This window comes from Holdemania massiliensis AP2, assembly GCF_000327285.1.
In the GTDB taxonomy this organism is placed as follows: domain Bacteria; phylum Bacillota_I; class Bacilli_A; order Erysipelotrichales; family Erysipelotrichaceae; genus Holdemania; species Holdemania massiliensis.
In genome coordinates, this window is the sequence record NZ_HE998567.1 from 1077210 (window position 1) to 1192552 (window position 115343).

The 115343-nt window shown below is 47.6% G+C and carries 113 protein-coding genes, 2 tRNA genes, 1 pseudogene and 1 CRISPR repeat array (1 of these 117 only partly in view); of the genes and pseudogenes, 38 read left to right on the forward strand and 78 right to left on the reverse strand.

The features are described 5' to 3' along the window. Positions 1–1008, forward strand: a 1008-nt coding sequence (locus BN162_RS05050; RefSeq protein WP_020223999.1) for an NAD(P)H-hydrate dehydratase, incomplete at its 5' end; no start/stop codon positions are given. Continuing rightward, complete coding sequence (locus BN162_RS05055; protein WP_020224000.1) at positions 1008–1493, forward strand: GNAT family N-acetyltransferase; 486 nt, start codon at positions 1008–1010, stop codon at positions 1491–1493. The genes BN162_RS05050 and BN162_RS05055, both read left to right, overlap by 1 nt. Positions 1494–1989: 496 nt before the next feature. Here the strand turns inward: BN162_RS05055 and BN162_RS05060 are convergent, their stop codons facing one another. Continuing rightward, complete coding sequence (locus BN162_RS05060; protein WP_020224001.1) at positions 1990–4035, reverse strand: alpha/beta hydrolase family protein; 2046 nt, start codon at positions 4033–4035, stop codon at positions 1990–1992. A gap of 67 nt (positions 4036–4102) precedes the next feature. Beyond that, positions 4103–5002, reverse strand: a complete 900-nt coding sequence (locus BN162_RS05065; protein ID WP_020224002.1) for a mechanosensitive ion channel family protein — start codon at positions 5000–5002, stop codon at positions 4103–4105. A 163-nt stretch (positions 5003–5165) separates the two neighbouring features. On the opposite strand from BN162_RS05065, the gene BN162_RS05070 reads away from it, so the two are divergent. From BN162_RS05070 to BN162_RS05080, 3 genes are all read left to right on the forward strand, one after another. Then, positions 5166–5486, forward strand: coding sequence for a thioredoxin family protein (locus BN162_RS05070; RefSeq protein ID WP_020224003.1), 321 nt, complete (start codon positions 5166–5168; stop codon positions 5484–5486). A gap of 1 nt (position 5487) precedes the next feature. Then, on the forward strand, positions 5488–6402 hold the full coding sequence (gene trxB / locus BN162_RS05075) for a thioredoxin-disulfide reductase (protein WP_020224004.1): 915 nt from the start codon (positions 5488–5490) through the stop codon (positions 6400–6402). Positions 6403–6598: 196 nt separating this feature from the next. After that, entirely contained in the window at positions 6599–6832 is a 234-nt protein-coding gene (locus BN162_RS05080; protein WP_020224005.1) for a hypothetical protein, read from the forward strand. A 13-nt stretch (positions 6833–6845) separates the two neighbouring features. On the opposite strand, the gene dhaS is transcribed toward BN162_RS05080, so the two are convergent. The 12 genes from dhaS to BN162_RS05140 all read right to left on the reverse strand — a co-directional run bounded on the left by dhaS (position 6846) and on the right by BN162_RS05140 (position 17936). Next, on the reverse strand, positions 6846–7403 hold the full coding sequence (gene dhaS, locus BN162_RS05085; protein ID WP_020224006.1) for a dihydroxyacetone kinase transcriptional activator DhaS: 558 nt from the start codon (positions 7401–7403) through the stop codon (positions 6846–6848). A gap of 274 nt (positions 7404–7677) precedes the next feature. Next, on the reverse strand, positions 7678–8133 hold the full coding sequence (locus BN162_RS05090; protein WP_020224007.1) for a hypothetical protein: 456 nt from the start codon (positions 8131–8133) through the stop codon (positions 7678–7680). Positions 8134–8263: 130 nt separating this feature from the next. Beyond that, a complete protein-coding gene (gene kduD, locus BN162_RS05095) occupies positions 8264–9031 on the reverse strand; it encodes a 2-dehydro-3-deoxy-D-gluconate 5-dehydrogenase KduD (protein ID WP_020224008.1) in 768 nt (255 codons plus the stop codon). Between the two features lie 79 nt (positions 9032–9110). Then, positions 9111–10718, reverse strand: coding sequence for a mannitol dehydrogenase family protein (locus tag BN162_RS05100; protein WP_020224009.1), 1608 nt, complete (start codon positions 10716–10718; stop codon positions 9111–9113). After that, a complete protein-coding gene (gene uxuA, locus BN162_RS05105) occupies positions 10709–11791 on the reverse strand; it encodes a mannonate dehydratase (protein WP_020224010.1) in 1083 nt (360 codons plus the stop codon). The genes BN162_RS05100 and uxuA overlap by 10 nt, the downstream gene beginning before the upstream one ends. Before the next feature lie 63 nt (positions 11792–11854). Beyond that, positions 11855–12919, reverse strand: a complete 1065-nt coding sequence (locus tag BN162_RS05110) for an iron-containing alcohol dehydrogenase family protein (protein ID WP_020224011.1) — start codon at positions 12917–12919, stop codon at positions 11855–11857. A gap of 1 nt (position 12920) precedes the next feature. Further along, a complete protein-coding gene (locus BN162_RS05115; RefSeq protein WP_020224012.1) occupies positions 12921–13598 on the reverse strand; it encodes an RpiB/LacA/LacB family sugar-phosphate isomerase in 678 nt (225 codons plus the stop codon). A gap of 412 nt (positions 13599–14010) precedes the next feature. Further along, the gene (locus BN162_RS18285) at positions 14011–14277 is read right to left on the reverse strand and encodes a DUF4143 domain-containing protein (protein WP_081587823.1); all 267 of its coding nucleotides are present in this window, start codon (positions 14275–14277) and stop codon (positions 14011–14013) included. 268 nt (positions 14278–14545) lie between these two features. After that, positions 14546–16015, reverse strand: coding sequence for a glycoside hydrolase family 1 protein (locus tag BN162_RS05125; protein ID WP_020224014.1), 1470 nt, complete (start codon positions 16013–16015; stop codon positions 14546–14548). Further along, complete coding sequence (locus tag BN162_RS05130; protein WP_040451152.1) at positions 16008–17255, reverse strand: PTS transporter subunit EIIC; 1248 nt, start codon at positions 17253–17255, stop codon at positions 16008–16010. The genes BN162_RS05125 and BN162_RS05130 overlap by 8 nt, the downstream gene beginning before the upstream one ends. Continuing rightward, positions 17252–17581: a PTS sugar transporter subunit IIB gene (locus tag BN162_RS05135; RefSeq protein WP_020224016.1), complete on the reverse strand. Its 330-nt coding sequence runs from the start codon at positions 17579–17581 to the stop codon at positions 17252–17254. The genes BN162_RS05130 and BN162_RS05135 overlap by 4 nt, the downstream gene beginning before the upstream one ends. Before the next feature lies 1 nt (position 17582). Next, positions 17583–17936, reverse strand: coding sequence for a PTS sugar transporter subunit IIA (locus BN162_RS05140; RefSeq protein WP_020224017.1), 354 nt, complete (start codon positions 17934–17936; stop codon positions 17583–17585). A 226-nt stretch (positions 17937–18162) separates the two neighbouring features. Here BN162_RS05140 and BN162_RS05145 point away from each other — a divergent pair, with 226 nt between their 5' ends. Continuing rightward, positions 18163–20067, forward strand: a complete 1905-nt coding sequence (locus tag BN162_RS05145; protein WP_020224018.1) for a BglG family transcription antiterminator — start codon at positions 18163–18165, stop codon at positions 20065–20067. Between the two features lie 639 nt (positions 20068–20706). Here the strand turns inward: BN162_RS05145 and BN162_RS05155 are convergent. The 6 genes from BN162_RS05155 to BN162_RS05180 form a co-directional block, all read right to left on the reverse strand. Next, positions 20707–21591: a class II fructose-bisphosphate aldolase gene (locus tag BN162_RS05155; protein ID WP_020224020.1), complete on the reverse strand. Its 885-nt coding sequence runs from the start codon at positions 21589–21591 to the stop codon at positions 20707–20709. A gap of 62 nt (positions 21592–21653) precedes the next feature. Beyond that, a complete protein-coding gene (locus BN162_RS05160) occupies positions 21654–22748 on the reverse strand; it encodes a PTS fructose transporter subunit IIC (protein ID WP_020224021.1) in 1095 nt (364 codons plus the stop codon). Between the two features lie 18 nt (positions 22749–22766). Beyond that, the gene (locus tag BN162_RS05165; RefSeq protein ID WP_020224022.1) at positions 22767–23078 is read right to left on the reverse strand and encodes a PTS fructose transporter subunit IIB; all 312 of its coding nucleotides are present in this window, start codon (positions 23076–23078) and stop codon (positions 22767–22769) included. Between the two features lie 143 nt (positions 23079–23221). After that, positions 23222–23674 (reverse strand): PTS sugar transporter subunit IIA, encoded by a 453-nt coding sequence (locus tag BN162_RS05170; RefSeq protein WP_020224023.1) that lies wholly within the window; start codon positions 23672–23674, stop codon positions 23222–23224. 36 nt (positions 23675–23710) lie between these two features. Next, positions 23711–25678, reverse strand: a complete 1968-nt coding sequence (locus tag BN162_RS05175; protein WP_020224024.1) for a BglG family transcription antiterminator — start codon at positions 25676–25678, stop codon at positions 23711–23713. A 276-nt stretch (positions 25679–25954) separates the two neighbouring features. Beyond that, positions 25955–26707 (reverse strand): DeoR/GlpR family DNA-binding transcription regulator, encoded by a 753-nt coding sequence (locus tag BN162_RS05180; protein ID WP_020224025.1) that lies wholly within the window; start codon positions 26705–26707, stop codon positions 25955–25957. 75 nt (positions 26708–26782) lie between these two features. Between BN162_RS05180 and BN162_RS05185 the strand changes: the two genes are divergently transcribed. The 4 genes from BN162_RS05185 to BN162_RS05200 all read left to right on the forward strand — a co-directional run bounded on the left by BN162_RS05185 (position 26783) and on the right by BN162_RS05200 (position 30867). After that, on the forward strand, positions 26783–27571 hold the full coding sequence (locus tag BN162_RS05185; RefSeq protein ID WP_020224026.1) for a 5-deoxy-glucuronate isomerase: 789 nt from the start codon (positions 26783–26785) through the stop codon (positions 27569–27571). 23 nt (positions 27572–27594) lie between these two features. Further along, complete coding sequence (locus BN162_RS05190; protein WP_020224027.1) at positions 27595–28650, forward strand: transaldolase family protein; 1056 nt, start codon at positions 27595–27597, stop codon at positions 28648–28650. A gap of 11 nt (positions 28651–28661) precedes the next feature. After that, entirely contained in the window at positions 28662–29813 is a 1152-nt protein-coding gene (locus BN162_RS05195) for an iron-containing alcohol dehydrogenase (RefSeq protein ID WP_020224028.1), read from the forward strand. Positions 29814–29907: 94 nt separating this feature from the next. Then, complete coding sequence (locus tag BN162_RS05200; RefSeq protein WP_020224029.1) at positions 29908–30867, forward strand: aldo/keto reductase; 960 nt, start codon at positions 29908–29910, stop codon at positions 30865–30867. A 348-nt stretch (positions 30868–31215) separates the two neighbouring features. Here the strand turns inward: BN162_RS05200 and BN162_RS05205 are convergent, their stop codons facing one another. Further along, a complete protein-coding gene (locus tag BN162_RS05205; RefSeq protein WP_020224030.1) occupies positions 31216–33762 on the reverse strand; it encodes an FAD-dependent oxidoreductase in 2547 nt (848 codons plus the stop codon). Positions 33763–34025: 263 nt separating this feature from the next. Between BN162_RS05205 and BN162_RS05210 the strand changes: the two genes are divergently transcribed. The 14 genes and pseudogenes from BN162_RS05210 to BN162_RS05270 all read left to right on the forward strand — a co-directional run bounded on the left by BN162_RS05210 (position 34026) and on the right by BN162_RS05270 (position 46476). After that, a complete protein-coding gene (locus tag BN162_RS05210) occupies positions 34026–35816 on the forward strand; it encodes a flavocytochrome c (RefSeq protein WP_020224031.1) in 1791 nt (596 codons plus the stop codon). A gap of 108 nt (positions 35817–35924) precedes the next feature. Next, positions 35925–37364 (forward strand): hypothetical protein, encoded by a 1440-nt coding sequence (locus BN162_RS05215; protein WP_020224032.1) that lies wholly within the window; start codon positions 35925–35927, stop codon positions 37362–37364. Positions 37365–37446: 82 nt separating this feature from the next. Further along, complete coding sequence (locus BN162_RS05220) at positions 37447–37815, forward strand: VOC family protein (RefSeq protein WP_020224033.1); 369 nt, start codon at positions 37447–37449, stop codon at positions 37813–37815. A gap of 241 nt (positions 37816–38056) precedes the next feature. Beyond that, positions 38057–39490 (forward strand): tagaturonate reductase, encoded by a 1434-nt coding sequence (locus tag BN162_RS05225; RefSeq protein ID WP_020224034.1) that lies wholly within the window; start codon positions 38057–38059, stop codon positions 39488–39490. Further along, positions 39487–40962: a UxaA family hydrolase gene (locus BN162_RS05230; protein WP_020224035.1), complete on the forward strand. Its 1476-nt coding sequence runs from the start codon at positions 39487–39489 to the stop codon at positions 40960–40962. Before BN162_RS05225 ends, BN162_RS05230 begins: the two co-directional genes overlap by 4 nt. Continuing rightward, entirely contained in the window at positions 40963–41577 is a 615-nt protein-coding gene (locus tag BN162_RS05235) for a hypothetical protein (protein WP_020224036.1), read from the forward strand. Between the two features lie 121 nt (positions 41578–41698). Next, positions 41699–41878: a hypothetical protein gene (locus tag BN162_RS05240; protein ID WP_020224037.1), complete on the forward strand. Its 180-nt coding sequence runs from the start codon at positions 41699–41701 to the stop codon at positions 41876–41878. Positions 41879–42016: 138 nt separating this feature from the next. Then, positions 42017–43360 carry a hemolysin family protein gene (locus tag BN162_RS05245; RefSeq protein ID WP_020224038.1) on the forward strand — a complete coding sequence of 448 codons (1344 nt, stop codon included), beginning with the start codon at positions 42017–42019 and terminating at the stop codon, positions 43358–43360. A gap of 388 nt (positions 43361–43748) precedes the next feature. Beyond that, positions 43749–44024: pseudogene (locus BN162_RS19220) on the forward strand (helix-turn-helix transcriptional regulator); the annotation flags it as partial. After that, the gene (locus tag BN162_RS18295) at positions 43987–44430 is read left to right on the forward strand and encodes a hypothetical protein (RefSeq protein ID WP_020224039.1); all 444 of its coding nucleotides are present in this window, start codon (positions 43987–43989) and stop codon (positions 44428–44430) included. The pseudogene BN162_RS19220 and the gene BN162_RS18295, both read left to right, overlap by 38 nt. 288 nt (positions 44431–44718) lie before the next feature. After that, positions 44719–45405, forward strand: a complete 687-nt coding sequence (locus tag BN162_RS05255) for a TM2 domain-containing protein (RefSeq protein WP_020224040.1) — start codon at positions 44719–44721, stop codon at positions 45403–45405. Between the two features lie 177 nt (positions 45406–45582). Continuing rightward, positions 45583–45672 (forward strand) — tRNA-Ser (locus tag BN162_RS05260). 124 nt (positions 45673–45796) lie between these two features. Beyond that, complete coding sequence (locus BN162_RS05265) at positions 45797–46333, forward strand: phosphatase PAP2 family protein (protein WP_020224042.1); 537 nt, start codon at positions 45797–45799, stop codon at positions 46331–46333. A 56-nt stretch (positions 46334–46389) separates the two neighbouring features. Beyond that, positions 46390–46476 (forward strand) — tRNA-Leu (locus BN162_RS05270). A gap of 162 nt (positions 46477–46638) precedes the next feature. On the opposite strand, the gene BN162_RS05275 is transcribed toward BN162_RS05270, so the two are convergent. The 13 genes from BN162_RS05275 to phnG form a co-directional block, all read right to left on the reverse strand. Continuing rightward, positions 46639–47493 (reverse strand): PhnE/PtxC family ABC transporter permease, encoded by an 855-nt coding sequence (locus BN162_RS05275; protein ID WP_020224043.1) that lies wholly within the window; start codon positions 47491–47493, stop codon positions 46639–46641. After that, positions 47490–48266: a PhnE/PtxC family ABC transporter permease gene (locus BN162_RS05280; RefSeq protein ID WP_020224044.1), complete on the reverse strand. Its 777-nt coding sequence runs from the start codon at positions 48264–48266 to the stop codon at positions 47490–47492. Before BN162_RS05280 ends, BN162_RS05275 begins: the two co-directional genes overlap by 4 nt. Then, a complete protein-coding gene (gene phnC, locus BN162_RS05285) occupies positions 48263–49042 on the reverse strand; it encodes a phosphonate ABC transporter ATP-binding protein (protein ID WP_020224045.1) in 780 nt (259 codons plus the stop codon). The genes BN162_RS05280 and phnC overlap by 4 nt, the downstream gene beginning before the upstream one ends. A 20-nt stretch (positions 49043–49062) precedes the next feature. Continuing rightward, positions 49063–50055 (reverse strand): PhnD/SsuA/transferrin family substrate-binding protein, encoded by a 993-nt coding sequence (locus BN162_RS05290; RefSeq protein ID WP_020224046.1) that lies wholly within the window; start codon positions 50053–50055, stop codon positions 49063–49065. Positions 50056–50551: 496 nt separating this feature from the next. Continuing rightward, the gene (locus tag BN162_RS05295; RefSeq protein ID WP_020224047.1) at positions 50552–51355 is read right to left on the reverse strand and encodes an inositol monophosphatase family protein; all 804 of its coding nucleotides are present in this window, start codon (positions 51353–51355) and stop codon (positions 50552–50554) included. Continuing rightward, positions 51334–52143, reverse strand: a complete 810-nt coding sequence (locus tag BN162_RS05300) for a PHP domain-containing protein (RefSeq protein WP_020224048.1) — start codon at positions 52141–52143, stop codon at positions 51334–51336. The genes BN162_RS05295 and BN162_RS05300 overlap by 22 nt, the downstream gene beginning before the upstream one ends. After that, positions 52140–52850 (reverse strand): phosphonate C-P lyase system protein PhnL, encoded by a 711-nt coding sequence (gene phnL, locus BN162_RS05305; protein WP_020224049.1) that lies wholly within the window; start codon positions 52848–52850, stop codon positions 52140–52142. Before phnL ends, BN162_RS05300 begins: the two co-directional genes overlap by 4 nt. 57 nt (positions 52851–52907) lie before the next feature. Then, on the reverse strand, positions 52908–54077 hold the full coding sequence (gene phnM / locus BN162_RS05310) for a phosphonate metabolism protein PhnM (RefSeq protein WP_020224050.1): 1170 nt from the start codon (positions 54075–54077) through the stop codon (positions 52908–52910). Positions 54078–54089: 12 nt separating this feature from the next. After that, positions 54090–54935 carry an ATP-binding cassette domain-containing protein gene (locus BN162_RS05315; RefSeq protein WP_020224051.1) on the reverse strand — a complete coding sequence of 282 codons (846 nt, stop codon included), beginning with the start codon at positions 54933–54935 and terminating at the stop codon, positions 54090–54092. Further along, positions 54935–55777 carry an alpha-D-ribose 1-methylphosphonate 5-phosphate C-P-lyase PhnJ gene (locus BN162_RS05320; protein ID WP_020224052.1) on the reverse strand — a complete coding sequence of 281 codons (843 nt, stop codon included), beginning with the start codon at positions 55775–55777 and terminating at the stop codon, positions 54935–54937. The genes BN162_RS05315 and BN162_RS05320 overlap by 1 nt, the downstream gene beginning before the upstream one ends. Then, positions 55774–56874 (reverse strand): carbon-phosphorus lyase complex subunit PhnI, encoded by a 1101-nt coding sequence (locus BN162_RS05325; protein ID WP_020224053.1) that lies wholly within the window; start codon positions 56872–56874, stop codon positions 55774–55776. The genes BN162_RS05320 and BN162_RS05325 overlap by 4 nt, the downstream gene beginning before the upstream one ends. Further along, a complete protein-coding gene (phnH, locus tag BN162_RS05330; protein ID WP_020224054.1) occupies positions 56862–57461 on the reverse strand; it encodes a phosphonate C-P lyase system protein PhnH in 600 nt (199 codons plus the stop codon). Before phnH ends, BN162_RS05325 begins: the two co-directional genes overlap by 13 nt. 10 nt (positions 57462–57471) lie before the next feature. Next, on the reverse strand, positions 57472–57897 hold the full coding sequence (gene phnG, locus BN162_RS05335; protein WP_020224055.1) for a phosphonate C-P lyase system protein PhnG: 426 nt from the start codon (positions 57895–57897) through the stop codon (positions 57472–57474). A gap of 289 nt (positions 57898–58186) precedes the next feature. On the opposite strand from phnG, the gene BN162_RS05340 reads away from it, so the two are divergent. Together BN162_RS05340 and BN162_RS05345 are read left to right on the forward strand one after the other, a co-directional pair. Continuing rightward, positions 58187–58912 carry a hypothetical protein gene (locus BN162_RS05340; protein WP_147612147.1) on the forward strand — a complete coding sequence of 242 codons (726 nt, stop codon included), beginning with the start codon at positions 58187–58189 and terminating at the stop codon, positions 58910–58912. 177 nt (positions 58913–59089) lie between these two features. Next, a complete protein-coding gene (locus BN162_RS05345; protein ID WP_020224057.1) occupies positions 59090–59584 on the forward strand; it encodes a CarD family transcriptional regulator in 495 nt (164 codons plus the stop codon). A gap of 46 nt (positions 59585–59630) precedes the next feature. Here BN162_RS05345 and BN162_RS05350 read toward each other — a convergent pair whose 3' ends face one another. The 13 genes from BN162_RS05350 to BN162_RS05410 form a co-directional block, all read right to left on the reverse strand. Continuing rightward, complete coding sequence (locus tag BN162_RS05350; RefSeq protein WP_020224058.1) at positions 59631–59909, reverse strand: helix-turn-helix domain-containing protein; 279 nt, start codon at positions 59907–59909, stop codon at positions 59631–59633. A gap of 493 nt (positions 59910–60402) precedes the next feature. Further along, positions 60403–61446: a helix-turn-helix transcriptional regulator gene (locus tag BN162_RS17745; RefSeq protein ID WP_020224060.1), complete on the reverse strand. Its 1044-nt coding sequence runs from the start codon at positions 61444–61446 to the stop codon at positions 60403–60405. A 210-nt stretch (positions 61447–61656) separates the two neighbouring features. Beyond that, positions 61657–62868, reverse strand: a complete 1212-nt coding sequence (locus BN162_RS05360; protein ID WP_020224061.1) for a phosphopentomutase — start codon at positions 62866–62868, stop codon at positions 61657–61659. Positions 62869–62886: 18 nt separating this feature from the next. Then, positions 62887–63987: an aminotransferase class V-fold PLP-dependent enzyme gene (locus BN162_RS05365; protein WP_020224062.1), complete on the reverse strand. Its 1101-nt coding sequence runs from the start codon at positions 63985–63987 to the stop codon at positions 62887–62889. A gap of 10 nt (positions 63988–63997) precedes the next feature. Further along, positions 63998–64966 carry an amidase family protein gene (locus BN162_RS17750; RefSeq protein WP_020224063.1) on the reverse strand — a complete coding sequence of 323 codons (969 nt, stop codon included), beginning with the start codon at positions 64964–64966 and terminating at the stop codon, positions 63998–64000. A gap of 2 nt (positions 64967–64968) precedes the next feature. After that, positions 64969–66138, reverse strand: a complete 1170-nt coding sequence (locus tag BN162_RS05375) for an alanine racemase (RefSeq protein ID WP_020224064.1) — start codon at positions 66136–66138, stop codon at positions 64969–64971. 3 nt (positions 66139–66141) lie between these two features. Next, a complete protein-coding gene (locus tag BN162_RS05380; protein WP_020224065.1) occupies positions 66142–67053 on the reverse strand; it encodes a phosphotriesterase family protein in 912 nt (303 codons plus the stop codon). A gap of 56 nt (positions 67054–67109) precedes the next feature. Next, entirely contained in the window at positions 67110–67490 is a 381-nt protein-coding gene (locus BN162_RS05385; protein ID WP_020224066.1) for a DUF2620 family protein, read from the reverse strand. A 24-nt stretch (positions 67491–67514) separates the two neighbouring features. Beyond that, positions 67515–68828 carry a YhfT family protein gene (locus BN162_RS05390; protein WP_020224067.1) on the reverse strand — a complete coding sequence of 438 codons (1314 nt, stop codon included), beginning with the start codon at positions 68826–68828 and terminating at the stop codon, positions 67515–67517. Between the two features lie 30 nt (positions 68829–68858). Continuing rightward, a complete protein-coding gene (locus BN162_RS05395; RefSeq protein ID WP_020224068.1) occupies positions 68859–69239 on the reverse strand; it encodes a PRD domain-containing protein in 381 nt (126 codons plus the stop codon). 5 nt (positions 69240–69244) lie between these two features. Then, a complete protein-coding gene (locus BN162_RS05400) occupies positions 69245–69613 on the reverse strand; it encodes a hypothetical protein (RefSeq protein WP_020224069.1) in 369 nt (122 codons plus the stop codon). Between the two features lie 256 nt (positions 69614–69869). Continuing rightward, positions 69870–70793, reverse strand: a complete 924-nt coding sequence (gene yhfZ, locus BN162_RS05405) for a GntR family transcriptional regulator YhfZ (RefSeq protein WP_020224070.1) — start codon at positions 70791–70793, stop codon at positions 69870–69872. Between the two features lie 169 nt (positions 70794–70962). Then, entirely contained in the window at positions 70963–72456 is a 1494-nt protein-coding gene (locus tag BN162_RS05410) for a PucR family transcriptional regulator (RefSeq protein ID WP_020224071.1), read from the reverse strand. A gap of 159 nt (positions 72457–72615) precedes the next feature. Here BN162_RS05410 and BN162_RS05415 point away from each other — a divergent pair, with 159 nt between their 5' ends. Then, positions 72616–74832, forward strand: coding sequence for an oxidoreductase (locus tag BN162_RS05415; protein ID WP_020224072.1), 2217 nt, complete (start codon positions 72616–72618; stop codon positions 74830–74832). A gap of 212 nt (positions 74833–75044) precedes the next feature. Here BN162_RS05415 and BN162_RS05420 read toward each other — a convergent pair whose 3' ends face one another. From BN162_RS05420 to BN162_RS05435, 4 genes are all read right to left on the reverse strand, one after another. Beyond that, the gene (locus BN162_RS05420) at positions 75045–76151 is read right to left on the reverse strand and encodes a DNA alkylation repair protein (RefSeq protein WP_020224074.1); all 1107 of its coding nucleotides are present in this window, start codon (positions 76149–76151) and stop codon (positions 75045–75047) included. 100 nt (positions 76152–76251) lie between these two features. Continuing rightward, positions 76252–77919: a M14 family metallopeptidase gene (locus tag BN162_RS05425; protein ID WP_020224075.1), complete on the reverse strand. Its 1668-nt coding sequence runs from the start codon at positions 77917–77919 to the stop codon at positions 76252–76254. A gap of 110 nt (positions 77920–78029) precedes the next feature. Then, entirely contained in the window at positions 78030–78956 is a 927-nt protein-coding gene (locus tag BN162_RS05430) for a CPBP family intramembrane glutamic endopeptidase (RefSeq protein ID WP_020224076.1), read from the reverse strand. Then, positions 78953–79312 carry a VOC family protein gene (locus BN162_RS05435; RefSeq protein ID WP_020224077.1) on the reverse strand — a complete coding sequence of 120 codons (360 nt, stop codon included), beginning with the start codon at positions 79310–79312 and terminating at the stop codon, positions 78953–78955. The genes BN162_RS05430 and BN162_RS05435 overlap by 4 nt, the downstream gene beginning before the upstream one ends. A 239-nt stretch (positions 79313–79551) precedes the next feature. On the opposite strand from BN162_RS05435, the gene BN162_RS05440 reads away from it, so the two are divergent. From BN162_RS05440 to BN162_RS05450, 3 genes are read left to right on the forward strand one after another with little or no spacing between them, the layout of a single operon-like run. After that, entirely contained in the window at positions 79552–81330 is a 1779-nt protein-coding gene (locus BN162_RS05440) for a MutS family DNA mismatch repair protein (protein ID WP_020224078.1), read from the forward strand. Between the two features lie 51 nt (positions 81331–81381). Continuing rightward, the gene (locus BN162_RS05445) at positions 81382–82545 is read left to right on the forward strand and encodes an amidohydrolase (protein WP_020224079.1); all 1164 of its coding nucleotides are present in this window, start codon (positions 81382–81384) and stop codon (positions 82543–82545) included. Continuing rightward, complete coding sequence (locus BN162_RS05450; RefSeq protein ID WP_020224080.1) at positions 82542–83705, forward strand: amidohydrolase; 1164 nt, start codon at positions 82542–82544, stop codon at positions 83703–83705. The genes BN162_RS05445 and BN162_RS05450 overlap by 4 nt, the downstream gene beginning before the upstream one ends. A gap of 95 nt (positions 83706–83800) precedes the next feature. Here BN162_RS05450 and BN162_RS05455 read toward each other — a convergent pair whose 3' ends face one another. The 5 genes from BN162_RS05455 to BN162_RS05475 form a co-directional block, all read right to left on the reverse strand. Next, positions 83801–84625: a DUF3298 and DUF4163 domain-containing protein gene (locus BN162_RS05455; protein WP_020224081.1), complete on the reverse strand. Its 825-nt coding sequence runs from the start codon at positions 84623–84625 to the stop codon at positions 83801–83803. Next, the gene (locus BN162_RS05460) at positions 84618–85127 is read right to left on the reverse strand and encodes an RNA polymerase sigma factor (protein ID WP_020224082.1); all 510 of its coding nucleotides are present in this window, start codon (positions 85125–85127) and stop codon (positions 84618–84620) included. Before BN162_RS05460 ends, BN162_RS05455 begins: the two co-directional genes overlap by 8 nt. 395 nt (positions 85128–85522) lie before the next feature. Next, positions 85523–86434 (reverse strand): CPBP family intramembrane glutamic endopeptidase, encoded by a 912-nt coding sequence (locus BN162_RS05465; RefSeq protein WP_020224083.1) that lies wholly within the window; start codon positions 86432–86434, stop codon positions 85523–85525. Further along, positions 86431–86874, reverse strand: coding sequence for a hypothetical protein (locus BN162_RS05470; protein ID WP_020224084.1), 444 nt, complete (start codon positions 86872–86874; stop codon positions 86431–86433). Before BN162_RS05470 ends, BN162_RS05465 begins: the two co-directional genes overlap by 4 nt. Next, positions 86853–87317, reverse strand: a complete 465-nt coding sequence (locus BN162_RS05475; RefSeq protein ID WP_020224085.1) for a LytTR family DNA-binding domain-containing protein — start codon at positions 87315–87317, stop codon at positions 86853–86855. The genes BN162_RS05470 and BN162_RS05475 overlap by 22 nt, the downstream gene beginning before the upstream one ends. Before the next feature lie 259 nt (positions 87318–87576). Here BN162_RS05475 and BN162_RS05480 point away from each other — a divergent pair, with 259 nt between their 5' ends. The 4 genes from BN162_RS05480 to BN162_RS05495 are packed head-to-tail and all read left to right on the forward strand — an operon-like array spanning position 87577 to position 89600. Then, entirely contained in the window at positions 87577–87894 is a 318-nt protein-coding gene (locus BN162_RS05480) for a PadR family transcriptional regulator (protein ID WP_020224086.1), read from the forward strand. Continuing rightward, positions 87887–88477: an HAAS signaling domain-containing protein gene (locus tag BN162_RS05485; RefSeq protein ID WP_020224087.1), complete on the forward strand. Its 591-nt coding sequence runs from the start codon at positions 87887–87889 to the stop codon at positions 88475–88477. Before BN162_RS05480 ends, BN162_RS05485 begins: the two co-directional genes overlap by 8 nt. Further along, the gene (locus tag BN162_RS05490; protein ID WP_020224088.1) at positions 88471–88689 is read left to right on the forward strand and encodes a hypothetical protein; all 219 of its coding nucleotides are present in this window, start codon (positions 88471–88473) and stop codon (positions 88687–88689) included. Before BN162_RS05485 ends, BN162_RS05490 begins: the two co-directional genes overlap by 7 nt. Positions 88690–88709: 20 nt before the next feature. Further along, positions 88710–89600, forward strand: coding sequence for a CPBP family intramembrane glutamic endopeptidase (locus BN162_RS05495; RefSeq protein WP_020224089.1), 891 nt, complete (start codon positions 88710–88712; stop codon positions 89598–89600). Between the two features lie 137 nt (positions 89601–89737). Here BN162_RS05495 and BN162_RS05500 read toward each other — a convergent pair whose 3' ends face one another. Both BN162_RS05500 and BN162_RS05505 read right to left on the reverse strand, forming a co-directional pair. Then, complete coding sequence (locus BN162_RS05500; RefSeq protein WP_020224090.1) at positions 89738–89995, reverse strand: DUF3795 domain-containing protein; 258 nt, start codon at positions 89993–89995, stop codon at positions 89738–89740. A gap of 58 nt (positions 89996–90053) precedes the next feature. Next, on the reverse strand, positions 90054–91286 hold the full coding sequence (locus BN162_RS05505) for a helix-turn-helix transcriptional regulator (protein ID WP_040451157.1): 1233 nt from the start codon (positions 91284–91286) through the stop codon (positions 90054–90056). 129 nt (positions 91287–91415) lie between these two features. On the opposite strand from BN162_RS05505, the gene BN162_RS19030 reads away from it, so the two are divergent. Continuing rightward, entirely contained in the window at positions 91416–93332 is a 1917-nt protein-coding gene (locus tag BN162_RS19030; RefSeq protein WP_167539993.1) for an FAD-dependent oxidoreductase, read from the forward strand. A 197-nt stretch (positions 93333–93529) separates the two neighbouring features. On the opposite strand, the gene BN162_RS05515 is transcribed toward BN162_RS19030, so the two are convergent. The 6 genes from BN162_RS05515 to BN162_RS05540 all read right to left on the reverse strand — a co-directional run bounded on the left by BN162_RS05515 (position 93530) and on the right by BN162_RS05540 (position 97703). Further along, the gene (locus tag BN162_RS05515; protein WP_020224093.1) at positions 93530–94312 is read right to left on the reverse strand and encodes an HAD-IIB family hydrolase; all 783 of its coding nucleotides are present in this window, start codon (positions 94310–94312) and stop codon (positions 93530–93532) included. 74 nt (positions 94313–94386) lie between these two features. Further along, positions 94387–94869 carry a PssE/Cps14G family polysaccharide biosynthesis glycosyltransferase gene (pssE, locus tag BN162_RS05520; protein ID WP_020224094.1) on the reverse strand — a complete coding sequence of 161 codons (483 nt, stop codon included), beginning with the start codon at positions 94867–94869 and terminating at the stop codon, positions 94387–94389. Beyond that, the gene (gene pssD / locus BN162_RS05525; protein WP_020224095.1) at positions 94869–95339 is read right to left on the reverse strand and encodes a PssD/Cps14F family polysaccharide biosynthesis glycosyltransferase; all 471 of its coding nucleotides are present in this window, start codon (positions 95337–95339) and stop codon (positions 94869–94871) included. Before pssD ends, pssE begins: the two co-directional genes overlap by 1 nt. 53 nt (positions 95340–95392) lie before the next feature. After that, positions 95393–97099, reverse strand: coding sequence for a phosphoenolpyruvate--protein phosphotransferase (gene ptsP, locus BN162_RS05530; RefSeq protein ID WP_020224096.1), 1707 nt, complete (start codon positions 97097–97099; stop codon positions 95393–95395). An 11-nt stretch (positions 97100–97110) separates the two neighbouring features. Continuing rightward, positions 97111–97338, reverse strand: coding sequence for a phosphopantetheine-binding protein (locus BN162_RS05535; protein WP_020224097.1), 228 nt, complete (start codon positions 97336–97338; stop codon positions 97111–97113). A gap of 32 nt (positions 97339–97370) precedes the next feature. Next, positions 97371–97703: an MG284/MPN403 family protein gene (locus tag BN162_RS05540; protein WP_020224098.1), complete on the reverse strand. Its 333-nt coding sequence runs from the start codon at positions 97701–97703 to the stop codon at positions 97371–97373. 232 nt (positions 97704–97935) lie between these two features. Here BN162_RS05540 and BN162_RS05545 point away from each other — a divergent pair, with 232 nt between their 5' ends. Together BN162_RS05545 and BN162_RS05550 are read left to right on the forward strand one after the other, a co-directional pair. After that, positions 97936–98586, forward strand: coding sequence for a hypothetical protein (locus BN162_RS05545; RefSeq protein WP_020224099.1), 651 nt, complete (start codon positions 97936–97938; stop codon positions 98584–98586). Positions 98587–98760: 174 nt separating this feature from the next. Continuing rightward, positions 98761–101796 carry a bifunctional diguanylate cyclase/phosphodiesterase gene (locus BN162_RS05550; protein WP_020224100.1) on the forward strand — a complete coding sequence of 1012 codons (3036 nt, stop codon included), beginning with the start codon at positions 98761–98763 and terminating at the stop codon, positions 101794–101796. 129 nt (positions 101797–101925) lie between these two features. Here the strand turns inward: BN162_RS05550 and nudC are convergent, their stop codons facing one another. From nudC to BN162_RS05590, 8 genes are all read right to left on the reverse strand, one after another. Continuing rightward, positions 101926–102756 carry an NAD(+) diphosphatase gene (gene nudC, locus BN162_RS05555; RefSeq protein ID WP_020224101.1) on the reverse strand — a complete coding sequence of 277 codons (831 nt, stop codon included), beginning with the start codon at positions 102754–102756 and terminating at the stop codon, positions 101926–101928. 53 nt (positions 102757–102809) lie between these two features. Then, complete coding sequence (locus BN162_RS05560; RefSeq protein WP_020224102.1) at positions 102810–103250, reverse strand: hypothetical protein; 441 nt, start codon at positions 103248–103250, stop codon at positions 102810–102812. 148 nt (positions 103251–103398) lie between these two features. Continuing rightward, the gene (locus BN162_RS05565) at positions 103399–103746 is read right to left on the reverse strand and encodes a DsrE family protein (RefSeq protein WP_020224103.1); all 348 of its coding nucleotides are present in this window, start codon (positions 103744–103746) and stop codon (positions 103399–103401) included. A gap of 76 nt (positions 103747–103822) precedes the next feature. Beyond that, on the reverse strand, positions 103823–104362 hold the full coding sequence (locus BN162_RS05570) for a ClbS/DfsB family four-helix bundle protein (protein WP_020224104.1): 540 nt from the start codon (positions 104360–104362) through the stop codon (positions 103823–103825). A 188-nt stretch (positions 104363–104550) separates the two neighbouring features. Continuing rightward, positions 104551–106002: a glycoside hydrolase family 1 protein gene (locus BN162_RS05575; protein ID WP_020224105.1), complete on the reverse strand. Its 1452-nt coding sequence runs from the start codon at positions 106000–106002 to the stop codon at positions 104551–104553. Positions 106003–106005: 3 nt separating this feature from the next. Next, entirely contained in the window at positions 106006–106380 is a 375-nt protein-coding gene (locus tag BN162_RS05580; RefSeq protein WP_020224106.1) for a PTS sugar transporter subunit IIA, read from the reverse strand. A gap of 32 nt (positions 106381–106412) precedes the next feature. Continuing rightward, positions 106413–107666 (reverse strand): PTS transporter subunit EIIC, encoded by a 1254-nt coding sequence (locus tag BN162_RS05585; RefSeq protein WP_020224107.1) that lies wholly within the window; start codon positions 107664–107666, stop codon positions 106413–106415. Between the two features lie 18 nt (positions 107667–107684). After that, positions 107685–108029 carry a PTS sugar transporter subunit IIB gene (locus BN162_RS05590; RefSeq protein ID WP_020224108.1) on the reverse strand — a complete coding sequence of 115 codons (345 nt, stop codon included), beginning with the start codon at positions 108027–108029 and terminating at the stop codon, positions 107685–107687. A gap of 195 nt (positions 108030–108224) precedes the next feature. On the opposite strand from BN162_RS05590, the gene BN162_RS05595 reads away from it, so the two are divergent. Further along, positions 108225–110114 carry a BglG family transcription antiterminator gene (locus tag BN162_RS05595; protein WP_040451526.1) on the forward strand — a complete coding sequence of 630 codons (1890 nt, stop codon included), beginning with the start codon at positions 108225–108227 and terminating at the stop codon, positions 110112–110114. A gap of 150 nt (positions 110115–110264) precedes the next feature. Here BN162_RS05595 and BN162_RS05600 read toward each other — a convergent pair whose 3' ends face one another. The 6 genes from BN162_RS05600 to hpf all read right to left on the reverse strand — a co-directional run. Further along, positions 110265–110837 (reverse strand): cytidylate kinase-like family protein, encoded by a 573-nt coding sequence (locus tag BN162_RS05600; RefSeq protein ID WP_020224110.1) that lies wholly within the window; start codon positions 110835–110837, stop codon positions 110265–110267. Positions 110838–110967: 130 nt separating this feature from the next. Next, entirely contained in the window at positions 110968–111471 is a 504-nt protein-coding gene (locus tag BN162_RS05605; protein WP_020224111.1) for a MarR family winged helix-turn-helix transcriptional regulator, read from the reverse strand. Positions 111472–111536: 65 nt separating this feature from the next. Beyond that, on the reverse strand, positions 111537–112235 hold the full coding sequence (gene sigK / locus BN162_RS05610) for an RNA polymerase sporulation sigma factor SigK (RefSeq protein WP_020224112.1): 699 nt from the start codon (positions 112233–112235) through the stop codon (positions 111537–111539). 2 nt (positions 112236–112237) lie between these two features. Beyond that, positions 112238–112978 (reverse strand): sigma-E processing peptidase SpoIIGA, encoded by a 741-nt coding sequence (locus BN162_RS05615; RefSeq protein ID WP_020224113.1) that lies wholly within the window; start codon positions 112976–112978, stop codon positions 112238–112240. A 269-nt stretch (positions 112979–113247) separates the two neighbouring features. Next, a CRISPR array of direct repeats spans positions 113248–113906; the repeat unit is 35 nt; unit sequence GTCGCATCGCTCACAGGCGGTGCGTGGATTGAAAT. Positions 113907–114116: 210 nt separating this feature from the next. Then, positions 114117–114677 (reverse strand): VanZ family protein, encoded by a 561-nt coding sequence (locus tag BN162_RS17755; RefSeq protein ID WP_020224114.1) that lies wholly within the window; start codon positions 114675–114677, stop codon positions 114117–114119. Positions 114678–114813: 136 nt separating this feature from the next. Continuing rightward, positions 114814–115343 carry the 3' portion of a ribosome hibernation-promoting factor, HPF/YfiA family gene (hpf, locus tag BN162_RS05625; RefSeq protein ID WP_020224115.1) on the reverse strand. The gene runs 4 nt beyond the window's last position, so 530 of the gene's 534 nt are visible here — the last part of the coding sequence; its start codon lies off the right edge, out of view; the stop codon is at positions 114814–114816.

Here is a 115343-nt window from a genome sequence, read left to right on the forward strand (position 1 = left end):
CACAGCTTGGGGGATCCGGATGCTTTGCACAGCGAGCTGACTTTGGCGCTGGGGGCGTTAAAACCGGTGCATTTGTTCAGCCGGGAACATCAGAAGCTGGATCGTTTGATCCCGATCAGCCTCGGTTTTCCTGAACCGGAAACCTCACGCTGGATTCAGATGGACGCGCTGCAGGTGACGCGGCTGCTTCCGCGTTTATTTGACAATGATTATAAAAACAGCACAGGCCGGCTGACCGTCATCGCCGGCAGCGCGTGGATGGCGGGAGCGGCCCAATTTAATCTGGAAGCGGCCCAGGCGATGGGCTGCGGAATGATCCGCGCGGTTGTGGATCCGCAGATTTATCCCATTCTGCAAGCGGCCTGTCCGCATGTGGTCTTCCATTCGGCAACTCAGTCCGAAGCCGACTTTCTGGCTCTATTAAGACAATCCGAAGCCGTCGCTTTGGGCAGCGGCTGCGATCATCTTGAAAAGCTTGACGCCTTATTGGAAATCGTGCTGAAAAACAGCTCAGTTCCCGTCATTCTGGATGCCGCGGCGCTGCGCAGTCTGGCTCAACACCCGCAATGGCTGAGTCAGCCGCATAGTGAGATCATTTTAACGCCGCATGTCGGAGAATTCAGCGCGCTGTGCGGCCGCAGCATCGAAGAAATTCAGGCGGACCGGATTCGCTGTGCTGAGGAATACGCGGTTTCGCATTCCGTAACCTTGGTCTTAAAAGGCGCGGACACGCTGATCGTTTCCCCGCAGGGTCTGCGCTGCGTCAATAAAACCGGCAATCCCAGCTTGGCCAAAGCGGGATCCGGGGATTTGTTGACCGGCATGATCGCAGCGCTGGCAGCCCGCGGATTAACCCCGATGGATGCCGCCTGCTGTGGGGTCTGGCTGCATGGCAAGGCCGCGGACAAAGCGATTGAAAAAAACGCCCTGTACACCATCCATCACAGGGAAATTCTGGCAGGGCTGGACGCGTTTTTGATGGATCATCAAAAGGAGCTGTGGCGTTAATGGAAATCCGCCGGATTACCCGTCAGGATCTGCCGGCCCTGACCGAACTGTTCAAACGCAGCGTTTTTGAAATTGCCGGCCGTGATTATACGCCGGCGCAATGTGCCGCTTGGACTCTAAACGCAGAGAATCCGCAATGGGCCGAGCGTTTTCTGTCCACCTGGACCATCGGGGCTTTTATTGCCGATCAGCTGGCCGGCTTTGCCAATCTTAAAAGTCCGACCCAGCTGGATTGTTTCTATGTCCATCCCGATTTTCAGCGGCAGGGCGTCGGTTCCGCCCTGTTCAAGGCTGTGAGCGAGCAGGCGCAAAAGGCGAAAGCCGCTTTTTTGGAAAGTGATATTTCATTAACTGCCGAACCCTTTTTCCGCGCTCAGGGCTGGATGGCTCTGCATCGCAACAAGATCCAGCGTGAGGATCAGATTCTGATCAATACAACGATGCGCTTCACTTTTCCCAGGATGGAAAATACCGCTGTCTTTTAATAAGCCTGCGGAATATGCTTTATTTCATTCTACCCGTTTCAGGGATCGTGCGCTGTCCGGGTATTGTGATTAGCGAATCATTTCCCTGATCGAACCGGATTTACAGCGGGGACAGAACATTTTTTATCTTGCCAACAAGGTCGTCATACAGTGGCAATCCCGCAGAAGCAACCGAAACTCTGCGCATTCGCAAAGACACGGTTCTGCATCGAATGGCTTTAGCACTTTCGAATACCGACAGTTTCAGATCAAGCTGATTCTTAAAATCATAGGATAGGGTTGAGCCAAATTAATTTATAATTTTCTTCATTCTTTATCAAAGCTTTCTATCCGAGCAACTTCAATTAGAAGCTCAAACCGCAAAAAACAAAGAGGAATGTCCTGGCCAAGCACCATGTTGTCAGCCGGATTATTCCTCTTTTTCTGTTTATCTCGATTTTTTGGTTATGAAATAAGTCGCGGATGATTTTTCTGACAAATCAGAAATGATCGTTGTTTATTCCGCTTCGCTTTCCCTTTCCTCTTCCGGATCCAGGACGCTGAGATGATCGGTGTACTGATCAAACCACTGCGTCATTTCTTTCAGTCGGCGAATGCGGTGGATCGGCTTGCCGGAACGGCTCAGTTCATGATTTTCCCCATGGAACAAACAGATCCGGGAATCCACGTTATGCAGCTTGAGGGCCTGGAACATCTGTAAGCCTTCCGCCATCCAGCAGCGGTAATCCTGGTCGGAATGAATGAACAACGTCGGCGTTTTCGCCTGATCCGCATATTTTAACGGAGAGAAGCTCCACATCTTTTCCGGATTATCCCATGGGGTGGAATCCATTTGACTCATATTGTGATAGTAGCCGATATCCGTTGTCAGGGACTTGGAAAACCAGTTGGAAATCGAACGCTGACTGGCCGCGCAGGCAAAGCGGTCGGTATGTCCGATGATCCAGTTTGTCATAAATCCGCCGTAGCTGCCACCGGTAACCGCTACCCGCTTGGCATCGATCATCGGATAGGCTGCAAGCACCCGATCCGTAAAGGTCATAATATCGGAATAATCAATGGTTCCATATTTTCCCCGCAGATCCATGAAAGCATTGCCCCGGCCGTCTGAACCGCGCGGATTGCAGAAGAAGACAAAATATCCCTGCGAAGCCCAATACTGCATCTCATGCATAAAGATTTCACCATAAGCCGCCTTCGGTCCGCCATGGATATCTAATACCGCCGGATAGGTCTTTGTTTCATCAAAATCAATCGGCTTCAATACCCAGCCGTCAATCCGCACGCCGTCATTAATAAAGCTTAGCTTTTCCGGCTTCGCCACATACTTTCCCGCCAAAGCCGCGTCATTGCTATGTGTCAGCTGAATCTCAGCGCCGGCCTTCAGCTCATACAGCTCCTGCAGCCGCATATCGCGCATCGCACCGATGACAACCCGGCCAGCCTGCACGTCAAAGAAATCAACTGAACCTTCTGCCGTGGTTAATGCCCGGCGCTGTCCCTGAGCGTCAAATACGGTCAGTTCAGAATGATTATCCCAAGTTAAAAGCGTCCAGATCTCACCATTGACAATTTTCCAGCTGCGGCCGCCGTACAGTTTAGCATCGCTTCCGACGGAACTGCCCCAGGACAGATCCTCACCGTTGAGCAGCTTCATTTCGCCGCTATTGCAGTCGAGGGTATACAGCTTCGCATTTTCGCTGGAACCCCAGGTCTGATAGTCGGTAGCGGTCAGGGCTAACAGATGATCGTTCAGCCAACCAAGATGGCCGAAGTTCCACTTTCCAGACGGCACCAACGTCGTCCGCTGACCGCTGTTTCGATCCACAATATACAAAACCGAAGTCTGGCTGTTGACGCTGTCGAATTCCGGACCGGCAATCGCAATCTTGGTTTGATCCGGGCTGATCTCCAGATGTCTTACATCCATGAATTTGGGTGACAAAATCTGGACTGACTCCGTTTGCGGCTTGACCAGAACTGCCCAAGTCCGTTTTTTATTAATAAAACCGCGGCCGTTAAACCAATACGGCAGCTCGTCTAAAACCTCATAATCTTTTTCTTCTTCCCGCTGAGCCAGAGCCTTATCCAACGCCTTGCCTTCCAGTCCCTCGAGGGGAAGCTCATTGAGATCCTTGGATACCAGCGCTGCCAGCGTTTCCCCATCAACCTTTTTCAGCGCCGACACTTTCCAGGGCAGGGTGAAGGCTTTCTGAGCTTCCCCACCGTTCAGACTCAGGCGGTAAAACGTCGTCTGCGCTTTTCCCTTTTTCGCCGCTTCGGCATCCTCGCCGGACCGGTCGGCGGGAAATAGGATATGATTCTGATCCTCAAACAGGAAGTTGCGCTCAGAATGACTGGATGTCAGAAAATAACTGCGTCCGCTGTCAAAGCTGTAGCAGGCCAGATCATGCTCATAGCCAGTACCTTCCGGATTGCTTCGGCTCTGCACGTAAACACAGGACTTTCCATCGTCGGACAACGCCGCTTCCGACAGATACTGATACGTTTTAAACGTATCGATTTGAATAGGTTTTGCCATATTTACTCTCCCCCTTGACTTCAATAAGAGTCCCTTGCTTTTATTTTACCGCCGCATTGGCGCAGCGTCAATTTGGTTGTGATCCTTCTTTCTTTTCCATTTTCAAATGAATGTCCTGCTGCGGATACGGAATCCCGATACCCGCTTCATCCAGCGCTTCCTTCACCGCCAGCCGCAGGCCTCGTTCTACTTCCCAATGACGGCACGGCAAGGTACGGCAGACTACCGTAATATTGACAGAAGAATCAGCCAGATCGGTAATCCCTTGAATTTTCGGCTGTTCAACCAGAATATCCTTCACTTCTTCGGCATAGGCCTTGACGGCCTGATCCAGAACTTCCATAACCTGCCGCGTATCCGCTTCATACGGCGTGCCGACTGTGATTTTTGCCAGCGAATCCGTTCGCGAATAATTGATCACCCGGCCGATCGATCCATTGGGAATGATGATCTGCTGACCGGCAAAGTTTTTCAGATAGGTCACACGCATGGCGGTTGCCGTCACCGTCCCTTCAACATCATCCAGCTTAACATAATCGCCAACGGAAAACTGTTTTTCAAACATCATGAAAAAACCGGTGACCACATCTTTAATCAGACTCTGCGCCCCGATGCCTAAAGCCAGCGAGCCGATCCCAGCCGATAACAACAGATTGTTGATCGCGTTGCCAAAGCCCAGCTGCGCCAGAATCATCAGCGCGCAGATGCCGTAAACGATATAGCGGAATGTGCTGCGGGTCATCGTCATCATCGTCTGTACGCGGCGGGCCTGCATTTCCGGCATATCCTCGGATTTTTTGATCTGTCTGGCCGTCATTCTTGAAATCAGATCCAGCACCAGCTTGCCGCCTAAAATGACAAGCAAAATCCCAACGCCTTTCCAAAACAAAAGGCCGCTGTTCTCTGCGAGCGTGCTTAGAAAACCATTGAAATACTCAGTGATCGTTTTACCTAGAATACCAGTCATGAATATCCCCCTATCATGTGGATAAGTTTAACGAAATTCGCCGGCTTATTCAATCCTTCTTCATTGAATTGAAAGATTTCTGATCCTTCTCAGGCAAAATCCTTGTTTTCTTTTGTTTTTTGCGCCTATAATGAAACCAGAATCAAGGTAAGGAGGATTCGTTATGGCAACAGTGATTACAAAGGATAATTTCGATCAGGAGGTCATGGGCTCTCAGCTGCCCGTCATCCTGGATTTTCAGGCACCTTGGTGCATGTACTGCCGGCGCTTAGCCCCGGTCATCGCCAAGCTGGAAAAAGAGCTGGAAGGAAAGGTGCGGATTGGAACGGTCGACATTGATGAACAGCCGGAGCTGGAGGAACGCTTCGATATCAGCACCATTCCATCCCTGATCTTGTTTCAGGCAGGAAAAAACGGTTCAACCTTAGTCAATCCGCCTTCCCGCGGTGCGATTATGAATTGGTTGAAAGAGCAGGGAATTTAATATGGAACATGTTCAAGTCGCTGTTTTAGGCGGAGGTCCGGCCGGTTATACCGCGGCCTTGTACTGCGCGCGGGCCGGTTTCCGCACAGTTATTTTAGAAAAGCTGTCGGCGGGTGGACAGATGGCCACAACTTCTCAGATCGACAATTATCCAGGGTTTGACGAAGGCGTCGACGGCTTCGAGCTGGGGATGAAAATGCAGGCTCAGGCAGAACGATTCGGGGCTGAATCGTTTCTGGAAGAAGTGATTTCCGTCGATTTGAATGCCGTTCCGAAAAAAATCGTAACTGACAGCCGAGAATTAACAGCGGACGCGGTCATTCTGGCTACCGGAGCTTCTGCACGGAAGTTGGGTGTGGCGGAAGAAGATTCGCTTGTCGGACGGGGTGTGGCTTATTGCGCAACCTGTGACGGAATGTTTTACAAAGGCAAAACCGTGGCGGTCATCGGCGGAGGCAACACCGCGGCGGCGGACGCGCTGTTTCTATCAAGAATTTGTGAAAAGGTGATTTTGATCCACCGCCGCGATACGCTGCGGGCCGATCGGGTTTATCTCAATCCGCTGCAGAGCTGCGATAACCTGGAATTCATTTGGAACAGTACGGTGGATGCGATTCTGCATGAGCAGAAGGTCACCGGTCTGCGGCTGCGTGACCAATTCAGCGGCGAACTGCAGGAAATTGCCTGCGACGGCGTCTTTGTCGCAGTCGGCCAGCTGCCCAACACAGCCTTATTTGAAGGTCAGCTGACATTAGAACATGGATACATTGCGGCGGATGAAACGACACGAACTTCGGTGCCGGGGGTTTTCGCAGTGGGCGATGTGCGGACCAAAGCGCTGCGGCAGGTCATTACGGCGGCCAGCGACGGCGCCGTTGCCAGTCACTACGTTGAAGAATACCTCGCTTCCTTGTAAGCTTCTGGATTGCATTAACTCAATCAAAAGGCTGCGGTTTCCCGCGGCCTTTTTTATGAAAGATCAAAACTGATTCACCTCCGGTGAAGGCAAGCTGCCTCAAAATCTGTCTAAAATTACGACACAAAGCGCAAACTGCTCATAGGCAAAAATCCTTTCTTCGGTTATTCTAAGATCAGAAAGCAAGGGATAGGAAATGTCACTAGACGCTAAGCTGAAACAATCCTTGTTGGAAACCGCCGCCCGTCATCGGCTGCGCCGCGGCAAATCCGGCCGGCAGACAGCCCGTAATCTTGTCGATTTAGCCTGCACGCTGAAAAAAAAGGATCTGCCTGAATATGACCGATCCCAAATCAGTGAAGAATGTTTTAGCCTCTTGAAAAAAACCAGCATTGAAGACACGACAAACTGGCTGATCCAACGGATTTAGCCTTTTTCTTAGCTTAAAACTGCCCCTGCAAGCGCAGGCTTGCCATCTTCTCACTGTCGTTGGCTAATTTACGGATGCGCAGGGATAAGGACTTCGGGCTTTCCTTCATTCCACAGCGAACCCAGTCGCGGATAATGCCGCACATGCCGTAGCTGTAAAAACGGGAATACAGCTTGACATCGTCTTCCTTCAGCCGCAGACTGCCGTCCAGACGCCGAATCGCTTCTTCAAAAAGCGTGCAGGTTATTTGAAACAGATAGTCCTCAAAACACTGCGGGGAAGCGCTGATCGTATTTTCATAGAAGATCTGATTCTCCCGCATCATTTCAAGCAGCTTTTCCATATGTTCGTGCCAGTTGTCAAACGTGACGTCGCTGGCTAAGTAAACAAAACCTTCCTGATAATAAATCCAGTCCAGCAATTCATATTTATCCTGAAAATGATAATAAAATGTCTGACGATTCAGTCCGCATTGCTCCGTGATATCCCGTACTGATATTTTATTAAAGTCTTTGTGATGACATAATTCTTTTAAGCCTTCCGCAATCGCTTTTTTTGTCAGATCTGCCATATCTTGCCTCCTGGATTCGGCTTGCTTGAAACCTACCGCTAATCGCTTATTCGTTAAGATCATTGTAAGCTATTTTCGCAAAAAGGAAAAGCAGGAAGCCTTCCACAGACTCATAATTAAGATCATCGTTCCAAGAATTTATTTCACGCTTTTATTACTCGAAGAGTTTATGTCATAGGCGGGCAATAAAAATGAGGATGTCGACGATGCGTGAGATTATAGGCATGACTCATCCCCTGCCGATACTTTTATTCAATCAGCTGGATACAGCAAATTAAAACCGGTCTCTTCTTTTCATCAAACCGCCAATCTGACAGAGTATAAATAGAATTATCCATTCGCAAAGATACAGCGGCCAAAACCGCACGGCCTCTGTTGCGGAAAAAAGAAATGGGGATAAAATAAAGGAAGTTATCGATAAACCCGGCAGAAAGTAAAGCTGGCAGCTCACACCCAGAATATTCAGCCACATATGCCCGACAGCAAACTCCTGGAATAACAGAAGCAGCAGCATAAACAAGCCAAACACACACATCAGAAAAGATTGAATAAAAAGATTTCGATGTTCGTCAAACAGCCGATAAGCCAAACGGTACCACAAGAAATACAGGATTGTGCTGATCGGCAGCAGCATCCACCCGGTGATCGGTAAAAGCATGAACAGGCTCAGTCCTTTCCCAATGACCAGCGGAAGGACTCCGGCAAAGCCTAACTGAGTTGTTTTTTTCATTGTTCTGCCCTCTTTGTTTTCATTTTATCATAGTCGGATCTGATCGCCAAATCGCAGTTTGGACAAAATAAAAACGGCATAGCATCTAAGCCATGCCGCTTCAGCATTCTTTTTGAGTTGTTGATCAGCCTTAACGTGCCAGCCAGCCGCCATCCACTGGGATCGTTGCGCCGCAGATATAATCAGAAGCTTCACTGGCTAAGAAAACCACCGGTCCCTGCAGAACGGAAGGATCTCCCCAATAGCCGATCGGCAGCCGGTCGAGAACTTCCTTGTTGCGAACTGGATCGTCCTGCATGGCCTGCGTCAGCGGAGTCTTCATATAACCCGGAGCAATCGCGTTGACGTTGATGCCCTGACTTGACAATTCGTTGGCCATTTCTTTGGTCAGCCCCATGATCGCTGACTTGCTCGCAGTATAAGCCGGAACAAGAATTCCGCCGGTAAAGGAAAGCATGCTTGCAATATTGATAATCTTGCCGCGGGTTCCCTGCTTCACCATCTGGTTCGCCGCACTCTGCGAAAGCAGGAAAACTTGTTTCAGATTCAAATTCAGCGTGTAGTCCCAATCCGCCTCGGCATATTCCAAAAACGGAGCACGGCGGTTGACCCCGGCATTGTTCAGCAGAATATCCAGATGACCGTAAACCGCGACGACTTCCGCAACGATTTCATCGGTCAAAGCTTTAGTTGGCTTAGACAAATCGGCCTTCATATAATGATAACGGCGGCCTAGTTTTTCAATCGCCTCACGAATTCCGGTGTCATCGCCATGGCCGATATTGAAAATATCCGCGCCGTTTTCCGCCAGTCCGACGCACATTGCATAACCCAAACCGCGGTTGGCTCCTGTGACCAGAGCCACCTTGCCTTCCAGCAAGCCTTCTTTATAAATCATGTTCATCCTCCTTCACTCATCTGTTCTAACAATAGCACAAAAATCAGCTTTTGTATCATTCATTTATTTTTTCACAACTTTATTGAAGCTGTTCGTACAGCACCTTTCGCACTGCCCCCGGTGCCTGGAGCATCATCACAAATAAAGCTTCTATCCGATTCGCTAATCCAGCGATCTCCAAATCCAAACCAAAGATTGTCGGATTCTTCAAAATTGACCGAACCCCGTCAAGCTGCGGATCACGCTGACCTAACTGAATCCCTGCCAAGTGTTCTCGGAGCTGATCCAACAAAGGATCGGGGCTAATCGGCATCGGCTGACCTTGATCATCCACCCCCAACAGATAGCGTAACCATCCAGCGTACACCAATGGAATCGCTTTTAAATCAGACAGCGGCCGGCCCTCGTTCAGATAGGCCTTGACCGTTTCGCCAAACCGGACGCCCAGTTTCTGCGAGGTATCTGTCGCAATCCGCTGCGGCGTATCCGGCATAAACGGATTCGGAATCCGCAGCGTCAGTACTTCGTCCAAAAACTGCCGCGGTGAGAGAATCTTGGGATCGGTGACCACTGGCAAGCCTTCAATCCGGCCAATTCGATTGGCCAGCTGATTTAAATCAATATCCTGCATCTCATCACTGATCTTGGTAAATCCCAGCAGACAGCCGAACACCGCTAACCCGGTATGGACAGGATTCAGGCAGGTGGACACCTTCATGCGTTCCACCTTTTCAACGGTCTGCCGATCCGCAAACATCACGCCGGCTTTTTCTAACGGCGGCCGGCCGTTTGGAAAGCGATCCTCAATCACAAGATATTCGCATTCTTCAGCGTTGACAAACGGCGCGATGTAGGTGTGCTTGGAGGTTATGATTGGTTCTGCCTGTTCCAGTCCATCCTGCCGCAGCCTTTCCTCAATCGTCGGATCAGGCCGCGGTGTAATCTTATCGATCATCGTCCATGGGAAACTGACGCGCTGTTCATCCTGCACATAATCCAGAAAGCCCGGCTCTACCTGACCCGATCTGACCCAGCCTTCGGCCAGCGTCACCATCGCTTTTTTCAATTTTTCACCATTGTGCGAACAGTTATCCATGCTGACCATCGCGATCGGCAGCGCCCCGTTTTGGTAACGGCAGTAAAGCAGCGCGGCGACCCGTCCAATATAGCTGCGGGTAGCCTGCGGCTGACGGTTAAATTCAGCAATGATCTCCGGCAGGATTTCTCCGTTTTCATCACTGACACGATAGCCTTTTTCCGTGATCGTAAAGCTGGCCATCTGCAGGCTGGGCTGCTGAAACAAATGCGATAACACCGTGAAATCCGAACTGTCCGGATTCAGCTTCAAGGCCGCGGCCAGGCTGCCGATAACGGTTTTTTCCACGCTGCCTGAGGCTTTCAGCGTGACCAGGATATTCAGCTCATCGTGCGGCTTAAGCATCTTGTCAACAATCTCATCATCATAGCCCTCCGCCGCGATCAGACCTTCCGCTGCAAGTCCCGCATTCAACAACTTCTGCATCAGCATCATCGGATAAGCCCGAAAGAGATTGCCGGCGCCAAAATGAATCCAGCGAGGAGTCTTCAAAGTTGCCTGACGCAGGGACTCACGATCAAACTCCGGCAGCGCATAGCCCTGCTTCAGCCAGACCTGACGGTCTTTCAGCCCTTCATCAGTTAATCGCATCTGTGTTTCGCCTCACTTTTAACAATCGCTTCCCACAGACCGTTGAGATAAGTTGCGCCTAAAGCCCGGTCGTACAGTCCATAACCCGGCATCGCCTTTTCATCCCAGATCATCCGGCCATGATCCGGCCGAATCGGGCCGTCAAAGTCGATATCGTACAAAGCCTTCATGATCTCATACATATCAAAGCTGCCGTCGCTGGACAGATGCGCGCTTTCCTCAAAATCATCCGGTGAATTGAATTTCAGATTGCGGACATGCGCAAAGTGAATCCGGCCTTTGAGCGATCGGATCATGTGCGGCAGATCATTTTCCAGGTTTGTCCCGTAAGACCCGGAACAGAACGTCACGCCGTTATGCGGATTATCGACCATGTTCATCATGCGCTGAATGTTGCTTTCGTTGATGATGATCCGCGGCAGACCGAAAACGCTCCAGGCTGGATCATCCGGATGAATCGCCATATTGATATTGTACCGATCACAAACCGGCATGATCGCTTCCAAAAAGATTCTGAGATTTTCAAACAGCTGTTCTTCATCAATACTGCGGTACAGCTCAAACAGCTCCTGAATCCGCGCCATCCGCTCCGGTTCCCAACCCGGCAGAATAAAGCCGTTGGTATCCGCGCCGATCGAGGCAAACATTTTTTCCGGATTCAGTGCGTCGACGGCTTTTTGGGTATACGCCAAAACCGTTGACCCATCAGCCCGCTGACGTGCCAGTTCAGTTCTTGTCCAGTCAAATACCGGCATAAAATTATAACAAACCATGTGAATATCGGCTTCGCCAAGATTCTTTAATGTCTGGATATAGTGATCGATCATTTCATCGCGCTCAGCGGTTCCGGCCTTGATCGCATCGTGCACATTGACGCTTTCAATACCGCTGACGCGCAGTCCAGAAGCCTCAACCTCCTGCTTCATCGCCGCAATTCTTTCCGGCGTCCAGATTTCACCTGGCAGCGTATCATAGAGCGTAGTGATGACGCCGCTGACGCCTGGAATCTGACGGATTTGTTTTAATGTGACTGAATCATAACCGGTGCCATACCACCGTAATGTCATTTCCATAGATCTTATTCCTCCTTCTTTATAAAAGAAAAGGGACGGCTTGTCCCTTTGTTTGCAGACTATTCAGCCGGCGTACTGTTCAAGATCTTCAATCGCCTTACGGATCAAGGCCTGCGTCACCGGATATGGAACATGATTTAGTTCCTGATTCTTTTCCGCCATTTCCAGCACATCGCACAGCGGATCCTCGATCGTCAGCTCCAGATCAGCCAAACAAACCGGCAGACCGATCTGACGATGGAAGGCGTAGGCTTTTTTCAGCATATCCATCTGGCCGTCCATCATCAGCTGAACCAGCGTGCCGTAAGAAACGACCTCGCCATGCAGATGCTTTTTCTCGATATGCTCGCGAACCGTCAGTCCATAGAACAGCGCATGCGCCAATGCCGAATTGTAATCCGGATGCACCAACAGCGATACACTGCCGGTAGAAATCAGAATGTTCTGGATGATCTGTTCCAGATCATCGCTGACTTCCTGCTTCTTCGCGGACTGCAGGGCGCTGGCACCATGGGCAATCACCGGCTCAAAGCACATCGCACTGATCGTTCGACCTAATTCACTGGCATAATCGAGCTGATCATTTCGGGCTGAGAACGTACATTCCACATGCTTCGCCATCGTATCACCGATCCCGGCCCACAAGTATTGGATCGGGGCTTCGGCAATCACTGAGGTGGGAATCAGGCAGTGCACCGGAGCGGATTTCAGCTTCGGAATATCCTTAAACGAACCGTCAGCGTTATAGAGGATGCTGATCTTGGTGACCGCGGCACAGGTCGAAGCAATCGTCGCAATCGTAACAACTGGTTTATCCAGCTGATCGCCGACAAGCTTAACCGTATCCAGGCATTTGCCGCCGCCGATGCCAACCAAGACATCCGCACGCTGAACATCCTCGTCCTGAGTCAGTTTGGCCACATTCTCATACGTCGCTTCATGGCCATAAACGACTTCTTTGACGACTTCCAATGAACCCAATGCTGGAATCAACAAGGCTTTGCATGCGGCATAAGCTTTTTCACCATGAATCAGTGCCACCTTGCGGCCATACGGCAAAACGACATGTTCAAGATCCTTTAGCGCATCCGCGCCGATCGTGTAGCGTGGAAGGGTCACCTTTTTCATGTTATTTGCCTAAGACTTCACGAACGTAAGCTTCCAGCTCAGCATTCTGGCAGCCGGCAAAGAAGCAGTCCTGGAAACGCTGAGTCAGGGCTTCCTTCACCATGTTCTGATCCAAAGCCTTTAAGCCTTCCAGAACCGGCTTGCCTACAGCAGCCTTGACTTCATTCAACAGTGCTGCATTGCGGTTCTGCGATTCTTTGCGGCCTGGTTCATTCGGATAACCCATGCCCTTCGGAGAACCAAAGGCTTTCTCAAAAATCGTGTGAATGTTCAGTTCACCGCCCCAGCCGAAGCCTTTGGCATATGGAATCGACAGTGCGTTGCCATTGTTGATCTGCAAGAACAGATACGCATCCGATGGTTCGATGCAGTAGCCGCAGACAACACCCGGATAGGCATTCAGCGACATCAGCGCACCCTGGCCTGTGCCGCAGCCGGTGACGACGAAATCCACTGCGCCGCTGTTGAGCAGCAGGCAGGCTTGAATGCCCAGATGCAGATAAGTTAAGCGCGGATTTTCTTCCGTATACGCTTCCGGAACATCCTTGTCCAGCAGCGGTTTTGCCATCGCGGTGTTATAGACGGTATGGCCCATCGGTTCGACGACGTCTTTCAGCTGTTCCAGAATAATCGTGTTCTTTGGAGCCTGGCTGAATTCATTCATTAATGCAATTTTCATGTGTGTGTTTCTCCTTTTCTTCTTTTTAACAGGAACATTGGTTTTCCTGTTCCTGTCTATAAAAGTATCATAAACGATTCGTGCGGGATTATCAATCCTCGTCATTTTAATGTGGTAAATTGTCGTTTATCCAACTGTCAAAACGAAGGATCCAAAATCCTTATTTCCATGAACGATCAAACACCTCCCCAGCTGGAATTTCCTGCTACAATACCGATACCGGACAGTACTAAGACTGGCGATTCATTGAATCAGCTCATCGCTCAGGCAAAGAATGATCCCAGACTGGACATCGAGATAAAATTGCTGCAAAACTTGAAAATTCTTATCTGGTTATGCGGGCTCCTTCTCCTTTTTAATCTCGATGGCCGTGCTCTTATCTCCCCTGACAACAAGCAGGTCGATTTCTTTCTTATCCATATCCCGATAGATAAAACAAATCTACTGGCTTGCCGGCATTGTAATAACTCTTAACAATTTCCGTTACAGCATAGGTTGCAAAGAAGGCGCCATCCATCGCTCCATTCGCCAAAGTTTCAGCATTGGGCCACCGGCATAAATACGCTGCCAGACCTGTGTCCATAAAATAAACTTTCAAAGTTTTAACCAACTGTTTAGAAATATTGGAAGAATAGGGCCGCAAAATAGAAATTACCCCTGACCGTTCTAAAATTGATATCTAAGACTTGGCGGTTGGCAAGGAAACGCCGATCGTCTTGGCGAATATACATACCAGCACTTTCTTTCGATAATTTCTAAGACTAACTTTACTTTACCCAAAAATTCTAAGCAAATCAAATATGGAAAATCGAGTTGGAGTCTGTTCAGCATCCTTTATGATTCGTCAAGATCCTATAATCCAGCGCAAATTTAAACTCAATTCCAGTGTTCATTTTTCCCTTTCATTCCATTTACATATGAAAAGAAGTGCTCATTGACACTTCTTTTCATGCTTCATCTAAATTTTCCCCATTCGATGCAATTACTTTTTTATACCAAAAATAGCTCTTTTTTGGTAATCTTTCGAATGTTCCATGACCATAGTCATCACAGTCTACATAAATAAATCCATATCGCTTTGAAAATTCAGAAGTAGTTTGGGAAACAATATCCGCATAAGACCAGGTAAAGAATCCAAAGACATCAACACCATCTTTGATAGATTCTTTAAGCTGCAGAATATGTTCCTTTAAATAATCGATCCGATAGTCATCTTTAACTGTACCATCCACCTCCACTTTATCATAAGCGCCCAGACCACATTCAGAAACAAGGACAGGCAGATGATAGCGATCATAGATTTGATGCAATGCGATTCTCAATCCAATCGGATCAATCGCCCATTCCCATTTACTGAACTTTAAATATTCATTTTTATATTTACTGGTGAGATCTGTCGTATGAAGCTTTAATCCAGTTTCTTCATAATTGCATAAGACTGAACAATAATAGCTAAAAGTAAAGAAATCAATCGTTCCTTTTCTCAGGGCTTCCAGATCATTGCACATTATTGGCAGTTTGATCTTTGCTTCACTAAAAAAGCGATTCATATAATAAGGAAATGTTCCCCATACCTGAGTATCAGTCAGCCAGTTATCCATTGCGATATCGAACTGCTGCTGTAAATTATCCTCAGGTTTTGTGGTAGCGGGATAATAAACGGATTTAGACAACATATTGCCAAATAATAATGTTTTATCAATCTTTCTTCCTTCGTCTATGACCAAAGCACTGGCTAATAATTGATGATAAGCGCACTGAAATTTCAGCTGCATCTCACTTAATTCAGTGTTGTCAATCATCGCACCGCAGCATGGGTAAGGAGCGTGAAACACCATATTGCATTCGTTAAAGATAATCCAGTATTTTACTTTAGAATGGAAGCGCTCTAATAAAGTCTTTGCAAGCTTCACGAACAGGAATACCGTTTCTCTTGATTCAAAACCATTCAGTTTTGTTGTGATTTCAATTGGAAAATCATAATGAGACATTGTAACGACTGGCTCTATACCCTGTTTTTTACATTCATCAAAGACCTGGTCATAAAATGCCAAACCTTCTTCATTCGGTATTTTTTCAAATCCGGTTGGATAAATTCTAGCCCATGAAATTGACATTCTGAACGCCTTTAATCCCATCTCTGCCATGAGTTTGATATCTTCTTTATATCGATGATAAAAATCATTTCCCCGCCGTTTAGGAAAATTATACTTTTCAGGATGTGTTCTATATTCTTCCAGTTGCTTTTTGGTTACCGAGAAAGTTGTTTCTCCCGCGGCACGATCTGAGACCTCAACATATTTTACAAAATCTGTGGTTTCTAATCCTTTGCCCCCCTCATTCCAAGCTCCTTCAATTTGATTAGAGGCAGAAGAAGATCCCCATAAGAAATTCTTAGGAAACACATTTTCATTCATGTTTATTTTTACCCCCTTCCAATTTTTCTTCCTCTTTTAATGTCGTCACTTCATACGCTTTAAAGAATGGATACCAGATTACAAAGTCAATAGCGATTAAAACTATACAGAGAATAGCACCTTTAATTCCCCCTAAAATAAACGAAGGCAGCGGATAAGGCAGAAACCATAATGCCGATGAAACCACAGGTGCAGCCAACAGGCCTAAATGAATAGAAAGATAGGCCAAGGAATAATTAACAAATGTACATAACCATGGAGCTGGCATAAGCAGGGGATTCCATGCGATATTGCCATACATAACAGGTTCATTGATATTTAACAATGTCGGAATAGCATAAACCTTACCTAATAATTTCAAACGTTTGGATTTAGAAAAAATGAAATATACAATCAATGGCAAAGTCGCGCCAACGCCACCGAACAGAACATAAGCGAAATCAAAACCATAAGTGAACACATACGGAAGTGTAGCACCCGCTGCTGCAGCTGCCATATTCGCCTGCAAAGCCGCATTGCTTATCGGAATAATAATTCCATCAAAGATCCAGCAGCTGATCCCTAACGTATAAACAAATACCTGCAGCATCAACATAATCAAACCACCCCAATAACTTGCGGTCAAATTCATCAATGGATTAAACAGGGACAAAATCGCATCAAACAAGCTGAATCCACAAGCATAAATAATTATAGTGCCTACTAAGAAAATGATAAAAATAGGAATAATGCAGTTAAACCATTCCTTACAAAACTCAGGCAGCGGCGAATCTTCACCGATCAATTTGATCTTGGCAGCCAAATTAAATATAACGACAACAAATAAACCGATGATCATTGAAACAAGCATCCCCTGAGCGCCAAAACGATCAAAATTATAGAGAAAACCCGATTCAACCGCTTCCGGCTTTAACGCCATCATAAATAAACCCAATCCGGTAATTCCTGCCACAACATTTCTGGAATCTCGTTTACTGTCTAAAATATAATAAGGAATCAGATAAGCCGTCATCATCCCGACCAAGCCAAATGAATAATTGCTGATCGGTGATAAGTCCGGCAGTCCGGAAATAAAGCTTTGAACAATCCCATAGATTGTTACAACACTGGATACTAAGATCATAGGAATAATCTTAATTACGGCTTTCTGGATTCCGCTGACATAGGCGTTGGAAGAAAACTTTTGCGCTGACGGTACAAACTTTTCACTTATAAATTTTTTTACTCCTTCTAGCATCATTGACTCTCCTTTTTCTCCTCAAATAAATTCAGGGCTTCTTTAAATACAGCCTCTCCATCTAACATTGCATAATTTTCCCGGTCAATAATTTTGACTACGACCGGTAAATTCTTCTCCGCAATATATTTTTCAATACTTGGCAGATTATAGGCAAGATGCGGTCCAAGCATAAGCACATCGTAATTTTCAATGCAATTGAAAATATCCGGGTCTCCGATCGCTTTAATTGCGGATTCCAGTCCCTTTTTCTTTGCATATTTTTTCATTGACTGAGCAATCAATCCGCTGGAGCATCCAGCTCCGCAGGCTAACAAAATTTTTATCATTTTAACTTTCCTCTTTAATCCTGTTCTCCAAGACTTCTAACCGCTTATTATAATTTTCAAATATTTCAATAAATCTGGTTGTAAGATTGATTTCTGTGTTGATTGTCATTAATGTATCCTGAGCATGTGCAAACAACATTGAATAGGTATCAGCTTTCTTTTCCATCGAAGCTTGAAGACAAGCTGTATGGACTCTGTGAGCTTCCACAATCATTCGTTTAGCCTCTGTTAACCTCATTTTTGCAGATTCAACATTTCCTTCGCTGACTAATTCCAATGCTCTGAAGCATTCTTCTCTTGCATCACCCGCCTTTAATAATATTTCCATAGAACTTTGAGCTAACTGATCTTCCATAACAATACCTCACTTTCATTCAATCGATTGATTATCTATATTCTGCTCTATTGGCAGATTTCTTTCATCTGTCTTTTTTCCCATAGACAGTGAAAATTTTAAGCCATAACTTTTTTCATCCTGTATCAGTGAAAAAATAAGATTTACAGAATTCACCAATAATTGGTGAAAGAACCTATTAGACAATGAAATATAAATCTTATATGATGGTAACAGGTAAAAATATATGAAAATAAGTACAAATAAACTCATGGACTATCTCAAAGAGAATAGTCCTTGTACAAGCAATCAACTTGCAAAAATTTTTAACGTTTCTTCACGAACCATTAAAAATTATATTAAATCCATTAATACAGAGCATCCCGATTCTGTTCTTTCATCACGCAATGGATATTCAATCAATGAAAAAGTAATTATTTCTGATAAACAGGATGAACTTGTTCCTCAGACCTCCAATGAAAGAGTTTCATATATTTTAAATGAATTGTTAAATCTTGAATCAAATTCTTTTCTTAGTCTTTACGATATTTGTGACATGCTCTATATCAGTTATTCAACTTTAAAAACAGAACTGTCCAAAGTAAAGATTAAGATTAATGATTGCGGTCTTGAGTTAGAAACAAAAAAAGATGCAATTCGACTGATTGGAAATGAAACGAACAAACGAAAATTGATCAACAATATGATGGTTGAGGAATCTTCTGCCAATTTTGTAGATTATTATACAATCCAAACTAAATTTCCGGATATTGATATTTTTTTCATCCGCGATGTCTTCATTGAAAGTTTAAATAATTCAGGTTATTTCATCAATGACATCTCACTGACTGATCTGGTACTTCATACCGCTATTGCAATTGACAGGATCATGAATAATTATTCGGAAGTGTTAATCAAACAGAATAATCCAAGAATCAGTGCTCATGTATATAATATTGCGAAAAAAGCAGGAAAACAATTTTCAGATTATTTCAATATTGAATACACAGACGTCGAAATTTATGAATCAGCCTTATTGATCATGTCAAGGTCAACTCCGGTTAACTATTCACAGTTAACTGACACAAATGTCAGCAAGTATATAAAAGAGAAATATCTTAGCCTTTCACAAGAAATCCTTGAAGAACTTGATAACAGCTATGGTTTGAGAATTCAAGATGAAAAAGCACTACATTGCTTTGCATTGCATCTTCAGAGTTTGTTCATCCGTTCTAGCAATAATCGTCTTAATAAAAATCCGCTAACTGTTACAATTAAAACAACATGTCCCTTCTTCTTTGATGCCGCTGTTCATATTTCGTCATTAATTAAGAAAAAAACAGGTGTTGCTATTACCGATGATGAAATTGCTTATATTGCTATTCATATTGGCTTCATGATGGATAAAAATAAAAAAGCTGAGAATAAAATAGCTACCGTTTTATATTGTCCTAGGTATTACGATGCCATTGGGAAGCTAATCGAATCATTAAACAAGCAATATCAGGAAGAAATAGCACTGATTCAGGTTGCAACTGCTGAAGATCAAATTGGTTCATTTTCTGATGTTGATCTGATTATATCCATACTTCCTATCAAACGTCCAATAAATATTTGCCATGTTCAGATCAGTATGTTCCTGACAAACGTGGACAAAAGCAAGCTTCAACAGGCTTTAGAAACTATCCAAGTTCAAAAACAAAAACTTGCCTTTGAAAAAACAATAAGAGCGCTGTGTCCACCATCTTTATTCCAGATTAAAGAATCATTTCCTTCCCCTTATAAATGCATCAGCTTCATGTGCAGCGAATTGATAAATAAAGGTTTTGGTAATGCTAATATCCTCGGTGAAATTTTGGAAAGAGAAGCCCTGTCTTCGACTGCATTTGGTTCTTTCGCCATTCCGCACAGTCCCATGATGCAGGCTGTGCAAACCACAATTTCTATCGTTATTACCCGCAAAGCCATTACTTGGAGTAAACATCCTGTAAAACTTGTTATTATGATGTGTTTCAGCAAACAGGATAGAAGTTCTTTTCAATCAATTTATGAAATGATCAGTTCAGTTCTCATTGAACCCGATAAAGTTGATGCCCTTATAAAATGCAATGATTATGAAAATTTCATCCAGATGTTTATAAGTTTGATCTAAGCTATATCATTATAAAGGTTAAGGTTATTATTTCAACGTCTTAACGTCAACTGAATAAACTGCTTTCGATACCTTCATTACATAACAAGAGATCACACCGTTTTTATTATTTGAAATTTTATACTTTGATTCGCATGCCGATTATTTTTTTAGGCAGTATCAGCGAACTTCTTTTGACGTTATCCTTGGTAGGCCGCGGCATGCCGCCGATTTACAATTTTTATGCCGTTCTTGCGATCATTTATTTCTTGAGCTGGCTACTTTTGTTTTGGAACACCCTTTTTGTAAAAGCTAAGACTAAACAAGCCTTTGTAGCCAAGTGGATCCTTACAATTCTAAATTGGTCTGTTTATACTGTAATTACGAAAGATTCCCATCTCTGGATCATCTATAACGCGCTTGATATTTTTTCTATTCCTGCTTATTTGCGTTATTTTAAAATAACAGACATTCAATAAAATATTTAAATACAATCTTGGCAATCCTTCTCCCTTGATGATTGGGGATTGCCTTTTATTTTTCTCTTTATCCTTGAATTTTGATCTTATAATAAGCTTCTTCAAGACAAACACTGAAATCGAGAAACAGAAAAACGGACACTCTTTTTCAGAATGTCCGCCAATTTGATCCTGGGAGGATTTATTCGTTGCCTGTCGAAACAGACTCACCATAGAAATACTGATTATTGGAGCCGATCACTCTGATGTACTCCTTCACAAACTGCTTTACGGCAGCTTCGGCCGTCATGCACAGTTCCAGATAATCGGCATTCGGTTTTGCTTCCAGCTTTTCCAGCATGGCATTTTTTGCGGCATGGAAAGCATCGGTGCAGACGTTGATCTTATTGATGCCGCCTGCCACGGCCTTGCGGATATTTTCTTCGCCGCTGCCGCTGCCACCGTGCAGAACCAACGGCATATCCAATGCCTTTTTCAGTTCAGCCAGACGTTCAAAGTTCAGCACTGGGACATAACCCTTCGGATAATCGCCATGGGCCGTTCCGATCGCCACCGCCAGAGCATCACAGCCAGTATCCTTTACGAACTGCTTTGCTTCTTCGACATTGGTATACAGATCAACCTTACTGTTGTCGCCATCAGCTGCCTGACCGACGTGTCCCAGCTCTGCTTCGACACAGATTCCATGCGGATGAGCTAAGGCGCAGACCACTGAAGTCCGCTTGACGTTTTCTTCATAAGGATAGGAAGAAGCGTCAATCATCAGACTGGTGAAGCCGTTATGAATGGCCGTAACCATATCTTCCAGCTTTCCGCCGTGATCCAGGTTTAAGGCAACCGGGATGCTGGCACGTTCAGCCAGTTCTTTCACTAACGGAACGATTTCCGTCAGATGCGCATGCTTGCCGATCTGGCCTGGGCCCATCTGAACGATAATCGGGGAATGTTCTTCCTCGGCGGCGCTGATCACAGCGCGGGCCATTTCCATATTGATGCTGTTGACTGCCATCACCGCGTAATTATGCTGATGCGCGTGCTGCAGGATATCCTTCATCGAAACTAACATATGACTCCTTCTTTCTTTCCTTCTATAATCTTGCTGAATGGTTTAGCGATTTAAGCTCAGGTTTACAGATTGATGTCCAGGTCGACGATTTCTTCTTCCTCTTCCTGACCTTCTTCACTTGGCTTTTTGATTGCTGAATAGATGACGCCGGTCGCAACCGAGCCCACGATCAGCGCAATGACTGCCCACATCCAGTTGGTCATCATCGGGAAGACGAAGATTCCGCCGTGTCCGGCAACCGATTCAACACCCATGGCAACGGCAATGCCGCCGGCCAGCGCTGAACCGATCATGGAAGCTGGAATGAAGCGTGCCGGATCGGCCGCAGCAAACGGCAGTACGCCTTCAGTAATGAAGCACAAGCCCATTGGGAACGCCGTTTTCGCTGTTTCTTTTTCTGTCGCTGAGAATTTCTTCGGCGTCAGCAAGGTCGAAACGAAGACTCCGCATGGAGGCGTCATGCCGCCGATGATCTTCGCGGACATTGGGCCATAGATGCCGTCAGCACCCAGCGCATTGGCTGCCATGGAAGCTGTCTTGTTGACCGGGCCGCCCATATCGAAGCCCATGCCAGCGCCGATAACCGCACCGATGATGAATTTGGAACCGCCGTTGAGGCTCATGATCCAGCCCTGCAATGCATTCATCGCAATCGCCATTGGCTTAGCCACAATCGCGAAGAAGGCAACACCGCAGACGAAGGTCGCAATGACTGGAATAATCATAACCGGCATCAGACCAACCATCCACTTCGGAAGTTTCCAGGTCTTCATCCACTGAATGAAATAACCGATCACAAAGGCCATCAGCAAGCCGCCCAAGAAGCCGGCTTTCGACTGGTTTGCCGCATAACCGATAATGAAGCCCGGAACAATGCCTGGACGTTCAGCAATCGAGTAGCACACACCGGCCGTCATGACCGCCACGCCGAAGCTCATCGCATAGTCAGATAATTTGGAAATCATCCACCAGAACTGTTTCCAATCGAAGCAGTTCAGGTTGGTGAAGATGGTAGCGCCCGCTTCCGGAGCGTAGTTGCCGACTTCCCATCCGCCGAAGCCTTTCGCTAAGGCACCCAGGATACCACCGGCCACGATCATCGGAATCATGTACGAGATGCCGGTCATCATGTGTTTTTTAAAGTTCAACTTTTTCATGGATTCATCTACCCCTTTTTATTTTTGGATCTTCTTTTCGATCGTCGCGATCAAGCTCTTTGGATTCTTCATCGCCACGCTGATCGGAATGTCAACGGTCGGCTTGCCGGCGAAACGTTCCATTCCGCCGACGGCGATATCATGAGCGACGATGACAACGTCGGCCGCGGCGATCTCTTCCGCTGTCAGTTTGTTCTGCGCGCCGATCGTCCCCTGCGTTTCGATCTTGCACTGATGGCCTGCCGCCTCGGCTGCATTCTGAATTTTTTCAGCCACGATATAAGTGTGAGCGATGCCTGCAGTACAAGCTGTAATTCCTACAATCTTCATTTGGGTTCACCTCCCATCCGTTTCTCTTCCTTTGGCATGATCATAATTTATCATGTTGCAAGCGCTTTAGCTTAACAACTGCGGGAACTTTATTACGGTAATTTTTTGATTAAGTAACGATTAAATTACGGTAATTTTGATCATTAGTTGAGGAATAAATCAATCAATTCCTGCTTTGTTGAAACTTTCTGCAGTTTTTCAACGCGTTCGTCGTTGCCCAGCTTGCCTGCCAGCTCCGCTAACAGCATCATGTGGTTGGAGGCAAAGTCCGCATCGTCGCTGACGCAGAATAAGAAGACGAGGTTGATCGGCTCATCATCATAGCTTTCCCATTCAATTTCATTCTCACAGCGGCCGATCGCAATCCCGATTTTCTTCACCGCATGGCTTTTGCCATGCGGAATCGCAATGTGGTTTCCCATTCCGGTGATGCCTTCGGCTTCCCGAATATAGATGTCTTTGACAAACTGTTCGATATCCTCAATGTAGCCGGCTTCGAATAAATGCTGGCTCAAGTCATGCAACACCTCATCCTTCGTTGTGCTTTTTAAATGCAGGTCGATGATGTTTTCATCCAAAATATCCGCTAATGCCATACGTTTTCTCTCCTTATCCTCAATGGGTTTTCTCGCTTACTTGATTAAATACTTGTAAAAATCAACGTTGGTCTGAAAATTGCGCAGGATGTTCACCTGTTCATCCGTTCCGACCAGCTTGATATACTGCTTATAGAATGCCTGGGTCCTACGGATCTCAAAGTCGTTGGTCATCTTGACGACTAACAGAAAGATCACATCGACGCTTTCGCTGTCCCACAGAATCGGTTTTTCCAGCGTGGCGATCACCACCCGGGCTTCATTGATCTCATTTTGATCGCCATGCGGAATCGCGACGCCGTTGCCGATCGAGGTCGGCGTAAATGCTTCACGGTCCAATACGGTCTTCACATATTTGCGCGTGACATAGCCTTTGCGGACCAAGCGTTCACAAAGGAATTTCAGCAGAGCCGGTTTATCCTCGATCTGCAGGTGCGTAAAGATTAAATCCGGCTCGAACAGCTGATGGCAGTCGGCATCGAACTGAGCTTCACTGACTTTGTTGAGAATTGTTTTGCGGATCCAGTGATTGATCTTCTGAATCGAAGCATCCGACAGGAAATCGTCGATTTCCACGATCCGCGGATCCTGGACATTCAGCTGGCGCGTAGTCAGAATCAAATCGACATCGGTGACCTTTTCAATCTTGAAGTCATGAACACTGACCACCTTAACCGAATGAATCAGACTGAACGAGCGGCAGATTTTATCGCACAGCATCTGGTTGATGCCCATCCCCGACGCGCTGACCAGAATCGTTCTGACCGGATTTTCATTGCGCTCCAAGGCCGATTGAATGTAAAGAACGATATAGCCGAGTTCATCCTCACTGACCTTCAGGTCAAAGTATTCCTCAAACAGCACGGAGATCAGCCAGGCGACGCGGAATGTCTTTTTGTATTCGGTCTTAATATAATTGGTTAAGCCGTTGGTATGTCCGCGTTCATAGCGCAGCCTGAACAAGGTCGGCCGCATGTGAATCAATAAGCCGTGGTACAGCGCGTCATCATGGTTCAGATCAACATTGAGAACGTTGCTGACAACGGAGATGATCTTGCGGACAAACTCCTGCAGCTTGTTGTCATATTCCCTTAATACCTCGCCGCTGTCGGCGCTGTAGCCGCTGTCGATCAGCTTGGAGCATAGAATTTGAATTGACAGAAACGCTTTTTCCTCAGCCGGCAGCGTCATGTTGAAATGCGTGCCGAGCTTTTTGAAGATCGCTTCGGCAAAGCTGTATTCGTTGTACTTTTGAAGCATCGTCAGCTCCTCATCCGAAAATTTCAGCCGGCGGCTGTTTTTCTGCTGATTCTGATAGATCGCCAGGGACGCATAGACGAGCACCTCATTAAACGATTCCTCGGCGAATTCAAAGCTCCATTCCTTTTCTGTTTCAATAATGCCGCGGCGCACAGCGTCGAGGTCCAGTCCCGGCATGAAGAATAAAATACTTTCATCGACATTCGTTTCTGTATCGAATTTCAGAATGAAATGTTTCAGCGCCAGCCGGTAAGACACCTCGTTATACGCCAGCTCCAGCCCCTTATTGCGCACAACATTCAGTTCAATATTGAACAGCTTCAGCCAGCTGCGGCAGTCGTTGATCACCTTGAGTGTTGTCGGGACGCTGAGATAAAGCTGAGAAGCCAGCTGCTTTGTCGTCAGGGTGTTGTTTTTCGTACTTTTTAAGACCAGCTTCAGCGCGGTTGCCGTGCGGATCTGATCGTTCTGCAGCACATCCATGTTATCGGAGTTGCTGATTAGAGAATTCAGTTTCAGCCGCTGCTGTTCATTGGCGTCCAGCCAGATTCCAATGCGTGGTTTCTTGCATATCTCACCGAGCTGATTGTCCAGCAGCATGTTGTTGATGACTTCCACTTTCGTGCGGATCGTTTTTTCTGACAGTCCAATTTCTTCCGCCAGCTGACCGGTCGTCACCATGTCTTTATTTAACAGCGCCTTCAAAATCAGCTGGGTATAGTAATTAGACTTTTGATCATTCATCCTGTCACCGCCCTTCCCTCGTCAATAAAATAACATACTTTCCAAGTCCGGCTGAAAGAAAAACGGAAACAAAAATCCGGTAATTTTTTGCTTGTTGTTTCCGCACATCCTGCAAAAATTGAAAATTATCCCTTTATAAAGGCTTATTTAACCTTTTCATCACAAAACCATAAGTTACTCAAGTTGGCCAATACATTCTCATCACCATGTTGACAACCTGATCATCAAACACTATGATAAACATGTCAAGCCGATAAAAAAGTCCGAATATCGGACTTAGTCAATCAGCTGGATTTTGAGATTTTTGAAATACTGCCGGTATTTTTCACTGGGCTGTTCATCGGTGATCACCCCGGTAATGCCTTCAAGATCGAAAAATTTATTAAACGCCACCGTACCGAATTTCGAGTGATCGGCAACAATCCAAACTTCCGCAGAATTCTGGATGACATGCCGTTTGATCACGCCTTCGCTGAAATCGGTATTCGTCAGTCCCTTGGAAATCGACAGGCCGACCGTCGAGATGAACGCTTTATTATAGTAGTACGGATAAAACGAGGTATCGGAAAAGAAGGTCTGGGTTTCCCTTCGCAGCTTCCCGCCCAGACAGATCCCCGTCAGATTCTCAGCTTCGATTAACGCGTTCATGACATGCAGGCTGTGGGAGATCACGGTGACTTCCCGCTGATGAAGATACGGGATCATCGTAAAAGCCGTGGATCCGGAGTCCACAAAAATCACATCGCCGTCCTGCACAAGTCCTGCGGCCAGCTGACCGATTCGGTTTTTGGCTGCCGCGTTGGTCTGTAGCCTGGAAGAAAGGGTCGGCAGGGTTGCCGCGCTGATCTTTTCCGGCTTGGCCAGGACGCCGCCGTACACCTTGGTGATCACATTGCGGTCTTCCAGCTCCTTCAAATCCCGGCGCAGTGTCTGCACGGAGATGTTGAACAGCTTTTGAAGCTCCTCATTGCTCACCGAGCGGTTTTTGCGGATATAGGCTTCCATTTCCTGCAAACGATTGTATTTCATGGTTTCTCCCCGACCTTTCAACTTTATTCATTATAGACAAGTTGAATCCATGTGACAAGCAGAAAGGAGTTCACGATGTTAAGAAAAAATGAAGATCTGCATCCGGGTTTCAATCTGATCTGCGATGAGGAAAAAGATCAGATGTTCATGCACATTCAGCTGCTGATCGGCCGCCGGGGTGAGTCCTGGCCGATTGAATCCGAACAACAGGAAACGGCGCTGCTTTTGTTAAGCGGAACCCTCACCTATCAATATGAGGGAAAAACCGTCACAGCGAAGCGGCAGGATTTGTTTCACGATGATGCGACCTGCCTGCACGTCTGCCGGAAAACCCCGGTGGTGCTGACCTTTGAGGAAGACGGCGAGGTTTTAATTCAGCAAAAGATAAATCCCCAGACCTTTCCCAGCATGCTGTATGACAAATCCAACATTGACAAACAGTTCTTCGGCGAAGGCAAGCTGGCCGCGACGACCAAGCGCCAGGTGACGACGATTTTAGATTATGAGCGGACGCCGTACTCGAAGATGGTCTTGGGTGAAATCACTAACTTCCCCGGCATCTGGAGCAGCTATCCGCCGCATCATCATCCTCAGCCGGAAGTTTATTTCTACAAATTCGATCATCCGCAGGGCTACGGCAGCTGCTTCATGGGCGAGGACGTCTATAAAATCACGCACAACAGCGTCGCCATGATTCCCGGCGGACTGACGCACCCGCAAAACGCCGCGCCGGGCTATGCGATGTTCTATGTCTGGATGATTCCGCATCTAGAAGGCAATCCTTGGATTAAGACACGAACCTTCGATCCGGATCATGAATGGGTCAACGATGAAAACGCTGAATTCTTCCAGCTTGAACAATAGAAAAGAAAAAGGAGAAACACAACATGAATAAACTATATGAAACCGTCACGCAGTTTCCGCAGACCGAAGTCTGGAACGACTCCTGCAGCTGCGCGGAACTGCAGTACGCGATCGACAACGGCGCCAGCGGTGCGACCACCAATCCAGTCATCGTCGGCAATGTCCTGAAGAAAGAACTGCCGCAATGGGAAGAAACGATCAAAACGATCATCGCTGACCATCCGGCTTATACTGAGGATGAAGTGGCCTGGGATGTGATCAAAGCCCTGGGCGCCAAGGCCAGCAAGCTCTTACTGCCACTGTTTGAAGCCAGCCAGGGTCAGAAAGGCCGGATTTCCTTTCAGACCAACGCCAAGTTCTATCGCAGCAAGGACAAGATGGTTGAGCAGGCCTGCGAGTTAGCGGCGGTCGTTCCCAATTCCCAGATCAAAGCTCCGACATCGAAAGCCGGCGTCGAAGCATTCGAGGAATTAACCTATCGCGGCATCAGCATCAATGCGACGGTTTCCTTCACCTGCGCCCAGGCGATTGCGGTGGCGGAAGCGGTTGAGCGCGGATTGGCCCGACGGGAAGCTGAAGGACTGCCGACCGCCGAAATGCATCCGGTCTGCACGATCATGGCCGGCCGAACTGACGATTACTTAAAAGCCTGGGTGAAGCAGCATGACGTGCTGATCAGTGCTGAAGCGTTAGACATGGCCGGGGTCGCGGTGGTCAAGAATGCTTATCGCTTATATCAAGAACGCGGTTACCGCGCCAAACTGTTAGTGGCAGCCTTCCGCAATCAGCATCATTGGGAAGAATTCATCGGCGGGGATATCGTGCTGACGATCACCAGCGACTGGCAGCGCAAGTACAACGGCAGCGATGTGGAAATCAAAAACAACATCGACACGCCGGTGGAATCCAAACTGATGGAGGAGTTAATGAAGCTGGATGAATTCAAGAAAGCTTATTTGGAAGACGGACTGAAACCGGAAGAATTTGAGCATTACGGAGCATTCTTAGCGACGATGAACCAGTTTTTGGGCGGCTATGACGATTTAGTCAGGCTGATCCGCAGCTATATGATTAAATAAGGAGAAAAAACATGGCTAATCCCTTTTTAACTCCGGCCAAAATTATCAGCGGTTCTGCAGCGCTGGAAGATGCCGGATCATCCCTCGCCACGCTGGGTAAAAAAGCACTGATCGTCACCGATCGGATGATGGTTCAGCTTGGCAATCTGGACAAAGTTCTGAACATTTTAAAGCAACATCACATCGCTTATTCGATTTATGCTGAAATCAACAGTGAACCGTGCGATACGATGATCACCGCAGGTTTAAAACAATATCAGACAGAACAGTGCGATTTCTTCATCGCATTGGGCGGCGGATCCCCGATTGATTCGATGAAGGCGATCGCGATGATGAGCGTCGAACCGGATCGTCCGCTCAACACCTATATGGGCCACCCGGTCGAAGTCCCGCTGCCGAAAAAGGTCGCGATTCCGACAACCGCCGGCACAGGCTCTGAAGCAACGCAGTTTACGATCATCACCGACACAGAGAACGACGTCAAGATGCTCTTAAAAGGTGGCAGCCTGATTCCCGATCTGGCGATCATTGATCCGCAGTTTACCATGACCGCTCCTAAGGGCGTTACCAGTGCGACTGGCATTGACGCGCTGTGCCATGCCATTGAAGCTTACACATCCCGACAGGCTCAGCCGTTATCGGATACCTTTGCCCTCAGTGCCGTCAAGCGCATCTTCAACAATTTAGTGGAAGCTTACGAACATGGCGATAACGAGGAAGCTCGGATTCAGATGTCATTGGCAGCCTTGGAAGCAGGGATCGCCTTCAACAATTCTTCGGTTACGATCGTCCACGGCATGAGCCGTCCGATCGGCGCGCTGTTCCATATCGCCCATGGGTTAAGCAATGCGGTGCTTTTGGAGGTCTGCATGAACTATGTCAAAGACGGCGCTCTTGACCGATTCGCGGATCTGGCTCGGTATTGCGGCATGACGCAGACGGAAGATGACCAACAGGCCGCTGATCTGTTTATCGAAAATCTGACTGCTCTGCTGGCAAAACTCAATGTCCCGACACTGGCGCAGCTGAACGTTGATCGTGATCAATTCTTCAGCGCCTTAGAAAAAATGGCGCATGACGCCGCAGTATCTGGTTCCCCGGCCAATACCCGCAAACCGATTACTGAAGCGGCGATGATCGAACTGTATCGTCAGCTTTGGTAAATTGCAATTTCCCGCGCATCCCCCGGATTTCCGCTTGGTTCCGGGGTTTTCCGTTTCTTATTAAAAATACGTTAAAGAAAGGATGATGAAACCTATGCGAATGACTCATTTCAACAATGCTAACGTGGACGTCAGCCAGTTAGCGGTCGGAACCTGGGGCCTGGACAGTCTGCGCTGGAATGGCGCAATGAGCGAGACCGAAGCGATTGAAGCCATCCATGCGATGGTAAAAGGCGGCGTCAACCTGATCGACACCGCTCCCAATTACGGCAATCACAGCTCAGAACAGATTGTCGGCCGAGCGATTCAGGGCTTAGATCGGTCAAAAATCTTCATTTCCACCAAGTTCGGCACCCACAACGATCTGTTTACCGGCGGTGTCTTCCGCGACGCGCGCTTCGGCACTGTCATGGAAGAAATGGCCAGCTCCCTGCGCAATCTTCAAACTGATTATGTCGACTTCTATTTCCTGCATTGGCCGGATACACATACGCCGATTGCGGAAACGATGTGCGCTCTGAACTTTCTAAAGCAACAAGGCAAAATTCGATTTATTGGTTTATCCAACTGTGATCAGGCTTTATTGGAAGAAGCGATGAAATACGGTCAGGTTGATGTTATTCAGCCGCCGTTCTCAATGATCGATCAGCGGTATAAGTCCTTGATGAGCTGGTGTCACAAACACGGGATTGATACGATGACCTACGGTTCTTTAAGCGGCGGCATTCTGACCGGACAATTCCGCGAAATTCCTGACTGGCCTGCCAACGACGTGCGGTTATCCTTTTATAAAGGATTTCGTCCGGATGTCTTTCCGCGGGTTATGGAACTAATGAGAACGCTGGATGAAATCGCTGCAGCTCACAATGCGCCTGTCAGCCAAGTCGCCATCAACTGGTCAACGCAGAAAACGTATGTATCCACTGCCTTAGTCGGAGTCCGCAGCGTTCGGCATGTCGCAGAGAACATCGAGACCTTTGCCTGGAAGCTCAGTGACAACGAAATGCAGAAAATCGACGCCAAGCTTGAGGCACTTCAGCTGGATCAGCTTTGATTTCTTCGTCATTGCAGAAAACGATTGTAAACACCACGTATAAATCATTGTTGTTTTGCGCAACAAAACTCAAAAGAGTTGCTTAAATAACGTTGCTGAGTTATACTAAAAAGGGAAAGCCGGGGTCAATCTCTTTCTATCGGGCATTCGTATTCAACGCCCTTGCAGCGTTTCTTCTTAAAAGTTCCTATCTTTTAAGATTCTTCCCATACCCTGCCTTTTAGAAAAGAAGGCTCTGCGGCTTTCCTCGTCAAAAAATAAGAACGATGATAAAAATAAAACGAAACTCCGCATTGGAATTTCGTTTTATTTTTAAAAACTTTAATTTAAATCGATGCTTGTTTGCGTTTACTGATGATCAGCTGCGATACTGTTGGCTGCGGTCCGGCCGGAAACGAAGATCTCAACGATCGCGTTGCCGCCCAGACGATTGCCGCCGTGGATACCGCCGGTAACTTCGCCTGCCGCATATAAGCCTTCAATGACGCTGCCATCCGCATTCAGGACATGCCGGTCTGTATCAATCGTCAAACCGCCCATCGTGTGATGCGTTGACGGAGCCATGATTCTGATTCGCAGCATAACGCCATCCAAGGTATACGTGTCAGCCTTGTAGTTGCCCTTTTCATCTTTTTCCGCCGAACCGATAATATCGCTGGCCTGGCTCTTAGCGACATCCGCAGGCTGTTCGCCGGCCATGATCGCTTTGTCGTAAGCTTCAATATTCGCGTAAATCGTCGCCGGATCAGCCTTCATGCCGAACTGATCCAGAATCGTTTTCAGTTCATCCTGACTGGAAGCGAAGTAAACCCGGTTTTCAACGTCCTCCTTGCCGGAAACGTTGTTGGCATAATCATCATACGGATAAGGCCGTCCAACCATCACATCGGCATTGGAGATTTCTAAGAAAACACCCTGGGAACCCTGAAGTTCAATCCCATTTTCAAATTCACCTAACGACAGAACATCGCGTTCTGCGGATTCGTTGACGAAGCGATTGCCGGTTGTCGGATTGATATAAACCGCATAAGTTCCTGCACCAAAGGCCAGGTTGCCGTTGTCAATCCAGGAAATCGGCATCATCTGTGTCCAGCCTTCGCCTGTCGTTGCCGCACCGACTTCTTCGCCCATCGTGATGCCGTCGCCGACTAAGGATGAACGATTGGTTGTCTTGGTATTGGAAGTAATGAACTGCTTGTTCCAATATTCATTGGTGTCGATGACTTTCTGAATGTTCGCCGCATAACCGCCGGTCGCCAGAACCACGCCCTTGTTGGCATGCGCAATCACTTTGGTGCCGTCATACATCGTTGCCTGAACACCGGTAACCTTGCCGTCTTCAAGGATCAGATTTTCCGCCTTGGTGCGCGTCATAATCTGATTCTCACCGGCCGTTGCCGAAGTTTTCAAAACCGTATTCTTGGTCGTTGCGAAATATGTTCCCCACTGTGCGGGTTCCTCAGCTTTTCCATCGCCGTCCAGATCACCGCCGCCGAAGCCGTTTTCACGATACCACAGCGCCCCGATCAACGTCGGCTGGCTGGCATCATCAAATAATGCACCCTGATCTTCCAGCCATTCTTTTAAGCCCTGGCCGTCATTGATAAACTGGCTGACCAGATCATAATCACCGTAAATCCACTTTGTCATATCTGAATTCGCCCGCAGACCGCCGTAGTAAGTCTGGAAAATATGCAGGTTGACCGTTGAGAACAACGTGATTTCATGTTCCTGAACACCTTTGTCCAGCTGCGGCTGCGCCCAGTCCAGATAAGCCTGAATTTCTTTTTTCAGCGCCTTTAATGTTGGCAGATATTCCTGATGCACGCCATGCTTGCTCAGCTCTTCAATATCCCCGGCGACATATTCATGATCTTTGTAATAAGCTTCATCGAACGGTTCTTCCGACCAGTTCAGAATCGTCTTTAACGTATCAATGCAGCCTTGAGTTGACATGACTTTATCATAAGTCTGTCCATTGTAATCCCAGACGGCAGTCTTGGCATCCGGATTCTTGGCATCCCAAACCAGATACGGCATAACGGACTGGAACGCACCGCCGGAAACCAGCGTATTGCCGCCGATTTCAGCATTTTCTTCCAGCACGAGCACAGTTTCGCCATTCTGCGCTGCCTGGGCTGCGGTTCCCATTCCCGCGCCGCCTGCGCCGATGACAACGACATCATAGGTCAGATCAATATCGGCCTGAGCCGGATGGTCCACGGTATTCTTCTTGAATGCGTTCATGTTTGTCGCTTCCGCCTGAGTAGCAGCGTCATTTAAAGCGTCTTTGATCGCACGGCTGGTGAACGTCGCACCGGAAACCGAATCTATGCCTGAACCGTTGGCGGCAATCGCATCCGCAAACAGGATATCAAAGGCCGGTGTGCCAACGTGCGCAGTTTCACCGGAGGTCTTGATCTGGATATCCGTGATCGCTTTGTCGCTGAATGTGACATCCAGTTCAACCGGTCCATTGTAGCCTTCGGCGGTGCCGGTATACGTTCCCGCTTTATAAGTCAGCTCGCCGCCAACCTCAGCGCCTTCGCCCTTGGCTGCGGCAATGGCTGCCGCGGCCGCTTCCTTAACGCCGCCGGAAGTTAACGTGGCCCCCGAGACCCCATCAATTTCCGCACTCTGCGCCGCCAGAATCTGATCTTTCAGCGTTTCCAGCTGAGCTCCGCCGATGGCCGGCGTTTCATTCTCCCCGGCAACGACAACCTCGGTGATCTTGTCTTTGTCAGTTGTGATCGTAACAGAAACGGTGCCGCCGAAGCCCTGACCTTCGCCGGTGTAACTGCCTGGAGTATAGGTGCCTGCCTGATTGGATGTGTTCGAGCACGCGCTCGTCATCATCAACAATCCCGCAAGCAGCAGTGGTAGTAATTTTTTCATACTTTCCCTCCTTTTCGGTTTCACCATTATAAACCTGTTAGCGGCTTACAGGTCAATTGCTTTGTGAAAGTTTTATTGCTTTCATTGACCTTTTTTGCAGGATTTCTCCAAGCTCTGACTGCTTGATTCCTGGAAGATCCTCGTTTTCTGGTCAGAATCCTCTGTTTTTGTGCATAAATGGACAATATTACAAAGAATACAGAAGATAATCCATTCAAACTGCTTCCGGCGTTCTATAAAATAAGAACCAGGAGGAAGGAAAAATGAAAAAAATTGTTAAACTGATGCTTTCTGTCATGATGATTGCTTCGATGGCTGCGTGCAGCTCGGCACCGAAGAATGATCAGGGCGGGGAAGGCAAATTCAAAGCCGGTACCTACACGGGCACAGCCCAGGGAAATAATGGGGATGTGACCGTCGAAGTCACCTTGAGTGCCGATAAGATTGAAAAGGTTGAGGTCACAGAACACAAGGAATCCGCAGGAATTTCCGATGCGGCTATCGCCAACATTCCAGCAACGATTGTTGAATCCCAATCACTGAATGTCGATACAGTTTCTGGGGCAACGCATACTTCGGACGCCATTCTGGATGCGGTCAAAGCGGCATTAACAGAAGCTGGGGCCGATATTGAAGCCCTGATGAGCGGTGAAGGTGCAGCCAAAACGACCGTCACTTTGGAAGATAAGACCTATGACGTCGTCGTATTAGGCGCTGGCGGAGCAGGTCTGTCGGCAGCGATTGAAGCGCAGGCTGCGGGAGCCAATGTCGTTGTCATCGAGAAAATGCCGTATGTCGGCGGCAACACGATTTTGTCCTATGCCGAACTGGCCTGCCCGAACAACTGGCTGCAGGAAGAACAGGGCATCGAAGACAGCCCGGAACTGATGGCCAAGGAAATGTGGGAAGGCGGCGGAAAGGTCGCTAAAAAGGAAATGGTCGATATCGTCGTCAACAACGCGACGGCAGCCGCGGAATGGCTGCGTGACGAAATCGGCGTCAAGTATCAGGATTATCTAGTACAGGAAGGCGGCCACAGCGTACCGCGTGCCGTTGAACCAATTGAATTAGGCCCAGGCATGATCAATCCGTTAAAGGACTATGCTGAAAGCCACGGTGTTGAAATTATGCTGAACACCAAAGCAGAAGAGTTGATCCAGGATGAAACCGGCAAGGTTGTCGGTGTTCAAGTTTCTCAGGGTGATCAGACCGCTACGATCTCCGCGAACAACAGCGTTGTTCTGGCGACCGGCGGATTCGGCGCCAACGTTGAAATGCGCGAACACTACAACACCCGCTGGGAAACCTTAGACGCTTCTGTCAAAACAACCAATTCCCCGGCGATTGTCGGCGACGGTATCGTCATGGCGGAAAAGATCGGAGCCCATCTGATCAATATGGAACATATTCAGCTGTACCCGTTCAACAATCCGATCACCGGTGTTTTCTATGGTATTGAAGCACCGAGCTGGTCAAGTGAAGGTCTGATCTACGTCAACAAAGACGGCAAGCGTTTTGTCAACGAAGTCGCGATGCGTGATGTCCGTGCCGAAGGCATTCTGGCTCAGGGCGGTCTGGTCTATGCAATCTACAACCAGGAAGTCGCGGATCGGCTGAACCTGGAAGAAAAGTTCGCGGATGAATATGCCCGCTGCTTGGAAGATGGTGTCTTCTTCAAGGCCGATACACTGGAAGAAGTCGCTGACCATTACGGCATCAATGCCGAGAACCTTGTTGAAACGATGGCGAAGTACAATGAAGGCATCGAAAACAACAACGATGAATTCGGACGGACAACCAGCATGGTTACAATGAAGGAAGGCCCTTGGTTCATTCTGGAAGGCGTCGTTTCCGTTCACCACACCATGGGCGGCGTTGAAATCAATGAAAATGCCGAAGTTCTGGATGTCGAAGGCAACGTTATGCCGGGTCTGTTTGCGGCAGGTGAAGTCACCGGCAGCATCCATGGCAACAACCGTGTCGGCACCTGCGCGATCGCTGATATCACCGTCTTCGGACGGATCGCCGGCCGCAATGCCGCCGCTGCGAAATAAGCTGCTTTCCCTCTAGGAATCTCAGTCAAAGGACTGAGGTTCTTTTTTACGCCATGAGTTTACATTTGTAGACTTTAGTGTTAAACTTTCTTTATTGAGGTGATCTCTATGCGTTCCCGCTTATTTCGCTTTCTGCTTTTCCCCTTCTGCCTGCTGATGCTTCTTTCCGGCTGTCAAAAAAACTTAGATACCTATGACTACGATTGGGAAAACGAGCTGGTCATTGTCGGCAATCCCATTCCCAGCTTAATCGCGGCGATTGAAGCGCATGATCAAGGAATGGATGACATTTTAGTCGTAGTTCCGTTCCTTAAGGATCAATTCTATCCCTTTCACAACGAATGGCTGCCTCAATCGCCTGAAGTTCTGCCGCCGGAATATGATCGCTATGCCGCCTGGGAAGCAACCGATCAGCGTAACGATCCGACTCTGCATCATTACGAGCTGGAAGAAATCATGGACTTTTATACGGATTATTACACCTCGCGTTATCATTACAAATACAGTTATATCTCAGACAGTCTATTTTCAACCACAGTCGAACATTCAGGAGTTGACGTCGACTGGCTGAGAGATCGCTGCGGTGTACCTTTTGCTTCACCCGTGGAAAATTTGCTTCCTGACTATAAACTGATGATGATGCCGGAGGATGAAAACGAGAATGGACGTCCAGTTCTGCTCTCTTCGTTGCTTCAAACCGTAAGTGAGCTTGGAATTCAAATCATGAACAACGCATCGCTGACCAACATTATCCTCGATCAAGACAACACCAAAGTCGAAGGTGTGGAAGTCACGCAATTCTTTACTGAAAACAAAAACGACCGCAGTTTAAGCTATTCTCCGAAAATTAAAACACAGGCTTTAATTGTTGCCCCCGATCATTTTTCTAAAGAAGATTTTGATTTTCACCTTAGCGGCAACACTTCAAGGCTAAAGTTAGATAACTGGGAAGGTGCGGCGTCCTTGCAGGAAGATTATGATTACTTCACCTTGCCCAATATTATCCTGATTAATTCTGATGGCCGGCGTTTTTTGAATGAGAAAGATCCCGAATTAAAATTTCATGATCTGATTTTCTTCATTTCCCAACAAGAACCGATCTATGCCCTCAGTGATCTTCGTCATGTTGAAGCCGCAAAAATTTCTCTAAATACGTATTACGCCTGTTTAGATGATCTTGATTCCGTAGCCTTAATCATCAACCAGGATTATCCTCAAGTCGTTAAAAAGACCATCCTTGAATATAACGAATACGCTAAACTGGGCAAAGATTTAGAATATGATCGTGCGGCAGAAACGATGAGCGAGCTGGTTCCTCCCTATACTGTTATTCAATACCGGACGATGGATTGGAATATCTTTACAACGTTAACCTCTGCCTATTGGCCTATTGACGAACATGGGCAGGTGATTTACCGCTACAGTCCTTCAAACAAGATTGACGGGCTCTATGCCATATATGGTCAGTATACCGCGATTCCAGGCTGGGAGCTGACATCAGAGCTGGTCTGGGCCAGGATTGCCGCCCAAAGTGCCGCCAATCAGTGATTAGCTTAAAATTCAGATAACTTGCGATCTTCTACGAAACCGTTTACAATAAAGACAAACAGAGAAAATGGAGGTTCTTCTTATGACAAATGAAGTTCGTTTAGCCGATTTGATTATCGACTGCCCCGATGCCCAAAAGCTAAGTCAGTTCTATCATGAACTCTTGGGATGGAAAACCGCAGAATTGTTTGGCAATCCTGCCATCGTCAGTGAAAACGGCGTGATGCTGGTGTTTGTGCAGGAGGCGGATTATGTCCCGCCGGTCTGGCCGGAAGTTGAAGGTAAACCGCAGAAGCAGGTACATTTCGATTTCCTCGTTCAGGATTTAAATGCGGTGATCAATCAAGCAGAAAGTCTGGGCGCAAAGAAGGCGGATACCCAGTTTGGCGGCAGCCAGTTTGTCACGATGATTGATCCGGCCGGGCACCCGTTCTGCCTGGTTCAGGCTTAATTTCCTTTTCTATGATAAGGGTATCTCTCTGAGTGGAGATATCCTTTTTTATGTGATCTGCTGAACCGTCGTTTTGCGGTAAGATAAAAGCGCAAGAAACAGAAGAAACAAGTCAGCGCAAGGCCACGCCGCATAAAAAACAGCGAAAACTTAAAAAATTACCGGAATAAACTGCCTGCTTGACAAGCGTGGACATTCGTTAAACATGATAAAATGGTAAAAAAGAATGGAGTAATCAAAGATGAAATCTCTTAATCGTCAAAATTATCCGCTGCCGCAGCGGCCAATTCGCATTCTGCAGTTCGGCGAGGGAAATTTCCTGCGCGCCTTTGTCGATGATTTCATATCTCAGTTAAATGAAAAAACCGACTTTAACGGCAGCGTCTGTGTCGTGCAGCCGCGGCCGCACGGACGAGTTCAGGATTTAATGCAGCAAGATGGCTTATATACGCTGCTGCTGGAAGGAAAAAAGCAAGGGCAGCCAATCCGTGATGTGCGGATGATCGATGTGATCGAACAGGGCATTGATCCCTACACTGACTACGCCGCTTTATTGCAGCGGGCCGCTGATCCGCAGTGTCGGATCCTTATATCCAATACGACAGAAGCCGGAATCACCTATGTTGACGAACCGGTAACGCTGAAAACCTGCCCGCAGAGCTTTCCGGGCAAGATTCTCGCCGTACTGAAGCAGCGTTATCAAACCTTCCACGGGCAACGGGATCAGGGCTTTGAGATTCTCTGCTGTGAACTGATTGAAAACAACGGTGATACCTTAAAAGACATTGTTTGCCGCAAAGCCCGTGAACAGAGTGAGCCGCAGGCGTTTCTGGATTGGATTGAAGCAGCCAATCATTTCTACAATACGCTGGTTGACCGCATCGTTCCCGGTTATCCCAAAGAGCTGGCCGCCGCCTTGGAAGCAGAACTGGGCTATCACGACGCTTATCTGGTGAAAGGCGAAATTTATCACAGCTGGGTCATTCAGGGTGATCCTTCTTTAACCTCCGTTCTGCCGCTGGACAAGCTGAACGAGAACATTATTTTTACCCGTGATCTCACGCCATACCGCGACCGCAAGGTCGCGATCCTCAACGGATCACATACGTGCATGGTGCCCTTAGGCTTGCTGGCAGGGCTGGAAACGGTGAAGGAAACAGTCGAAGATCCGCAGATCCGTGCCTTCCTTAAAGCTTTCTTAAAAGAAGAAGTCTGGCCGTCGCTGAATTTCAGTGAAACGGAGCTGGCAGCCTTTACTGCCGACGTCTTTGAGCGCTTTGAAAACCCGGATATCCGGCATGAACTCATGAGTATTTCCCTGAATTCCATTGCCAAGTTCAAGACGCGAGATCTGCCGGCGATGCAGCATTATGTTAAAACACACAAGACCTTGCCGCCGCACGGCTGTTTCGCCTTAGCTGCGCTGATCGTTTTAATGAGCCGGCGCCAAGCTGACGGCACGCCGCTGGTCAGCGAAAGCAATGAAGTGCTGGCCTGTTGGCAGGCTTGGGATGAGCACCAACCGGAAGACACAGTGCAGGCAATGCTGAATCTGCCGTTATGGAAAACCGAATTTTCCGCCCTGGAAAATATCGCTGAACGCTTATCCGCGATCATCCGCTCCATTACCACGCTCGGTCTGCGCGAAGCGATGACCAAGGAGGTTCATGCATGAAAAAAACACTGCACATTCAGCCCAACGATAATGTAATCGTCGCCCTGGAGCCGCTCTATGCCGGGGAAACCGCTGCCGGCATCACACTGCTTGAAGATATCCCTTCCGGCCATAAGTTTGCCTGTCTATCCATTGCTGCCGGTCAGCCCGTCATCAAATATGGTCAGCCGATCGGACACGCGACGGTTTCCATTCAACCTGGACAATGGGTTCACAGTCACAATTTGAAAACCTCCCTGTCCGGAACGCTGGATTACCAATACAATCCGGTTTCCATTCCGATCGAGGCCCGGCCCGGCAGCCGTCCGGTCATGGCCTATCGCCGTGAGAACGGCACGATCGGCATCCGCAATGAATTATGGGTCATCGTGACAGTTGGCTGCATCGGCGATACTGCCCGCAATATCGTCAACACCTTCCGGCAGCGTCATCCGCTGGACGACATCGACGGCATCTTCACCTTTAATCATCCGTTCGGCTGTTCCCAGATGGGACAGGACCATCAGAATACCGTGAAGATCCTGCAGGATATCGTCACCCATCCCAATGCCGGCGGTGTGCTTGTGCTGGGGCTGGGCTGTGAGAACAATCAGCTGAAACCCTTCTATGACCGCCTGGAACAGATCAATCCGCAGCGCGTGCGCTGTCTGAATTGCCAAGACGTGGAAAATGAGGTTCAGAGCGCGGTTGAGCTGCTCGAACAGATTTACCAGGCCATGCGTCATGACCGGCGTGAAGTCTGCGATCTCAGCGAATTCTCCTTCGGCTTAAAATGCGGCGGATCGGATGGCTATTCCGGCATTACCGCGAATCCTCTGCTGGGGCGCTTCTCGGATAACCTTGTTCGCTATGGCGCCAACATTGTGCTCAGTGAAGTCCCGGAGATGTTCGGGGCTGAACAGCTGTTGATGAACCGGGCTGCAGACAGGGCAACGTTTGATAAGCTGGTGGCGATGATCAACCGCTTTAAGGACTACTTCCTGTCCAATCATCAGGTCGTTTATGAAAATCCATCGCCGGGCAACAAAGCCGGCGGCATTACCACGCTGGAGGAAAAGAGTCTGGGCTGCATCCAGAAAGCCGGCACGTCGCAGATCAACGATGTGCTTGATTACGGAGAGAGGATTCAGAAAAAAGGCGTCAGCCTCGTGTATGGGCCAGGCAATGACCTCGTATCCACAACCACGCTGGGCGCCTGCGGCTGTCAGGTTGTCTTGTTTACAACCGGCCGGGGAACCCCGTTCGGCGGCTTTATTCCAACTTACAAAATCGCGACCCATTCTGAACTGGCGGCTCGAAAACCGCATTGGATTGACTTCAACGCCGGCATTCTGACCGAAGGTGTCACGCTGGATGAAGCGGCAGAGCAGTTAGTAGAAGATCTGATCACCGTGCTGGAAGGGAAGAAAACCCGCAACGAAATCAGCGATCTGCGCAGCATCGCGATCTTCAAGCAGGGGGTTATCTGTTAGATGGACGTCATTCTGTATGGATTGATTACCGTTGTGCTGTCGCTGACCTTATTTCAGGCCTTTCGGCTGCGCAAACATTATCGGGGTACATTGTATCCAGCACTGTTCGCCAATTATCTGGAATACTTCTGGCGCTATCAGTTCCGTCAGGATTTATCCTTCAGCAGCTGGCTGAAACAGGAGCTGGGGGTTCATCGGTTATTGTATAATTCTGTAGTAGATCAAAATGGCCATGTGGAACAGACTTATGTCACCCTGCTTTGTACGCGCGGGGTGTTCGTGATCCGTGATGTGCGCAGCGAGGGACAGATCAGCGGCAAGCAAAACGACAAGCACTGGATTGTCCGCCGTCAGGCTCAGGATGAAACCAAAAACTATCGAATTGCCAATCCTGCCGCCGGCCTGCACCAATACAGCCGCTATCAAAGTCAGGCGTTGGGCGGGGTAACCTGCAAGGAAATCTTAGCCTTTCCCGATCCAGCCGATCTCACACAGGCTAAAAGCGACGTTTGCCTGCTGCATTATAATGAGGTTGTCCGCTGGATCAAGCAGCAGCCGGAAAGCTTCAGCGAGCCGCAGATCCTGACAGCATTTGAAAAAGTGTCAAAGAAATAACATGCAGCAATCCTTTCAACGGCTTGCTTATTTGTCAGAGCTGTTTCTCATCGCTGTGAATAGGGCGCTGAGCACACCGCTGCAGGTGTTGTCCGTTTCAGTATAAAGGAGAAAAATGAAGATGGCATTTCTGTTATTGGCGCTGGGTCTGGCACTCGTCATCGCCTCTAAAATTGTATATAACAAGCGCTGTATCGCCGGTCAGGGGATTCCCTACAATCAAAAGGAAAAGCTTCTGCTTTATGGCGGTTATGGGCTGTTGGGCATTGCCTTTGTGCTGGCCGTATTCAATTTAGCTTAGGTTCACGTTTCACCAGGGGCGTCTCTGTGGTTTCATGCGGACGTCCTTTTTCTTATTCAATTAGACAAACTCGCTCAGCTGTATTTGCGGTTTTGGCTTAACTCTGCTATACTTGCAATCAAGTTTAGGAGGATGATTATGGCATCAGATCCCGGCGGCAACGCCATCGCCATGCAGCTGTTGCTGCTGGTACTTCTTACGTTAGTCAACGCTTTCTTTGCAGGCGCTGAAATGGCTATCGTTTCCGTGAATAAAAACAAAATTAAAATGCTGGCTGAGAAAGGAAACAAGAAAGCCCGGCTAATTGAAGGTCTGTTTGATGACTCAACGAAATTTCTGTCAACCATTCAGGTCGCGATCACCTTTGCCGGCTTCTTCTCCAGTGCCTCCGCCGCAACCGGTATCTCTCAGGTGCTGGGGGCGTGGATGGCGCAGTACGGCATTCCGTACAGCTCTACAATCGCGGTCGTTTTCGTCACGATTATTCTTTCGTACTGTACGCTGGTTTTCGGTGAATTGGTTCCCAAGCGCATCGCGCTGCAGAAAGCCGAACAATTCAGTTTGATGTGCGTGCAACCGATCTTGATTATTTCCCGTGTCCTTTCTCCGTTTATAAAGCTGCTTTCCTTATCGACCAACGGCTTTTTACGCCTGCTCGGCATGCAGACTGAAAATCTCGAAGAAGAAGTCAGTGAAGAGGAAATTCGCTCGCTGGTCCACAGCGGCCGCGCCAGCGGTGTCTTTGATGAGTCGCAGACGGAGATGATCGATTCGGTCTTTACCTTTGATGATAAAACTGCCCGTGATGTTATGGTGCCGCGGCAGGAAGTCGTCATGCTGGATATGGATGAGCCAATCCGGCCGCAGTTAAAAGAGCTGCTGAGTACCCGTCTGAGCCGGTTTCCGGTCTATCGTGAAAACAGTGATAACATTATCGGCATTTTGAATATAAAAGACTTGATGATTGCCATTTCGGAAGGAAAAACCGAACAGCTGGAACTGGAGTCGCTGCTGCAGAAGCCTTATTTTGTCCCTGACAGCAAGCCGACGGCTGAACTGTTTCGAGAAATGCAGAAAACCCAGTACCGCATGGCGATTCTGATTGATGAATTCGGCGGATTCAGCGGGATTACCACAACAGAGGATCTCGTGGAAGAAATTGTCGGTGATCTGTATGACGAATATGATCAGGAAGAACCGGAGCTGATTCAGTTAAGCGCCAATGAATATCAGATTGACGGACTGATGAATCTCGATGAGTTGAATGAAGAACTCGGTTTAAATCTGGAAACTGAATATTACGATACGATTTCGGGTTATTTAATCGAACAGCTGGGCCAGATTCCGCAGCCGAACGAACATCCGGAAATTCAGATTGGTTCCCTGCGCTTTACCGTTTTGTCCATGACCGGTAAGCGCATCGCCAAGATCCGCCTGATGCTGGATTCCAGCTCTGATTCAGAGAGGACAGAATCCAATTAATTTTAAAAAGTTCGTCTGAACACAACAGCGAACTTTTTTATTTCAGCTCTGGCTCACTCGCTACGGGATAGTTCAAAAAAGCGCATACTTAATCAATTAAACGATTCTGATTGCCTTTTTAAAACCGGCGTCCTTAATCCATGCGCCCAGTGAAAAATACTCATTCATCCGATCCTGCATCACCATAAACCAATGGAAATGAAGGTCAAATTAACACCCTGCAACGCAAAGTTGACAATGTGCATTTCAAGAGTGATAGATAAGAACATCGCTATTTGATAAAATTTGATTATTAAATAGCTGGGAGGAAATGAAAATGACATTATGAGAGAAACTATTTAAATTAAGAAAAGAAAAAGGATTTTCACAAGAAGCCTTAGCGGAGAAGCTCAATACGACCAGACAGGCAATTAGTAAGTGGGAAAATAATCAAGGCTATCCAGAAACAGAAAAATTACTTATGCTTAGTAATATATTTGAATTGTCTGTAGACGATTTACTTAAAGAAAACACTGGGTCTCTCTCTTCCAATGAAAATGGATATTATGTGAGTAAAGAATGTGCAGAGGGTTTCTTGAGTTTTCACAAAAAAAACAACGAAGCGTACGGCTGCGGGTGTTGCAATCATGGTGTTCGGCGGCGTTCCCTATTATCTTTTTATTGATCATCGCTTGGTATCTGTAACGCTTGCCAGTATGTTTCTTATTGCTGGACTTGCATTTCTAATGAATATGTCGTTGATAGAAAATCCGTATAAGAAACTAAAAAGTGAGCGCCTGCTTTTTGACCCGGCTTACTTTTCGAGTTTAGCAAAGACGTATGAAACCTATAAAAGAAAGTATATCGCCCTTATTCTTTTAGCTATATGTCTGATACTCCTAGCTGTTATCCTGGAATTTGCGAATATCGCTAACTTCCCTTTGGTTGAAATTCAATGTATCTTAGTTGCAAGTTCGGTTTACTTATTTATATATGGAATTGGAATTATCGATGCTTATGATGTATTGTTGCGAAATGAAGAACGTATGGAATCCCTTTATTGGAAATTCATTAAAAAGCTAAAGAAATAAGTGATTTCCCTATGCTGCGCACAGTGGCAGGGAGTTCGCGTTCAATATCCCTTATGGACATCCGTATTAACGAACTGCTTTAAGCAGCGGACAGCGCACGGTCATTTTATCGGAAGGAAAGGTTCCCGGAATAAAACAAACGGTCATACCAGCCTTTCTTTTTTCACTTGTTAGGAATTCTGTTTTCTTTTCTTACGAAATTCTTCATAAGTTTTTCCGATTGTTTTTCAATAAATCTGATATACTGTATCTACAAAAGCAATTAAGATGCACAGGAGGACAGCCCTTATGAACGATCGTGAAGATTTTGATCCGATTCTTATGTTTTTTATCACCTTCTTTTTCGGAGGTTTTGGTGTTCATCATTTTCTGCGCCGGCACTATGGCTTAGGCGTGCTTTATTTCTTTACGTTTGGTTTGATGGGGATCGGCTGGTTCATTGATACGATTCGCGCCTTTATCGCGATGTTTAAAACGTCGGATGAACCGCGCCGTGACGGGCGGCGCTGCCGCCAGTGCGGGCGCCGGATCGAACCGAGCCGCAATTCCACATTATGCGCGCATTGCGAAGAAAAAATGGAACAGGAATATCTGCAGATTTCCAAACATTTCACGCGCGTGATCGATGAAGTTGAAAAAGGCCAGCCGCATTTAGAGGGTTATCTGCGCCGCTTTGATATTTTGAATAAAGATGTCGAACAGATGTGGGATCTGGCTCAGGACATTGATGTTGAACCGCCGTTTCATCAGCGTGATCTGCGGCAGGCCATGGATCGTAAATTCGTAGAAGCGGTGAGTATGCGGATTTCGATGGCACTGGAGAAATCTCAGATCACAATGGATGCTGCAAAGTTAAGACAGGAGTTAATGGGATTGACTGAAGAATTGATCGACTGCAAATACCATTTTCCTAAATATGCTGAACTGATTACCCCGATGATCGAAAAGACCAAAGAAACGTTGAATAAAATTTAGATTCGGCAAAGAAGGCGGCGATTTGCCGTCTTTTTTTCTGCGTATTTAATGAAGAAATCCCGGCTGGAAAACCATGGGTTTCATAGTTTTTATTTCTTTGCCATGGCTCAGAAAATTCAGAAATTTTCTAAAACCTTTGACAAGCACTGAGGTATCCGCTATAATATAAAAGCACTTGGAGAATTGGCCGAGTGGTTTAAGGCACCATCTTGGAAAGGTGGCGAAGTGGCAACGCTTCCGTGAGTTCGAATCTCATGTTCTCCGCCATGTGTAAATAAAGGCTTAATCAAGCCTTTTTTCTTTGTTTTTACTGATATTTTTTAATAATTCTTCAGAATTATCAGTCAGCTTTTGTGTTATGCTAAGAACAGTTTTCAAAGGAGGCGCCCTCATGGATTTAACCATTATGCATTGGATTACTCAGGCTTTTCAATCGCCGGTGATGACCGCTGTCATGCGATTTATTACCGGTTGGGGAAATCTGGGCGCCCTGTGGATTGGTTTTGCATGTTATTTCTATTTTATTAAAAAGGATCGGCGGACAGCGGTATTTTTGCTTTTAGCCGTTGTGCTGACCTGGACGCTGAATGATTTACTGATCAAACAGCTTGTCGACCGGCCGCGGCCGTTTATGACGCATACGGAGCTGCCGGCGCTGATCACACAGCCGACATCCAGTTCCTTTCCTTCCGGTCATACAGCAACCTCTTTTGCGGCGATGATGATTTTATTTGCCTGCGGCGGTCATTATCGCTGGCTGGGCTTAGGCAGTGCCGTGCTGATCGCTTTTTCCCGCATCTATCTGCATGTTCACTATCCATCGGACGTTCTGGCAGGCTGCCTTGTCGGAATTTGCGTCGGAGCCTTATGCGTACGGCTGATGAAGCAGTACCGTTTAACCCCGGCGCGTGACACCTCTGAAAAGTGATAATTTCTACTTGATTTCAGCTTGGGGATCGGATATAATAAATAAGCACATGAATTCCCCAGGTGGCGAAATTGGTAGACGCAAACGACTCAAAATCGTTCGGTAGTGATACCATGCCGGTTCGAGTCCGGCCCCGGGGACCATTGATAACTCAATCAGACGTTTGTCTGATTTTTTTTATGTTGATTCATGATCCTGTTTAACTCAAAGATGCAAATTTCAATGAGACCTTACTCAAATCGTTTCTCTTTTGTCTGGCTGAAGTGAGTTTTTTTCACTGCAAATAAAAAAGTCCCGCAGGACTTCTAGCGGGCGGAACGTTGTTTCAGCCGGGTCAGAATCAATTCAAAGACCAGCGCGGTCAGAAAGACACAGAACAATGAAAATCCCAAACCGCTGTAATCGCCGACCCGAGAATAACCGTTGATGACCGATCCAATTGTGCCTGCGACTCCAACTGCCGGACCGATGACCACAGCGACCGCAAAGTTAGTTTCACTGCGCATGGCAATCCACGAGATTATGCGGGTTGCAGCACTGGGAATCACCGCACTGCTGATCACCTGAAAGGACGTACAGCCGGTCGAGCGCAGCGCTTCAATCGTCCCTGGATCGACTTCCTCAAAGGATTCACCATAGCTTTTAACAAAGAATGCCCAGCTGTGAAAAACCATGCCGACAATCGCCGTGGTGGATGTCAGGCCATAACCGGAAATAAACAATAACACCCAGATAATCGTCGGAACCGCCCGGACAAAGCTGGCCAGCGCTTTAATTAGATTGGAAAGCCACGGCCAGGATAGATTGCGTGCGGCCATCAAACCAAACGGCAGGCCAATCAAGGCTCCCAGCACGGTAGTGATAAAACCAAGGATTACCGTATTGATTAACAATGCCAGGATGGACAGCTGATCTGCAAACGCAATCTTATCAAAGCGGAAAAACTCAGTGGCAATCTTTGCCGCGACTGCCGGTGAAAATTGATCCCATTTATAATTAGCAGCAAAGCCAAGAAAGAAAATCAAGGAAAACAGAAATGTGACTCCTACGGCCAGCACCAGCCAGGAAGAAACGTCTTTTTGACTCAGCTGGTAGCGGCCGCTCCGCGTTTTCTTCAGCGGCACTGCAGGCGCCTGAATGTTGGAAGCTAACGTACTCATTGCAGAATCCTCCTCCGTATTTGAGCTGAAATCTGATCAAAAATCAAGACTGCCGCGACAACCAGGACAATCGCAACCAGCAGCGACTGAAATTGGCGGAAATGCCGGTAATTGCCGATCAGATATCCAATTCCTCCCCCTGCCAGCATGCCGATAATCGTTGAGGACCGAATGTTGTTTTCTGCGGCGTACAAACTCCAGGAAATCAGGGCCGGCAGCGTTTCCGGAACCACGGCATTGAAAATAATCTGCCAGTAGGAAGCCCCGGTGGCTTCCAAGGCTTCGATACAATCCATACTCGTTTCATCCATCGCATCCGCATACACCCGGGCCAGAAAACCAAATGAAATAATGCTCATGACCAGATAAGCAAGAAATTCGCCATACCAGAAACACATCAATAGGACAATCGCCCATACCCCTTCCGGGATATTGCGGGTGAGTGACGCCAGCATCCTGATTATTAGGGTTAGGGTCTTATTCTTTGACGTTCGTGCTGAAATCGCCAAAGCCGCAAAGAAAGCCAGAATCATCCCCGTTGCGGCGGCTGCTAGGGCAATCAGAACCGTAACGCCCATTTCCTGAATCATCCGCCCTAATTCACTGAAATCCGGCGGCAGATAGAGCTGGATAAAACGCGTAATCGCGGCTGGAAAGTGAGTGATCATCAAGATCCAGTCAAACTGAATGCGCTGAGATCCCGCCACCGTCAGCAAGAACCCGACGATGAGAAAAGCCGCAGTACGGATGCGTTTTTCCCGAAAGTAACTCATGCCTGACCTCCATGTCTGAGCAAATCCTCTAATCCTTTACCATAAATCTTTTCAATGACCGCATCATCCAAGTCCTGAGGTCTGCCAAAGAACACCACTTCCCCCTGATGCATACCGATAATCCGGTCTGAGTAATGCAGCGCAACATCCACCTGATGCAGATTGACCAGACACGGAATGTTCATCGAGGTTGCAATATCCCTGAGATATTCCATGATCACTTTTGAGGACTGCGGATCCAGTGAAGCGATCGGTTCATCGCACAGGATCATCTTCGGATGCTGAAGCAGAGCGCGGGCAATCCCGACCCGCTGTTTCTGCCCGCCGGAAAGCTTAGAGCACTTCTCATACAGGCGATCCTGCAGACCCAGCATCTGCAGCAGCCGCTGAGCCTCCTCAACATCCTCGCGGCGGTACAGCCCGAGCGTGCTTTGCAAGGTGGAATAGCTGCCCAGCCGGCCATGCATGACATTTTCCAACACGGACAGACGATAGACCAGATTGTAATTCTGAAAGATCATGCCGATATTCTTCCGAACCTCTTTCAGCTGCTTTTTGTCAGCTGCCGTTACATCCTGATCCAAAAACAGAATCTGTCCTTCGCTGGCTTCGATCATGCGGTTTATGCAGCGAAGCAAAGTCGATTTTCCCGCTCCGCTGGGTCCAATGATCGAAATCAGTTCACCTTGACGGACATCGAAGCTGACGTCATGCAGGGCCTGAACGCGATTATCATACACTTTGGATACATGCTTCAGCGATAAAATTTCAGTCATGCGGCGTTCTCCTTTCGCGATTAACCTTCATCCTTATACATTTCAAACAGGAAGTCATAGAAATCTGCCGGCTGCTGGACAAAGCGGTTCAGCGCCGGATTGTCGGTTTCATAGAAGAAGCCGTTTTCCGCATCAAAGAAGTTCTCAACCGCATTTTCCGGTGTCAGATTCACGAAGTGATCGATCAAGGCTTTCTGCTGATCAGCGTTAATATAATCTGAGTTCACCCACAATGGGCCATTGGGAACATCGACCGTATCAATGATATACAGCTGATCCAGGTACTCATCCCCATACTGGCAACAGAACGCACCGGCATAAACCTTATCCGTAACGATCAGCTGAACACTACCCGGATGATTGCCGCCGAACTGGACTTCCGAGAACAGTCCGCCTTCCTTCTCTGTTTTTTCAAAAATCTGGGCTTTCTCCGTCACTTTTTTCAAGCCGTCAGGTCCGAATACCATATACAGTGAGGTTGTCGGAACTAAGCGGCCGGATGTGGAAGTGGCACTGACAAAGGAGAAGCTCTTGCCTAAGAGCTGCTCAAACATTTCATCACGGCTCTTGCCTTCAAAATCTGCTTTATTTTTGATATCGGTTGCGATGTAGGCTTTGTAGACCGCATGATCCAGATCACCTTTGCCATCTCCATCGGCATCTTCGCCATAGGTAAACAGCGGAATCACTGCATCATCTGCCATATGCGCGGCGGCAAAGGTCGCGCCTGACTCCCAGGCAATCTGAGCCGTACCGGTCAGAATCGCTTCCGATACTGCGGAATAATCATCGCAGACGATGCCTTCGACTTTGACGTTTTCTCCTAATGCATTCTGGATTTCAGCGACCAGCATTTCATTGGTTTTCGACAGACCTGTCGATTGTTCGTTCGGCAAAAAAGCAACTGTGATTTTTTCCGGTGCCGATCCGCCGTTCCCTGTCGATGGAGCTGCCGAACAGCCGGCTGTCCCCAGCAGACAAGCTGCCAAGACTATCGTTGTGAATTTTTTCATTCTTGTCCTCCTCGTGTCTTCTTCGCTTCTTCAATGAAGACAGGCCTATTTTATCAAGGGATCAAGGAGTCAGGATTGAGTCACCGTTTCTTCTCGGTTAAGCTTTTTAAACAAATGTTAATGGATATTAACAGAGCCCGAATAATAAAACCTTGCCTATTGCTTCCCATTGGAACTTAAACCAACGGCATTCAAACGGATTAGCTGAATTCTCAGTTAAGCTAAAATTGAAAAAGGCTAAAAATCGCTGATTCTGCCTGACTCTTGCCATTCATTTCAATAAGAACAGGCTGAAGAAGCCATCACAGCCTGTCATCCTCCGTTCTTATCGTAAACTGATTGCTGCCTTTTGATTCACCTTATCAAACGGATGCGACGTCAGACTTCGTTTTACGTTTCCGTTGCTTCTCGTTTTCTTCATTCTTATCGGCATGATCCCCACAAAGAAAGCCGCTTTCGCGGCTGATTCTCTATTCTTGAGCATGCCGATCTGCCGTTAAATCCGGTTGACCGTCAAAAATTTATTTACAATCTGGGTATATAAGTCCCGGCTGCCGGCTGCTAAAAAAGGAACTGAGGTGCTGTACAGCGCCTGCCGGTCATGAAACGGCAAACCCCAGGCCCCGCCGGTTTCATTGATCAGAATTGCCGCTGCAGCATAATCCCACGTCTTCAAATGGGCGGAAAGATAGACATCCAGCTCCCCGGCCGCAAGCCGGCAGAGGCACAGGGAGGCACAGCCGCTGCTGCGGTGTCCGCGGATATGCGACGCCAGTTTTTCCAGCTGAATCCCATACTTGCTTTTTAACAGCGCTATGCTTTTCAGGCTGACATCGGCTACACATCTGGACAGCGGCTTATCCTGCGGCAGCTTTGCCAATCGTTCCCCGTTTTTCCACGCTCCGCCGCCGGTAATGCCCAGATACAGATCATCCGTTTCAACATCGTAAACCAAACCAAAAACCGGACGTTCTTCCTCATAATAAGCAATGGAAATCGTATAATCCCGTTTCCAGGTAACAAAATTAGTCGTTCCGTCAATCGGATCAATAATCCACGTCTGCGTTTTCGGCTTATAGCTTACCCATTTTTCTTCCGTCAGAAAGCTTTGGCCTTTAAAACGCTTGCGGATCGCAGAAACCAGCAGTTTTTCCGTCTGCTTGTCCGCATCGCTGACCAGATCGCCGACATCATGATTTTTTAAATGGATCTTTAACTCATTCCGTGAACGGCTGCGCAGCTGGGCGCCGGCTTCGCGAATCAAAGCCTGTGCAAAGATTAGTTTTTCTTCCGTCGACATAATCGGTCCCCTTTCCAGCTGATGGTTCCGATCGGCGGCTCTTTGCCGTAACGGCCATGATTGTCGCTGCCGGCGGTTTCAATCAACCCTAAGGCCATGGCTATTTCATGCAGCTGCATCACCTGGCTGAAAGAATGGGAACTATGCCCTGTTTCAATTCCATCCAGGCCCAAATCCTTCCATTTCCAGATCTGTTCGATGCAGCCTGAAAGACCGGGATGTGCCAAAACAGCGAGTCCATGATCGGCGTGGATGGCTTCCATCGCCTCCTGCACCGATGGAAAGAGGATCGCCCGTTCGCAAATTCCACCGTTTTTAAAGGTTTTCCTGTAGAAATCACCGTGAAGACTTTCGGCAATACCTTTTTCCGTCAGGACGTCCATAATATGCTGCTTATAAATCCACATGCTGTGACCCAGCCGTTCGATCACTTCCTCAACCGTGATCGGATATCCTGCCCGCTGCAGCTGTTCAATCTGCCACATTGAGCGCTCCTGCTGCTGAAGCAGCGTCTTATGGCAAAGTCGGCGCAGGTGAACAGCCTCCGGATCAAAATCATAGCCCAAAACATGGATGGGACGTCCCTGTTCGTCCTGCGCGCTGACTTCAACGCCCAATACGATTTCCAGATCCGGACTCAGCTTTGCCGCCTGCAGCGCCCCCTCTACGCAGTCATGATCGGTCAGGGCGATCGCTTCCAGATTTCGCTGACGTGCCTGATTCAAAATTTGTTTTAAAGTCTGGTCTGAATCTGAGTAATCCGAATGAATGTGGTAATCCCAGCTCATGCATCCATCGCTCCCGACTGCATGTTATAACGGCGGTCGCAGAGATTCTCCATGAACTCCAGGTCATGAAAAATCCCCAGCATTGTCGTCCCTTCCTGCTTCAGCTGTTCAATCAGATTGCGTACCTTGCGTTTGGAATGTTGATCCAAAGAAGCTGTCGGTTCATCCAGAAGCAATAACCGCGGATGCTTGACCATCGCCGAAGCGATATTTAAGCGCAGCTTTTCACCGCCTGAAAAGGTGTTGGGATAGGTATCCCATAAGCTTTCATCGAGTTCAAAATGACGTAGGATCGCTTCGGCTTCACGCAGCGCTTCCTCGGCTTTACCGCCCATTTCCAGCACCGCATTTTCAACGATCTGACGCGCTGTCGTGCGCGGCATCAGCTGTAAGAATTGTGAAACGTAGCCAATTTCATAACGCCGCAGATAAAGGATTTGGCGTTCTGACGCCTGACACAGATCGATCCAGCCATATTTCTCGCTGGCATACCAGATTTCGCCGGTCTGCGGCAGATTCGTGCGGTAGATGCCTTTGAGAATCGTTGATTTCCCGCTGCCGCTCTTTCCGGTAATGCCGATAAACTCGCCTTTGTTCAACGTCAGACTGACATGTTGGCAGGCATGGATCGTCTTGCCGCTGTTGTAAATCGTAAATTGTTTTGACAGATCGCGGATCTGCAGACAAATCTGTTCATTGTGTTTCATACGTATCTCCTCGCCTTGTGGCTGAATCTGTTCTTCTGTCCGTTGAGGCCTTGCCGATTAAATTCGATAGTGGGTTTCACTGACGACAACGCCGTCGACCAGCACATGCGTGATCGCCGGGAAATGGTTCGGCAGCTCCTGAACAATCAACAGATCCGCTTTTTTCCCGACTTCAATGGAACCCACCCGATCCTCAATGCCGACCGCTTTCGCCGGATTCAGCGTGGCCATCCGCACCATTTTCGGGAGTGTCTGGCCCTGATGTTCCATCATGAAGATCGCATGCAGAATGCTGGCCGGATAGTAATCCGAGCACAGGATATCCGCAATTCCGGCTTCAATGGCCTCACTGGCCGTGAGATTGCCGGCATGCGAGCCGCCCAACAGAATATTCGGAGCACCGACTACCGTCGCCATGTTGCGGCGATGGGCTTCAGCACAGACCTCCATCGTAATCGGAAATTCTGAAATCGTCGCGTGGAAATCCTGAACCACATCCAGCTTTTCAATCGTATCGTCATCATGGGAAGCAATCGCAATTCCCTTTTCAAAGGCTTTGTCAGCGGCGGCCTGAATCTTGTCGAGCGTCAGTGTTTCATGGTGCATGCGGCGGCGGAGTTCTTCCTCCACCTGCGCTTCACTCAGACCTTCGTCCGCAATGTAGGACAATTTATAAATCTCCAGGTTACGATACTGGCCCTGACCTGGTGTGTGATCCATAAAGGAAAGCAGATGCACATAGCCTTTATCAATAAAATCCAGTACGTCTTCATAAGCATCGATATTATCCAGCTCAAACCGCAGATGAAAACGATGGTGAATTAAATGCAGCTGATTGTGACTGCGGTCGATCAGCTCCATCAGTCGGCGGACATTTTCCGGACGGCGCATCGCCTTTTTGCCGGTGTTTTTTAATAACGAAATGGAATGAAACATCGTCGTGATGCCATGCGCCATCAGTTCTTTTTCATATTCGTATAAGGCCAGCTCAAAGTCGATCACACTGGTTACACGTGGGGCGATCATCTGTTCGACGTAATCGGAATGAATATCGACAAAGCCGGGAATCAGCCAGCCGCCGTAGCCGTTAATCTGTTCGTCAATTTCCCCTTCGACAGGAGAACCTTCCGGCTGAATTCTGAGGATCTGATCTTCGCGGATCACAACCTGGCAGCCGTCGAGAATTTCTTCGGGCGTCACAATGCGGACGTTCGTAATCAGTTTCATTCAACTTTCCTCCTAAAGCAGTGAATACACTAACTGCTGAGTGTAGGGATGCTGCGGATCTTCCATGATCTGATCGGTCAGCCCCTGCTCGATGATCCGGCCTTCGAGCATGACGATCGTGCGGTCTGCCAGCATCCGAATGACAGCCAGATCATGCGAAACGACAATCATCGAAACACCGCTTTCCCGCTGGATTTGTTTAATCAGATCGAGAACATTCGCCTGAACGGACAGATCCAGGCCGGTTGTCACTTCATCCAGAAGCAGCACCGGCGGGTTGTTGGACAGGGCTTTGGCAATCTGGACACGCTGCTGCATACCGCCGGAGAACGTCTTCGGTTCATCCTTGCGGCGATGGGCGGGAATATTGACGCGATCCAGCAGCGTCACGCCGCGGTTTTCCATCAGAGCCACATTGCGGCAGCCGGCGGCGATCAGTTTCTCCGCAATGTTGCCGATCGAGGAGAAATTCATTTTGAGACCGAGATACGGATTTTGATAAACCATGCCCAGCACGGTATTGCGGATAAACCGCTGCTGCTGGGAAGATTCAGTAAACAGATTGGTGCGGCCGTCCTTATACGTTCGGATCGTTGCCGAACCGCTGCTGACCTCCTGGTCAAAATACAAACAACGCATCATCGTGGATTTCCCGCTGCCTGATTCCCCGACCACACCGAGAATTTCACCGTCGTACAGATCAAAGTTCAGATCGCGGCAGGCATAGACCGTACCGCAGTGCGGACAATAATTGCCGACTAACGCGTCGGTTCTGCCATCCTGACAATGGATGCAGCCCGTACCGAACTGCTTGTAAAGATGACGCACGCTCATGAGCGGTGTTTCCATGACTTCCATTAGTTTTCCTCCCTGCGGTTGCGGCGGTTCATACAGTAACTTGTATCATTGCATTGATAGCGAACGGTGCCGTCTGCATCCAGAATTTCATCCAGATAGACATGTTCTGCCCCGCACAAGCTGCACTTCTTCCCCTCAAAGCTTTCCGCTTCAAAAGGAGCGTCCTCAAAGTCGAGCGAAACAACTGAGGTGTACGGCGGTACGGCATAGATTTTTTTCTCCCGGCCGGCTCCCAAAAGAATGAGAGCTTCGCTGTGATCCATTTTCGGATTGTCAAACTTGGGAATCGGCGAAGGCGCCATGACATACCGTCCGGCTGTACGAACCGGGTGATCGGCGCCGGTGGCCATCCGCCCGTATTTCATGATCTGTTCAAAAAGCATCAGCCAGGCTCCGCTGTATTCCGCCTCCGCATGCAGCTTTTTTGTCAGTCTTTCACTTGGCTCCACAGACCGCAGCGGCTCCGGTGTCGGAACCTGAAGAACCAGGATTTGTCCGGCACTTAACGGCACTTCCGGAATTCGATGGCGCGACTGGATCAGCGTGGCCTGCTCGGTATCCTGGGTAATCTGAACCCCGGTCGTGGAGGTGATCAGATTTTTAATGGAAATCGCATTCACGCTTTCATCACTGCCCTGATCAATGACTTTCAGATGATCTTCCGGCAGGATGCAGGACAGCGTCAGCTGCAGTCCGCCGGTGCCCCAGCCGCGGGCAATCGGCATTTCCCGTGAAGCAAAAGGAACCTGATATCCCGGAATCGCGACAGCCTTCAAGGTAGCCCGGCGAATCTCACGCTTGCTGCCTTCGTCAAAAAAGGCAAAGTTGATATGCTCGTTCATGCTTTTTCCTCCCTGACTTTCCGGGCGCTGTTCAGTTTGGCCTGGAATGTAACGTAATGCGGCAGTTTTAAATGAGAAATGAAACCGGTCGCCTCGATGCTGTCGACATGATAAAGGACGAATTCCTCATCCGAAGTCGCAAAGCTGCTCTCCGGATGCATTAAGCATTGATCCAGAATGCTCATTGCGATCGCTTTGGTTTCGTTCTGACCGGCCGCGATGCCGTAGCCAATTTCAAAACTGATCTGCTTCCTGCCGTCCTCAGTCCGACGGGTCACCGGAATTAAACTTTCCACTTCCGTCACTTTGATCTCGCCGATCACATACTCGTTTTCTTCATCATCCCCATTGGCCGGGTCCGCTATCGTAATCGGCAGCCGGCCGACACGCAGCTCGCACACCGTCGGATGGGCTACACCGTATCCGCGCAGCGAAGCATAGCCCAAGGCTGTCACGGCCTGGGTCATGCCGCGGGTCAGAATCTGCAGCCGCATTGAACGCGGGCAGGGAAAAGTCAGTGTTTCCTTGGTCGCATCCTTGGGTTCGCTGTCATCCGGCTCGATCGGGTCAATGAATCCCTGTGAGCGCAGATAATCCGTCACTTTCGGCATCTGCATCGATTCCGGTGCGATGATCGTGTCCGTGTCCGCTTCTTTGAACTGCTGAAGAATTTTTTGAATTTGTTCATCGGATTCCTCCAACAGATCAAAATCCAGAAGCCGATGGGTATAATCATAAGAAGTTCCCAAAATCTGACCGCCGGGAATATCTTTAAATGCCGCTGAGATCCGGCGTTCAATCTGCATGTCTGCACTCTCAACCGTCGTTGAATAATAACGGCGCGGCAGCGTGGAACGGTATGCCCGCAGAAGAAATATGGCTTCCTCCATTGAGCCTTCCGCCTGCTTGATCGCTAAAGCGGCCAACGATGGACAATAAATTGAGCCTTCACTCATCACCTGATCCACTAACAGGCGCATTGAGTTCTCAATTGTTTTGACAGAGGCGGCCTTACCGGAGCGCAGCCGTTCCTGCTTTAAACGGAGAATACTTTGTTCAATGGCGATCTTCCCGCCCTTTACGGCTACATAGGCCATGTTTCTGCCTCCTTGCTTATTTGAGTCGTCCGCGGCAGACAGAGAATTTGCCCTTGGGGATCAACAAATATGAGATCCACCCCTAACGGAAATTCAGCATTCTTTTCTGCCCGGGCTTCAATCCAGCCAGCTCGGGTTTCAATCTGACAGCGGGTAACATCCCGGATTCCCGGCCCTTTCAGCACCAGCTCCCCGCCGCTTTTCAAAGCGCTGCATTCCACGATCAGCGTCGCACCCAGCTGCGGATCTTCCAGCGTTCCGCCGCTGACCTGCTCCATCACCGAGGGCAGAGCTGCGGCTACCGATTTCGTAAGCAGCACATACGCCGCCTTTTCCATCGGACGGATCGGACAGTAAGTCAGCTGGCTGATTTTTCTTTCGAGAGCTTCATCCGCACTGAAAGCACAGAAGGTCGTATCCGCATCCAGCAAAAGCTGAATCAGACATTGGGCTGCAGGCAAACACCCTAGATCCAGACGGATCATCGCTGCCTCTTCCGACAGCGACTGGATTGTTCCGGGCCGCGCCATCGCATCCAGTACCTTGCGGTAAACGCGGTGAAGACTGTAAACCTGATCTTTATTCATTGACTTCTCCTCATTCCTTGTCCATGGTTTCAAAGCTGACGCGGGTCTTTAAGATCTGCTTGTTCTCCTGAATTCTTTGTTTTTGCTGCAGCTGTCCCTGTTCGCGGATCATTGCGGTGAGCTGTTCGCAGCATTTCAAAGAAGCATTGTAGGCGGCGTCAATCACAGCCAGACAAAGACTTTTTTCTAGCTGATTTTCCTGCAGAATTCCGATTCCCAGAACTCCTTCCACCTCTGCCTTGCACTCGCTGACCACCATTTCCGTCAAATAGAACAGACTGCTTTGAGCACTCTCCCGCATTTTGACCATAACCAGGGACAGCTGCGGATCCTCAACGATCCGCACTGGATGTTCGCTTTCAATTTTCTGTTTCAGCAGAGTCAGAAAATCCAGCGGACAATGAATCAGAATTTGTGTGCGTTCTTTTCGTTTCATTCTCCAAGTCCTTTCCTCAGATAACATCGCCATTGTATCCCATTTCGCAAACACCTTTGTAAACCGCCCGTTAAGAGTTGTTTAAGTTTAAATCAACGCTTCCCGCTGACAAACGGGAGAGTGAAAAATGAAAGCGCTTGGCTTGGGATTGTGTAGATTGATGAAAGTAGATAGCAGCCAGCCTTTGCGGATTCTTTGCCATTTTGTTTCTTTTTCTTAACATTTTATGAATTCTGATTTTCGGCTTCTGTTTCCTGTTAAAATTAAACTAGAAAGGCAGATGATCACGATGAATTTCATAGAAAAAGGCACTGCGGGCATACTCTGTTTGACGCTGCTTGGAGCCTGTTCCTTTAGAACCGCCTCCGATGATCTTAAGGGTTCCAAGCCATTGGATGGGGATCCTTGTCTTTATACGGATGCTTACGCACAGCTGGATCCGCAGACGATTGAGCTTCAGGAAAGACAGGTTGAACTCATGCCGGAAGCGTTCACTGCTGAAACCCTGGCCACGCAGAGCACCGATATCGTACTGGCTTCTGTATGTTCGATTACCGGAGGCAGTAATTTCAATGAAGCAGCGCAAAGCTACGTTTCGCCTTTTACGCAGGGACAGCTGAAAATTATCAGAAGTCTGAAAGGCAGCCTGGAGGAACGGCAAGTTATCGCTTATGCCCGTCCTGGCGGGATCGTCAGTCACACGGACTGGCTTTTAGCCAATCCTGCATCAAATCACGTAAAAACAGATCAGCCTGAACCCGCTTATATTTATGAAAAGATCGCAGAGGACATCGACGTGGAAGTTGGAAAAGTTTATCTTCTCTATCTGTCCCGTTCCGATGAAACTGCACTGGATCCTGATGCTTATACCATCCTGGGCTATCAGGGAGGGATGCGCGAAATTCAAAGCCAAGGTCAGGCTGAAATTTCAGCGGAAACACCGCTTTCTCAAATTGAAGTGTACTCCAATGTGGATCAGCGCTGGGAACGGCTGGATTCCTATTTCCCTGGCTGATTTCCGATAACTCTGATTTCGCTAATAAAAGAAGAAGCCTAACGGCGATGAACATTAACAATCCGGTTTATCCGAGAATCAGCCTTTCCTGCTCACCCAACGATTTTACTTACGAAAATCCCTTAAAAATGGTAAAATAGAAGTAACCATTGACCTTTTGAAAGGGGAGTGAGTCTCATGTTTCAAGTTCAAGATTATGTCCGGTATGGCGCACGAGGTATTTTTCAGGTTGAAGAAATAATCAAAAAAGAACTGCGGCCACGGCATAAGGAAATCTGTTACGTACTCAATTCTGTTTATGGAATTAATACGAAGATCGTGACCCCAGCTTCTAATCCAATGCTGCGGCCTGTTATGAAGCGGGAAGAGATCGAGCAGATGATCGAAGAAATGCCGCGGTTGGAGTCTGAGTGGATTGATGATAAACGCACTCGGGAAGAGGTCTACCGCAAGATTTTAGCTGAAGGCGACGGCCGGAAGCTGGCGCAGCTGATCAAATCCATCTATACGCAGAAACAGGATAAACTGCGGGACCGAAAATCCATTTCCCGCAGCGATGCTGAAATTTTAGAACAGGCAGAAGAGCTGCTTCATGAAGAAATTTCCCTGTCTTTTCAAATAAAAAAAGAAGAGGTCGCTGACTACCTCCTCTGCCGATTAAAAGATCAATAAATCAGCTCACGGAAAAATTGCGTCTGACGCAGGATTTTCCGTTTTTTTACGCCCGGAAGACGGATTTTTTTCTTTCTTCATCCTCTTCTTCAAATGCATAATCATTCAGCTCTGGGAAATCCAGAAACTCGGTCAGCGTCATATTAAAACCCAAAGCGATGTGATGCAGCGTGCTGATGCGAGGATCTTTTGTGTTGCCCCGCATGATGTTATCCAGCGTCGATTGGCGCAGAGAGGACATTTTCGCTAAGCGGTGAATAGTGACTCCACCTCGTTGGCGGCACAAAGTTTTGATTCGATTTACAAGCATCTGCGAATATTCCATAGACAATTCCCCTCTCCTTGTTGATTTACTTGAAAAAGACTCGATTTCTATCATATCAAGTAAACGGTTCAATTATACCCGTATTCGGTTAATTCACCACTTTCCCTGCTCAAAAAACAAGAAGGATTCTGAAAATATTTTCAATTCAGCCGACTTTGTTCTCCTGACGTAAAAAGATTAGCCTGCCATTCCAAAGATGAACATGCAAGATTTTTCCATCAAGTTCCCAAACAAGCTGCATTCTGCTGAATCTCATCGCGAAAAAGACACTTGATTTGTCCTCCATCCTCTCTTTAGCATTCTCACTAAAAAGGATCCGGTTAATTTAAGCTCTGCCGTTTATCTGCTTTCTGACCGTGCGTGCAGTCAGTTTGAAAAAAAACCGGTGCATTTTGCATCAACACATCGGCTTCTTCATTTGACCACACAGGTCATATTCAGTAGTAGGAGATTGCGGGCAATCCGCAAATCGGCAAAGCAATATAAAGTAAATTTATTTCTTTAATATAGGCACCCACATTCTAAATCCGTCGGGAACACCCCCCTGCTCAAACCATCTTTCAGAAAAAATGTGTTCTTCGAAGAAAATACCTTTGCCACAGTCAAACTCATACTGATCTGTTTTATTCATAAATTCACCAAAGGACTCCGATGCTTTCATCATGCTAAGGGCTATATCCAAGTCTCCATTTTCATCGTATTGATTCAATACAACATCATTAACCAAAAACAGACCTTCTGGAGCCTCTTCAACTTGAAGTCCATGAAATACCTCTTTTTCACATTCATCTCCTATCAAAAACATCATAGCTACATATGGATGCGTTTCCAGTTCAGAAGCATTTTGATGTGGTGCTCCATTGGGATGATGGCCGATTGGCGCGAATCCTACATAGCGTCTGCCTGTTCTGTCACTCATGTTCTCAATGCACCATTCAGACATAAGTCCCCATGCTGCACTCTCGGGATTTTCACAGTCTACCCTAAACGCAATGACTTTCTCCTTGTGATGTTCTTCAATTTTGACGATAGGTGTTTTGTTCATAATTAATTCTCCTCCTCTAAGGCTAACTTTAATAGAAAGCTTGGGAAAACAAAAATCAGAACCATTTTGCCGTATTTCGCTGGGCTTCTTTCCAGTCAGCTTTTTTACTGAACGGCTAAATGCAGCCGCCGAATCGTAGCAATATTTCGCCGCTATATCAATAATTCTTTCATCAGTATTACAGAGGTCAAAAACTGCACCGTCCATTCTTCTTTGTCTAACATATTCAGAAAAAGTCATATCTGCGACAAGAAGAAAAAAGCGCTGAAAACTGCTCCTTGACATTCCTGCACATTGCGATGCCTGATCAAAATCAATCGCTTCCAAAATATGCTCTTCCACATATTCAATTGCATTTGTTAATCCTTGAAAATAGTTCACTCTTATCACCTGGAATTGATTATACCATGCCAGTCTGCTTATTTCTTTGCAGGAAAAAGCAAATCTTGCATATTCTTGCCTAATGTCTAGATCATCGATTCTATTCTCCATAATGAACTCCCTTTTTCGTTGAAAGGGAAGCCAGCTTGCAAATATATTATACCTCTGCACCCCGATTCAATATCGATGCTGCAATTTCCCATGTACGCAAAAACGCCGCCCATGGTTTCCAAGGGCGGCGTTTCGTCGTAGGTTGGCGACGGTATTTTTGAATAAGTTTCTTAGAACTTACAACTCGGGTCAAAGTTCATCTTTTTCTGATTATTGAAGGTATTGAAGATAGGATGTGCCGTTTTCCGGAGCACTGACGCCAAAGAAATCGCAGCACGTGGCTCCGTTGTCAGACATCGTGCGCCGTGTACCGATCCGGACGCCGGATAAGCCCTTGCGATAGATCAAAAGCGGGACACACTCACGTGTATGCCGGCTGCTGCCGATATTCGGATCATTGCCATGATCCGCCTGAACGATCAGAATATCCTCCTCGGTTAACAACGGCAGGATCCGCGCCAGTCCCGCATCCGCCTGTTTCAGGATCCGCACATATTCGGCACTGTCCTGCGAATGTCCGGCAAGATCTGTTTCCTGAACATTGGTGCAGATAAAGCCCGTATCCATCTTCTGCAGTGCTTCATAGGTCAGCCGCAGACATTCTTCGGTCGGAACACAGGATATACTCGTTCCCAAGTCATTGGCGACAATGTCCGCAACCTTGCCGATCAGCATGCAGGGAATTTGCGCCTTTGTCAGAATCGTCGGTACCTGCACCGCTTTGTTGACGCCATAACCCAAATGACGGCATTGATAACCTTGTTCATAGGATTTGGATTTGGCTGAAGCGATGCCGATGTACCGCCCCTGCTTCATTTCTTCTGCCTGATAGAGATCCTGCATCGTATTGCCGGTTCCGCCGAAGACGATCACCCGGCCGACTGTGACCACCTCGCGCACTCGCTCGGCAATTTCAACCTCGGATTCAAAAGAGATGAAATCCAAAGGGGCTGTCACGTTGTAGCACATGCCCAAATCGGCTTCCAGGTTATCCGCAATCGTGACGAATTCATCGCAGACGACATACCGCAAGTTCTGCCGATGAATGATCTTGACCTGATGTCCATGATCTTTCAGATGTTGAGCGACAAGATCCACCTTTTGCTGGAAGGGGTGCACCTCCGGTTGTCGGGGCAGCGTCCCCATGATTTCCTGATGTCCCATAAATGTATCCGCGCCGAAGTGCATCAGTTCACTCTTCCCAAAATTGGCTTGGTGATTGAATTTCATCTGGGCGCTTTCCGCTCCATAGGCATTCATCAGACCCAGTTTTTCCAAGGTGGGCAGCTTCAGCTCAGGATGATCGTGCAGAAGGCTGCGAAGTGTATTAGCCTTTTCATCGCCTGGCCGCACGGCTTTGGCATCCGCCATCGCGCCGATACCGAAGCCATCCAGCACGATAATAATAAATCGTTTACTCATGGCTGGATTCCTGCGTCTTCAGGCAGTTTGGGCATCCTGAATGCTCTCCGCCAGAATTCTTAAAACTGTTTCTGCCCCGGCCCGATTCGGATTGATGCGGATCATCGTATCAGCATAGGTCGGATCGGAGCGAAGGAAGGTTCCGGACACCCGGTAGAACATCGGCGCTAATTCATATTTGGATTCGGCACCGACAGGATTAGGCAGGGCGCCATGTTTTTCAGCAGCCGCCAACACCTTTTTCGCAATCGGTTCCCTCAGCTCGATCAGCAAGACTTTAGACTGGGCGTTGGCCAAGTAGGCATTTTTAATACCTGCGATTTCCCCTGCTTGAATCCGGCTCAGCGCTTCTTTGGCCGCCTGATCTGCCAAGGCAAGCATGACCGGCGCTAGGGTGAGCCCGCGCAGAACCTCCAGCGCTTCCCATCCCTGTGTTTGACTGCCGCCGGAATAGTGCATCTTCCGAATCCGTTCAATATATTTTTGCTTTCCGACCACGCAGCCGATGCCTTCCGGCCCCTGCAGCTTAAAGGTGGAAAAGCAGGAAAGATCCGCACCGCATTCACAGCCGATCCGATCGACTTTCATTACGCCGTAATTATCATCGATCAGCACCGGAATGTCCGCCATTTGTTTGATTACGGTGATGACTTCTGTCAGATCATACCGGTCGTCGATCTTCTGACGGCTGTGCTGAACCAGCGCGCCGCAGATATCCGGATTTTCCTTCAATGTCCTCACGATCGCTTCCTGGTCATTGAAATTCGCCTCCACCGCAATCAGACCAAACATTTCAAAGCTGGTCTGCGTTGTCGAATAGGCCGGTGCCTGATGAATCAGAATTTTGGCCTGTGGTTTCACCATCGCGCTCAGACCATAGCGAATCGCACCGGTTCCGCTGCCGCGGACTAAAATGCAGTCTTCCGCACCGAAGAAGGCGGCGATCGCCTGTTCGGCCTTCTGTGTCGTCAGCGGTTGATTGCCGGGCTGGCGGACGCCCAGATCTCCGCGCGTCAGACTCTCGGATCCGCTGAAATACCGGGTGATGCAGTCGACCAGCCGGAATTGTTTCTGCATGGCCTGCTGCAAGGTAATATTCTCTAATGGATAAACGTTCATACACTTCCTCCTATATTTCGTAACCGTCGATAAAATAATTGTTGAGATCCAGGAAATAACGTTCGATCAGGGCATCATGAACTTCCTCAAGCTGCTCCCCTGCATGCAATAACCGTGCGATCTTCTCCGGCTTGCTTTCACACATCAACAAGGTCGCTGTTCCTAATGCTGCCTGCGGCAGGGACAGGGCTGTCGCATCGGCTAAATTGCAGACCCGGACATAGCCTTTTCCGGCAGCCTGCTGGATGCGCTGCGTCGATTCGTCGAAATGGCCGAACAGCGAGTCGCCAAACCCATTGCGGTCTATTGGTCCTTCGCTGATCATCAAGACATCGCACTGTGCCAGAACTTCTTTCAAATAGACTGTCAGTTCTGCGCGCGGAGCCAACGGATCCATGATGTCAATGATCTGTGTTTTTAAAGGCGGATAATCCCGATCCGCCAGAATCAGCCCGGTTTCTTCAGCCGGTTCAATGCCGATTGAAGCACGAATGGCCTGATACAGAATCTTTTTATCCCGCGCCATGAAGCCGATCGAATTGGATGCCGTCATGTTGTCCGTGTTCGGCTTGAGCGATTGGGGACGATCAGCTTCGATCAGCTTGCTGATAAAGCTCAGGATATTGACGCTGATCGCCGGCGCCAGGACGCTTCCGCCGCCGTCATTGCCGATCCCCAAATCGTTGATCCCGGCGAACACGTTGATCGCGGTTCCGGATGAGGAGCCGGACATCCACCGACCGCTGATCGGGTTGATCAGCTGCGTGTCAACTGCCCGGCCCGCCAGCTGGGATTTTTTATCAATCGTATGCAGTGTAAACCCGGCTGGTTCCAGCTTGTGCATCAAGCTGTTGGGAATCGATTTCACATTTTTAATCCCCACTAACAGCTTGGCAGGATCGGCTTCCAGCACCCGAACCACGGAACCATAAGGATTAAGCAGCGCCGTTTTATGCTGCAGCTTATAATTTTCTTTCATGGTTACTCCCAATTCACCTTGATTTCTTTGCCCATCGCATCGTAAAGACCGCTGATTCTTGGTGTCCCCTGATGGAGTCCTTCAACGATCGCAACCTGCGAGCGGGTCGTAAAAATCTGGGCCCTAAAACACATCAGCGCGGTTTCGGAAACTGTACAGCGGCCGTCAATTTCAAAATGATAGTCAATCGAATCATCATCCGGAGCCGCAATCGGAAGCAGCCTGGCCTGCGCTGGATCAGAACCGACTAAAACATGCGCCATGTGCCCTCGCCGATAATAACCGCCGCCGTAGCAATACGCTTTATCCTTATAGTTGTGTGAGATTTCAGAAACATAGACATATCCGATATTCTCTGGCTGCGGTTCAGCTTTGTGCAGCGGTGTCGTTCCCGTTAAGCCATGTCCGGGTTCGCCGTTATTGCCGCCTAACTGACGGATGAGCGGAATCGAAGTGCAGCAGGTGGCACTGGGAATGTTGATCAGAAGCGGCTGCGAGCTTTCCGCCTGAATTCGCTGCAGTGCCCGAAGCAGGCCGTTGACGTTGCTTGTCGCTTGAATTTGTTTGGCTTCCTCATTGTAAAGCAGTGCCGGGAAAACGGTAATTCCGCCTAAGCAGACATGCTTCAGCGTTTTCAAATAATGCAGGATTTCCGGCAGTTCGTCACTGAAGAAACCGGCAACCTGACCCGAATACAAGCTGGCATCCGCATCCGTGATCCGCAGCATCAGCGGCTGAATCACGTTCAGCTCAGCGGCAGCCTGATTGATCTCCGCGATCTTTTCCAAACTGTACACCGTCATGACGTCCGGCCGGGCGGCGACGATTTTTTTCATTGCCGCTTTGGGCGTCTGAACTAAATGTCCGACGTTGCCTAGATGGACGCCATGCTCGATCATCAGCAGCGCTTCCTTGTAGTCCACGGCGACACAGCCGTCAAACCCCAAAGCTTCCAGGTGTTTCGCGACGACGGGGTTGCGGCCGAGCTGCTTGAGCATGAAGAATAATTTCACCTCATTTTGCCGGGCCGTTTCGAGCATCTTTCTGCCGTTTTCGACAATCGTATCAAGATCCAGCAGATACGTATCGGGAAGGATCAATCCCTGTTGGTGAGCGTGAAAGGCGAACTCGATCAGTTTTGAATTATTTTGCAGACAGGACTTCAAAAACATAGTTTACCTCCACTCGTTATTCAGAATTCGCGCCGGATTGTCCACAAGACACCGTCTTATCTGTTCCTCTTTCGCCCCAATTTGTTTTAACAGCGGAACAATCTCTTTCATCACGCTCAGGTAGCCGGCTTTGCCGTGGCTTGTAAAATACGTTCGGCGGGAAATATCATTGCTGAAAAGCAGATGGTCGCCATACCCCGCTTCGATGATTTTTAACGCATTGCGGGCACGCGTTTCATCCGGCATGTAGGCTTTCTTACCGCATGTGTCAAACGCGATATTCACGCCGTATTCCAACAGAAGGGCATGATATGCGCTATCGTCGATCAGATCCTGATGACCGATGATGATCTTATCCGGATCGACGCCCTCCGCAAGCAGCGTTTCAATGGTTTCCACTGCGGTAAAGCGGCTGGTATGCGTTGACACCGCGGCGCCGGTAAGCCGGCTGGCGATGCCCGCCGCCTGTAAAATCTTTTTTTCTTCCCCTTCGAACCGATCGGGGGACGAAGCGATTTCGGCGATAATCCCGGCCTTGATTCCAGTATCGTCAATCCCTTCCATTAGTTCCCTGATGTACACCTGCGCAATCTGCTCTGGCGAGGCTTCCTTGAGCCATTCCGGATGGTATTGGGTTAAATAGAATCCGGTCGCGGCAATGATGGTCAAGCCCGTGTCCTGACTGATCTGCTTCAGCTTGCAGACATCCCGTCCCAGATCAATCGTGCTGACCTCCACCGCGGCCTGGACGCCCAGCGCCATCATCTGTTGAATTTCCGGCTCGACTTCTTCCACAGTTTCAATCTTACTGATGCCGTCATGCCGGACGCGATCCAAATCAACAATAAAGTGTTCATGGCACATCGTAATGCCGAGTTCTTCTTTTTCGATATCGTTTGTTACCGTACGGATCATTGCATAACCTCCTTAAATGAAAGAGGCATCCGAAGATGCCCCTAAATCAATACCCGCTATTCAGGTTTTCCTTCAGATTTATCAAGCAGTGCCTGCACCAAGGCTGGAACAACTTGTTCAGTATGCGTTTTCACATACCCAAACGCCTTATGATTGCCTGAATAAATGAGGTGACGAATCTGTTTTTCATTTGGACAATTGCCTTGCTTGGAAACCGTCAGACAGTTTCCATACCCCAATACCATAATCGCTGTCGCAATTGAACCGCCGCCTCCGGTCATACAGCTTCCTAAGTAAAAATCCACATTGCCGCTTTTGACTTTGCGGGCCGCGATCATATCCGGGTCTAATGCGGTTTCGACAAGACCTGGGAATTTTTTCTCAATAATCTGTTTTGTCTGTAAAGCGGTTAATCCGCAGCATTCAATTTTTAACATAAGCAATTCTCCTTTTTTATTTCCTTACAACGCGACAAATCCCAAAAAGATCATGATGTTGAACAGAATTCCAACAGCGACAGCCGCTAACGGACCCACAGCTGACTTCGGAATGCGCTGGCCGGTTACATCGTTGAGCACGAAGAAGCCGCCGACGATCATCAGGCCGACCGCGCCCCAGGTTGCATTGGCTGCCAAGAATGAACCAGCAACTAACGCTAAACCGATACAGGAAACCATGGCATCACGAATATAATCGCCACACTTGGACAGCTCCGGAAACTTCGAGAGTCCTTTGCCCAAAAGTCCCAGCAGCTGAATTTCTGCAAATTCGGCAACGAAGCCGAAGATTGGCGCCAGCCACCAGGTCGGTGCCAGACAGCCCACCAGCATGACGGTCGTCAGACCGACCGCCTGATAAACGCCGGTGGCCAGAGCGGTCGATACGATCAGCGGAATAAACGCGATAATAACGCCGATCATCGCCAATTCAAACGTGCCCATATTGCCTGCCAGAACGGCCGAGGATAAAACGTAAGGCTGATAAGCCTGAGCTAAGACATGGATGCCTAAAGCATTCAGCGCACCCTGGATGCACAGATAAACCCAGTTGCTCTTAATCCGGTTGGCATTCTTCGTAAACAGGTTCTCAGTTTCTGAATCGTTTTCCACGCTTTCAGAATTCTTGCTTCCCTGGATTGAATAGACCAACAGGCAGATCATGCCGGCCAGCATCGCAAAGGTATACGGATACAGACTGACGGAAATCGAACCCAGATTGACAGCGCCGACAACCGTGCAGAAAATGTAGACGACCGCTTCGATTACACCCGTTGTAATTCCCTTTTTAGCCCCGAACTGGCTCGCGATCGCAACCGCAGGGAACATGCAGAATACCGGCAGCGCCGGGGAGCTGATCTGCGTTAAATCATTCAGGAAGTTATACGGCAGAGCGGTGAAGGCAGAATTGATGAAGCTGGTGCCGAAGGCGCACAATGCCCCATAAGCGCCGCCGATGATTAATGCCACCCATTTGTTCGGCGACCAGGCGCCTAAGCAGTCCGTCGCGATCAGCGTCAGATGACAGGCGATCAGACCCGTGCCCAACCACTGGCTGAACCCGGCTAAGACCCAGCCGAAACCCATGCCGGTAACGACTACGGCAAACTCAGCACGCGTCATCCGGCCTTCCATCAATTCCGGAAAGACGGGTCGGGCGCCGTCGTTGAAGTTGGAAATACATTTGTGCGAGAGCAAGCTTGCCCAGGCACAGATCGCAATCAATACGATCGCACGAAACGGCAGTGAAAATTCAAAATTAGTAATGATTCCTTCCATGTTTACCTCCTCTTACTAATAAGATTCCCCTTAATCCAACTGCGGCTGTTCCTCATTCAGCCGGGCAATCAGATTATTTATGTGAAGCAGCGCGTAATCTTGTTCGGTTTCATTCAAGCGATTGCGCGCCGCTGCCATAACATCCTGTAACATTTCTTTTGATTTTGGATAACTGTCCAAGCCTTCCAGCTCGGCCTTAACTTCCGGCGGCAGCGGCTCAACTTCTTCCCCGCTTACTGCACGGCCAAAGGCGGCGCAAAGATGCGCGATAAACGTATCAGCGTTTTCTTCCTGCAGGATTATGTGATACTTCGTGTCAAACATTGCGATAATCGCCTGGATATCCGCAACATCTTCCGGCTGAATCATGCCGCCTTCCAAATACAAATTCAATCTTTCCGTAAAATCCATCTTTCTCACTTTCCTTTCTGTTTGTTTCTTACCGGGGAATTCTTGTCTTTTTCGACTGGCATATACTTTAAGCCGAACAGCTTATCCGTCAGCCACAGACAAAGCTGATCGGAAAACTGTGTGATGACAATCGCAAGCGAACAGGTAATGATCAATGCGATATAACTAGTTACACTTCCCAGTTGACTGCAGCCGTACATCAGTAAGCTGACGATGATGGCGACAAACAGCATCCGGACATATTTTAATTTTCGCTGAGTCGGTAAATCCAGCACCATCACCCCATGGCAATGCGTACATTCCCAAGCTTTCCGCAGTTTCATCGATGCGACGGAATGAGTTTTTCCGCATCGGTAGCATTTGATTTCTTTCATCTCTCTCACCCAATATACAATATTCTGTATTTACAATTTCAGTATATCCCCAGCAAGTGAGAAAGTCAACAAGCAAAATACATTTTCTTGTATTTTGAATTTAATCTGGATTGTTTACCTTCATGGAAGGTTAAGCCTGGTTTTTCCTTTCCCTGCGATTTGAATAACCCGCTATGTTTCTTTCGGTTTTAAAGCCAAGAAAAAAACGCCGTTCAGCGTTTTCGGATCAACTATCATTGAAATCAACTCAATTGACTTAATAACTCGGCGTGATTTTTTCTTCCAAAACCAAACGCTGGATATTCAGTACCGTTTCCACATCGACCAGTTCCTTGATCAAAGAGGAAATTTCATTTTCCTTGGCTACGACCAGCACGGCTTCCGTGTTGTCCAGATTTCCGCTCTGAATCGGCTGGGTATGAATTTTGACATGCTTATCGTTGGCTTCGTCTATATTCATGACGGTCGCGTCAATATCACCGGAAATGATGCGCTCAATGATTCGCGAATATTCAATCTCGATGAACTCGACCTTTTTCCCCCGGCATACTGACTGTGTCAGTTCTTTCTGGTCAATCGAGGTTGAGTCGGTGCCCACCTTCATACCATCCTGAATTTCATTGACATTCGGATTGTGGAACATGATTACGTGGCTGCTCAAATAAGAACCCGGGCCAAATCCGAGGACAATTTCAATTTTATCCGGATATTTTTCACAGAAATGATTGGCGGCATAGCGGGAAACAACCGCAAAATCATAGCGTTTCTGCAGGACCATGCTGATGCGGTTGACGGACCCACGCATGTAGGCCAGGTTGATCGGCAGGTCATAATTGTTCTCCATCGACGCGATCAAGCCGGAGGCCAGCCCTTCGTAGCGCTTGCTGTAAGGAAGCGGCATCGTCCCCAGCAACATCCGCACACCGGCAAATTTCAGCAGCATCCGCATGTTCTTTTTTACAATGTAGGAGCCAAGATGCCCCTTCGATTCAATTCGTACAGCTTCGTGATTAATCAACGTTTTGATTGCATTTTGAACCGTTCCCCGGGCTAATCCCAGCGATTCCACAAACTCGCTGACTGTTGGAATGCGTTCTCCAACCGAATATTTCAGCAGCTCGCGGGATACCTTGACGGTGGCAATCGCATTTTTTCCCATTAAATCTTCATAGTACATCATCGTTTATCTCCGTTTATTCAGTCCTCGAATGAAATGAATTCTGTCTTCTTTTCTTGTTATTTTATCATCAAAATGACTAAATTCAAAGCCGGGCAACTTCCCAGCCTGAAATTTACCTCTGCACTGCTTTCTCGCCGCAGCGCTGCCAGCTTAAAATCCGTTGGCAGAATTAAGATCCTAAGTATTCATCGATCTGAATCGCCAGCAGAAAATTCTGGGAATCCTGTGGGTTCTCACTGAAAAAGCCGCTGATCTGACGGGCTTTCTGAAGTCGATATGCCAGTGAATTCCGATGCAGATGAAGTCGTGCCGCGGTTTGCGATGGACTGCACTGACATTGCAGATAGAGCTTAAGCGTTTCCAGAAAATCGGTCTGATGCAGCTGATCAAAATCTTTCAGCCGCTGAATCCCAGGATGAATAAAATCCGGCAGGGTCAGCGAGCTGGGGCTGGAAAGCGAATGCAGCAGCGTTTTAAAATAAAGATCTCTGAAAAGATATAACCCGTTCGTCTTACTGATTACGCTCAGCCCACCCTGAAGCATCGCGACGATAACCGGACAATGAATCAGACTGTCCAGCGGATCGCTGAGAATCATCAAAGTTCCGGATTTGACAGCCAGCTTGTCTAGCGCTTGATGATTTTTTGTTTCCCAGCTAGCAGGATCAATGAGAAAATAGAGATCATTTTGGTGCTGAAAGGATTCAATGACATCAACACAGCGCACTATTTCTTCATGATAATATTTCAGCGTACAGGTTTTGCTTTTGGGGATCTGACTTAGCAGCAGACAAAAGCGGCGGTTCTGCAGCTGTGGGAACGGCTGAAGGCGAAGCTGCAGAAGCTCAGGATGCAGAAACCGGCGGTACAGGATATCCTGAATCAGCAATTCAAACTGCGTATCTGCTTTTTCCGCGGCATTGTTCGCCTTAAACAATTCAATCTGCAACAGCAGCGCCAGCTGATCCAGGATCCGGACATCATTCTGCGTAAACGGACGGTTCAGCTGGAGAACTTCAATTCCGCCTAGCAAATGCGGCAGGGAACCAATCGAACAGCTGATCAGTTTCAGCGGGCCGGCATCATAATCAATAATCTGGGCGCAGCGGATATGATGTTCGCTGAAATGCATAATCGTTGCTTCGACATGATAGAGATACTCCGGATGCGGTTTTCCATGAATTAAGAAATGATCGAAGATCGCGTTGCCGCTGGGCGTTTGCGGACAGGAGTAAATCAGCGAAAACGTTTTATCTAGAATATGGATCGGATTCTGGATATATTGGTAAGCTGTTTTCACGAGCGCTTCAATGCCTCCGCCCTTTCCGGCCGCCTGCTGCAATGCAGAAATTGCTTGGGCATAGGCTTCGGCGTCGGTCAAAAGCATGGATAGGACCTGATATAAATCCTGAGCGCTGCCGGAATGATAAACGGCGGCATTGCATCCTGCGCTTCCCCGATCCTTCATCAGAAAGAAGCTGTCGGAAAAAGCTGACGGATCCAGCACGAAGGATTCCGCCTGGATATACAATGTCTGCGGTGTCAGCACCGCGGGCTTCGCAAAGATCAGCTGACAGCGGAGGATCGGCATATTGCCTGAATTTTGCGGAATTGAAATTGAAAAATCATTTCTAATCTTTTCGAGCAAAGCTTTAACCTGCATCCTTACGCCCCCCTTTTTCTTTATTTTATCATAACCTGGACGTCCTTATCTGGATTTTCGGCATTTTGCACAAAATCCTGTGTGAATAATCTAGCAATCAGATGATGAAGTGTAAGCCCTTTGATTGTTAAAATACTAACATAAGAGGAGGAAAGAATTATGGTCAAAATTTCACGGCGCGACTTCCTGAAGGGAAGCGGCGCCACGGCTTTATCACTCATGGCCGCGGGGTTAGTCGGCTGTTCGACAGAAAACGAAAAAACCCCGGAGGTCACTACACCGGCCCCTTCTGTCGAAAATGACAAGATTGCCGCAGCGTATCTCAACATCCAGCGCGATGACTACCGGACGCATACCAAAGAATTGAAAACGCTGTTTTCACCGCTGACTGTCGGTTCGCTGCAGCTCAGCCACCGCATGGTGAAATCTGCCGCTGGTTCGGCAACTTACCTGGCCGGACTGACGGATGAACTGCTTCAATATTATGTCAACTTCGCTAAGGGCGGCGTGGAGATGATCTATGTTGAAGGCATCACAGCACTGGAAATTCCGGCTGATGGCAGCGGCTACAGTGCTGAAACCCTGGCTTTCGGCAAAAAGCTGGTCGAAGAATGTGCGAAATACGGAGCCAGCCTGGGCTATCAGTGGGCTCAGTTTGGTGCTGGGGAAAACGAGATGACTGCAGAACAGATTCAGGCGATTGAAGACCGCGGTGCTCAAATCGCCAAAGGCATGCAGGAGCTGGGCTTTAAAGCGTTTGAAATCAATGCCGCCGGCTTCAACATGGGCGAGCATTTCCTGTCCCGCTTTTACAATACCCGTACTGATGAATATGGCTGCACCACACTGGAAAACCGCGCCCGTTTCGTCACCGAATGCATCACCAAGATCAAGCAGGCCTGCGGTGATGATTTCAACGTTCAGATTCTGATCGATGCGATTGAAGAAAACGACAACGTCGCCAACAACCCGACGCTGATGACGCTGGACAACGCCGTAACAACACCGCGGACGAAAGTCACGACCGTTGAGGAAGGCATTGCCTTCGCCAAGTTGTTTGAAGCGGCCGGTGCTGATTCCATGCATCTGCGTTTAGGTCCATTAGGCCATCATGTTGCGCAGTTTGGCAGCGATCTGTACTTTATCTTAAATGGAATTGAAGGCGCCTCCGGCTTCGGTACGCAGTTTGATTTCAAGAAACATTGGCAGGGACAGCTGATCGGCGATACAAGCGGCGCCGGCATGCTTCTGGATGTCGCGGCGCGTTATAAAGCTGCCATCAGCATTCCATGCGGCGTTGTTACTTACATGGATCCGGCACATGCCCCAGATTTCTTTGAACAGGCGCTGGAAGACGGCAAGGCTGATTTCTTCTTGATGACCCGGCCGTTAACCGTAGATACGGAGTATGTCAACAAGCTAAAAGAAAACCGGCTTGATGAAATTGCGCCGTGTACGCGCTGTCTGCACTGCCATATCGGAAGCAATGAAGCCAATGCTATGGCGGGATACTGCCGCGTCAATGCGATGACGCAGCGGGTCATGCGCGAAGGCGGCCCGGCAACCTACGAACTGCCGCCGATCGAAAAAGCTAAAAATGTCATGGTCATCGGCGGCGGTCCGGCCGGCATGGAAGCTGCCCGCATCGCGGCAGCCCGCGGTCACCATGTCACCCTCTATGAAAAGAAAGGCACACTGGGCGGATTATTGGATTTTGCCCACACCGTGAAAGGCCCGCACGAAAACCTGCAGGATTTCAAGAACTACCTGATCCGGCAGCTGGAAATCACCGGAGTTAAGGTGGAAACTGGGGTTGAAATTGATGCTGCTAAGATTCAGTCTGAGGCTCCGGATGCACTCATCCTGGCCACCGGCGGTCTGCGCGATACCCTGACAGTCAACGGCGACGGCAGTGCTCCGGTTGTGGACATCGAGTCCGCCATGTTTACCGAAATGGGCGAAAACGTCATTGTTTACGGTTCCAATGCCCAGGCCTTCGATATGGCACTGTGGTTAACCGTACATAAAAAGCATGTTACGATGGTCACCCCGAACGCGGCGGAAGAGCTGGATATGCAGCAATCTCAGCATGCGATGCGGATGATGACGACGGCCTTGTATGCCCTGGGCTTCAGCGCCTGGCCAAAGGCTTCGATTCAGTCTGTGAATCAGAACAAAGCTGTCATTCTGACAGAAACCGGTGTGGAAATGGAAATTGCCTGCGACGCGATTGTCAACGGAGCGGACATGCTGCCAAACACCAGCCTGCTCGAGGGGATCGCAGTCTCAGAAACCTATGCGATCGGCGACTGCGCTCATCCGTACAACATTGCCAAGGCGATTCATGCGGGCAATGATGCCGGCCGGACAGTTTAAGCTGTTCCCGAACAGAAACGGATCCGAATTTCAGCGTGTAAGCCTCATTTTGGCTTAAGCTTCAACGTTCGAAACGCATCCAAAATCAGTCCAATCATAGAAAAAAACAGGAAGTCAACCCAATCCGCGTTCTTCATCGCTGAAGCGGGACACTTCCTGTTTTTCTTTTTATTTCTTTTCATTGAACTGTCTGAACTGAAATCAAAGCCGGTTCACATCACGGCAGCCATCACTTCGAAATCGAGTGTTTTCAGCTTTGCGCCGTTGACAATCAAGGTAATGGAATGCCGTCCTGGAACATGCTTTCTCACGCTCGTATCGGCAAAGGAATGCTTTCTGGCATATGTCCGTTTTTCCTTTTCCTTTATCGTGAGCTCAGAGATCTTGAAGATTTTGCGGCTGCGTTTTCCCGATGCCCTAACATAATCAATGGCATACTCCAAGCGCACTTTCACCGCTTTATGAGCTTCGATCTGAAAGCTGAAATTCAGGTCTTCTCCCAGCTGAATGGATGCGGATGAAAGTCGAAAATCCGCAACCTTCACACTTTCCTGATCCGCTAAGCCAAACAGCGCCAGGGCCTGGGCATTGCCTGTTTTCAACAAGGTCCGGCAGCCATATTTAACGATCCAGTTAGTGATTTCATTTTCCCCATACCATCGGTAAGCCGTTTGAAGGACCAACTCGGGATGTGTTTTGGATAGATCGTTCAGGTTGTTCGCCACGCTTTTCTGCACATAGGGAGCGGGATCGGCTTTCAAGAGCTCCAAGATCTTCAGCACCGGAAGCGGATCCTGACGGAAACAGTTTAAGACCTGACCCCAAGGCAGCAGCGGCCGGCAGCCTTCGCTGGCAAGCCGGCGGACATGTTCACTCGGATGCTGCGTCCAGCGTTCCATCTGCCGCATCATTCGCGGCTCATCGTTCAGAATAAAGGCTCTGACCGCAAACTCCCCGGTGGCGATCGGCGTCATTTGTTCCAGCGCCGCCATCGAAATATCCCAATCCGCTTCCTTCTGACCAAAGACCTCAACAAAATCAGGAAGACATAACAAGGACAATCCGTTGACGGTAGGCGGATATCCGGCGGCAACCTGACTGAGAATTGAAACCGCCCGACGATAATCCTGCGGCAGAGATTGCCCCAGGGTAAGCGCAATCTTGCGGATGCGGGCTTTGAGTGGCAGTGTTTCCCAAGGCTCGCGCAGCCCATCGCTGACAAACGCACGCACCGCAAACGAGGGATCGATTTGGTTGATTCGCGTGGCTAATTCGTACAGCGATTGTTCGTTTATTTTGTTCTTCATCAATTCCGGCATGGAGTTCTCCTTATACTTCGCCTATTTCTGGCAGCTGAAATAATCCTGGCTTGAACATCCAAAGAAATACGGCGCTTCCCTTTATCCTTCCACTGTGTGCTTATTCAATCGTGCATACGGCGCGGATCTGTCCGGCCTGAGCGCACATGACCTGCAGCTCAACCGTTGTTGGCACTGGGGCCCGGATAATCCATTCCAACTGCTTACGCATCGCTGCAGTTTGGCCATAGACGCTGGAAAAGGACAGCTCGGTCTGATCCAAAGCATAGCCCTCCAGCGCTTCAATTTCACTTTGCGCCTGTCCCTGGATAATCTCTGCCCCGCTCAGCTCTACCCGGATTGGTTCCGCCAGTTTCATCTGCCTACGCTGAGAGCTGATATAGGTCGGCAGATACCCATGATTGACGATTTCAGCGCTCAGCTTCACAAAATCATGGCCTAATGGCTGCGCCTGGAAGCGACGAATGACGAGTCTTGGCAGCAGACGAACCTGACGCAGCGCAAACCGCGTCGCTTTCTCGCATTCCTGTTTCAGATAAGCCGGCGGACAGTTCTGAATGGTAAACTTGTAATCCAGACCGCCGATTTCTACTTGACCAAACTGCGGATGATCCCACGCCGTCCAGGGCTTCCAGGCCTGCGGACAATGCGCGTCGATCCACTTTAAAGTCAGTTTCTGCTGGCGTAAGCGCTCCGCTTCGCCAAGATCTGGATCCAGCTGTTCTTCCACCGAGATTCCAGCTCGGCTTTGACAATCCCACAGCTCCGCTGTCACCGCAAAAATACCACGATTCAGATAAGCCCAGTCGTCACCGGCCCCGGCGGCATAGTCTTCTTCCGTACAATGAAATCCATCGTACAGATTCAGCAGCGGATATCCCATTTCTTCTTTCGCCAGCGCGCCGATCGCATGAACAATCTTACGGTCCAGCGGCTCCTGCTGCGCTTCTGAAAACGGTCCCGGCGGATTGAGAATCATGCCGCCGCTGGTATGATGGGTGATCATCACGCCGACATTGGGATGCGCGATCAGAAAATCAGCCACAGCGCGGGTTTCCGGATTATCCAGCGGATAATTGCCGGCGCCGGGCTGTTCCGGTTTCCACCAACATGGATAATTACGGTTAAAGTCCAATCCCCACAACGCTGGTGCGGCTTTCAGCACAGAATCCGTTTTTCCCTGAAGCATCCCTTCCGGCATAACGGTATAAAACACGCCCTCGATTTCATCCGGACGGCGCCGGCGCAATAGCCGCGGTTCTTCCTCATCCGTCGCCCAGGCTCCGTCTTCATCCGCAATCCGCATCCAGCGGATCACGCCATCCCCATCCAGATCCTGCCGGACAACCCCTTCCGGAGCTTTACCCGAAGGTCGGTTGACCGAGCGCAGTGCAGCCGGGGTTTTCAGATAGACTTCTGCCCCATCCGGCGAAATCCGCGGAATAAAGGTAAAGGTATAGGTCTGCAACAGCCTTGCGATCTGCGGATCATCATGCATCGTCAGAAGAACATCCAGCTGATGCAGTGCCGCCATCGAACCGGTCACTTCCCCGGCATGCGTATTGCCGTCAATGTGCTGCGCCGGTTTCTCATCAAAATTCCCGGTGCCAAGATCCGTGACTTCCACAGCCCACAGTTCGCGCCCTTCCGGCGTCTGGCCTAAGCTCTTCAAGTGCATATACTTCGGATACTGTTCTTTAAAGTAAAGCAAACGTTCAGTCAGCTCAGCATAATCTGCGTAATGATCGTAAGTAAATGTTGTTCTCATTCCGTCATCTCCATTCTCATGAAATCAGTGTATCACTGTTCGATTCCCTCGGCAAAACAAATGTGTTTTAAAAAAAACATAAAATAAAAAACCGGCTGTAACCGGTTTGATTAAAGTTTAATCGTTAATACGTTCAAAACACCGTACAAAATCAGCGTGATCACCATTGCCCAGGACAGAAAGAACTGCTGGATCAAAACCCAGGGATTCGCCTCCCGGCGGATGATGATCCGCTGATGCCGATTGCGAATCAGCGCGGCTAACGCCAACGCGTAGATAAGGATGCAGCTTAAGCCGATAATCCAGGAATACTGAATCGGCACGCACTGCAAAGCCACCGTCTGCAGGTTGATCGCAATGTGGATGATCAGCGCCGGCAGGATCGAATTGAAGCGCATTGTGACGACCGCCAGAAAAACGCCCAGGAAAAAGGAAGGCAGAATACTGATCAGATTGCCGTGCATCAGCGAAAATAACAGTGAGCTGGCAAAAATGGCAAAATAATTGCCCATGCGGCCAAAGCTGCGCAGACACACACCGCGGAAAATAAATTCCTCGCATAACGGAAAGATCAGAACAGCCTGAACAACACTTAAGATGACTGCCGGCAGCTTACCCTGCACAATCATTTCCGAAGAAGCGAATTGAATATTTGACCAGCTGAGCACCAAAGCCAAAATCCCGACGATGAAGGTTAAAAGCAGATTCAGTGCCAGACCGATCAGAATCAGTTCGAGAATTTCCCGCCATTCACCTTGGCAGGCGCCGAAAAACCGTCCGGTTTTGATCTTTTTCAGCGCGGCATACACCTGAAACGGAAGAAGCATGACGACTAAGGTCACAACGATCCGGATTCCCATTTCCGCAGCCTGCCGGTCCACGGTCTGATAATACGGTTCCAGAATTGGAGTCAGCCACTGATATCCGAAGATCACCCCGGCCGCTAAGGCAAAAACGACCAGAAACGTTAAGCCGATACCATTGAATTCCCGACGCAGCTGACGCGGCGTTACCGTCTGAACAACACGCTCGCTCATTGTTCTCCCTCCTCTAAAATCTTTTGAAACTCGACTGTATAGCCGTCGGGATCCTGAATGAAAAAGGAATACACCGCAAACTGCGGATGCCGCTGCGGCGCACGAACCCCTTCAGTTCCTTTGAATGTTTCATAAAGCCGATCCACTTCGGCGCAGTTTTCACAGTTAAAGGAAATGCACGAATAAGCCGGAAGCTCAAAATGATCCGTTTCGACAAATCCCAGATATCCGTATCCGCTGTCGTAGATATGACAGCCGTTTTGGATATGCCAAAGCTTTAACCCTAATTGCTGAATATAAAAAGCATCTGTCGCGGCCAGGCTGCGGCATTGATAAAAGACGACCATGGATTGCATAGTAATTCGCTCCTGTTCTCTGATGCAGAACTGTCTTAAAGGCTTTTTTATTATCGCATATTTTTTTCAGAATGAAAATAGCGACCCTTGCTGCTTTTCCTGCTGTTTTCGTAATTTAAGTCCTGGTTCTTTCGGTTTTACAATCTTTACCTGAATTCACCGGGTTGATTTCCAGCTTTGATTTTCCCCGGCATCTGGCTTATACTAAGGCTATTCATGGACATTGAAGGAGGAATCCGATGCAGAAAGAAAAATGGGAAGCTCAGCTTCACGAGGCTCAGACGCAGCGCGATCAGTTTCACCGTAAAAATTCACAGATCGCCGTGCTTCGCTTCGCTTTGTTTATCCTTAGCGCGTGGTCTTTTTTTCAGCTGGTGGACGGCCGGTACGGATACGGGCCGATCTTCGCCGCCGGTCTGGCAGGCTTTTGTCTGGCGCTGTCAGCCCATCAGAAAAACCATCGACAGCTTTTGGAAAAGGAAGCCCGGATCCGTGTATTGACACGCTGCTTAATGCGTTTTAACGGCCAGTGGCAGCAGGAACCGGACACCGGGGAGGAATATTTATCCCCGGATCAGCCGGCAATGGCCGATCTTGACGTCTTTGGACCGCGTTCCTTGTATCAGTTCTGCTGCATGGCAATCCTGCCGCAGGGCCGTCAGGCGTTGGCTGCTTATTTTCAGGACACAGTTTCGGCGGATCAAATCCGGCAGCGTCAGAAAACGGTTGAAGCTTTGATTCAGGCTCCGGACTTTATGCTTGAGGATTGGACATGTACGTATGCCCTATCCCCACAAACCGCCGCGGCCCTCGCTTACGCCAAACTTGTTGAGCTGGTTCAGCCGGTCAGCCTGCCGATTCCCGCCTGGTTTATCCGTTGGATGCCGGCGGTGACGCTGACCTTGTTGGGATTAAGCCTTCTGCGCTGGATCTCACCGCTGTGCTTTATCCTCATCTTCTTTGTTCAGTCCGCGCTGGCCTTGTTTTCCTTGGGCTATGTGCACCAGCGCCTGCAGGCCGTGGCCAAAGTGAGACAAGGACTGCAGAATTCTCTGACCCGCTGTCAGAAGCTGGATGCTTCACCCCTTTCCAGTCCGCTGATCGATTCGCTGAAAGTCCAGCTCCGCCAGCCCAACGGCTTATTGAAAGGCGTCAAACAGCTGGACCATCTGCTTAGCCGGTTGTCCTTGCAGGCCAATCCGTTTCTCTATCTGCCGGCCCAGCTTTTCCTTTTATGGGATCTGCAGTGCGTCCAGACATGGAATCATTGGCAGGCTCAGGCTGGGCAGACCTGGATTGTCATCATGAACCAGCTGGGTGAGTTGGAAGCGTTGGAAGCGTTGGCGATGATGGCACTGACCCATCCGGAAACCTGTCTGCCGCAGTTTCATGAGACCCCAGCCCCAGTGCTGACCTTTACTCATCTGACCCATCCGCTGCTCAATCCCGATCAGGCGGTAGGCAATGATTTTACGCTGGATCATTCGCTGACGCTGGTCACCGGTTCCAACATGTCCGGCAAGACAACGTTTATGCGCACGGTCGGTCTGAATCAGATCCTGGCTGCAGCCGGCGGACCCGTCTGCGCCCAAAGCATGACGACCTGCGGTTTTACGGTACTCACCTCAATGCGGATTCGTGATGATGTCAATGAAGGAATTTCAACGTTCTACGGCGAGCTGCTGCGGATCCGTAAGATCATGGATGCAATCCGGCAGGAAACACCGATGCTGGTGCTGATTGACGAAATCTTTAAGGGTACCAATTCCCTCGATCGGATTGACGGCAGCGCTCAGGTGTTGAAGCACCTGAATCATCCGTGGGTGCGGGCGATGATCACGACGCATGATTTTGAACTTTGCGAGCTAAAGGAAAAGGCTGGACTGTCGCTGGTCAACGTTCATTTTGAAGAACATTACCAGGATCAGAAGATTTTCTTTGATTACAAACTGAAACCGGGCCGCTGTACCCAGCGCAATGCGAAGTATTTAATGAAAATGATCGGAATCACGGATTGATTTTCAGGGTATTTAGGATACAATAAATTCATATAGATTGGGGGACATACAATGATCGCTATCACACACGGCAAACTGCTGACCGTCACCAATGGAACGATTGAAGACGGAACGCTGCTTATCGACAACGGCAAGATCACAGCGATTGGAACCGACATTTCCATTCCCGAAGGAGCTGAGGTCATCAACGCTTCCGGGAAATGGGTGACGCCGGGACTGATCGACGCTCACACGCACATCTCCACGTTCAATGAACCGCATTGGATGCCGCATATCGGCGACGGCAATGAAATCACAGCACCGGTCACGGCACAGATCCGCGGCATTGACGCGCTGAATCCATTTGACATGGCAATTAGTGTAGCTCGTTCAGCGGGGTTTACGACCTGCTACACCGGCCCGGGCAGTGCCAATGTTATCGGCGGCACGGGTTTAAGCTTCAAGCTGAAAAACGCCGCAACCGTTCAGGAAATCGCGATTGAAGGCTCAGAAATGATGAAGATGGCGCTGGGGGAAAATCCGAAGCGCTGTTATGGTTCGGAAAAGAAAATGCCGATGACCCGCATGGGTACCGGCGCGGTTCTGCGCAAAGCGTTATTCGAGGCGAAGCAGTACAGCGACGATCTGGCAAAAGGCAAGGATATCAAGCGCGACTTTGATCTGGAAGCCCTCGTTCCGGTTGTCCGCGGTGAAATGCGCTGCCGGATTCACTGCCATCGGGCTGACGATATCGTCACGGCGATCCGCATCGCTGAGGAATTCCAGCTGGATTACACGATTGAACACTGCACTGAAGGCTATAAGATCCTGGACTTTTTGAAAGCCAAAAAAGCCAAGGTTGTCATCGGTCCGCTGCTGATGGGTCCGCAGAAATTTGAGATCTGGGGCTGCCGTCAGGATACGCCGGCGGTCTTTGAAAAGGCCGGCATCCAAGACTTCTGTCTGATGGCCGATGATTCTTCCGCAACCAAATGGCTGCCGGTGCACGTCGGCATCGCGATGCGTCAGGGCCTCAGCTTTGAACAGGCGCTGAAATGCGTAACGATCAATCCGGCGCGCTTATTGCAGCTGGAAGATCGGGTCGGTTCCTTGGAAGTCGGCAAAGACGCGGATATCGCGATCTTTAACGGCATGCCATTCTCCAACCTGACCTTATGCGAGCAGGTCATCATTGACGGTAAGCGGGAATTCACCCGTCAGCAGGGGGATTTATGATTGCAATCGTACATGGAAAATTATTCACTGTCACGCAGGGTGTCATCGAAGACGGCACGATCCTGATTGACGGAAGCCGGATCACAGCGATCGGCAAAGATATTGAAATTCCTTCTCAGGCTCAGATTCTTGACGCCTGCGGCAAATGGGTCACTCCGGGCTTGATCGACGCCCACAGCCACCTGTCCGGTTTAAATGAACCCGCCTGGATGCCTTCGACCATGGATGCCAATGAAATTACCAATCCGGTAACCGCCCAGGTGCGGATGCTGGATGCCTTCAATCCATTTGATGAAGCGATTCCCAAGGTCAGAAACGCCGGGTTTACAACCTGCTGTACGCTGCCGGGCAGCGCTAATGTTATCGGCGGTGTCGGCTTCTCGTTTAAGCTGAAAAAGGCCGCGACGGTTCAGGACATGATGATTCCGGGAACGGAGGTCATGAAAATGGCGCTGGGGGAAAATCCAAAGCGCTGTTATGGGCCGGATAAAAAAATGCCGATGACCCGCATGGGTACCGGCGCTGTTTTACGCGAAACCTTATTTCAGGCCAAGGTGTATTCCGATAAACTGAAGAAAACGGAAACCGATCCGTCAGTTCAGGTTGAACCGGATTTCCGCCTGGATCCGCTGGTTCCGGTTGTCCGCGGAGAACGCCGCTGCCGGATTCACTGCCATCAGGCTGACGATATCGTCACCGCGATCCGAATCGCTGAAGAATTCAATCTGTGCTATGCGATTGAGCATTGCACAGAAGGCTATAAAATTAAAGAATTCTTGAAAGAAAAGAACATCACGGCGGTGGTCGGGCCGTTGAAAATGGGACCGATGAAATTTGAAATCTGGGGCTGCCGTCAGGATACCCCGGCGGTTTTTGAAGAAGCCGGAATCAATTTCTGTCTGACCGCGGACGGCGCTTCGGATACAGTCTGGCTGCCAACGGATATCGGAATTGCGATGCGCTATGGATTAAGCTTTGAAACCGCACTGGAATCGGTCACCCTTCGCCCGGCCCGGCTCTTAGGCCTTGAAGACCGCATCGGTTCACTGGAAGTCGGAAAAGACGCGGATATCGCCATTTTTGACGGCATGCCGTTTGAAAATCTGACATCGTGTCTGGCAACGATCATCGAGGGTAAAATCGAGCACTGCGCGCTCTGACTGTTAAACTTCTGTCAATGAAATCAAGCTGCACCACGCTGGGATTTTCCCTGTGATGCAGCTCTTTTTTGCCTTCTATCTTAATTATTTTATGGTCATTGAAGACGATCTAATGCGATTGTAAAGGTCTGGACGCCGGCCGCGCCGACAGCAATTTCATATTTTTCAAACTCGATGATCAAATTCCCGTTATGATCAAGATGAAACAGACGCTCAGGACCGATTAAAGAGATCCAATCCAGGTCGTCGTTGTATACAGCCTGTTCTGCCTCCGGCTTGGCTTGAATTTGGCGTTGTATTTCCTGGGCAATCCGCTGTTGGTAATCCGTTCCGGCCAAGTCTACTAATGTCAAGGTACGGCCGGTTCCGGCTTCCACATTGTAACAATCAACCGTCTGATTGGACTGGGCCCGGACATAGGTGGAAAGAATCGCAAACGACAGATATTGATCGTTATTGCAGTATAACTGATAATCAATTGAAATCCGGGCCGGAATATAATCCGCTTCGTCTCCCCCAGTTTGAATAAAGGCCTGATATTCCTCCTTGGCCCGCTGCTTGGCGGAGGCTTCATGAGCTTGAATCTGTTTGGCGATCATCGTGTTCAGCGCTTCAGCCTGGTCATTGTTTTCCAGCTGCGGGATCTTGATATCCGCAATATAACTAATTTCTTCCGTCTGCGAATCAGAAGCTAGGAAAAGCCGGGCAATGCGACTGACGATCGGCAGATCCATCACGGTTTTCGCAAACACCGCATTGGTCTGAAAGAAAAACAGAAACGTGCAGCAGACTGCCGCCGCACTGATTGCCGTCAGGCGGTTTTGACGCTGGCGTGCTTTTCGCCGCGTCAGTCCTGTTTGAATACTGTTTTGAACGATATTGTGCAGATCTTCCGGAATCTTAACTTCTTGATCAGACATGACTTTCACTCTCCCATTGCATTTTTAACAACTCCATTCCCTTGTAGTATCGTGATTTCACTGTCCCCTTGCGCATCCCCAGAATTCTGGAAATTTCCTGAAACTCAAATCCCTGATAAAATCTCAGATAGATAATATCCCGATACTGCGGCTTCAGACTTTCCAGACAATGATTCACTGCGAGTTTTAAATTTTGATCACCGGCATCGGTATCGGGAATCCAGGTCATATCGAATTCTTCACGACGCGGAAATTTCTTCAGTACCGTTTTGCATTCATTGACCAGAATTCGATAAAACCAGGTTTTCATATACTTTTCATTACGCAGCTGACTGTAATGCACCATGGCTTTTATAATCGCTTCCTGCAGTGCGTCTTTTGCCAGTTCCGGATTGGCGGTATAGTGAAAAGCAACACGATAACAATATTCCTGATTGTCTTCAAGATATGGCTTAACTTCTCTATTCCTTCCATGCTTTTTCTCCTTTCCCTTATTAGACAATCATCCGAGCGCTTTAGCCCAAAAGTTTTTCATTCTTAAAAATAAGCCGCAGGTTCTTTTAAGAATGGAACTCCGTTTGAATTCAGAACTTTTTCACTTGTTTTATAACGGAGTCGGAAATCTGTCATTTTCTCTTCGATTTGTTCATCGCTGTTTATTTTACCATTTTCATAATGACCCAGACAGTCAACTTCTCCTCAGATTGGCTGTTTTTCATCGGATAAGAATGAACATCGTTAACCTACGCAACCGGCTAAGGGGAAAGTTTAAGACATGCTAAAAAGAAACAGTAAGATTATGCCGTCACTGCATCATTTCACCGTTTCTCTTTTTACCTATTACGATTCACTTAAATTCGAATAAGAACCCAGCAAAGATCCCATAAAATCCCTTTTTCACTTCCTACTTTTATTCAGGGGCAGGCGATTTTCTGCTTGTTTCAGCAGCCTTAACATAACTAGAGCGCAGAGCATCAGCCCAAACATTCCGATCAAACCGGTAGGATTGGGGCCCAGCAGCGTATTTTCCAGACTGACGGAAAGGAAGACCGGGACTTCTCCGATCAAATTAACAACGCCGTGAATGACCGCGGCATACAAACAATTCCCACTGATGAGGGTGACATAGCAGCAAAGGATCCCCAACGTCATGCACACCAGCATCATCATGACCATATTGCTAAACGGCGCCAGCGGATTATTCAGGCTGTAATTAAAACCGAAATAGATTAAAGGCAGATGCGCTGCACCCCAAAGAAAACTGTTGAGAAGCACAGCTTTGCGAATACCGTAACGCTGGATCTGCTTTGGCAGAAGATAACCGCGCCAGCCCAGCTCCTCGCCCAGTTCCAGCAGCTGCAGCGGAAAGCAGACCGCGGCCAAAGCCACCGTGACCAGCCAAAATGCCGAAAGGGAACGAATCGGGGCTTCGCCTTCGATTCCCAACAGGGGGCCATATCGGAAGATTCCGCTGTAAGTCTGCGGAAAAAGGGCAAAATAAACAACCGCGCCGATCACAATCAGAATTCCCGGAATAACAGCACAGAACAACCACAATCCAGGCCGTTTCCAGAGCTTCAAAGACAACGGCCACGGACTTTGATCCTGCGTGATCTTCCGTGTCACTAAGGCCGCCAGAACCGGAAACGCGGTAAACCCTTTCTGCAGTCCTTCATAAATCAATATTCGTGCCTCCCCCTGCCTCAGCCAAGCTGCAAAGCCCAGCCCAAAGCAAACACCTAAAACGCAAAGCAGGTACAGAACATCCGGTCTAAGAAACCACTGCGTCTTCTTCATCCCGGTCTTCATTGGGTTCGCCTCGTTTCCCGTTCCTGCAGCAAGCGCAGCTCTGCCGTCAGCTCGTTTGCGGCCCGCCTGGCAATCAGATAGTCAATCCCCTGCACGATGGCACAGATGACTGCCGCACTCAGCATAATCACCGCCGCCATGGACCTTTCCAGAGAAGGCTCAAAAGCATAGGAAACAAGCACAACGACAACCTCAATCAATCCAAACTGAATGACTTTCCGCCCTGCCATCGCCCTTACGCTCAGCTCATGTTTCGAATAAGTTACAAACGAAACAAGAACACAGAAAAAGGCGTAGACAAAGGGAACAAATAAAATCATCGGGCCAAGTTTAACCGTGGGCTGTAAGAGCCAGCCAAGAAGACCGATCACCAGCGTAATTCCTGCCTGTATCAACAGGAAATCAAGCAGCCGGGCTTTTAGAAATTCTTTAAATTCCATGTCAGTTCCTCCTTAATCTGCCGCTTTACCTGCCGAACATAGCGGCGGGAAATAATGACCTCTTCGCCATTTTTCATCCGCGCGCAGTAACGGCCATTGATCGCCGGACGAATCGATTCCACCTTCATCAGCGAGATCAGAAACGCTTTGGAACACCGGACAAATTTCTCACTGCGCAGCTGTTCTTCCAGTTTATACAACCGTGTCCGCAGTTCAAAGACGCTGGTTTCGGTATACGCAAAGGTCTTTTCATCCACGGCCTCAATATACAAAATCTCATCGTAGTAAACTGGACGCTGCGTGCTTCCGGTCATGCCGATCAGTGATTTTTCCTTGGATAAGCAGTAATTTCTGATATCTTCAAATTCCGGCGTAAATGCAACGCATTCCAGCACCACCTGTTCTTCCTGACGTGAAGTCACGTTTCGAATCACAACACGCATAGAACCTCCCCTTTCATTCTTCTCTATTCTTTCATAGTCTGCCTGGCTTTTCTACACGCGAAACGACAAGATGCATAAAAACTGGATGAGGTGCATTTTTGTGCTTTTCATCAACCGCGGTTCAAGGATGGAGTAAACCAAAAGATTCGGATTCTTTCTTGTTCCGTTCTCTGCAGTGAAAATAAAACATTGGAATACCCTAATACTGCTTGACACATTATACTATGTAATATATAGTATAATGCGTAAGGGGGTAATTATGGATAGTCAACTGAAAAAAGGCTTATTGGAAATCTGTGTACTGGCCGCCCTGGCCAAGCAGGATTCTTATGGTTATCAAATCATCAAAGACGTATCCCAGGTGATCGAGATCTCAGAATCAACGTTGTACCCAATTCTGAAGCGGCTGGAAACCAGTCATGATCTGGAGACCTATTCTGTTGAACATAACAGCCGGCTGCGTAAATATTATCGGCTGACTGACAGCGGCCGCCGGCATATCACTGATTTTCTGGATGACTGGAAAGCGGTGGTGGCCGTGATCGATTTTATTAAAGGAGAAGTTCACTATGACTGAAAAAGAATATCTTGACGCGTTAAACAAAGCGCTGAAATGGCTGCCTAAATCAGAAAAAGACCTCTGTTTCGATTACGCCCGGGAAATGATTGAGGATCGGATTGAAAATGGGCTGTCTGAAAGTGAAGCTGTGGCGCAGCTTGAAACACCGCAGCAGCTGGCCAAAGCGTTTCTTGAGGACCGCGGCAGTCTGAAATTTAAGTTTTCTCTGCCGTTAAACAATGTCAGTACGCTCATTCTGTTAATCTTGGGCTTTCCGTTATGGGGAACTTTGCTTCTTGCGGGTTTAATGATTTTGTTAGCTGGATTCTTGATTGCCGGATGTGTTCCGTTTATCTGCGTCGTCATGACGGTCAGCCTGTTGTTTGTCGCGTTGGTCAGCATCAGCGCCAGTCCGCTGGTCATGGCCAGCGTCTCGCTTGGCGTCGGAATCCTTCAGTGCGGAATCGGCGTCATCGCCTTAGGCGGTCTGCTTTTAACAGCCCTAGGTGCTTCCGTTACTATTCCGCTGTTTAAGACTTTGGTCATCAACACCACGCAGTTTCTGCGGTCTCTATTTTTTCAGGAGGTAAAGAAATGGTAATACGTAATTTCAGAAAAAAAGCCTTAGTCGGCGGACTGGCGCTTGTTTTAGCCGGATCCCTTCTGGCAGGCGCCGGACTGGCTGCAGGCGGATCTCAGGCGTTAAACGCCGATTCTTCCAAGCCCTGGTATCAAACGATCTGGATTGAAGACGGACAGGTTGTGATCAGTCTTGACTGCTTTGGCGGTTCCTTGTTTCACATCAGCTTTTAATTCATAAAGGAGTATTCGTCATGAATTTATCCCATTCTTCCGGTACAAAAAAACAGCTCGGTCTTTTTGCCGGACTGACTCTGATCTTTCTGATTTTCTTTACAATTTTATACGCCGCTCAGCGGGATGACCGGCTGCTTTCTTTGTTGATGCTGACCCCGGCGCTCAGTGTTCTGATCGTTAACCGGCTGACCCACGATCATCGCTCTTTGTTTTTGAAGCCGCAGCTGAAGCGCAATGCTTTCACTTACGGCCTCAGCTGGTTTCTGCCGCCCGTTTTGGCCTTTCTTGGCGCAGGTCTTTCCTTTCTTTTCTTTCCCGCTCATTTTCAGCCGCTGGCATCCAGCTTTGCGGTCAAAAATGGCATTACTGACCTGTCTGCACTGGGATCGCAGCTGATTCCGATGGTTCTGCTTGCGATGCTTGTCAATCCCTTCGGCGGTCTGCTTCCAGCCCTGGGTGAAGAATTAGCCTGGCGGGGCTGGCTGCTGCCACGCCTGCGTGAAATTCTGGGAGTGAAAAGAGCGGTTCTTGCGACGAGTTTGATCTGGGGATTGTGGCATGCCCCTATCATCCTGTTAGGTTATAATTACGGACCCGACCATCCGCTACTCGGCGTGCTGATGCAGTTGTGGTTATGCTTGATACAGGGTGTGATTCTGGCATGGCTGCAGCTGAAAAGCCAATCGGTGTGGACCTGTGCCTTATGGCATGCTTCCCTCAACGGCATTGATCTCTACACTGCCTCTGCGCTGCTGACTGCCGGAACTCTCAGCCCTCTGATCGGGCCGGATCTGACCGGACTGATCGGTGGATTGGGCTTTGCCGCAGCCGCTGTCTTCTGTTGGAAACAACTGAGATTGACGCCGGATTGCCCTGCCATTTCAATTCCTTCCCGCTTTGAACGATGAAAGCAATGCATAAACAGCGTTTTGTATGAATTAACCCAAAAATCCCGCCTGTTTTCAGACGGGACAGCTTAACATAACACATCATTTTTATCTGATGCTGAGAAAATCTCTGCCCTCTGTTTTATTCGGGGGCATTTTTATTTTATCGGCATCGTTCGTTTCTTCCACTTCAGCCAGTCTTTATCCAGCACAGTACAGCGCGGCCGGGTCATGATGGTTTCACAGGGAAAAATCCGGCATTCTCCGCATGCCGTTAATCCCTGACGAAGTACGCAGTCCCGGGTAAAACAATCCCCTGTTTGATGGGCTTTCAGACATCCCGGGCAGATTCCTTGAATCAAGGTTGGACAGCTGCCGCAGTAATAGCCGCATTTACCTAATAATTGTTCATCCATTATTTTCTCCCTCTTTCAATTTAGCTGTTTATAGCCGCTTGCAGTAGAAGTCATGGTATTAATCTTGTGGTTCTATCGGTTTGAACTGTAAACGATATTGAATCGGCGTCTTCCCGCAATACTTTTTAAAAATTTCCGTAAAGTAGCGCACGCTGTTGAAACCGACCTCACGGCTGATTTGGTTTATCGTCATTGTTGTTTTTTCCAAATCTCTGCAGGCTTTTTCTATTCGCAGGCCCGAGATAAAATCGGGTAAAGAACGGCCGGTCTGACGATTGAATTCACTGCTGAGATGGCTGACATTCGTATTGGTGTATTCCGCGACCAATTTTAACGAAATATCCTTCATATAATTCTCATGGATAAATCCCAGTGCTAACAGGACTTCCGCTGTATACCAAGGGCTGCACTCTCTGTCTTGATAAAGCCGACGAATTTGATTCTCTAAATGATTTTGATATTCACTCAGCGAGAAAAAATCCTGTGGTGTAAAATCAAGGTCCAGCTGCACACCGTATACCTTAACAAACAAGCTCAGGATAGCCATGACAAAGGTATGCGCGGCCATGCAGCAGTTCATGTCCAGCGAATTGCGAACCAAATAATCGAAGACATAATTCACCTGTTCTAAAACAGCTGACAGATTACCGGTACATAGCTCGTTGCGCAGCCGCCGGCAGTTCTCATAGATTGCAAGAATTCCCGGATCAATTCGTTGTTTCAATACTTCTTCTGTGATCACCAAGCAGTCTAATTCAAAAAAATGCAGATCATTCAGCTGACGAGCTTTTAAATAAGCCCAATGCATGCCTTCATACCCCTGGTATGCTCCCGTCAGCGAAGTGGCAACAAAGCGCTGATTTTCCGTTGAATAAGGAGGACGCTGCAGAAAATAGCGATGAATTTCTTCTCCAATCTGTACTGCACTTTTCTGACAATCCACATCTTTACTAAACAGCACAGCCAGCTGTTTGGAATTATCAACTTTAATCAGAAAACAATTTCCCCGGCAATGATTTTTATCCAGCAGTTTTTCAATTTCCCTATAAATCGCGTGTGTGGCTTCAACTTGCTGCTGAAAGATCTTAGAATCAACGATCAGATTATATTTCTTGTCAATCCCAGTAATACAGAAATAATATTCCTTTAAATCAAACCGCAGCGGAATTTGATTGTTTTTAACAAAACTTTCAATCAACAATTCTTTATCATCCCACAAGCAATAATTGATCAGCATATTATTGCGGACAAAATCCGTCGATGCTTTTTCCAATAATTTTTTCTCTTCCATGATTTAATCGTACCATGAATTTCCAAAATGCAGAAGGGACAACTGTAATTTTTGCAAAAGCAAAGTTTTTCGCAGATCATGATCATTTTTTATCATGATAAAATGTTGACATCAAGGGAGGAAAATGAAATGAAAAAGCTGTTAGCACTTGCAACGGCAGCCTTTTGCGTTATTAGCTTAGGCGCCTGTGCGACCAACAACGGTGGTACATCAACACCAAATACCAGCGGCGGGTATACGTTTGCGGATACGATTCAATGGGACGCAGAATATGACGTCGTCGTCGCCGGCTTCGGTGCGTCCGGAGCCGTCACTGCCAAGACGGCTGCTGAGAATGGAGCATCAGTCCTGATTGTCGAAAAATGCAGTGAAGGGGAAGCTGGGGGCAACTCGAAGGTAGCCGGTCAGCTGTTTGCCTATGGCAACGGCAATGTTGAAGAAACAAAGAAGTATTATCAGGCTTTGGCGGGTGATACGGAAGTTCCGGAAGCCATGCTGGACACCATCGTCAACGGGGTTGCCCATATGGCAGAAACCTTAGTTAATGACTTCGGTTTAAACAAAGAGGATTTTGTTGATTGGACAGGCTATCCAGTCATCGGCGTTATGTCTCCGGAATATCCTGAATTTGAAGGTTCAGATTCTGTCGGATTGTGGACAACCCACATGGGAACGAGTGATTCTCACTTATATCAGATTCTGAAAGAACAAGTTATCAAAAACTCCGATAAAATTGACGTCTGGTTTGAAACACCCGCAACCGAACTGATTCAGGATCCAATGTCGGGTGCAGTCATCGGAATTAAAGCAACACGCGGCAATCAAGTAAGCAATATCCGTGCACTCAACGGTGTTGTCTTATGTACTGGTGGTTTTGAGGACAACCAGGAAATGGTTCAAGACTATATTGGTCTGACTGACTACGCTCCAATCGGCGGCTTATACAACACCGGTGATGGAATCAAGATGGCGCAGGCTGTCGGTGCTGATCTGTGGCATATGCATGTCTATGAAGGCGGCTTCGGTTTGGGCGGCGTTTCCTTCTATGTTGAAGAGGGTCAGCGCGCGTCTCAGATTCAGGTTTTAAGTCAGGGACCGCTGAACACTGGAGCCTTGGTTCTGTTAGGCATGGATGGAGATCGGTTCGTCAACGAATCTGTGCCTGTCCGTCATGGTCATATGTATATGAATGGTACCTGGCATAATCCAATTTACCCGGATAAAATGTGGACTGTTTATGATCAGACACAGGCCGATCTGATTAGCGAAGCCCAAGCGATTCCTGAAGCTTTCCGTTCCCAGGTTGTTGAAGCCTCTTCCTTGGAAGAACTGGCTGAAAAGACAGGCATGAAGCTGGATCAGCTCAAGGCTACCATAACGAACTTTAACGATTATGCAAAACAGGGTACAGATGAACAATATCATCGTGAAGCAGAAACGATGCGTCCATTTGATGGAACAAAGTATTATGCATTCCCAGTTAAAGCCGAAATCCTAAATACACAGGGTGGTCCAAAGCGGAATGAGAACGCTGAAATCCTGCATGTCAACGGTAATCCAATTCCGCATTTGTACTCTGCAGGTGAAATGGGGGGTATTACTTCTGAGCATTATCAGGGTGGAACAAATCTGGCTGAATGCATTATCTTCGGACAGATTGCCGGTAAAAACGCGGCTGCGGCGAAGGAAGCCTTGCCAGAATACACGCTGGCCCCTCAAGTAGAATCTACCCCGACAAAATTAGGTGAAGTCACTGATTTGAATAAAGAAACCAACTATGAAACCGCGGCGAATGAATATATCGGTGAAGGTACTGGTATGGGAGGCAAGCTTGTTGTTAAAGTGACAATGGATGGCGATAAGATCGCAAATGTTGAGATTCTTGAACATTCTGAATCTGAAACCATTTCTGATCCAGCAATTGAACAGCTGCCAAAAGCCATTATGGAAGCAAATGGAACCGAAGTCGATACAATTTCAGGCGCTACCGTCACTTCTAAAGCGATTATTGAAGCGGTCAACCAAGCATTAGCCCAAGTCAAATAAAGTTCCATATTCAATATGGATATTAAAATAAAAACAGCGGTCACACGCTGTTTTTTTAACGATTGAGCCTTATAATTGCAATGCTTTTAGACTTTTAGCATTCTTTTTGGACCCGCTCGATTCAGACCGTTGAAGTCTTTCCAGTTAATTTTTATGAGCTGGTTTCAATGGAACTCATTAGGCTTTTTAAGCCTGACCTATTCCCTTCCTGATTCAAGATAATCCAGACAATCATCAACGGTATCAAACAGCCGATTGGCTGCCGCTTTGGCCGCCTCCACCCCTGAACTCATCGCAAAGCCGTTCAGTCCTTCAATCATCGGCAGATCGTTGTAATCATCGCCGATCACATAGACTTCATCGGCGTTCAGCCAGGCTGCCGCCTGTTCCACACCGGTCTGTTTTGAAACACCGCGAGCGACGATATCCAGGGTTCCGCGATTGAGGTAGCTTTCCACAATATCGCCAAATTGTTCCTGAATCTCTGCCTGAATTTGCGCCATCCGGTGCCGGTCCTCGATCCAGGCCGCCATCGAAATCAGCCGGCCCGCAGCTAAGACCTCCGCCTCGCTCTGCACCGTTTTGAAAAACAACTCGCGCCGCTGCAAGGAACGCGCACTTTGATGAATATGTTCATTGATATGATAACCGCTGGCCTCACCATTGCAGAAGGTAAACGATTCAAAATCAGACTGCTTCAAATATGCGATCAGCGCGCATCCCCGCTCAAAGGGAATCCACTTTGCTTCGATAATGTTCTTATCCCGATCCGCAATCATCGCTCCATTGGAACAGATAAAGACATCCGGATACACTTGGTTGCGGTGGGCTTCATCATAGATTAAATTAAGGGCCCGGCCTGTCACAATGCCGAAACAATGTCCATGCTTTTGAAACTGCGCGACGCGCGCGGCTGTTGCGGGATCGACCTGCGGCGCTAACCGCAGCGTTCCATCATAATCGGATGCCAAAAACTTCATTCCCTTTCCTCCCTTGTTTTCTAATTTCTGTTTCCATGAATCTTTCTTAAAAATATTTACTTCTTTTTTTGGACTTAAGCGTGTTTCTCAATCCAATCCTCAAGCAAGGCAATCATGTTTGAGGTGTTGCTGACAAGAGGTTTGCAAACAAAGGTTTCAGCTTGCTTTAACACTTCATCCAGCCGGTCAAAATCATGCAGGGCTAAAAGATATCCCTGCTTCTCAAAGCTGGATACAATCTCCGTCTGATGATCATTGTGATGTTCATGGTACTGAGCCAGCCGCGGCGCCGCAATGATCGTCTTGCCCAGACGCAGGCCGGCCATGATTGTCCCGACTCCGCCATGGGTGATCAACAGATCGCATTGCGAAAGCAGCTGGTCAAATTGTTCCATGGGAATCAAATCAAAAAGTTTCATTTTTTTTGAGGTGAAGGCTGTGCAGCCGGCCTGGACAATGACCTCATCGGTGATCGTGCCGTTTTCCAGCTGTTTTTCTATCGCTTCCAGCAAGCGCGGGAAGGCTTTGTCCTGTGTACCTAACGTTACTAAAATCATCAGAAGATCCAACCTCCCATCACAGCATTCGGATACAATTCAAGCATCGATTCCCATTGAACAATAAACAGATCGGCAATCGGATAAACCAGCTTGCCGGCTTCAGTCTGGGTCGTGGAATTGGCAAAGGTTTCAATCCAGATCACTTTCTTTTTGAAGAAATGCGCGATAAAGCACATCGGAACCGCAGTGTGCGTCCCGGTTGTGATCACAACATCAGGCCGGATTTTAACAAACAGACAGAAGCTTTTGATAATATTCCACGCAAAAATGAATAGATAAGACAAAAGATGCTGCTTTGTCCCATAGGTCAGATAATGCATTTTTTTCCCATATTTTTCTTTTAAAGACGCGTTCGATTTCGTTTTTTCCGTAACCAACGAAGCGTCAAAACGTTGAAACAGCGGATTAAGCTGCAGCAGCTCGGTTAAATGACCGCCGGTTGAAGAAATAAACATGACTCTTTTCATGGTATCACCTGCACAAATAAAATAAAGAGTGGAGTTCCACTCTTTATTTTACATTATTTTAAGCTGTTTTTCACTAATTCTGTAACTTCTTTAATATTGCTGCACTGCAATGCTTTTTCCGCCATGACTTCCATTTCCTGTTTGGATAAGGAACGGATCATCTTGCGGGTCCGCAGAATGCTGGAAGCCGACATGGAGAATTCATCCAGGCCCAGGCCTAACAGTACCGGTGCTGCCAGTTCATCGCCGGCCATTTCACCGCACATGCCAACCCATTTGCCTTCCTTATGTGCCCCGTCAATCGTCATCTTAACCAGACGCAGGATGGATGGATTCAATGGCTGATACAGATAGGAAACTTTTTCCGACATTCTGTCAGCCGCCATTGAATACTGGATTAAATCGTTGGTACCAATGGAGAAGAAATCCGCTTCTTTCGCAAACTGATCTGCCAAAACGGCAGCGGCCGGAATTTCAACCATCATGCCCACTTCGATATGATCGGAAACGGCAACGCCTTCACTGATCAGCTTCGCCTTTTCTTCTTCAAACAGCGCTTTAGCCTGACGGAATTCATCCAGCGTGGCAATCATCGGGAACATGATGCACAGCTTGCCGTAAACGGAAGCCCGGATCAATGCGCGCAGCTGTGTTCTGAAGATATCCGTTCTGTCCAGACACAGACGAATTGCACGATATCCCAAGAACGGATTCATTTCTTCCGGGAATGTGAAGTACGGCAGTTTCTTATCGCCGCCGATATCCAAGGTCCGGACAACGACTTTCTTGCCGCCCATGCCTTCCAGAACTGTTTTATAGGCCTCAAACTGTTCGTCTTCACTTGGGAAGTCCAGTTCGCTGTCCATATATAAGAACTCCGTACGGTACAGACCTACGCCTTCACCACCATTGTTCAGAACACCTTCAACATCCTTCGGCGTACCGATATTGCCCGCCAATTCAACTTCATGACCATCGGTTGTCACGCTCTTTGCATCTTTCAGGACCTTCAGCGCTTCTTTTTCCGCTTTAAATGCTTCGGCTTTTGCTTCGTATTCCTTTACCTGCTCCGGCGTTGGATTCAGGATAACCTGACCCTCAACGGCATCCAGAATCAAAAGATCGCCCTGATCAGCCTGTTCCATGATGCCGGCACAGCCGACCACCGCAGGGATTTCCAAGCTTCTTGCCATAATCGCGGAATGGGATGTCCGTCCGCCTGTCGCTGTGGCAAAGCCCAGCGTATACTGTTTATTCAGCTGCGCTGTATCTGATGGTGTTAAATCTTCCGCAACAATGACAACTTCCTCATTAATGGCTGTCAGATCTGGAATAACAGCACCGACGATGTTGCATTTCAGACGGAAAGTAACATCTTTGACATCAGCAGCTCTTTCTTTAAAATAATCATTGTCCATCGACTCAAACATGGAAATCATCATGTTGGCAACTGTTTCTGTTGCAAACTCCGCGTTGCAGCTTTCATTCTTGATCATTTCTTCGATCTGTCCGGACAGTTCCGGATCGTTCGCCATCATCAGATGAGCGTCGAAAATCGCCAACTCTTCCTCTGAAAGTTTGCCTTCCGCTTTCGCTTTTACCGCTTCAATATCCGCCTGTGTCTTAACCAGTGCTGCCTGGAACTTGGCTACTTCTGCCGCACTGTCACATTCTTTCTTTTCGATATTCAAGACCGGCTGTTGGAGCTTGTACACTTTTGCGATAGCGATTCCTGACGATGCTGCGATACCTTTTAACATACTACTTCCTCCTAATTTGATATCTCTTGCGACAAATCCAGCACATCCTGAACGGTACTCAGTTTCAGCATGGCTTCATCCTCAAAGGTCAGGTTCATTTTTTCCTCGAAATTTAAGAGAATTTCCACCAGATCCACGGAATCAATGCCCAGCTCTCTGAGGTTCGTCCGGGGTGTAATTTCGACTTCGTCTTTGACTTTTTCAGCCAGCAAGGACCTCAATAACTCAAACGTTTCCATCTTTCCACCTCTACAAGAAATGATATCATTTTTTACACGTTCAGGCAATCAATAAATTCATGGATCGCCCGCTGGCGAAGCCGATAAAATGTGCTTTTTGTATAGTAATTATAGAACCATCCGTCAGCGCTTTCATCCAAAAATTCCCGGACGATGATTTCCCTGTACATCTCCGGCAAAGCCTCCAAGGCACTTTCGTACAGCGCAACCGTCAGCTCATCGCACTGCTGCTCCTCGCTCGCCTCCAACTTCCGCTCTTTCATTAAATGCCGATGCAGCTTCAGCCGCTGAGACGACTTGCGGTAGCATTGTGTAAGATACCGAATGATCCCCTCCTGTTCGCGGTTTTTCAGTAATTTGTTCATGATCTAGTCCTCCTCTCCTTTTTTTGCCTTCTATTATACTTATTGCGCAAATTCCCGAAATTCCCCGTTTTTTCTCGCTTATCGTAAATTTTTTTATTTCTTTCCCGCTTTTTAACTTCTTTTCCGCAAAAATCACTTAAAAATCAAGTTTTTACGCTTAGGTAAGCTTTGCAAATGGGTTTCATCGTGACAATTATTCCCGTTTCGATTACAATAATGACGGAGGTTCTCTATGAATAAAACAACAATACCCTTTCCTAAAATCCTGATATCGTTAGTCATTTATTTCGTCCTGCCGCTGAGCGCAGTCTGGCTGAACCGTTTTGTCGATTCACTGACGATTACATACACTTTAATTTACAGTACAACCGCGCTGATTCTGGTAAGCATCAACTGGAATGTATTCAGTCTGCATCTGCAGCGTTTTTCTCAAAACATTAAGGACTGTCTGTTATTTACGCTGATCTGCCTGATTGCCATCATCGTTCTGCAGCTGGGTTATCATTATATCCTGCAGCCCGGCGGCATGATCGTTGAACGTGAAATTCTGCTTCATTACACCTTTTTTATTCCGGCGATGGTGCTGGCCTATTCTCTCTGTTATGCCGTCAGCTTCACCCTGGCGTTTAAAATTTTTGTTGACCGGATTCACTTGCAGGTCAATGAGTCGATGACAATTTTGATATCCGGATTTCTGTTCGGATTTCTGTGTACCGTCGGCCTGCTTCCAAGCACCTTCGATCAGTTTCTGCGGCTGTTCGGATATTTCTTTTTGACTTCGACCTTAGCTTCCTATGCCTATAATCAAACCCATTCCATCATTCCGATGACCTTGGCTTATTCCCTTGTTTTATTGGGAAACATTCTGTTGATTTTGATCTAACCGAACAGTCTTTTCAAAGCAGCGGACTTTGCCGCTGTTTTTTTGTTGAACCTGTGCGGAAAGTGCGTGCAGAAGCCTCAATAGAAACTTGGTGAATTGTTAGGAATTCACCCTTTTCAAAGAAAATTTGCTATAATGAAAACAGCACTCCTTTGATGACTGGAGGGATTGAACATGACAGCATCCTCTTTCAGCAGCGTTCCCGATTCGGCATTCTCCATCTTTGATGCAGAAAGCGCAGATTTGATCACGTTTCTGCAGACAGACGATGGGAAAACAAAGATCGAAGCCCTCAATCGAATTCTGCAGCCGCTGAATCTCAATGAAATTACACTGTACCGCACGCTTTCTTCCGAATGGGAGAGCTGGTCATTGTCCGATACCAAGCTCATCGGTCCTTCATCGGATTCTTCGCAGAGGATCGATGAGATTCTGACAGCTTTGACAAAGGATGATTTTTACATCAGTCCGCACGAACTTTGGATTCGGATTGAGGCTCAGCCCTGGACCCTGCTTCATCTGGGCCATCGTCAAAAGGCTTGGCAGGAGAATGAATTGATGCTGATCCGCCAGCTGCAGCAGTTCACGGCCGCTCATCGCCGCTGTCTGAGCAGCCATCAAAACGAGATCCAGTTTTTCCATGAGATTATGGATCAGATTCCGACCCATCTCTGGATTTCCGACGCTCAGACTCATGAAATATTATTCATGAACCAGGCGATGAAAGATGACTTTCAGCTGGATGCACCGGAAGGACAGCCATGCTGGAAAGTTCTGCAGCGAGACCGGCAGGGGCCCTGCCGAATCTGTCCGCTGCCCGATCTGTTGACTAAGACTGAAAAGGGTCTGCCGCACAAGCATTGGGATCACAGAAACACGCTGAATCAGCGGATATACCGCAACCATGATTCGCTGATCCATTGGACGGATGGGCGGCTTGTTCATTTTCAGCATGCGATTGACGTTACCGAATCGCATCGCCTGCGTTTTGATGCGGATACGGATGAACTGACGGCAATTCCCAACCGGCGGGCGGGTCTGCGCCGGCTGGAAGAGCTGCTTGAACAGGTTGGACAGGGAAAGCTCGGCATAACGGCGGCAATGCTGGACATTGATCAGCTGAAAGTCGTCAATGATCAATTTGGTCATCAGGAGGGCGATCTCCTCATCTGCCGGATCAGTAAAACAGTTTCCCAGCAGCTTCAGCAGGAGGATCTGTTCTTCCGTTTAAGCGGCGATGAGTTTATCGTTGTTTTCGCAGAAAAACGATTTCAAGAAGCTGAGGCTGTCCTGAATCAGGCTCAGCGGCAGCTTCAGATATGGTCAAAGAACGAGCGCAAAGCCTATCGCTGTAATTTCTGCTACGGATTAATTTCACTGCCGGCAAACACGCAGCTTTCCAGCAGCACCCTGCTGTCGCAGATTGATGATGCGATGTATTCTCAAAAACGGCTGCTGCACATTCAGCTCAAGGATTCAGAAAAAGCGCAGATGCAGCTGAATGATTACCGCGGTGAAGTGGTATTCAGCTATGATTCAGCTTATCTGTACGACGCACTGGTGGAAAGTACCGATGATTATATCTTCATCAACAACATGCGGGATGATGTTTTCCGCTATCCCCAGGCTATGGTGGAAGAATTCGGCCTGCCCGGTCAAATTGTCCGCAACGCGGCGGCGATCTGGGGAGAGAAAGTCCATCCGGATGATAAAGCGGCTTTCCTGGAAGCCAATCAAATCATTCTTGACGGCCGTGCGACTTCGCACAACGTTGAATATCGAGCGCTGAATCAGCGGGGAGAATGGGTATGGGTACGCTGCCGCGGCAAAGTGGTTTTTGCAAGCAACGGCAGTCCTGTGCTGTTTGCCGGATTCATTTCTAATTTAAGCCGCAAAAATAAAACCGACCGGATTACCGGGCTTTTCAATAAAATGGTATACAGCGAGGAAGCTCAGCGTTTGTTAAGCCATCGAGCGGATACGCCTTTGACGATCATGCAGCTGGGTCTGGATGACTTCAAACACATCAACGACTTCTATGACCGCAGCTTTGGCGATGAAATCCTGCGGATCAGCGCGCAGCGAATCATGAGTCTGCTTCCGGAAAACGCCGAGGTGTATCGGCTGGACGGCGATGAATTCGGCATTTTGATCAGCGGGGCTCAGCCCCAGGAACTCTTGGGAATTTACACCAAACTGCAGACCGCGTTTGATCAGCAGATGATCTATGAAGGCAGGCGCTATTATTGTACGTTGTCCTGCGGCTGCGCTACTTATCCACAGGACGCTGAAAACTTTCTGGAACTCGTCAAAGCTGCCGGCTACGCTTTAGAACAAGCCAAACTGAACGGGAAAAACCGAATTGAATTTTTCACCCGTCAAATTCTGGCCCGAAAAATCCGTTCTCTGGGTATTATTGAAAAAATGCGGGAATCCATCGTTCAGAATTATGCCGGCTTCTTCTTGATGTATCAGCCGCAGGTCAGCGTCACCACCGGACAATGGACGGGGTTGGAGGCTCTGGCACGATGGAATAAGGAGCCCTATGGTCTGGTTCCACCCAACGAATTCATTCCGCTGTTGGAAGAGAGCGGTATGATCAGTCAGGTTGGCCGCTGGATTTTCTTTCAGGCCTGCCAGAAATGTGCCGATTGGTCGGCCTTGGCGCCAACCCTGACGATGAGCATCAATCTTTCCTATATGCAGCTGATGGAACCTGGATTTATTGATTATATGCAGCAAACCCTCGCAAAGACGCAGGCAGATCCCCGCCGCATCATCGTGGAAATGACGGAATCTGTCATCGCCTCCCGAGCTCATTCGCTTGAGCATTTATTCCAACGGATTCATGATCTGGGTCTGCGGATTGCCATGGATGATTTTGGAACAGGTTATTCCAGCTTAGAAATGTTAAAGAAAATGCCGGCGGATATCGTAAAAATAGACCGGGCTTTCGTCCATGGCGTCAACGCCAGTAATTTTGATGAATCGTTCATTCAGTTTATCGTGGCCATCTGCCATAAAGTGAATATCGAAGTTTGTGCCGAAGGTGTGGAAACCGAGGCAGAGTTCCAGATCCTATACCCAATGAATGTCGACATGATTCAAGGGTATTATTTTGGAAAACCGATGGAGGAAGAAGCGATTGAGCGCCATCTGCGGACCATGAGGCAAAAAGCATCGGCGCAGGAATCGTCCGTTACGGAATAAGTTCAGTCTGATCAGACGATCGTGGCTGCCTTGAATCCTGGATTTGTCCAGCCTTGTGAAATGTCCATCCAAATGAAAACAGGGAAAACTCCCTGCTTTTTTTATCCCTCTTCGTTTTCTAACTTCGTTTTACAAACGTCCCTGGCGAAAATGCTCGATCATTTGATGACCAATGCTGAAAGGATCGGGATTCACTGAAATTTCATCCGGCGACATCCAGCGGGCAGCGGCAATTTCCTCCGCCTGAAGCGTAAACTGCGGACTTCCCTCCAATTCACCGACAAAGGCCATCATCTGAGTTGAGGAAAAGGCCCAGGGCTGCGATCCGTAATATCGCAGATGCTTCACCCGCAGACCGACTTCCTCTGCGATTTCCCGCGCAGCAGCTTGTTCCAATGTTTCACCGATTTCAACATATCCCGCTATCAAAGCCATTCTGCGCCCCGTTGAATGACCCTGAACAACGAGCAGCTTATTTTGATGTCTGTCGATCAGAGCCGTGATCACACAGGGCGCAATCTGCGGATATTCGATCCTTCCGCAATGCGGACAGACACGTGCCCGTTCACGCTTACTGTCCTGCAAAGGCTGACCGCAGACACCGCAAAAGCGATGGCTTTGACGCCAGCACTGCAGCTGAACGGCAGTGATGCCGGCCATGGCCAGATAATTGGGCTTCAGCTGACGAAACTGAGAGATGGGAAACCAATGCAAAAAAGGAAAATCAATCGGCTTTTCATAGAGAAAATAGGCCTCCTCGTCAATTTTGAATAAAAAGATCAAAGTCTCTGTCTCAGCTGATGATAACATCAGCTCAGCAAGGCGGGGAAAATCAAGTCCGTCCCTTCCCGTCATCATCGCAGCCTGATCTTCTTTCAGCATGAAGATTCGATCATTGGACTGGGGAACATGCGGTTCAAATTGATTGTAAAAGTGATGCGGATTTATTTCTTCGATCATAATAGCCTCCTGAATACCATCAGGATTATATCACATTCTGTCAGAAAATGAGGTTACCACCAGAAGAAGACGCGCGGCTGACGCAGCTGCAGCGTTCCAGGACTTGTTAAGTGCAGCGACAAACGAAGCTGTTCTGCTTCCTTTGGAATATCCAAACACTGATATTTCCATTGCCACTGCGGGGCTGCCGTCAGCTGAATTTGTTCTTCTTTAACGCTTGTTCCATCCTGTTTTTGATAGCGCAGCGAAAGGCTCACCGTTTTCCTTTGGCTTGCCCGCAGCCAAGCGCAAAGATGCAGCTCTGTGCGGTCTTTCACCCAGATCGGCAAAGCGTAATTCAGCTGCGTGATTTGGCGGCTGGACGTCTGCGTCATGACACAAACATGGTGACCTTGTGAAGAAGAAGGCTGCCAGCGTACATTTCCCTCGGAAGTAAAATACAACAGGGAATTTTCTGGCCCTGGACGAAACTGGGCATTGTGCAAATGATTCATAATGTACTCCTCCTTTAGAAATCCATGATTTCCTAAACCATCGTATGCCCTTCTCGTCTGTCCCTCTGAGTGATATGCCGTTTATCCAAAAGAAAAAGACCGCCGGCTGCGATCTTTTTCCATTCTACGTTCTTAAAGATCAATGACTTTAAGGCTTAATGTAGGCAAACCCAGCCTGCTGCTTCTGCGCCAGTTCAACGACGCCGGCAGGGACAACTGTGGTTTTCTCAATCAGGGTCTCCGGTGCGATCGACTGGGCACGCAGCGCATTCCTGCAGGCCGCAAACACAACACCCTCGGCTTTCGCCTGAGCCATGATAACACTGAGCGAATCCGCCAGCGCTGAGGGCAGATAAGCGCGGACTGCCGGACCATTAGCCAGCACTTCAATTTGATAAGTTTCCTTGTTTTGATGCAGCCAATCCAGCATATTGCGGACATTGCCCAACGCCATCGCCCAGTGCTCCATTTCATCAACGTGAAAAATTACGTTCATTTCTTCGCCTTCTTTCTGTGTCTTATTGTATCACAATTGGTATAAAACACAGTGAAGTTGCATCTTTTAGACCACTTTAAGCCTTGCAGTTTTTAATATGGGCTTTTAGTTTTTTCATTGCCCAATCATAATGACTGGATGTGCAGCTGATAAAATAAGAACCAAGTGTACTGCCTCCGACCCAGGAATAGCTGCCTTTGGCAAACAACTGTTCATTCGTTAACGATTCAGCCAGAGCGACCACTTCTTTATGCGACTGATCCAGCTGCAGCTTAGCCTGTTTTAGCGTCGTCGCCTGATGCTTTTTCCAAAATCCGACATTCATCACCCCATAGGTCTTCCAATTATAGGGTTCCGGAATAAACGGCTTCGGATCACCGCTTTGATTGGCGGCATACCAGTTCAGCAGAAGCTGATGCCATTCGTAAAGATGGATAAGCACATCTTTTAAGTTCTGATCCCGTTTCCAATGCGCTTCTTTTTTCTTCTCATCCAGTTCAAAATGAAAAGGCGTATTCAGCTCCGTTTCCGTCATCGTGCTGATCAGGTTCAGCAGTTTATCATAATTGGTATTCGCGGCGGCAATCAGATCTTGTTTTGTTGTTGGTCGGCTCATATCATTTCCTCATGCGTTCTGCCTGCAGAACGTCTTTCTTTTTATAAGTCTATCATACAAGTTAATACTTGACATCTGCATGTCAGATTTAATTAAAAATTATAAACTAATACTTCCTGCTTTCCTAAGAAAAAAAGGAATCCGCATCCGGTCTCCTTCTTTCTGTTCTTTGAAGATCTGTTCCCCATTTACAGATCACTGCCGCGACTGGCAATCACTTTTTGATACCAGTAAAAAGAATCTTTTCGATATCGGTTTTTTGAGCCATGACCCAGATCATCCTGATCGACATAAATAAAACCATAGCGTTTACTCATTTCAGCCGTTCCGGAGCTGACTAAATCAATCGGCCCCCACGGCAGATAAGCCAAGACCTTGACGCCATCCTGCAGCGCTTCTGCAACAGCCTGGATATGCTGACGCAGATAGTCAATCCGATAGTCGTCATGAACTGTCCCATCCGTAAAAATATCCTCATAACCGAATCCGTTTTCAGCAATCATGATGGGTTTCTGGTAACGATCCCAATACTGACTGATAGCGTTGTACATGCCCAAGGGATCAATCGTCCAACCCCACGCATTTGCTTTTAAATATGGATTTTCACTGATTGAGGCGGGATTCATCGTGTTCTTTTGGGAGTCCAGAGTCCGTGAATAGTAATATGAGAAAGCCAGAAAGTCCAATGTATTTTCTTTCAACAGAATCTTATCCGCTTCGGTAATTTCAACATGAATATCGTTTTCTTTGAAATATCTCAGCATGAAACCAGGATATTCCCCACGCAAAGGCACATCCGCATAAAAATATTGCATTCGATTTCGTTTCATCGTAAAGACGATATCTTCCGGCCGGCAGGTCATTGGATAATACGTACAATCTGCCAGCATAATTCCGATTTTAATCGCAGGGTTGATTTTTTTGGCATAAGCTTTAATCTGAGCGTCAATCAAAAATTGATGATGAATTGCAATGTACTGATCTTCCGTCAGATTCTTCGTTTGATCTCTTAAAATTCCTAAGGATTTAAAAGAACAGTATTGAATCAGATTGGTTTGATTAAAGGGTATCCAGTATTTAACCAAACTACCGTAACGATCCAGCAGCACGGTTGCATAGCGAACCATGAATTCGATCAGCTTGGGATTTTTAAAACCGCCGTATTCCGTCAGCAGAGGCAGCGGAATATCATAATGAAACATCGTCACAATCGGTTCCATTCCGGCTGCAATCACTTCCTGAATTACTTTGTCATAGAATTGCAGCCCTTTTTCATTGGGCTTAAGCTCATCCCCGCGAGGGAAAATCCGCGGCCAGGCGATCGAAAACCGAAAGCTGTTCATGCCCATCTCTTTTAATAAAGCAATATCTTCTTTATAGCGATGATAGAAATCATTGCCATATCGTTTCGGATAATACCCTTCCTGATCAGCAACCGCTGCGGCTAACGTCGCCAGAGTATGTTCATTCTCCACTAATTTTTTTCGATAATGCACCCGATCCAGTTTGGCATTGTATCGATGAATATCCGAAGTGGAAAGACCGCGGCCATCCACATCATAGGCTCCTTCCATTTGACACGCGGCTGTCGCCCCGCCCCAAAGGAAATTCGCCGGGAATTTGAATCTTTCTTTTTCCATTCTTTACCCTTTCCTTTTCACTTCGTTCTGATTCACAATCAATTCATATAACTCTATCAATCGTTTTATATTGTTGATTTCACACATCGTCGTCATTAAATGATCCTGAGCGTGGGTAAACAACAGGGAAGATTCATGGACAATGCCGCGTGCCTCTTCCTGGATCATCTGCGTCTGTGCCTGATGGGCTTTTAAGATTCCTTCGCGATCTGCTTGTTCCAGCTTGCGGTAAGCTTCCACAAATTTCTTTTCTTTAGCATATTGAAAAGCCTCATCTGCCATGGTTCTTGCGTTGCCGGAATGCAGAATAATCTGCATTGCCATCTGATTTAAGTCTATATCAGAAGATTCTAAACGTTCATCATCAGTATAAGTCATTTTGATATTCCTTTCTTTTTTTGAAGATGCCTTTAATCCAATTGATCCAACTGCAGTTCGTTTTGCTCCTCAGCAATTCTTTGTTTCTCATAAACCTTAAAGAACGGATACCAGGTTACCAGATAAAGGATAAACAAGACGACGTAAACAAGAACCGCACGCAAATCCTCCGTGATCATAACACTCGACAAAGGGGCAGGAATCTGTCCGACTTGAATCATTTTAGACGGTATATTCAGCAGACCACTGCGCATTGTAAACCAAACGACCAACGGGCCAGTAATCGAATTGATCCACATCGGCACCATCAGCAGTGGATTCATAACAATCGGCGCGCTGTACATAATAGGCTCATTAATATTGAATATCGAAGGCAAAATCGTCAACCTACCCACTGTCTTTAAGCTTTTTGATTTGGAGAAACACATCAGCAAATTCAAAGTCAAGGTCGCTCCCATTCCGCCCATCGTAATCAGACCGGCTGTGAATACCGCTTCATTGGTGGCGATGTTCATCGGTGCCAGACCCGCCTCCACCGCTGCGATATTAGCTGCAATGCCAGCCATAAAAATCGGGGTCTTTACACCATTCCACAGCCAGTGAGAAATGCCCAGGGTGTAGAAAAATGTCATTAAGAAAATTAACAGAACAAACCCCGTCAAAGTCTGGCCAAAATTCTGGATAGGGGAAAACAGCAGGAGAACCAAAGCAAACAGATCGATATTTAAATAAAAGGTCAGGAAGACAGTCAGTCCAATCGAGATGATAATCGGGATAATATTCTGAACCCATCCGATCACAAAATCCGGCAGACTTGAATTACTTAATAAGTTGAGTTTACCTACCAGATGGAAAAGAATGGATACCATATAGCCTGCAGCAATGCCTACAATGATTCCGGTTGGGCCAAAGCGATTAAATTCAACGGTGAACATCCCATTGGCATCCAATACCGGTTTAATAAACATAATGAAAACTGAGATGGCGGTTAAACCGGCGTTGATCGTATATTGTGTATGACCTAATTTTTCCATCATTTGATTAGCGACCATAAAGGCTGTCAGTAACCCCAGCATGCCGAAAGAGAAGTTGATGATCCGAATAAAGTTGGGTAAAGCCGGAATATATGAACGCAGAACATTATACAGATGAATACAGGATCCCGTCAGAATAAAGGGGATAATCTTCTGCATTGAACTGGATAATGCAGCTACAACCGGTTTTTGCGAAAATTTATTCATTGTTGGTGTAAACGAATTTGTCAGCCAATTCATAAATCGTTTCATAAGTTATTCTTTCCTCCCTTACAGATCGGCTTGCGTTTGATGCTGGTATAATTCAACTGCCAGCTCGATGAGTTTTCCTCCATCCAAGCTGCCGTAGACTTTCTGGGGAATGACCCCAACCGCAACGTTATACGGCTTCGCTAATTCCGTGAATTTCGCTTTGAAATTTTCATAGTGCGGAGCCAATAACAGCACGTCAATTTTTGGTAGATACAGGACAGCTTCCGTTTCACTTTTAGCCTCAATTTTGATATCAAGACCTTTCTTCTTAGCCACTTTCCGTGCTCCCTGGGCTAAAAATCCGCTGGATAAACCGGCTCCGCAGCACAATAGAACTTGAATGGGTTTTGTGTTTTTTTCCATTGATATACTCCTTTCCTATCTCGCAAAATCATTATAATTTGTCTGTGAATTTGTCTCAACTTGACCTTTGCCCGCTGAAGTGCACAAGGATGACTCAAGTCAGAATACTTGCACGCTGCGGTGAAACCAGTTAGATTGAATAAGATTTTTATTTTCTATATAATAAGGCTAACGAACGGCGGTGAGACGATGGCGATGAATAAAAAAAAGACCCTGCTGCTTTATTTATGGGAGCGGAATTCCTTTTGTACAGCTTCAGAATTGGCGGATGTATTAGATGTTTCCATTCGCACTGTTAAAATGTACGTGAAAGAAATCAATACACTCGCACATCATAAAGTGATACTTTCATCCAATAAGGGATATACCGCGTTAAAAATCAACGATCTTGGTTTTCTCGATGAACCGCAAACACTGGCATTCAGTTATTCAGAACGTTCCATTTATATCATAAAAAAAATTCTGATTGAACATAAGCCGCTCAACACCTTTGATCTTTGCGATGAATTGTTTATCAGCTATTCAACTTTAAAAAGTGATCTGGCGAAAATGAACACGCTTTATCAAATCTTTCATATCCATTTTTCTACGCAAAATGATATTATTCAAATTAAAGGATCCGAAAAAGATAAACGGGCTTTATTATCCAGTATTATTCGCCAGGAAACCAATAATCGGATTCTCGATCTTGCCGCATTGAAAAAATCCTTCAATCCTACAGAAATTGAAAAAATATCGCAGATTCTCAATGATTTTTTCAAGAAGGACACCTTCAATCTTAATAATTTTTCATATACCAATCTGCTTTTACATTTTGCGATTCTGATTGAGCGCGTAAAAACAGGTCATTATTTATCTGAGATCCGTGAAATTATGATTAAGAATCCTGAAGAGCGGAACTTAGTCAATCAGCTTTCTGCCCGGATAGAGCATGATTTCAGCATTCAGTTGAACACTTACGAAAAAAATGAAATTTATATCTTCTTTAAAACAAATATCAATTATCTTATCGATTCCAACTATGCAAAGCTAAGAGAATTAATTGGTGAAGATTATCTCACTCAGATTGTTAAGATCCTTGAAGAAATATCGCAGCTTTATTCGATTGATCTGAATCATGAAAGTTTTATTATTCCCTTTGGTCTGCATATCAAATCGCTGATTACGCGGGCTTCCTTAGGCAAGTACAATCGCAATCCTCTATCGGAAAAAATAAAACAGGATTGTCCGATCATTTATGATATCGCTATTTTTATCGCTCTGCGTCTTTCGGAAATCTATCAAGTTGAAATCCCTGAAGATGAGATCGCCTTTATTTTTCTGCATGTCGGTACGGAAATTGACCGTCAGAATACCGAGAATGATAAACTCCATTGTATATTGCTTTGTTCAGATTACCTTGGTTTGGAAAAGAAAATTTATCATCAGCTCATGCAGGACTACGCCGATGAGATCCTCATTGAAACTATTGTTTCCAGTTATGAAGAATTAAAACAGCATCATTTTGATCTGTTAATCACATTCCTTGAGGATGAACGAAATTATGAATATCCGTTCCTTTTACTGCTTCCTTTCCAGCTTGACAAACAGAAAAACGAAATTCGCGAAAAAATTTATGAAATCCAGCAGGCCAAAAAGAAAGCTCTGATTTTTAATCACTTTGATCATTACTTTCATTCAGATTTATTCTTGGTTATGGAGGATGTTAGTCAGGATTATGTAATATCGACGCTCTGTGATCAGATGGAACGACTGGGCTTCATCGCCGCTTCATTTAAGACCTTTGTCAACGAACGGGAAAGAGCATCATCCACAGCCTTTGGCTGTATTGCAATTCCGCATTCAGTTCATATGGATGCCTATCAAACTAAAATCGGTGTTGCCGTGAGCCGCAGCGGCATTGTTTGGGGAAATAACGTCGTCAATATTATTTTGTTGATTGCGATCAACAAATATGATAAACAAGTTCTTTTAACTATCAATGAGTTTATTTTATCCATGTTTGAGAATCAGGAGATCCTCACCTTGGCAAAAAACACTTCCACTTTAGCTGAATTTAAAGACATTATACTGACTAACCTTTAAAATACGCTGTACCCGACGTCAATCAATTCAAACAGAATATACCTGTCTTCGATTCCTCATCCAGCATGGCCTAACAGAAAATGTCCCGGATTCCAGCTTTTAAACTTTAGCTGAAAAATACCAGGACATTTTTATATTGATCTTTATTTCTTAACCCTTCCAGTTTTTCGCAGCCAGTACAATCAGGTCTTTGGCCAGATCCAAACCGATGGAACTGTTGATCATCAGATCATAGGATTCACTGTCGCCCCATTTTTTATCCGTGTAATACTCATAATACGCCTTACGTTCTTTATCCGTCCGAAGGATCAAGGCCCGGATATCCCGTTCCTTGCGATTATAAAATGTCTTTACCCGCTGAATTCGATCCGGCAGTGGTGCGTTAATGAACACGCTGCAGATGTTTTGTCCATGCAGAACATAATCAGCACACCGCCCGACAATGACACAAGGCTGCACCGCCAGCTGCTGAATGATCTCGGATTGGGTCATAAATACCTGAACGTCAATCATCTGCGTCAAACTGAACAGCGGATTGCTCAGCACAGAACGCTTCATTTCCTCATTTTTGACAACCTCTTCAGAAAACCCCGTCTTCTCTGCGGTCATCGAAATCACTTCTTTGTCATAATACGGAATCTGCAGCGTTTCCGCTACTTGACGTGCAACATCACGCCCCGCTGAACCATATTGCCGACTCACTGTAATGATTGGTAATCCCATGTTTCTTCCCTCGCTTCTCCCTATCTTGATAATCTCATTGTAACAGGGCGGAAATGAATGTCAACTGAAAGAAAAGACCCGCTTTGCAGCAGGTCTTAATTGAGAATCTTTAAATGCACAGGGATTGGATCTAAACCGAATCCTGTGTTTTCGATTTGGCTTTCCCAGATGTGCGCCGCTTCGGCTTTTCATTTTTTTCCAATTCTGAACGGAAGTAATTCAAAATCTTTTCCAGACTTTCGATCATCACTTCTTCTTTTTCCAGATCCAGATCAGCAATGCAGCTGTCCACCATTTCTTCATGGAATTGATGATGAATCCGCAGCACTTCATTAGCCTTGCCGGACAGCAGAAGTCTGACTACCCGCTTGTCCTGCAAATCCTTGCATTTTATGATATACCCTTTACGGACCAGCGAATTCACAGCGACGCTCAAAGTCCCTGGGGTCACCATTTGCAGCCGGGCAACGTCACCTAATGTCTTGGTTTCACTTTTCTCAACATTTTCTAAAATATGAACTTCCGTCATTGAAAGCGTGACACCCTGATGTTTCATATACTGTTCTTCAATAAATAAAATATGGTTAAATACTTCAACCAGCAAACCATTGACTGTTTCGCGAACACGACTCATGATGCCACCCCCGTCGTGTCCATTGTAGCCTTTTCTTTCAGACTCTGTCAAGGTTTATCCGCGCTTTATTCCTGTTTGATCAATTGATTTCTAAGCTTTTGAATGATTCGTTTTTCTAACCTTGAGATATACGATTGGGATATGCCTAACTGATCCGCGATGTCCTTCTGCGTTAATTCTTCATGGTTAATGCCATACCGCATTTCCAGAATCATCCGCTCGTTGTCTTTCAATTTGCTCATGGCTTTCAACAGCTGCCGTTTATCTTCTTCCGCATAAAAGCTTTCTGCGACGATATCGCCTTCTGTTCCAAGAATATCGGATAACAACAGTTCATTGCCGTCATAATCGACATTCAGCGGTTCATCAAATGAAATCTCTGTTTTCCGACGGCTTTTCTTGCGCAAAAACATCAGAATTTCATTTTCAATGCAGCGCGAAGCATACGTCACTAATTTTATATTCTTATCCCGTTTGAATGTGTTCACGGCTTTGATCAGACCGATCGTCCCAATGCTGATCAGATCCTCCATAAAAATCGGATTCGTTTCATAGCGTTTGGCAATATAAACAACTAAGCGCAGATTATGCTCAATCAGTGTATCCCGGGCCTGCTGATCACCATTCTCCAAAGCAATCAGTGCCGCTTCCTCTTCATCGCGGGCAAGTGGATGCGGCAGGACGTCATTACCTTGAATAAAATAGACCAGACGGCTTCGCTTTCCGAACAGAAAAATCTTTAACTTCAATAACCAACGTTTCATTTCTATCCTTGACCTGTAAACAGCGTGACGTTAAGCAGAGCATCATAACCGCAGTCGTTCAGTGTTTCACTGAAGGCCAGCCAGACCGGCTGCGAACAACCACCCTGAATCTGCAGTGAAGCCGGAATGGCCACCACATCACGAACACCGGTAATGGTTTGAATAGGAAGTACACGAACCGGCTTCGTTGTCAGCTGACATTGGACTTCATGCGTGCAGAAAATAAGCGGCCGGCCTTCGATCACAGCACTGTTGCCGGAATCTAAGTAGCCGGATAAAGCTAGTTCACAATCCCCTGCCCGTAACGTGACCGGATACAAAAAAGCCGTTTCTGACAATCCGTGACCGATTTTCCGTTGAATCATGAAATCCCAAAGCAGTAAGATGCCGGCCGCCACCAGCCATTGCCAGCAAGAAGTGGGTAAAAATAGTTGAAAATGAACAAGGGATCCCTGCCATAATTTCATCAATCCAAATTCCAGCAGAAAACGCATACCCAAGGCAAAGACGGAGGCCTGTAAACCGAATGAAAAAACGGCTAAAACGCTGATCAATTCTATAATGGCACAAATCCAGATCGCTCCCTCAAACCAGCATATACAGGCCGTTAGGGGAGCCAGAGGACTCAGTATCAACAGCTTTTTTAACCGTACTGGCCGGCGGCAAAGCCAAGCTGAACTCAACCATACAGAACAGTTCAAAATCGTTCCCAATATTACGGTTACTTCCACATAACTGTTCACGCTTTTCTCCTTTCTCTACGTTCTATGATAGAAAAAGAGCTGAGCATTTTTTGTCGTTTTGCCCACCTGGTCTGTGAAAGTTCATTTCAGATAGTTCCGAATAATATATCAGAGATTTCTAGCGCGAACCTAAGGTAAACATAGAATCCCTGGGAGGTTCGCACCGGAAATATGTGAAAAATAAGGAAAGAGTTGCAAGTAGATTGGTTATTCGCTATTATAGAAGTAAGATAAGAATCACCTAAATATCTATTAGTTTCTTATTCGCTGCCGCATCGCTCACAGGCGGTGCGTGGATTGAAATGATAATCTTTTGCTCACTGCTCAAGTCCATGCCACGTCGCATCGCTCACAGGCGGTGCGTGGATTGAAATTATGTATTTCCGCAGCGCTTCCAGGTCTGGCTTTGTCGCATCGCTCACAGGCGGTGCGTGGATTGAAATAGACCACAAGTTGCGCTGTTGCGCTACCGTGGTTAAGTCGCATCGCTCACAGGCGGTGCGTGGATTGAAATCACATTACCATCTATTGAAATTCCCATAGTTTCAGTCGCATCGCTCACAGGCGGTGCGTGGATTGAAATCTGCAATGCGTCACTAGTAAATCCTGCTGATTCAGTCGCATCGCTCACAGGCGGTGCGTGGATTGAAATTCATATAAATCTCCTTTCTGAGGATATAGGATAGGTCGCATCGCTCACAGGCGGTGCGTGGATTGAAATGCGGTCACACCAACCTGTGACTCTAACGTATCGGGTCGCATCGCTCACAGACGGTGCGTGGATTGAAATCTCCACTACCTGTTTTTACGGCTGGAAGGCTCCGTCGCATCGCTCACAGGCGGTGCGTGGATTGAAATAGAATAAATCCCTTCCGCAGCTCATTCCGGCGATAGTCGCATCGCTCACAGGCGGTGCGTGGATTGAAATGGCTTTGACCTCGATCCCGATAAATCTGCCAGCTATGTCGCATCGCTCACACTACAAGGATAAAATATACAGAAAAAGAGGACTGATCATCCTCTTTTTCTGTTTGTATTTCAACACGCTGATTAAATATTTAAAAATGATAAATCTAGCTTAGTTATATAAACCTCCGTAAATGACATAGGCAGCACAATTAGAATCACACCTCTTGAATCAAAATGAATCTGTATTATCTTTTAATAGAACTTCCTTTCCCCATTTCGTGTTTTGTAATGCTTTAAATATCAGCCAGCCTAACATACCTCCTGCCACATTCATAATCAAATCATCAATATCTGCAGAACGGCCAATGAAATACTGCAAAACTTCTATGAATAAAGAACTTCCTGCAAGGCTTATCAGGCAGATTCCTGCTTTGCGGCATTGAGGTAAACATACAGGAATTAAAAAGCCCAGAGGAACAAACATTGCAATATTCAATAATAATTGCTCGATCATTCGCGCAAATCCCATTTGATAGGTTTCCTGTATCCAAACAAACGGAATAAAATTAACAAGATGTACAGGTGGAAGAAACGCATAAGGTCCAAACATGATAAGGTCAAGACCCACGGTTGCAAAAAATACCAAAAGTCCATAAGCGACTAGTCCCCAAACCATCAGTTTACGAATTTTTGTACGATCAGTACGCCTGCGATATCTGCGCGTGAAAAACCAGGCAGCTAAACAAGAGATCGGCACACCGATAATCGAAATTCCTATAACCATTCCCATATGCTTTATACCCCTTCAAATTAGAATCTTATTATACTCTCAAAACCAGACTTTAAAATGACTGCTATCCAAAGGATAAAGTGACAGTTCAGTCACACGAAAAAAAGAACGGCGTTAACCGTTCCTTGAAATTCAATTATTCGTCTTCCGTCTCCAAGAGGCCATAACCTCCGCTGTTACGTTTGTAGACGACCGCAATTCCGTCCGTTTCTTCATCCGTGTAGATAAAGAAGGAATGACCCAGCATTTCCATTCGCATAATTGCTTCTTCCAGATCCATACGCTGAGCTTTGACTGTTTTAGTTCTGACAGCGATATCTCCTTGATCCAACTTTACATTGTCCTGTTCAACAAAGCTGAGCGCCAGTTTTTCACGATGGCGGCGGGATAAGCGTGTTTTCTGGCGGCGAACCTGATCTTCTAACTTATCAATCGCCAGATCAATGGCCGCATATAAATCTTCATGTTCAACTTCTGTTCTCAAGATTCCTACTTTGGTAGGGATCGTGACTTCAATTTTCTGTGTGAGAGGATAAGTGCGTACAACAACACGGGCTCTTGTTTCCGGATCAATTAACAGATATTTGTCCAAGAAAGATAATTTCTTTTCAATTTTCTGTCTCATTCCTTCCGTGATGCTGACATTTTTTCCGACAATCTCAAATT

Excerpts from the sequence above, each read along its gene's own strand:
- BN162_RS05055 (WP_020224000.1), top strand. The coding sequence starts at position 1,008 with ATGGAAATCCGCCGGATTACCCGTCAGGATCTGCCGGCCCTGACCGAA.
- BN162_RS05060 (WP_020224001.1), bottom strand. The coding sequence starts at position 4,035 with ATGGCAAAACCTATTCAAATCGATACGTTTAAAACGTATCAGTATCTG.
- BN162_RS05065 (WP_020224002.1), bottom strand. The coding sequence starts at position 5,002 with ATGACTGGTATTCTAGGTAAAACGATCACTGAGTATTTCAATGGTTTT.
- BN162_RS05070 (WP_020224003.1), top strand. The coding sequence starts at position 5,166 with ATGGCAACAGTGATTACAAAGGATAATTTCGATCAGGAGGTCATGGGC.
- trxB (WP_020224004.1), top strand. The coding sequence starts at position 5,488 with ATGGAACATGTTCAAGTCGCTGTTTTAGGCGGAGGTCCGGCCGGTTAT.
- BN162_RS05080 (WP_020224005.1), top strand. The coding sequence starts at position 6,599 with ATGTCACTAGACGCTAAGCTGAAACAATCCTTGTTGGAAACCGCCGCC.
- dhaS (WP_020224006.1), bottom strand. The coding sequence starts at position 7,403 with ATGGCAGATCTGACAAAAAAAGCGATTGCGGAAGGCTTAAAAGAATTA.
- BN162_RS05090 (WP_020224007.1), bottom strand. The coding sequence starts at position 8,133 with ATGAAAAAAACAACTCAGTTAGGCTTTGCCGGAGTCCTTCCGCTGGTC.
- kduD (WP_020224008.1), bottom strand. The coding sequence starts at position 9,031 with ATGATTTATAAAGAAGGCTTGCTGGAAGGCAAGGTGGCTCTGGTCACA.
- BN162_RS05100 (WP_020224009.1), bottom strand. The coding sequence starts at position 10,718 with ATGCGATTAACTGATGAAGGGCTGAAAGACCGTCAGGTCTGGCTGAAG.
- uxuA (WP_020224010.1), bottom strand. The coding sequence starts at position 11,791 with ATGGAAATGACATTACGGTGGTATGGCACCGGTTATGATTCAGTCACA.
- BN162_RS05110 (WP_020224011.1), bottom strand. The coding sequence starts at position 12,919 with ATGAAAAAGGTGACCCTTCCACGCTACACGATCGGCGCGGATGCGCTA.
- BN162_RS05115 (WP_020224012.1), bottom strand. The coding sequence starts at position 13,598 with ATGAAAATTGCATTAATGAATGAATTCAGCCAGGCTCCAAAGAACACG.
- BN162_RS05125 (WP_020224014.1), bottom strand. The coding sequence starts at position 16,015 with ATGAATGAAAATGTGTTTCCTAAGAATTTCTTATGGGGATCTTCTTCT.
- BN162_RS05130 (WP_040451152.1), bottom strand. The coding sequence starts at position 17,255 with ATGATGCTAGAAGGAGTAAAAAAATTTATAAGTGAAAAGTTTGTACCG.
- BN162_RS05135 (WP_020224016.1), bottom strand. The coding sequence starts at position 17,581 with ATGATAAAAATTTTGTTAGCCTGCGGAGCTGGATGCTCCAGCGGATTG.
- BN162_RS05140 (WP_020224017.1), bottom strand. The coding sequence starts at position 17,936 with ATGGAAGATCAGTTAGCTCAAAGTTCTATGGAAATATTATTAAAGGCG.
- BN162_RS05145 (WP_020224018.1), top strand. The coding sequence starts at position 18,163 with ATGAAAATAAGTACAAATAAACTCATGGACTATCTCAAAGAGAATAGT.
- BN162_RS05155 (WP_020224020.1), bottom strand. The coding sequence starts at position 21,591 with ATGTTAGTTTCGATGAAGGATATCCTGCAGCACGCGCATCAGCATAAT.
- BN162_RS05160 (WP_020224021.1), bottom strand. The coding sequence starts at position 22,748 with ATGAAAAAGTTGAACTTTAAAAAACACATGATGACCGGCATCTCGTAC.
- BN162_RS05165 (WP_020224022.1), bottom strand. The coding sequence starts at position 23,078 with ATGAAGATTGTAGGAATTACAGCTTGTACTGCAGGCATCGCTCACACT.
- BN162_RS05170 (WP_020224023.1), bottom strand. The coding sequence starts at position 23,674 with ATGGCATTAGCGGATATTTTGGATGAAAACATCATCGACCTGCATTTA.
- BN162_RS05175 (WP_020224024.1), bottom strand. The coding sequence starts at position 25,678 with ATGAATGATCAAAAGTCTAATTACTATACCCAGCTGATTTTGAAGGCG.
- BN162_RS05180 (WP_020224025.1), bottom strand. The coding sequence starts at position 26,707 with ATGAAATACAATCGTTTGCAGGAAATGGAAGCCTATATCCGCAAAAAC.
- BN162_RS05185 (WP_020224026.1), top strand. The coding sequence starts at position 26,783 with ATGTTAAGAAAAAATGAAGATCTGCATCCGGGTTTCAATCTGATCTGC.
- BN162_RS05190 (WP_020224027.1), top strand. The coding sequence starts at position 27,595 with ATGAATAAACTATATGAAACCGTCACGCAGTTTCCGCAGACCGAAGTC.
- BN162_RS05195 (WP_020224028.1), top strand. The coding sequence starts at position 28,662 with ATGGCTAATCCCTTTTTAACTCCGGCCAAAATTATCAGCGGTTCTGCA.
- BN162_RS05200 (WP_020224029.1), top strand. The coding sequence starts at position 29,908 with ATGCGAATGACTCATTTCAACAATGCTAACGTGGACGTCAGCCAGTTA.
- BN162_RS05205 (WP_020224030.1), bottom strand. The coding sequence starts at position 33,762 with ATGAAAAAATTACTACCACTGCTGCTTGCGGGATTGTTGATGATGACG.
- BN162_RS05210 (WP_020224031.1), top strand. The coding sequence starts at position 34,026 with ATGAAAAAAATTGTTAAACTGATGCTTTCTGTCATGATGATTGCTTCG.
- BN162_RS05215 (WP_020224032.1), top strand. The coding sequence starts at position 35,925 with ATGCGTTCCCGCTTATTTCGCTTTCTGCTTTTCCCCTTCTGCCTGCTG.
- BN162_RS05220 (WP_020224033.1), top strand. The coding sequence starts at position 37,447 with ATGACAAATGAAGTTCGTTTAGCCGATTTGATTATCGACTGCCCCGAT.
- BN162_RS05225 (WP_020224034.1), top strand. The coding sequence starts at position 38,057 with ATGAAATCTCTTAATCGTCAAAATTATCCGCTGCCGCAGCGGCCAATT.
- BN162_RS05230 (WP_020224035.1), top strand. The coding sequence starts at position 39,487 with ATGAAAAAAACACTGCACATTCAGCCCAACGATAATGTAATCGTCGCC.
- BN162_RS05235 (WP_020224036.1), top strand. The coding sequence starts at position 40,963 with ATGGACGTCATTCTGTATGGATTGATTACCGTTGTGCTGTCGCTGACC.
- BN162_RS05240 (WP_020224037.1), top strand. The coding sequence starts at position 41,699 with ATGGCATTTCTGTTATTGGCGCTGGGTCTGGCACTCGTCATCGCCTCT.
- BN162_RS05245 (WP_020224038.1), top strand. The coding sequence starts at position 42,017 with ATGGCATCAGATCCCGGCGGCAACGCCATCGCCATGCAGCTGTTGCTG.
- BN162_RS18295 (WP_020224039.1), top strand. The coding sequence starts at position 43,987 with ATGGTGTTCGGCGGCGTTCCCTATTATCTTTTTATTGATCATCGCTTG.
- BN162_RS05255 (WP_020224040.1), top strand. The coding sequence starts at position 44,719 with ATGAACGATCGTGAAGATTTTGATCCGATTCTTATGTTTTTTATCACC.
- BN162_RS05265 (WP_020224042.1), top strand. The coding sequence starts at position 45,797 with ATGGATTTAACCATTATGCATTGGATTACTCAGGCTTTTCAATCGCCG.
- BN162_RS05275 (WP_020224043.1), bottom strand. The coding sequence starts at position 47,493 with ATGAGTACGTTAGCTTCCAACATTCAGGCGCCTGCAGTGCCGCTGAAG.
- BN162_RS05280 (WP_020224044.1), bottom strand. The coding sequence starts at position 48,266 with ATGAGTTACTTTCGGGAAAAACGCATCCGTACTGCGGCTTTTCTCATC.
- phnC (WP_020224045.1), bottom strand. The coding sequence starts at position 49,042 with ATGACTGAAATTTTATCGCTGAAGCATGTATCCAAAGTGTATGATAAT.
- BN162_RS05290 (WP_020224046.1), bottom strand. The coding sequence starts at position 50,055 with ATGAAAAAATTCACAACGATAGTCTTGGCAGCTTGTCTGCTGGGGACA.
- BN162_RS05295 (WP_020224047.1), bottom strand. The coding sequence starts at position 51,355 with ATGTCGACGGAAGAAAAACTAATCTTTGCACAGGCTTTGATTCGCGAA.
- BN162_RS05300 (WP_020224048.1), bottom strand. The coding sequence starts at position 52,143 with ATGAGCTGGGATTACCACATTCATTCGGATTACTCAGATTCAGACCAG.
- phnL (WP_020224049.1), bottom strand. The coding sequence starts at position 52,850 with ATGAAACACAATGAACAGATTTGTCTGCAGATCCGCGATCTGTCAAAA.
- phnM (WP_020224050.1), bottom strand. The coding sequence starts at position 54,077 with ATGAAACTGATTACGAACGTCCGCATTGTGACGCCCGAAGAAATTCTC.
- BN162_RS05315 (WP_020224051.1), bottom strand. The coding sequence starts at position 54,935 with ATGGAAGTCATGGAAACACCGCTCATGAGCGTGCGTCATCTTTACAAG.
- BN162_RS05320 (WP_020224052.1), bottom strand. The coding sequence starts at position 55,777 with ATGAACGAGCATATCAACTTTGCCTTTTTTGACGAAGGCAGCAAGCGT.
- BN162_RS05325 (WP_020224053.1), bottom strand. The coding sequence starts at position 56,874 with ATGGCCTATGTAGCCGTAAAGGGCGGGAAGATCGCCATTGAACAAAGT.
- phnH (WP_020224054.1), bottom strand. The coding sequence starts at position 57,461 with ATGAATAAAGATCAGGTTTACAGTCTTCACCGCGTTTACCGCAAGGTA.
- phnG (WP_020224055.1), bottom strand. The coding sequence starts at position 57,897 with ATGAAACGAAAAGAACGCACACAAATTCTGATTCATTGTCCGCTGGAT.
- BN162_RS05340 (WP_147612147.1), top strand. The coding sequence starts at position 58,187 with ATGAATTTCATAGAAAAAGGCACTGCGGGCATACTCTGTTTGACGCTG.
- BN162_RS05345 (WP_020224057.1), top strand. The coding sequence starts at position 59,090 with ATGTTTCAAGTTCAAGATTATGTCCGGTATGGCGCACGAGGTATTTTT.
- BN162_RS05350 (WP_020224058.1), bottom strand. The coding sequence starts at position 59,909 with ATGGAATATTCGCAGATGCTTGTAAATCGAATCAAAACTTTGTGCCGC.
- BN162_RS17745 (WP_020224060.1), bottom strand. The coding sequence starts at position 61,446 with ATGGAGAATAGAATCGATGATCTAGACATTAGGCAAGAATATGCAAGA.
- BN162_RS05360 (WP_020224061.1), bottom strand. The coding sequence starts at position 62,868 with ATGAGTAAACGATTTATTATTATCGTGCTGGATGGCTTCGGTATCGGC.
- BN162_RS05365 (WP_020224062.1), bottom strand. The coding sequence starts at position 63,987 with ATGAACGTTTATCCATTAGAGAATATTACCTTGCAGCAGGCCATGCAG.
- BN162_RS17750 (WP_020224063.1), bottom strand. The coding sequence starts at position 64,966 with ATGAAAGAAAATTATAAGCTGCAGCATAAAACGGCGCTGCTTAATCCT.
- BN162_RS05375 (WP_020224064.1), bottom strand. The coding sequence starts at position 66,138 with ATGTTTTTGAAGTCCTGTCTGCAAAATAATTCAAAACTGATCGAGTTC.
- BN162_RS05380 (WP_020224065.1), bottom strand. The coding sequence starts at position 67,053 with ATGATCCGTACGGTAACAAACGATATCGAAAAAGAAGAACTCGGCATT.
- BN162_RS05385 (WP_020224066.1), bottom strand. The coding sequence starts at position 67,490 with ATGTTAAAAATTGAATGCTGCGGATTAACCGCTTTACAGACAAAACAG.
- BN162_RS05390 (WP_020224067.1), bottom strand. The coding sequence starts at position 68,828 with ATGGAAGGAATCATTACTAATTTTGAATTTTCACTGCCGTTTCGTGCG.
- BN162_RS05395 (WP_020224068.1), bottom strand. The coding sequence starts at position 69,239 with ATGGATTTTACGGAAAGATTGAATTTGTATTTGGAAGGCGGCATGATT.
- BN162_RS05400 (WP_020224069.1), bottom strand. The coding sequence starts at position 69,613 with ATGAAAGAAATCAAATGCTACCGATGCGGAAAAACTCATTCCGTCGCA.
- yhfZ (WP_020224070.1), bottom strand. The coding sequence starts at position 70,793 with ATGATGTACTATGAAGATTTAATGGGAAAAAATGCGATTGCCACCGTC.
- BN162_RS05410 (WP_020224071.1), bottom strand. The coding sequence starts at position 72,456 with ATGCAGGTTAAAGCTTTGCTCGAAAAGATTAGAAATGATTTTTCAATT.
- BN162_RS05415 (WP_020224072.1), top strand. The coding sequence starts at position 72,616 with ATGGTCAAAATTTCACGGCGCGACTTCCTGAAGGGAAGCGGCGCCACG.
- BN162_RS05420 (WP_020224074.1), bottom strand. The coding sequence starts at position 76,151 with ATGCCGGAATTGATGAAGAACAAAATAAACGAACAATCGCTGTACGAA.
- BN162_RS05425 (WP_020224075.1), bottom strand. The coding sequence starts at position 77,919 with ATGAGAACAACATTTACTTACGATCATTACGCAGATTATGCTGAGCTG.
- BN162_RS05430 (WP_020224076.1), bottom strand. The coding sequence starts at position 78,956 with ATGAGCGAGCGTGTTGTTCAGACGGTAACGCCGCGTCAGCTGCGTCGG.
- BN162_RS05435 (WP_020224077.1), bottom strand. The coding sequence starts at position 79,312 with ATGCAATCCATGGTCGTCTTTTATCAATGCCGCAGCCTGGCCGCGACA.
- BN162_RS05440 (WP_020224078.1), top strand. The coding sequence starts at position 79,552 with ATGCAGAAAGAAAAATGGGAAGCTCAGCTTCACGAGGCTCAGACGCAG.
- BN162_RS05445 (WP_020224079.1), top strand. The coding sequence starts at position 81,382 with ATGATCGCTATCACACACGGCAAACTGCTGACCGTCACCAATGGAACG.
- BN162_RS05450 (WP_020224080.1), top strand. The coding sequence starts at position 82,542 with ATGATTGCAATCGTACATGGAAAATTATTCACTGTCACGCAGGGTGTC.
- BN162_RS05455 (WP_020224081.1), bottom strand. The coding sequence starts at position 84,625 with ATGTCTGATCAAGAAGTTAAGATTCCGGAAGATCTGCACAATATCGTT.
- BN162_RS05465 (WP_020224083.1), bottom strand. The coding sequence starts at position 86,434 with ATGAAGACCGGGATGAAGAAGACGCAGTGGTTTCTTAGACCGGATGTT.
- BN162_RS05470 (WP_020224084.1), bottom strand. The coding sequence starts at position 86,874 with ATGGAATTTAAAGAATTTCTAAAAGCCCGGCTGCTTGATTTCCTGTTG.
- BN162_RS05475 (WP_020224085.1), bottom strand. The coding sequence starts at position 87,317 with ATGCGTGTTGTGATTCGAAACGTGACTTCACGTCAGGAAGAACAGGTG.
- BN162_RS05480 (WP_020224086.1), top strand. The coding sequence starts at position 87,577 with ATGGATAGTCAACTGAAAAAAGGCTTATTGGAAATCTGTGTACTGGCC.
- BN162_RS05485 (WP_020224087.1), top strand. The coding sequence starts at position 87,887 with ATGACTGAAAAAGAATATCTTGACGCGTTAAACAAAGCGCTGAAATGG.
- BN162_RS05490 (WP_020224088.1), top strand. The coding sequence starts at position 88,471 with ATGGTAATACGTAATTTCAGAAAAAAAGCCTTAGTCGGCGGACTGGCG.
- BN162_RS05495 (WP_020224089.1), top strand. The coding sequence starts at position 88,710 with ATGAATTTATCCCATTCTTCCGGTACAAAAAAACAGCTCGGTCTTTTT.
- BN162_RS05500 (WP_020224090.1), bottom strand. The coding sequence starts at position 89,995 with ATGGATGAACAATTATTAGGTAAATGCGGCTATTACTGCGGCAGCTGT.
- BN162_RS05505 (WP_040451157.1), bottom strand. The coding sequence starts at position 91,286 with ATGGAAGAGAAAAAATTATTGGAAAAAGCATCGACGGATTTTGTCCGC.
- BN162_RS19030 (WP_167539993.1), top strand. The coding sequence starts at position 91,416 with ATGAAAAAGCTGTTAGCACTTGCAACGGCAGCCTTTTGCGTTATTAGC.
- BN162_RS05515 (WP_020224093.1), bottom strand. The coding sequence starts at position 94,312 with ATGAAGTTTTTGGCATCCGATTATGATGGAACGCTGCGGTTAGCGCCG.
- pssE (WP_020224094.1), bottom strand. The coding sequence starts at position 94,869 with ATGATTTTAGTAACGTTAGGTACACAGGACAAAGCCTTCCCGCGCTTG.
- pssD (WP_020224095.1), bottom strand. The coding sequence starts at position 95,339 with ATGAAAAGAGTCATGTTTATTTCTTCAACCGGCGGTCATTTAACCGAG.
- ptsP (WP_020224096.1), bottom strand. The coding sequence starts at position 97,099 with ATGTTAAAAGGTATCGCAGCATCGTCAGGAATCGCTATCGCAAAAGTG.
- BN162_RS05535 (WP_020224097.1), bottom strand. The coding sequence starts at position 97,338 with ATGGAAACGTTTGAGTTATTGAGGTCCTTGCTGGCTGAAAAAGTCAAA.
- BN162_RS05540 (WP_020224098.1), bottom strand. The coding sequence starts at position 97,703 with ATGAACAAATTACTGAAAAACCGCGAACAGGAGGGGATCATTCGGTAT.
- BN162_RS05545 (WP_020224099.1), top strand. The coding sequence starts at position 97,936 with ATGAATAAAACAACAATACCCTTTCCTAAAATCCTGATATCGTTAGTC.
- BN162_RS05550 (WP_020224100.1), top strand. The coding sequence starts at position 98,761 with ATGACAGCATCCTCTTTCAGCAGCGTTCCCGATTCGGCATTCTCCATC.
- nudC (WP_020224101.1), bottom strand. The coding sequence starts at position 102,756 with ATGATCGAAGAAATAAATCCGCATCACTTTTACAATCAATTTGAACCG.
- BN162_RS05560 (WP_020224102.1), bottom strand. The coding sequence starts at position 103,250 with ATGAATCATTTGCACAATGCCCAGTTTCGTCCAGGGCCAGAAAATTCC.
- BN162_RS05565 (WP_020224103.1), bottom strand. The coding sequence starts at position 103,746 with ATGAACGTAATTTTTCACGTTGATGAAATGGAGCACTGGGCGATGGCG.
- BN162_RS05570 (WP_020224104.1), bottom strand. The coding sequence starts at position 104,362 with ATGAGCCGACCAACAACAAAACAAGATCTGATTGCCGCCGCGAATACC.
- BN162_RS05575 (WP_020224105.1), bottom strand. The coding sequence starts at position 106,002 with ATGGAAAAAGAAAGATTCAAATTCCCGGCGAATTTCCTTTGGGGCGGG.
- BN162_RS05580 (WP_020224106.1), bottom strand. The coding sequence starts at position 106,380 with ATGACTTATACTGATGATGAACGTTTAGAATCTTCTGATATAGACTTA.
- BN162_RS05585 (WP_020224107.1), bottom strand. The coding sequence starts at position 107,666 with ATGAAACGATTTATGAATTGGCTGACAAATTCGTTTACACCAACAATG.
- BN162_RS05590 (WP_020224108.1), bottom strand. The coding sequence starts at position 108,029 with ATGGAAAAAAACACAAAACCCATTCAAGTTCTATTGTGCTGCGGAGCC.
- BN162_RS05595 (WP_040451526.1), top strand. The coding sequence starts at position 108,225 with ATGAATAAAAAAAAGACCCTGCTGCTTTATTTATGGGAGCGGAATTCC.
- BN162_RS05600 (WP_020224110.1), bottom strand. The coding sequence starts at position 110,837 with ATGGGATTACCAATCATTACAGTGAGTCGGCAATATGGTTCAGCGGGG.
- BN162_RS05605 (WP_020224111.1), bottom strand. The coding sequence starts at position 111,471 with ATGAGTCGTGTTCGCGAAACAGTCAATGGTTTGCTGGTTGAAGTATTT.
- sigK (WP_020224112.1), bottom strand. The coding sequence starts at position 112,235 with ATGAAACGTTGGTTATTGAAGTTAAAGATTTTTCTGTTCGGAAAGCGA.
- BN162_RS17755 (WP_020224114.1), bottom strand. The coding sequence starts at position 114,677 with ATGGGAATGGTTATAGGAATTTCGATTATCGGTGTGCCGATCTCTTGT.